Origin of the sequence: Streptomyces sp. NBC_01166 (genome assembly GCF_045039765.1) — a bacterium.
Classification (GTDB): Bacteria; Actinomycetota; Actinomycetes; order Streptomycetales; family Streptomycetaceae; genus Streptomyces.
The window spans coordinates 7,240,582-7,355,924 of sequence record NZ_CP108613.1; the positions used below are offsets into that span (position 1 = coordinate 7,240,582).

At 71.5% G+C, this 115,343-nt stretch carries 89 protein-coding genes and 1 pseudogene (2 of these 90 only partly in view); 42 read left to right on the forward strand and 48 right to left on the reverse strand.

Features of this window, described 5'->3' with window-relative positions:
* The 3 genes from OG379_RS32755 to OG379_RS32765 form a co-directional block, all read right to left on the reverse strand.
* Nucleotides 1–49 carry the 5' portion of a hemerythrin domain-containing protein gene (locus OG379_RS32755; protein WP_405666737.1) on the reverse strand. 428 nt of this gene lie to the left of the window's left edge, so only the first 49 of its 477 coding nucleotides appear in the window; its start codon is at nucleotides 47–49; the stop codon falls past the left edge of the window.
* 54 nt (nucleotides 50–103) lie between these two features.
* On the reverse strand, nucleotides 104–691 hold the full coding sequence (locus OG379_RS32760) for a YbaK/EbsC family protein (protein ID WP_405666738.1): 588 nt from the start codon (nucleotides 689–691) through the stop codon (nucleotides 104–106).
* A 151-nt stretch (nucleotides 692–842) separates the two neighbouring features.
* A complete protein-coding gene (locus OG379_RS32765) occupies nucleotides 843–1,643 on the reverse strand; it encodes an SAM-dependent methyltransferase (RefSeq protein ID WP_405666739.1) in 801 nt (266 codons plus the stop codon).
* 174 nt (nucleotides 1,644–1,817) lie between these two features.
* Between OG379_RS32765 and OG379_RS32770 the strand changes: the two genes are divergently transcribed.
* The gene (locus tag OG379_RS32770) at nucleotides 1,818–2,189 is read left to right on the forward strand and encodes a hypothetical protein (RefSeq protein ID WP_393760556.1); all 372 of its coding nucleotides are present in this window, start codon (nucleotides 1,818–1,820) and stop codon (nucleotides 2,187–2,189) included.
* A 19-nt stretch (nucleotides 2,190–2,208) separates the two neighbouring features.
* On the opposite strand, the gene OG379_RS32775 is transcribed toward OG379_RS32770, so the two are convergent.
* The 4 genes from OG379_RS32775 to OG379_RS32790 all read right to left on the reverse strand — a co-directional run bounded on the left by OG379_RS32775 (nucleotide 2,209) and on the right by OG379_RS32790 (nucleotide 5,419).
* Nucleotides 2,209–2,619, reverse strand: a complete 411-nt coding sequence (locus tag OG379_RS32775) for a VOC family protein (RefSeq protein WP_405666740.1) — start codon at nucleotides 2,617–2,619, stop codon at nucleotides 2,209–2,211.
* Between the two features lie 82 nt (nucleotides 2,620–2,701).
* Nucleotides 2,702–3,094, reverse strand: a complete 393-nt coding sequence (locus tag OG379_RS32780) for a helix-turn-helix domain-containing protein (protein WP_393760552.1) — start codon at nucleotides 3,092–3,094, stop codon at nucleotides 2,702–2,704.
* 35 nt (nucleotides 3,095–3,129) lie between these two features.
* Complete coding sequence (locus tag OG379_RS32785) at nucleotides 3,130–3,942, reverse strand: SAM-dependent methyltransferase (RefSeq protein WP_405666741.1); 813 nt, start codon at nucleotides 3,940–3,942, stop codon at nucleotides 3,130–3,132.
* A gap of 97 nt (nucleotides 3,943–4,039) precedes the next feature.
* Entirely contained in the window at nucleotides 4,040–5,419 is a 1,380-nt protein-coding gene (locus tag OG379_RS32790) for an MFS transporter (protein ID WP_405666742.1), read from the reverse strand.
* Between the two features lie 47 nt (nucleotides 5,420–5,466).
* Here OG379_RS32790 and OG379_RS32795 point away from each other — a divergent pair, with 47 nt between their 5' ends.
* Nucleotides 5,467–6,786 (forward strand): aminotransferase class I/II-fold pyridoxal phosphate-dependent enzyme, encoded by a 1,320-nt coding sequence (locus tag OG379_RS32795; protein ID WP_405666743.1) that lies wholly within the window; start codon nucleotides 5,467–5,469, stop codon nucleotides 6,784–6,786.
* On the opposite strand, the gene OG379_RS32800 is transcribed toward OG379_RS32795, so the two are convergent.
* Nucleotides 6,763–8,070: an MFS transporter gene (locus OG379_RS32800; protein ID WP_405666744.1), complete on the reverse strand. Its 1,308-nt coding sequence runs from the start codon at nucleotides 8,068–8,070 to the stop codon at nucleotides 6,763–6,765. The two genes, OG379_RS32795 and OG379_RS32800, sit on opposite strands and share 24 nt — an antisense overlap.
* Before the next feature lie 71 nt (nucleotides 8,071–8,141).
* Here OG379_RS32800 and OG379_RS32805 point away from each other — a divergent pair, with 71 nt between their 5' ends.
* On the forward strand, nucleotides 8,142–9,140 hold the full coding sequence (locus OG379_RS32805; RefSeq protein ID WP_405666745.1) for a GlxA family transcriptional regulator: 999 nt from the start codon (nucleotides 8,142–8,144) through the stop codon (nucleotides 9,138–9,140).
* Between the two features lie 27 nt (nucleotides 9,141–9,167).
* Here OG379_RS32805 and OG379_RS32810 read toward each other — a convergent pair whose 3' ends face one another.
* Together OG379_RS32810 and OG379_RS32815 are read right to left on the reverse strand one after the other, a co-directional pair.
* Nucleotides 9,168–9,824: a YceI family protein gene (locus OG379_RS32810; protein ID WP_405666746.1), complete on the reverse strand. Its 657-nt coding sequence runs from the start codon at nucleotides 9,822–9,824 to the stop codon at nucleotides 9,168–9,170.
* A gap of 118 nt (nucleotides 9,825–9,942) precedes the next feature.
* Complete coding sequence (locus tag OG379_RS32815; protein ID WP_393760538.1) at nucleotides 9,943–10,707, reverse strand: IclR family transcriptional regulator; 765 nt, start codon at nucleotides 10,705–10,707, stop codon at nucleotides 9,943–9,945.
* An 80-nt stretch (nucleotides 10,708–10,787) separates the two neighbouring features.
* Here OG379_RS32815 and asnB point away from each other — a divergent pair, with 80 nt between their 5' ends.
* Entirely contained in the window at nucleotides 10,788–12,335 is a 1,548-nt protein-coding gene (gene asnB, locus OG379_RS32820) for an asparagine synthase (glutamine-hydrolyzing) (protein WP_405666747.1), read from the forward strand.
* A 147-nt stretch (nucleotides 12,336–12,482) separates the two neighbouring features.
* Here asnB and OG379_RS32825 read toward each other — a convergent pair whose 3' ends face one another.
* Nucleotides 12,483–13,013 carry an IclR family transcriptional regulator gene (locus OG379_RS32825; RefSeq protein ID WP_405666748.1) on the reverse strand — a complete coding sequence of 177 codons (531 nt, stop codon included), beginning with the start codon at nucleotides 13,011–13,013 and terminating at the stop codon, nucleotides 12,483–12,485.
* Between the two features lie 203 nt (nucleotides 13,014–13,216).
* On the opposite strand from OG379_RS32825, the gene OG379_RS32830 reads away from it, so the two are divergent.
* Both OG379_RS32830 and OG379_RS32835 read left to right on the forward strand, forming a co-directional pair.
* Nucleotides 13,217–13,837, forward strand: a complete 621-nt coding sequence (locus OG379_RS32830) for a bifunctional 4-hydroxy-2-oxoglutarate aldolase/2-dehydro-3-deoxy-phosphogluconate aldolase (RefSeq protein ID WP_405666749.1) — start codon at nucleotides 13,217–13,219, stop codon at nucleotides 13,835–13,837.
* 104 nt (nucleotides 13,838–13,941) lie between these two features.
* Nucleotides 13,942–14,826, forward strand: a complete 885-nt coding sequence (locus OG379_RS32835; protein ID WP_405666750.1) for an alpha/beta hydrolase fold domain-containing protein — start codon at nucleotides 13,942–13,944, stop codon at nucleotides 14,824–14,826.
* A 37-nt stretch (nucleotides 14,827–14,863) separates the two neighbouring features.
* Here the strand turns inward: OG379_RS32835 and OG379_RS32840 are convergent, their stop codons facing one another.
* Nucleotides 14,864–16,084, reverse strand: a complete 1,221-nt coding sequence (locus tag OG379_RS32840) for a metallophosphoesterase (RefSeq protein ID WP_405666751.1) — start codon at nucleotides 16,082–16,084, stop codon at nucleotides 14,864–14,866.
* A 256-nt stretch (nucleotides 16,085–16,340) separates the two neighbouring features.
* Between OG379_RS32840 and OG379_RS32845 the strand changes: the two genes are divergently transcribed.
* From OG379_RS32845 to OG379_RS32865, 5 genes are read left to right on the forward strand one after another with little or no spacing between them, the layout of a single operon-like run.
* The gene (locus tag OG379_RS32845; RefSeq protein WP_405666752.1) at nucleotides 16,341–17,201 is read left to right on the forward strand and encodes a DUF4132 domain-containing protein; all 861 of its coding nucleotides are present in this window, start codon (nucleotides 16,341–16,343) and stop codon (nucleotides 17,199–17,201) included.
* Nucleotides 17,198–22,387, forward strand: a complete 5,190-nt coding sequence (locus tag OG379_RS32850; protein WP_405666753.1) for a hypothetical protein — start codon at nucleotides 17,198–17,200, stop codon at nucleotides 22,385–22,387. Before OG379_RS32845 ends, OG379_RS32850 begins: the two co-directional genes overlap by 4 nt.
* Nucleotides 22,384–23,604, forward strand: coding sequence for an AAA family ATPase (locus OG379_RS32855; protein ID WP_405666754.1), 1,221 nt, complete (start codon nucleotides 22,384–22,386; stop codon nucleotides 23,602–23,604). Before OG379_RS32850 ends, OG379_RS32855 begins: the two co-directional genes overlap by 4 nt.
* A 3-nt stretch (nucleotides 23,605–23,607) precedes the next feature.
* A complete protein-coding gene (locus OG379_RS32860; RefSeq protein ID WP_405666755.1) occupies nucleotides 23,608–27,417 on the forward strand; it encodes a vWA domain-containing protein in 3,810 nt (1,269 codons plus the stop codon).
* Nucleotides 27,414–29,240 carry a hypothetical protein gene (locus tag OG379_RS32865; RefSeq protein ID WP_405666756.1) on the forward strand — a complete coding sequence of 609 codons (1,827 nt, stop codon included), beginning with the start codon at nucleotides 27,414–27,416 and terminating at the stop codon, nucleotides 29,238–29,240. The genes OG379_RS32860 and OG379_RS32865 overlap by 4 nt, the downstream gene beginning before the upstream one ends.
* Here OG379_RS32865 and OG379_RS32870 read toward each other — a convergent pair.
* The gene (locus tag OG379_RS32870; RefSeq protein WP_405666757.1) at nucleotides 29,233–29,679 is read right to left on the reverse strand and encodes an anthrone oxygenase family protein; all 447 of its coding nucleotides are present in this window, start codon (nucleotides 29,677–29,679) and stop codon (nucleotides 29,233–29,235) included. The genes OG379_RS32865 and OG379_RS32870 overlap by 8 nt on opposite strands.
* Before the next feature lie 91 nt (nucleotides 29,680–29,770).
* Between OG379_RS32870 and OG379_RS32875 the strand changes: the two genes are divergently transcribed.
* A complete protein-coding gene (locus tag OG379_RS32875) occupies nucleotides 29,771–30,349 on the forward strand; it encodes a TetR/AcrR family transcriptional regulator (RefSeq protein ID WP_405666758.1) in 579 nt (192 codons plus the stop codon).
* Between the two features lie 140 nt (nucleotides 30,350–30,489).
* A complete protein-coding gene (locus OG379_RS32880; RefSeq protein ID WP_393760513.1) occupies nucleotides 30,490–30,882 on the forward strand; it encodes an SHOCT domain-containing protein in 393 nt (130 codons plus the stop codon).
* A gap of 71 nt (nucleotides 30,883–30,953) precedes the next feature.
* On the opposite strand, the pseudogene OG379_RS32885 reads toward OG379_RS32880, so the two are convergent.
* The 6 genes and pseudogenes from OG379_RS32885 to OG379_RS32910 form a co-directional block, all read right to left on the reverse strand.
* Nucleotides 30,954–31,301: pseudogene (locus tag OG379_RS32885) on the reverse strand (saccharopine dehydrogenase); the annotation flags it as partial.
* Entirely contained in the window at nucleotides 31,298–32,677 is a 1,380-nt protein-coding gene (locus OG379_RS32890) for an MFS transporter (RefSeq protein WP_405666759.1), read from the reverse strand. The gene OG379_RS32890 and the pseudogene OG379_RS32885, both read right to left, overlap by 4 nt.
* A gap of 206 nt (nucleotides 32,678–32,883) precedes the next feature.
* Nucleotides 32,884–33,339 carry an RpiB/LacA/LacB family sugar-phosphate isomerase gene (locus tag OG379_RS32895; protein WP_405666761.1) on the reverse strand — a complete coding sequence of 152 codons (456 nt, stop codon included), beginning with the start codon at nucleotides 33,337–33,339 and terminating at the stop codon, nucleotides 32,884–32,886.
* A gap of 186 nt (nucleotides 33,340–33,525) precedes the next feature.
* Nucleotides 33,526–34,521: a LacI family DNA-binding transcriptional regulator gene (locus OG379_RS32900; RefSeq protein ID WP_405666762.1), complete on the reverse strand. Its 996-nt coding sequence runs from the start codon at nucleotides 34,519–34,521 to the stop codon at nucleotides 33,526–33,528.
* Between the two features lie 713 nt (nucleotides 34,522–35,234).
* Nucleotides 35,235–36,758 (reverse strand): aldehyde dehydrogenase family protein, encoded by a 1,524-nt coding sequence (locus OG379_RS32905; protein ID WP_405666763.1) that lies wholly within the window; start codon nucleotides 36,756–36,758, stop codon nucleotides 35,235–35,237.
* Between the two features lie 109 nt (nucleotides 36,759–36,867).
* A complete protein-coding gene (locus tag OG379_RS32910; RefSeq protein WP_405666764.1) occupies nucleotides 36,868–38,121 on the reverse strand; it encodes a GAF domain-containing protein in 1,254 nt (417 codons plus the stop codon).
* Between the two features lie 230 nt (nucleotides 38,122–38,351).
* On the opposite strand from OG379_RS32910, the gene OG379_RS32915 reads away from it, so the two are divergent.
* Nucleotides 38,352–38,498: a hypothetical protein gene (locus OG379_RS32915; RefSeq protein WP_405666765.1), complete on the forward strand. Its 147-nt coding sequence runs from the start codon at nucleotides 38,352–38,354 to the stop codon at nucleotides 38,496–38,498.
* A gap of 122 nt (nucleotides 38,499–38,620) precedes the next feature.
* Here the strand turns inward: OG379_RS32915 and OG379_RS32920 are convergent, their stop codons facing one another.
* The 3 genes from OG379_RS32920 to OG379_RS32930 form a co-directional block, all read right to left on the reverse strand.
* Complete coding sequence (locus OG379_RS32920) at nucleotides 38,621–40,291, reverse strand: DUF262 domain-containing protein (RefSeq protein WP_405666766.1); 1,671 nt, start codon at nucleotides 40,289–40,291, stop codon at nucleotides 38,621–38,623.
* 113 nt (nucleotides 40,292–40,404) lie between these two features.
* Nucleotides 40,405–41,298, reverse strand: a complete 894-nt coding sequence (locus OG379_RS32925; protein ID WP_405666767.1) for an alpha/beta fold hydrolase — start codon at nucleotides 41,296–41,298, stop codon at nucleotides 40,405–40,407.
* A gap of 89 nt (nucleotides 41,299–41,387) precedes the next feature.
* Nucleotides 41,388–41,894, reverse strand: coding sequence for a CGNR zinc finger domain-containing protein (locus tag OG379_RS32930; protein WP_405666768.1), 507 nt, complete (start codon nucleotides 41,892–41,894; stop codon nucleotides 41,388–41,390).
* A 108-nt stretch (nucleotides 41,895–42,002) separates the two neighbouring features.
* Between OG379_RS32930 and OG379_RS32935 the strand changes: the two genes are divergently transcribed.
* Entirely contained in the window at nucleotides 42,003–42,878 is an 876-nt protein-coding gene (locus OG379_RS32935; protein WP_405666769.1) for an alpha/beta fold hydrolase, read from the forward strand.
* Between the two features lie 117 nt (nucleotides 42,879–42,995).
* On the opposite strand, the gene OG379_RS32940 is transcribed toward OG379_RS32935, so the two are convergent.
* Nucleotides 42,996–43,904, reverse strand: a complete 909-nt coding sequence (locus OG379_RS32940; protein WP_405666770.1) for a hypothetical protein — start codon at nucleotides 43,902–43,904, stop codon at nucleotides 42,996–42,998.
* Between the two features lie 161 nt (nucleotides 43,905–44,065).
* Here OG379_RS32940 and OG379_RS32945 point away from each other — a divergent pair, with 161 nt between their 5' ends.
* On the forward strand, nucleotides 44,066–44,695 hold the full coding sequence (locus OG379_RS32945) for a proteophosphoglycan 5 (RefSeq protein WP_405666771.1): 630 nt from the start codon (nucleotides 44,066–44,068) through the stop codon (nucleotides 44,693–44,695).
* A 72-nt stretch (nucleotides 44,696–44,767) separates the two neighbouring features.
* Here the strand turns inward: OG379_RS32945 and OG379_RS32950 are convergent, their stop codons facing one another.
* A complete protein-coding gene (locus OG379_RS32950) occupies nucleotides 44,768–46,720 on the reverse strand; it encodes a family 43 glycosylhydrolase (protein ID WP_405666772.1) in 1,953 nt (650 codons plus the stop codon).
* Nucleotides 46,721–47,200: 480 nt separating this feature from the next.
* Here OG379_RS32950 and OG379_RS32955 point away from each other — a divergent pair, with 480 nt between their 5' ends.
* The 13 genes from OG379_RS32955 to OG379_RS33015 all read left to right on the forward strand — a co-directional run bounded on the left by OG379_RS32955 (nucleotide 47,201) and on the right by OG379_RS33015 (nucleotide 66,256).
* Complete coding sequence (locus OG379_RS32955; protein ID WP_405666773.1) at nucleotides 47,201–48,490, forward strand: cytochrome P450; 1,290 nt, start codon at nucleotides 47,201–47,203, stop codon at nucleotides 48,488–48,490.
* Nucleotides 48,487–49,710 (forward strand): cytochrome P450, encoded by a 1,224-nt coding sequence (locus OG379_RS32960; protein WP_405666774.1) that lies wholly within the window; start codon nucleotides 48,487–48,489, stop codon nucleotides 49,708–49,710. Before OG379_RS32955 ends, OG379_RS32960 begins: the two co-directional genes overlap by 4 nt.
* Nucleotides 49,711–49,905: 195 nt before the next feature.
* A complete protein-coding gene (locus tag OG379_RS32965) occupies nucleotides 49,906–50,877 on the forward strand; it encodes an arabinan endo-1,5-alpha-L-arabinosidase (RefSeq protein ID WP_405666775.1) in 972 nt (323 codons plus the stop codon).
* Nucleotides 50,859–52,313, forward strand: coding sequence for a family 43 glycosylhydrolase (locus tag OG379_RS32970; protein ID WP_405666777.1), 1,455 nt, complete (start codon nucleotides 50,859–50,861; stop codon nucleotides 52,311–52,313). The genes OG379_RS32965 and OG379_RS32970 overlap by 19 nt, the downstream gene beginning before the upstream one ends.
* A gap of 137 nt (nucleotides 52,314–52,450) precedes the next feature.
* On the forward strand, nucleotides 52,451–53,536 hold the full coding sequence (locus tag OG379_RS32975) for a pectinesterase family protein (protein ID WP_405666778.1): 1,086 nt from the start codon (nucleotides 52,451–52,453) through the stop codon (nucleotides 53,534–53,536).
* Nucleotides 53,537–53,733: 197 nt separating this feature from the next.
* Nucleotides 53,734–54,741: a LacI family DNA-binding transcriptional regulator gene (locus tag OG379_RS32980; RefSeq protein ID WP_405666779.1), complete on the forward strand. Its 1,008-nt coding sequence runs from the start codon at nucleotides 53,734–53,736 to the stop codon at nucleotides 54,739–54,741.
* A 155-nt stretch (nucleotides 54,742–54,896) separates the two neighbouring features.
* Nucleotides 54,897–56,411 (forward strand): effector-associated domain 2-containing protein, encoded by a 1,515-nt coding sequence (locus OG379_RS32985; protein WP_405666780.1) that lies wholly within the window; start codon nucleotides 54,897–54,899, stop codon nucleotides 56,409–56,411.
* Nucleotides 56,408–57,460, forward strand: coding sequence for an AAA family ATPase (locus tag OG379_RS32990; RefSeq protein ID WP_405666782.1), 1,053 nt, complete (start codon nucleotides 56,408–56,410; stop codon nucleotides 57,458–57,460). Before OG379_RS32985 ends, OG379_RS32990 begins: the two co-directional genes overlap by 4 nt.
* Entirely contained in the window at nucleotides 57,460–61,788 is a 4,329-nt protein-coding gene (fxsT, locus tag OG379_RS32995) for an FxSxx-COOH system tetratricopeptide repeat protein (protein ID WP_405666784.1), read from the forward strand. Before OG379_RS32990 ends, fxsT begins: the two co-directional genes overlap by 1 nt.
* An 89-nt stretch (nucleotides 61,789–61,877) precedes the next feature.
* Entirely contained in the window at nucleotides 61,878–63,044 is a 1,167-nt protein-coding gene (locus OG379_RS33000) for a hypothetical protein (protein WP_405666786.1), read from the forward strand.
* On the forward strand, nucleotides 63,041–64,147 hold the full coding sequence (locus OG379_RS33005) for an effector-associated domain 2-containing protein (RefSeq protein WP_405666788.1): 1,107 nt from the start codon (nucleotides 63,041–63,043) through the stop codon (nucleotides 64,145–64,147). Before OG379_RS33000 ends, OG379_RS33005 begins: the two co-directional genes overlap by 4 nt.
* A 101-nt stretch (nucleotides 64,148–64,248) precedes the next feature.
* On the forward strand, nucleotides 64,249–64,440 hold the full coding sequence (locus OG379_RS33010; RefSeq protein ID WP_401518679.1) for an aldo/keto reductase: 192 nt from the start codon (nucleotides 64,249–64,251) through the stop codon (nucleotides 64,438–64,440).
* A gap of 37 nt (nucleotides 64,441–64,477) precedes the next feature.
* Nucleotides 64,478–66,256, forward strand: a complete 1,779-nt coding sequence (locus OG379_RS33015; RefSeq protein ID WP_405666789.1) for an HEXXH motif domain-containing protein — start codon at nucleotides 64,478–64,480, stop codon at nucleotides 66,254–66,256.
* Nucleotides 66,257–66,310: 54 nt separating this feature from the next.
* On the opposite strand, the gene OG379_RS33020 is transcribed toward OG379_RS33015, so the two are convergent.
* A complete protein-coding gene (locus OG379_RS33020; protein WP_405666790.1) occupies nucleotides 66,311–67,039 on the reverse strand; it encodes a TioE family transcriptional regulator in 729 nt (242 codons plus the stop codon).
* A gap of 58 nt (nucleotides 67,040–67,097) precedes the next feature.
* Here OG379_RS33020 and OG379_RS33025 point away from each other — a divergent pair, with 58 nt between their 5' ends.
* Nucleotides 67,098–68,303, forward strand: a complete 1,206-nt coding sequence (locus OG379_RS33025) for an erythromycin esterase family protein (protein ID WP_405666791.1) — start codon at nucleotides 67,098–67,100, stop codon at nucleotides 68,301–68,303.
* A 51-nt stretch (nucleotides 68,304–68,354) separates the two neighbouring features.
* Here OG379_RS33025 and OG379_RS33030 read toward each other — a convergent pair whose 3' ends face one another.
* From OG379_RS33030 to OG379_RS33060, 7 genes are read right to left on the reverse strand one after another with little or no spacing between them, the layout of a single operon-like run.
* Nucleotides 68,355–69,062: a glycoside hydrolase family 12 protein gene (locus OG379_RS33030; protein ID WP_405666792.1), complete on the reverse strand. Its 708-nt coding sequence runs from the start codon at nucleotides 69,060–69,062 to the stop codon at nucleotides 68,355–68,357.
* Between the two features lie 33 nt (nucleotides 69,063–69,095).
* On the reverse strand, nucleotides 69,096–71,315 hold the full coding sequence (locus OG379_RS33035; RefSeq protein WP_405666794.1) for a glycosyl hydrolase family 95 catalytic domain-containing protein: 2,220 nt from the start codon (nucleotides 71,313–71,315) through the stop codon (nucleotides 69,096–69,098).
* Nucleotides 71,312–73,288: a beta-galactosidase gene (locus tag OG379_RS33040; RefSeq protein ID WP_405666795.1), complete on the reverse strand. Its 1,977-nt coding sequence runs from the start codon at nucleotides 73,286–73,288 to the stop codon at nucleotides 71,312–71,314. Before OG379_RS33040 ends, OG379_RS33035 begins: the two co-directional genes overlap by 4 nt.
* Nucleotides 73,289–73,303: 15 nt before the next feature.
* Nucleotides 73,304–75,541, reverse strand: a complete 2,238-nt coding sequence (locus OG379_RS33045) for a 1,4-beta-glucanase (protein ID WP_405666797.1) — start codon at nucleotides 75,539–75,541, stop codon at nucleotides 73,304–73,306.
* A 49-nt stretch (nucleotides 75,542–75,590) separates the two neighbouring features.
* On the reverse strand, nucleotides 75,591–76,526 hold the full coding sequence (locus OG379_RS33050) for a carbohydrate ABC transporter permease (protein WP_405668729.1): 936 nt from the start codon (nucleotides 76,524–76,526) through the stop codon (nucleotides 75,591–75,593).
* Nucleotides 76,527–76,531: 5 nt separating this feature from the next.
* Entirely contained in the window at nucleotides 76,532–77,548 is a 1,017-nt protein-coding gene (locus OG379_RS33055; protein WP_405666799.1) for an ABC transporter permease, read from the reverse strand.
* Between the two features lies 1 nt (nucleotide 77,549).
* Nucleotides 77,550–79,223, reverse strand: a complete 1,674-nt coding sequence (locus tag OG379_RS33060; RefSeq protein WP_405666800.1) for an extracellular solute-binding protein — start codon at nucleotides 79,221–79,223, stop codon at nucleotides 77,550–77,552.
* 412 nt (nucleotides 79,224–79,635) lie between these two features.
* On the opposite strand from OG379_RS33060, the gene OG379_RS33065 reads away from it, so the two are divergent.
* Both OG379_RS33065 and yicI read left to right on the forward strand, forming a co-directional pair.
* Nucleotides 79,636–82,518: a glycoside hydrolase family 3 C-terminal domain-containing protein gene (locus tag OG379_RS33065; RefSeq protein WP_405666801.1), complete on the forward strand. Its 2,883-nt coding sequence runs from the start codon at nucleotides 79,636–79,638 to the stop codon at nucleotides 82,516–82,518.
* Nucleotides 82,515–84,782, forward strand: a complete 2,268-nt coding sequence (gene yicI / locus OG379_RS33070; RefSeq protein WP_405666802.1) for an alpha-xylosidase — start codon at nucleotides 82,515–82,517, stop codon at nucleotides 84,780–84,782. The genes OG379_RS33065 and yicI overlap by 4 nt, the downstream gene beginning before the upstream one ends.
* 222 nt (nucleotides 84,783–85,004) lie before the next feature.
* Here the strand turns inward: yicI and OG379_RS33075 are convergent, their stop codons facing one another.
* Nucleotides 85,005–85,499: a MarR family winged helix-turn-helix transcriptional regulator gene (locus OG379_RS33075; RefSeq protein WP_405666804.1), complete on the reverse strand. Its 495-nt coding sequence runs from the start codon at nucleotides 85,497–85,499 to the stop codon at nucleotides 85,005–85,007.
* A gap of 125 nt (nucleotides 85,500–85,624) precedes the next feature.
* Between OG379_RS33075 and OG379_RS33080 the strand changes: the two genes are divergently transcribed.
* Complete coding sequence (locus tag OG379_RS33080; RefSeq protein WP_405666806.1) at nucleotides 85,625–86,434, forward strand: cyclase family protein; 810 nt, start codon at nucleotides 85,625–85,627, stop codon at nucleotides 86,432–86,434.
* 153 nt (nucleotides 86,435–86,587) lie between these two features.
* Here the strand turns inward: OG379_RS33080 and OG379_RS33085 are convergent, their stop codons facing one another.
* The 6 genes from OG379_RS33085 to OG379_RS33110 all read right to left on the reverse strand — a co-directional run bounded on the left by OG379_RS33085 (nucleotide 86,588) and on the right by OG379_RS33110 (nucleotide 92,836).
* Nucleotides 86,588–86,902, reverse strand: coding sequence for a metalloregulator ArsR/SmtB family transcription factor (locus OG379_RS33085; protein ID WP_362938604.1), 315 nt, complete (start codon nucleotides 86,900–86,902; stop codon nucleotides 86,588–86,590).
* A 131-nt stretch (nucleotides 86,903–87,033) separates the two neighbouring features.
* Entirely contained in the window at nucleotides 87,034–87,681 is a 648-nt protein-coding gene (locus tag OG379_RS33090; protein WP_405666807.1) for a nitroreductase family protein, read from the reverse strand.
* Between the two features lie 22 nt (nucleotides 87,682–87,703).
* Nucleotides 87,704–89,383 carry a dipeptide ABC transporter ATP-binding protein gene (locus OG379_RS33095; protein WP_405666808.1) on the reverse strand — a complete coding sequence of 560 codons (1,680 nt, stop codon included), beginning with the start codon at nucleotides 89,381–89,383 and terminating at the stop codon, nucleotides 87,704–87,706.
* Nucleotides 89,380–90,255, reverse strand: coding sequence for an ABC transporter permease (locus tag OG379_RS33100; protein WP_405666809.1), 876 nt, complete (start codon nucleotides 90,253–90,255; stop codon nucleotides 89,380–89,382). Before OG379_RS33100 ends, OG379_RS33095 begins: the two co-directional genes overlap by 4 nt.
* Nucleotides 90,252–91,199, reverse strand: coding sequence for an ABC transporter permease (locus tag OG379_RS33105; protein ID WP_393767170.1), 948 nt, complete (start codon nucleotides 91,197–91,199; stop codon nucleotides 90,252–90,254). Before OG379_RS33105 ends, OG379_RS33100 begins: the two co-directional genes overlap by 4 nt.
* Nucleotides 91,196–92,836, reverse strand: a complete 1,641-nt coding sequence (locus tag OG379_RS33110; protein ID WP_405666810.1) for an ABC transporter substrate-binding protein — start codon at nucleotides 92,834–92,836, stop codon at nucleotides 91,196–91,198. Before OG379_RS33110 ends, OG379_RS33105 begins: the two co-directional genes overlap by 4 nt.
* Before the next feature lie 487 nt (nucleotides 92,837–93,323).
* On the opposite strand from OG379_RS33110, the gene OG379_RS33115 reads away from it, so the two are divergent.
* The 8 genes from OG379_RS33115 (at nucleotide 93,324) to OG379_RS33150 (ending at nucleotide 103,285) form a co-directional block, all read left to right on the forward strand.
* Nucleotides 93,324–94,871 carry an aldehyde dehydrogenase family protein gene (locus tag OG379_RS33115; protein ID WP_405666811.1) on the forward strand — a complete coding sequence of 516 codons (1,548 nt, stop codon included), beginning with the start codon at nucleotides 93,324–93,326 and terminating at the stop codon, nucleotides 94,869–94,871.
* Nucleotides 94,872–94,945: 74 nt separating this feature from the next.
* A complete protein-coding gene (locus OG379_RS33120; protein ID WP_405666812.1) occupies nucleotides 94,946–96,517 on the forward strand; it encodes a GMC family oxidoreductase in 1,572 nt (523 codons plus the stop codon).
* On the forward strand, nucleotides 96,514–97,566 hold the full coding sequence (locus OG379_RS33125) for a glycine betaine/L-proline ABC transporter ATP-binding protein (RefSeq protein ID WP_405666813.1): 1,053 nt from the start codon (nucleotides 96,514–96,516) through the stop codon (nucleotides 97,564–97,566). Before OG379_RS33120 ends, OG379_RS33125 begins: the two co-directional genes overlap by 4 nt.
* Nucleotides 97,566–99,548: an ABC transporter permease gene (locus OG379_RS33130; protein ID WP_405666814.1), complete on the forward strand. Its 1,983-nt coding sequence runs from the start codon at nucleotides 97,566–97,568 to the stop codon at nucleotides 99,546–99,548. The genes OG379_RS33125 and OG379_RS33130 overlap by 1 nt, the downstream gene beginning before the upstream one ends.
* A 1-nt stretch (nucleotide 99,549) precedes the next feature.
* Nucleotides 99,550–100,533, forward strand: coding sequence for an ABC transporter substrate-binding protein (locus OG379_RS33135; protein ID WP_405666815.1), 984 nt, complete (start codon nucleotides 99,550–99,552; stop codon nucleotides 100,531–100,533).
* A gap of 124 nt (nucleotides 100,534–100,657) precedes the next feature.
* Nucleotides 100,658–101,227 (forward strand): PadR family transcriptional regulator, encoded by a 570-nt coding sequence (locus OG379_RS33140; protein ID WP_405666816.1) that lies wholly within the window; start codon nucleotides 100,658–100,660, stop codon nucleotides 101,225–101,227.
* A complete protein-coding gene (locus OG379_RS33145) occupies nucleotides 101,224–101,964 on the forward strand; it encodes an ABC transporter ATP-binding protein (protein WP_405666817.1) in 741 nt (246 codons plus the stop codon). The genes OG379_RS33140 and OG379_RS33145 overlap by 4 nt, the downstream gene beginning before the upstream one ends.
* Nucleotides 101,954–103,285, forward strand: coding sequence for an FtsX-like permease family protein (locus OG379_RS33150; protein ID WP_405666818.1), 1,332 nt, complete (start codon nucleotides 101,954–101,956; stop codon nucleotides 103,283–103,285). The genes OG379_RS33145 and OG379_RS33150 overlap by 11 nt, the downstream gene beginning before the upstream one ends.
* On the opposite strand, the gene OG379_RS33155 is transcribed toward OG379_RS33150, so the two are convergent.
* From OG379_RS33155 to xylB, 8 genes are all read right to left on the reverse strand, one after another.
* On the reverse strand, nucleotides 103,278–104,474 hold the full coding sequence (locus tag OG379_RS33155; RefSeq protein WP_405666819.1) for a low temperature requirement protein A: 1,197 nt from the start codon (nucleotides 104,472–104,474) through the stop codon (nucleotides 103,278–103,280). The genes OG379_RS33150 and OG379_RS33155 overlap by 8 nt on opposite strands.
* A gap of 140 nt (nucleotides 104,475–104,614) precedes the next feature.
* Nucleotides 104,615–105,709 (reverse strand): zinc-binding dehydrogenase, encoded by a 1,095-nt coding sequence (locus OG379_RS33160; protein WP_405666820.1) that lies wholly within the window; start codon nucleotides 105,707–105,709, stop codon nucleotides 104,615–104,617.
* 41 nt (nucleotides 105,710–105,750) lie between these two features.
* Nucleotides 105,751–106,218: a DUF4334 domain-containing protein gene (locus OG379_RS33165; protein WP_405666821.1), complete on the reverse strand. Its 468-nt coding sequence runs from the start codon at nucleotides 106,216–106,218 to the stop codon at nucleotides 105,751–105,753.
* Between the two features lie 159 nt (nucleotides 106,219–106,377).
* Nucleotides 106,378–108,267 carry an ABC transporter ATP-binding protein gene (locus OG379_RS33170; protein ID WP_405666822.1) on the reverse strand — a complete coding sequence of 630 codons (1,890 nt, stop codon included), beginning with the start codon at nucleotides 108,265–108,267 and terminating at the stop codon, nucleotides 106,378–106,380.
* Between the two features lie 99 nt (nucleotides 108,268–108,366).
* A complete protein-coding gene (locus tag OG379_RS33175; protein ID WP_405666823.1) occupies nucleotides 108,367–109,734 on the reverse strand; it encodes a cytochrome P450 in 1,368 nt (455 codons plus the stop codon).
* Between the two features lie 151 nt (nucleotides 109,735–109,885).
* On the reverse strand, nucleotides 109,886–110,710 hold the full coding sequence (locus tag OG379_RS33180; RefSeq protein ID WP_405666824.1) for a hypothetical protein: 825 nt from the start codon (nucleotides 110,708–110,710) through the stop codon (nucleotides 109,886–109,888).
* Entirely contained in the window at nucleotides 110,710–111,990 is a 1,281-nt protein-coding gene (locus OG379_RS33185; RefSeq protein WP_393767201.1) for a VWA domain-containing protein, read from the reverse strand. The genes OG379_RS33180 and OG379_RS33185 overlap by 1 nt, the downstream gene beginning before the upstream one ends.
* Nucleotides 111,991–112,061: 71 nt before the next feature.
* Entirely contained in the window at nucleotides 112,062–113,543 is a 1,482-nt protein-coding gene (xylB, locus tag OG379_RS33190; RefSeq protein WP_405666825.1) for a xylulokinase, read from the reverse strand.
* 221 nt (nucleotides 113,544–113,764) lie between these two features.
* Here xylB and xylA point away from each other — a divergent pair, with 221 nt between their 5' ends.
* Nucleotides 113,765–114,934, forward strand: coding sequence for a xylose isomerase (gene xylA, locus OG379_RS33195; protein WP_405666826.1), 1,170 nt, complete (start codon nucleotides 113,765–113,767; stop codon nucleotides 114,932–114,934).
* 67 nt (nucleotides 114,935–115,001) lie between these two features.
* Here xylA and OG379_RS33200 read toward each other — a convergent pair whose 3' ends face one another.
* A protein-coding gene (locus OG379_RS33200; RefSeq protein ID WP_405666827.1) for an ROK family protein crosses the window boundary here: on the reverse strand, nucleotides 115,002–115,343 show its end. The gene runs 915 nt beyond the window's last position; the window shows 342 of its 1,257 coding nt (coding positions 916–1,257); the start codon falls outside the window, past its right edge — the gene reads right to left on this strand; its stop codon occupies nucleotides 115,002–115,004.

Consider the following 115,343-nt stretch of genomic DNA (forward strand, 5'->3'; position numbering starts at 1 on the left):
TGAACTCCTTGATCAGCGGAATCTCACGGCAGCCGCAGTAGTGGCACATGCGGCCAACGTAACCGGCCTCGCGGCTTATGGGCGGCAAGTGAGGACATGCCCCCTATGGGCCGGTCGCCTCCGGCTGCTTCGCGACGATCGGATGGATCCGCGCCTCCACGCGACGGAGATGGTCCCGGTAGTCCCGCGTGTCCAGGGCCAGGGAACGGTCGAGCCGCGCGGCGTTGAAGAAGATCTCCTCATGCTCCAGGACCCCCGGATCCACGACGAGTTCGAGATCCGGGTGGAAGCTGAACGGCAGAATGGTGCCGCTGACGCTCCCGGACAGCGCCTCGGCCCGGTCCGGCGAGGCGAACGACACGTAGCTGCCCTCCGCCAGGGCCTTCAGGCCCGGCAGGTCGACCCGTGCGTCGCCGGGGACGACCGCGAGGAAGTACCGCTTGGTGCGCTTGCCCGTCTTGACCATGACGACCAGGCACTTGGCCCCCTGCGCCACCGGGTGCCCGCGGTACCGGCTCACCTCCTCGGTGCGCCCTTCCGGGGCGTGGTCGATGACGCGGTACCGCGCACCGCTCTCGTCGAGCAGCGCGATGAGCCTCAGATACGCGGCGTCGCCGCTCGGGTCTGCCGCCGGCTCCTGCGAGACGGACGTGAAGTGTTCGGGCACGTGCACCAATCCTTCGTCGGACATGCGCTTGACCTCGGTGATGAGTCGCTGCCACGAGGCAGCTCAGGATGTCGCCTTACCTGTCGAGGTGAAGGCCATGAGCCACTTCGGGCCCGTGACGTACACCAGGCCGTCGCCCGCGAAGAGCGGGGCCGGCGGGCCGGCGGAGCGGGCGTCAGGCCTTGCGGGCGACCCCGCACCACATGGGCAGGCTGTCGTCCGGAGTGTCGGACGGCTCGGGACGCCAGCGGGTCAGGGTGACCACACCCGGTTCCAGGATCTCCAGGCCGTCGAAGAAGCGTTCCACTTCCTTCTGCGTGCGCGGGGTCGCGGAGGCGTGGCTGGCGGCCCGCTCGTTGTAGATCCGCATGGATTCGGCGACCTCGGGGGCGGTGACGTCGGCGGCCGGGTGGGACAGGACGAGGTGGCTGCCCGGGGCGAGGCGGTCCAGCAGTCGGCGGGTGATGTCCCACGGGTCCTCGGCGTCCTTGATGTACTGCAGGATCGCCACGAGCATCAGGCCGACCGGCCGGTCCAGCTCCAGGGTGCGCGAGGCGGCGTCCAGAATCGTGTCGACGTCCCGCGCGTCGGCCTGCACGTAGTCCGTCTGCCCCTCGGCACCGCTGACCAGCAGCGCCCGGGCGTGGGTGAGGACGATCGGGTCGTTGTCGACGTACACGACACGCGATTCCGGAGCGGCCTGCTGGGCCACCTCGTGCGTGTTCGCCGCGGCGGGAATGCCCGTGCCGATGTCGAGGAACTGGCGGACCCCGGCCGCCGCCAGGTGACGCACGGCGCGGCCGAGGAAGGCCCGGTTGGCCCGGACCGAAGGCACGATGGTGGGGTTGGCCGCCGCGGCGAGTTCGGCCGCCTCCTGGTCCACCGGGTAGTGGTCCTTGCCGCCCAGCCAGGCGTTGTAGACGCGGGCGGGATGCGCGTCCGTCGGGTGGGGCGTGGGCAGCGGGTATTCGTTCATCGTGCGTCACCTCGTGCGGCCAGGAGGCCAGGTCGGACTCGTGTGCGATCACGGTACTCCTTGACCGGCCGTCCGACGGAGACCGAGGACAACGCCGCCCGCACCGCCAAGTCCGATGTACTGCACGTGTCCTGACCGCCCGCCGGATCCGCGGACGCGCAGTACGGTGGCCGGATGTGCTTCTACGGCATGACCTACTACAAGGTGCACTACGCCTGCGTCCCGTGCCGTGTCAGCTTCAAGCAGCACGCGTACCAGGGGCGGGAACACCGATGCCCGAACTGCGCCCGGCCCCTCACCTGCGCCGGCCACGACTTCGCCCCTCCGCCCAGGCGCGACGTCCGCGGCTGGTCCGTGGTGGCCGCCGTCCTCGGGGAGGGCCTGCGCTACGAGGGAAGGTCGGCCTGCGGGTGCGACAGGGAGCCCCGTTACCGCCCGCGGACGCGCGCCGAACTGCGCGCGCGCCGGGCCGTCGCCGCCCGGGACGCGCTGCCACTGGCCGAGGCCCTGTCCCGGCCGGATCCGCTGGTGCCGACGGCCGGCTGAGCCGGCGCGGTTCCTCGCGTCAGCCCTTCGGCTGGGTGAAGCGGATGTTGTTGCCGAACGGGTCGCGGAGGCCGCAGTCGATTCCGTACGGGCGCTCGGTGGGCTCGTCGGTGAACTCGACGCCTCGGCTCAGCAATGTCTCGTACGTCTTGCGGCAGTCGTCGGTGGTGAGGATCAGCGCGAGGCCCAGAGCGCCCTTCGTCACCAGTTCGCGGACCTGCCCGGCCGTCTCCTCGGACATCGCCGGAGGCCCTGGCCTCTCCAGCAGGATCTCGCGGTCCGGGTGGCCGGGGACGCTGACCGTGAGCCAGCGCATGAAGCCCATGTCGACGTCGGCGTTCACCTCGAGGCCGAGCTTGCCGACGTAGAAGTCGAGGGCCTGGTCCTGGTCGAGGACGTAGATCTGTGAGTGCGTGATGGCGTTGAACATGGACATCACGCTAGTCGGCCCGGCCGGTGAAAACTTATCCGAAACTGCTCGGTCGGCGGGTCGTGCGGGCCACTCGCCGACGTCAGGCGCGCGGCCGCGTCCATGCCTTCGTGAAGCAGGTGGGGACGTCCACCGCCGCCGTCTCCCTGCGGTAGACCCTCGGCGACCGGCCGACGATGCCGCTGAACGTGCGGCTGAAGGTGCCCGGACTGCCGAACCCGACCTCGTAACCGATGTCCGTGACGCTGCGGCCGGTCTCCCGCAGCAGGAACATCGCCCGCTCGACGCGGCGGCGCTGGAGGTAGCGGTGCGGTGTCTCGCCGAAGGTGGCCCGGAAGGTACGTGCGAAGTGGGCCGGGGACACATGGGCGATCCGGGCCAGCGCCGGGACGTCCAGCGGCTGCGCATACGCGCGGTCCATCGCGTCCCGGGCGCGGAGCATACGGCGGTTGGTGTCCTCCACGGCGCGGCTCACGGCGCCATCGTGCCACCCCGGCCGGGCAGGGCGCGTCACGGCTTGCGGGCGAGACCTCCGTGCTCACCGATCGGCCGGGGCGTGGGTGCGGAGGGGTCCGGGCGCCAGAAGGGCACCGACACGACTCCCGGGTCCAGGAGTTCGAGGCCGTCGAAGAACGCCGTGATCCTGTCGACGGGGCGCAGGAAGTACGGGATGGCCCCGGTGTCGTTGTAGGCGTCCTGGGCCTGCTCGTAATCGGCGTCGACACCCCGTGAACCGTCGTTGATGGAGAGGTAACTGCCGGACGGCAGCCCGTCCATCAGGCGGGAGACGATCGTGCGCGCCTGTTCGTAGTCGGCGATGTGGCCCAGGATGTTGCTGAGGATCAGGGCGGTGGGACGGCTCAGGTCCAGTGTCCCGGCGGCGGCCGACAGGATGCGGTCGGGGTCGGCCAGGTCGGCGTCGATGTAGGCGGTCGCGCCCTCGGGGGTCGAGGTGAGCAGGGCGCGGGCGTGCGCGAGGACCAGGGGATCGTGGTCGACGTAGACGATCCTCGCTTCCGGGGCGAGGCGCTGGGCGACCTCATGGGTGTTGTCCTCGGTCGGCAGCCCCGTCCCGATGTCCAGGAACTGACGGATGCCGGCCTCGGTGACCAGGTGGGCGATGTTACGGCCCAGGAAGGCGCGGCTGCTGCGGGCAATGGTCACGATGCCGGGGAAGACGGCGCTGTACGCGTCACCGGCCTGCTCGTCGACGGGGTAGTTGTCCTTCCCGCCCAGCCAGTAGTTCCAGATCCGGGCCGAGTGCGGCACCGCGGTATCGATCTCCTGCTGTGCGGAGCCGGGCACTGTCGCGTGGTCGGTCATGAGCACCGTTCCGTCTTTCCCCGAGGCGTGAACCCTTCATCACCCAACCTACGCCCCAAGCACCGTGACGGGCACGCCGGTTCGCCTGGCCGGCACGTCAGGCCGGAGGGACGGCGGGAGACCGGCCGGGGGCCCCGGCGGGGCGGGCCCCCGGTCCGTCCACGCTCTCGGCCGCCGGTGGGGACGAGGGCGGCCTGACCAGCCGGTGCTGTGCGAGGCATGCCACCACGAGCGTGGCGCCGAGCACCGGCCAGGCGAACGGGCCGGCGCTCACGGCGGCTCCTACGACCACGGGACCGAGGCTGCGCTGCGCCGACTGGGCCAGGCCGTGGACGCCGAGGTAGGCGCCTTGTGCTTCGCCGGGGGCGAGGGCGACGGAGAGTTCCCAGGACGAGAGCGAGTGCAGGATCTCGGCGAGAGTGAAGGCGGTGGCCGCGAGGAGGACAGCGGCGGTGGCGAACCAGGGGCCGCCGCCCGCCGATGCGGCGAGGGCCACTCCTCCCGTGAGGAAGGCGGCGCCGATCGGGACGAGCAGACGGCGGGCGGCCGCCCTGGTCTCGCCGAAGCGGGACAGGGGGACCTGGAGCGCGATCACCAGCACGCTGTTGAGGACGAGGACCAGCGGAGCCAGCCCGACCGGAGCGTCGGTGGCGTGGACGATCCACAGAGGGAATCCGACCTGGAGGATGCTGTCGTCCAGGAACAGCCAGATCTCCGATCCGGTGAACGCGAGGTAGCGGCGGTCCCGCCAGGGTGTCGCCGCCCTGGTCCGGGAAGCGGGAAGGCCGGGCCGGACGTCCGCGGAGCCGCACCCGCCCGCTGAAGTGTTCGGCCCGGCGACGACACGGACGGGGGCCGGCGGTTCCGCGCACCGTAGGGTCAGGACTCCTATGACCAGGTAGGAGGCGACGTTGGCGAGCAGCAGCGCTTGGTAGGAGGCGGTCGTACCCACGGTGAGTGCGGCAGCGGCCCCGGCCGCGCCCACGGCCCACCCGATGTTCACGGCGGTGCGCTGGATCGCCTGGTAGCGGATGCGGTGGGGACCGGCGACGCGGGCGGCGAAGAGCTTGGTGAGGACGCTCGACGCGCGGTCCGGCAGGGAGCCCAGCGCCGAGAACAGCACCAGCAGTGCGTAGTCGTTGGTCGTCAGCAAGGCCAGCAGTGCCGCTCCCCGCGCCAGTTGGGCGACGACCAGGACGCGGGTCACCGGGAAGCGGTCGGCGAGCCGGCCCGCGAGCGGAGGCCCGGCTATGCCGAGGATGCCGGACAGCCCCATCAGCAGGCCGATCTGAGCCACCGACAGATGTGCGACGTAGATGAAGTAGAGCGTGGCCGCTCCGCTCCACAGGCCGGTGCCCACCTTGTCGATGACGGCGACCACCAGCATGCGCCGTCCGTCCCGGCCGCCCGGGATGGCCAGGCGCCGGGCGAACGGCACGCGCTTCACCGTCCGTTCCTCGTTCACCGTCGGTTCCATCGGATTCCCCCTTGACACATATTTTGTATCGGTACAAACTGTGCTCTGTGGCAGAACAATATGGGATCGCGGGCGGAACGGCCAGAGAGATTTCGGCGTCCGTCGAGAGCCGCGTGTCCGACGGCACGCTGCGGCCCGGCGCCTCGCTGCCTCCCGTGCGGCGGCTCGCCGAGGAGCTGGGTGTGAGTGCCGGAACGGTCGCGGCGGCCTACAAGGAGCTGCGTGGACGCGGGGTGGTGGTGACCCTCGGACGTGGCGGCACGGTGGTGGCGTCCGCCCCCGTCGTCACCTCACGGCGGCCTCCCAAGGTGCCCGCGGGTCTGCGCGACCTGGCCGGCGGGCACCCCGACCCCGCCTGCCTCCCGGTGCTGAGCCCGCCCCCGCGTGTGGGGCCCGTGTCCGGATCGCACCGTGCCTCGCCGCGCTTCGCCGTGCTCGAGGACGCCGCCCGCACCTGGTTCGCCCGGGACGGCGTGCCCACCGGTTCGGTGACGTTCGCCCACGGTGCCCTGGACTGCATCGCCAGGCTGCTGTCCACCGAGCTCAAGCCCGGTGACGCCGTGGCCGTGGAGGACCCCGGCTTCCATCATCTCCTCGACCTGGTACCGGCCTTGGGCCTTCGCATGCTGCCAGTGGCCGTCGACGACGAGGGGATCCGCCCGGAGGCGCTGCGCACCGCACTGCGGGCGGGAGCCCGGGCCCTGGTGTGCAGCCCTCGCGGGCAGAGCCCGCTCGGCGCACGCTTCACCCCCGGCCGCCGGGACGCCCTCCTGGCCGTGCTGCGCGACTTCCCCGACGTGCTGGTCGTGGAGGACGACCACAACGCGGACATCGCCGGCGCGGACGCGGTGACCCTCGCCGCCGGCGGACTGCCCCGCTGGGCCCATGTGCGTACGGTGTCCAAGCATCTCGGGATCGATCTGCGCTGGGCCGCCCTCGCCTGCGACCCCGCCACCCTCGCGCGTCACGACGGACGGATGCTGCTGACCTCGGGATGGGTCAGCCACATCCTCCAGGCGACCGTCGCGGGTCTGCTGACCGACCCGGCGGTGACCCGGCTGGTGGCGGAAGCGGCCCGCACCTACACCACCCGCCGCGACGCTCTCGGGGCAGCGCTGGCGGAGCACGGCATCGCCTCCCACGGAGTCAGCGGACTCAACGTCTGGGTGCCCGTCCGGGACGAGTCCGCCGTCGTCAACGGCCTGCGCACCCGCGGCTGGTGGACCGCGGCGGGCACCCGCTTCCGCATCGCGTCCCCGCCCGGGGTGCGTGTCACCACCGCCACCCTCACACCGGCCGAAGCCGCGCGCCTCGCAGGCGACTTCGCGGACGCGCTCGGCGAGTCACAGGTGGTCTACGGCGGATAGGCGCGGCCCGGCGTCCCGATCGGCCGGGACGACGCGCCGGACGAGCAGCGACAGCAGCGCCGCCCCGGCGCACAGCGCGCCGAGCGTCACCCAGACGGGATCGTACGAACCGAAGGCGTCGCGGGCGGCTCCGCCTCCGTACGCGGCCACGGCGGCGCCCACCTGGTGCGCCGCGCCGACCCAGCCGAAGACCACGGCGCCGGCGTCCCCGTAGAACTCACGGCACAGCGCGATGACCGGCGGGACGGTCGCGAGATCGAGCAGGCCGAAGGCGACGACGAAGACCAGCATCGACGGCTGCACCGTGGCGCTCATCAGCAGGGGCAGGCACATCAGGAACAGGCCGCGCAGGGCGAAGAACACCGCGAGCAGCCGTCGCGGGTCGTGGCGGTCCGTGGCCCAGCCGGACGCGACGGTGCCGATCACGTTGAAGACCCCGATCGCCGCGAGCAGGGAGGACGCGGTGGTGGCGGGCATGCCGTGGTCATGGGCGGCCGGGGTGAAATGCGTCCACATGATGCCGTTGGTGGAGGCGCCGCAGATCGCGTACGCGCCGGCCATCAGCCGGAACGGGGCGGTGCGCGCCGCGTCACGCAGCACGGTGACCGCCCTGCGGCCGGCGCCTTCGGCGGGCAGGGGCTTCGGCACATGACGTCCGGCGCCGTAGGGCTCGCGGCCGACGTCGGCCGGGTGGTCCCGCAGCACGAGCCACATCAGCGGCGCGGTGGCGCACGCCGCGAGCACGAGGGTGACGAGGGACGGACGCCAGCCGTGGCGGTCCACGGTCCAGGACAGGGCGGGGAGGAACACCATCTGCCCGAAGACGCTGCCGGAGGCGAGCACACCCGTGACCAGCCCGCGTCTCTTGACGAACCAGCGCTGCGTGACGGTGGCGCCGAAGGCAGTGGCCATGGAGCCGGTGCCCAGGCCGACGAGCATGCCCCAGAAGAGGGTGAACTGCCAGGCCGTGGTCATGACGGTGGTGAGTCCGGCCCCCGAAGCGATGACCAGGAGGGCGGCGACCACGACGCGGCGGATGCCGAAGCGGTCCATGAGCGCGGCTGCGAACGGGGCGGTGAGACCGTAGAGCACCATGTTCACCGAGGCCGCCAGGCCGATCGAGCCCCGGGACCAGCCGAACTCCCGGTGCAGGGGCCCGGTGAGCAGACCGGGCAGGGTCGAGAAGGCGCCGGCCACGACGATGGCGAGCAGCGCGGCGGCGGCCACCCACCAGGCTCGGTGCCCGAGGCGGTTGCGGCGCGAGAGGCCCTTGACTGCATCCATGCGTTCGATCGTCGACGCGGCCGGGGGGACCGGCCACTGGCGAGATGGACGACTTCTGCAAGAATCTGGCCATGACGGTCTTGACCCAGGAGAAGCATCGGGTGGTCGTACTGGTGCGGCCCGGGCTGCTCCCGATGGAACTCGGGATCGTGCACCGGCTGTTCGGGCAGGCGGTCTCGGACTCCGGGGAACCCCTGTACGAGGTCGTCACGTGCACACCAAGACCGGGCGTCGTCCGGACGGACACCGATTTCACCGTCAACGTGGCTGTCGGCCCCGAGGCGCTGGAGAACGCGGACACCGTCGTCGTACCGGCCGCCGAGGAGGACTACGAGCCGCAGGAACGCGGCCGAATCAGCACCGATGTGGAGCGGGCGCTGGCCCGTGTCCCCCGGGGGGCGCGGGTGGCGTCTATCTGCACCGGCTCGTTCGTCCTGGCGGCGGCGGGGCTGCTGGCAGGACGACGGGCCACGACGCACTGGAAGTCGTGCGAGGAGTTCCGGACGCTCTACCCGGAGATCGAGGTGGACGCCGACGTGCTGTACACCGACGACCGCGGGGTCCTGACCTCGGCCGGTGTGGCCTCCGGCATCGACCTCTGTCTCCACATGATCCGGACCGACCACGGTGCGGAGGTCGCCAACCGGGTCGCCCGGGGGACCGTCGTACCACCGCACCGGGAGGGCGGTCAGGCCCAGTACATCGACCGCCCGGTCACCCCGCCCGAGCAGTGCTCGACGGGTCCGGCCCGGGAGTACGCGCTGCGCAACCTGGAACGGCCCCTGAAGCTCGACGAGTTGGCCGGGCGGGCGTCCATGAGTGTGCGTACGTTCAACCGGCGCTTCCGGCAGGAGGCCGGGCTGACGCCCATGCAGTGGCTCACCCAGCAACGCGTCGACAGAGCACGGCAGTTGCTGGAGCGGACCGACCTGCCGGTGGACCGGATCGCCGCCGACGCAGGCTTCGGGACCGGCACCGCCCTGAGGCAGCACTTCCACGCGGCGCTGGGGGTGTCGCCGCGCACCTACCGCCGCACGTTCAGGGGTGCGGCCGGCGGCCCGGTCACCTGAGGGGGCAGGCCGGCGGCCTGAAGGGGTTCAGTCGGCGGAAGGGGTGCGGATGGCGGCGATGTCGAACTGCAGGCGGAGCCTCTCGCTGACCATGGCACCGCCCTCGGCCAGGCGGGCGTTGTAGGTCAGACCCCAGTCGGAACGGTTGATGGTGGTGGTCCCGTCGAACCCGACGCGCTCGTAACCGAACGGGTCGGTGACGTAGCCGATGTACGTGAGGTCCAGGACCACGGGGTTGGTGATGCCCCGGATGGTGAGGTCGCCGGTCATGCGGTAGACGTCCTTGCCGATGAGCTGCACGGCGGTGCTCACGAAGCTGATGCGCGGGTACTTCGCCGCGTTCAGGAAGTCGCGGCCGACGAGGTGCGCGTCGCGCTGCTCGACACCGGTGTCGACACTCGCGGTTGCCAGTGAGATCTCCGCCCGGGAACGTGCCGGGTCGCGCCCGTCGAAGTAGAGGCGGCTCTCGTACTCCAGGAACGCGCCGCGCACCGTGGTCACCATGGCGTGCCGCACGGAGAAGCCGATCCTGCTGTGGGCCGGGTCGATCATCCACTCGCCGGAGAGAGCCGCCAGACGTCGGTCGGGCAGAACCGAAGTACCTGCGGCCGCCGGGGCGGGGGAGGGCTCCTCCGTACGGGACTCCGGACGGCGGAGCAGGGAGCTGCGGCTGAAGAGGTTCATGAAACGTTAGTTACTCCGAGGTAAGTGACGCCCGCAAGAGCTGATCAAGGAACCCGAACATTCGTGGTCAGACCTTCACAGCGTGACGCGTCGGCGGAGCAGTGGCGGTTGCGGGGCGTCAGGCCGCGGTTCCGTCGAGGCGGGCCGACAACCGGTGGGCGGCGGTGACCACCGAGTCCACCACCTTCGGCAGCGCGTCCGGCGGCAGCCGGAACACGGGCGCGGAGACGTTGAGCGCGGCGACGACATCGCCTCGGTGGTCGCGCACGGGAGCGGCGACCGCGATCAGCCCCGGCTCCATCTCCTCGACGGCCACCGCATGACCACGCGCCCGCTCCGCGCGCAGGCGTTCCAGCACGGCCGGGACGTCACGGGGCGCGGCGTCCGTCCCCGGGAGCCGCGCCCCGTCCGGGGTGGCCAGCAGTGCCTCGGCCTGCTCGTCGGGCAGCCCGAACAGCAGGGCCCGGCCGCTCGCGGTGCAGTTCAGCGGGGTGGTGCGGCCGACCCACTCGTGCGCCTGGAGGCCGCGCGAGGTGCGCTCCGTCAGCACCGTCACCACGCCGTGCCCGGACAGCACCGTGAGGTACGCGGGCTCGCCGACCTGGTGCACCAGCTCGCGCAGCACGGCCGGGGCCTCGCGGTGCATCCGGTCCTCGCCCGCCGACGCGGCCAGCACCAGCAGCTGCCGGCCGACGCTGTAGCGCAGACTGCGCGGATCCCGTTCGAGAAACCCCTCCTCCGCCAGGACTTTGAGGGTTCGGGACACCTGCGTCTTCTCCCGGCCCACCGCCTCGGCCACCTCCTGGACGCCCAGGGGCCCCTGCCCGAGGACGCGCAGCACATCCAGTGCTCTGCGCACGCTGCTCAGGTTCTCGCTCACCATGAGACCCACTCTGACGCCTCCGTGCGTATGCAGCAACTGGCGTTGTTCTCCTCGCACCGGCCCACTCTATGGTCGACGGCATGTGCGGAATCGCAGCCATATACAGCCCCCAGGAAGACATCCACACGGAATGCGCCTGCCCGGCCGCGGAGGAGATGCTCGACCGGCTGGCCCACCGTGGTCCGGATGACCGCGGGACGCGGACGGTCGGCGGCCACACCTGGCTCGGACACCGCCGGCTGTCGATAGTCGACCTCGACGGCGGACACCAGCCCCTCGGCGGCACGAGCGGCGACGACGACTGGTCGCTCGTGTGCAACGGCGAGATCTACAACCACCAGGCGCTGCGGGACGAGCTGCCCGCAACCGCCTTCGGCTCCTCCTCCGACTCGGCGGCGGCCCTGGCCGTCCTGCGCACCGACGGGCCCGAGGCCCTGCACCGGCTCCGCGGCATGTGGGCCCTGTGCGCTGCCACGCCGGGCGGCCGCTTCGTCGCCGCCCGCGACGCCATCGGCATCAAGCCCCTCTACTGGGCGCGTACGGGAACGACGGTGCACTTCGCCTCCGAACTGCGCGCCTTCACGCCCGAGGTGCGGCCGAGGGCTGAGATCTTCCCACCGGGTCACCGGTGGTCACCCGAGGAGGGCCTGCGGCGTTTCGCGGAGCCGGTCCCCGAGCCCGGCGGAGCGGCGGACTGGAACGGCGTGCCGCAGGAGGTCGCCGAGAAGGCCACGTTCGAGGCCGTCGCGGATTCCGTACGCCGGCACCTGATGGCGGACGTCGAGGTCGGAGTCTTCCTGTCCGGGGGCCTCGACTCCGGTGTCGTCGCCGCAGTCGCCGCCGAGGCGTACGCCCGGCAGGGGCGCAGGCTCATGACGTTCGCCGTCGGCACCCAGGGCTCCCCGGACCTGCTCGCCGCCCGGGAGACCGCCGTGTACCTGGGCACCGAGCACCACGAAGCGCTGCTGGACGCCGAGGCGGCGGGGGAGGTTCTCGACGACGTGGTCGCGTGTGTGGAGTCCTTCGACGCCAGCCTCATCCGCAGTGCGGTCCCGAACTGGTTCCTCTCCGAACTGGCGTCGCAGCACGTCAAGGTGGTGCTGACCGGGGAGGGCGCGGACGAGCTGTTCGCCGGCTACGGCTACTACCACGAGCGGCACGCCGCGCCCGAAGCCCTGGACGCCGAGCTCCGGCGTACGGTGGGTGCGCTGCACGGCCTCAACCTCCAGCGCTGCGACCGCGTCACCATGGCCCACGGCCTGGAGGCCCGCGTACCTTTCCTCGACCACGACGTCGTGGCCCACGCCATGTCCCTGCCCGCGCACATGAAGCTGCTCGAGGAGGACGGCATGGAGAAGGGGCATCTGCGCAGGGCCTTCACCGGCCGGCTGCCCCATCATCTGCTGTGGCGCCGCAAGGAGCAGTTCGGCACGGGCAGCGGTGCGGAGAGCCTGCTCAGCCCGTTGTGGCACACACGCATCACGGACGAGGAGTTCACCGCGGCAGCGGCCCGGGAGGACGCGCCGGAACTGCGCAGCAAGGAGGAGCTCGGCTACTACCGCACGTTCCGCAAGGCTCTGCCGGGAGTACGCCCGGAGGCCGTCCTCACGCGGTTCGCCACGGGGTGAGTACCGTGCTCGGAACGGTCGCACCCGGTGCCGCCGTTCGTCCGCGCAGATGCCCACCCGGCGGTCCGTTCCGCCCTTGAGCGCCTGGTCCCGGCGTAGTGGTTCGGCCCCTCCGGCCCGGGGGGCCGCCCGCGGCCGCCGCTCCGGTCACAGCCGCCTGGCCACATCGGCCGCGGCCACCCGCACGTCGTCGGCGAAGGTCCGCAGTTCCTCCGGGGAGACGAGGAACGTGAGCGCGGAGACCGAGACGGCGCCCACCGGGTACCCCTCGCTGTCGAGCACCGGCACGGCCAGCGAGCAGATCGCCTGCTCGTGCTCCTCGTAGTCGGTCGCGTAACCGTCGGCGCGTGCCACCCCCAGCTTCTTCTCGAGTGCCCGCCGGCTCGTAACCGTCCTCGCCGTCAGGGCGGTCAGCGCCATGCTGTCCAGAAGAGCTGCCGCCTCCTGTTCCGGCAGACAGGACAGGAGCGCCAGGCCGGCGGCGGTCGCGTGGAGGGGCAGTCGCATCCCGACCTCGGTCGCGATGCGGTATGCCCGGCCCGGGTCGACCTTGTGGGTGTACGTCGCGTGGTCACCGTCGAGGACCGCCAGGTGGACCGTCTGTCCCAGGCGCTGCTGCAGCGGCCGCAGCACAGCGCCGATGCCCACGGTGTCCTCCGACAGCACCCGCGCGGCCATCGCCTGCAGCCGGACGCCGATGTCGTAGCGTCCCTCGCCCGTCCGGAATCGCGTAACCCTCGGAGATCAGGGTGCCGAGGATGCGGTGAGCGCTCGCCTTGGGGCGACGAGATCGTGATCCGGGCCCGCGGCGCGGGCGGCTCCGAGGTCGTCGACGCCCTCGCGGCCATCGCCGCGCCGCCCCCTGCCTGAGAGGGACCCGTGTGTCCACGCAACTGACCCCCGCCGTAAGCGATGTCATCGAGCATCTGCGCACAGCCCGCATCGTGCCGACCGTCCGGGCCGCCGACGCCGATTCGGCCGACGCGGTCGCCCGTGAGCTCCTGGCCGCCGGAATCACCACCTTCGAGTTCACCGCCACCACACCAGGCTGGGAGACACTGGTGGCCGGATGGAGCGCCGACCATCCCGAAGCCATGGTCGGCCTCGGCACCGTCACTTCGACGCACATCGCCGAACAGGCACTGACCGCTGGAGCCCGCTTCCTCGTCAGCCCCTTCCAGGTCCCCGAGGTGCGGCCCGTCGCCGACGCGGCGGACCGGCTGTTCGTGGAGGGCGGCCTGACCCCCACCGAACTGCGTACGGCTGCGGACCGGGGTGTGGCCAAGCTCTTCCCCGCGCACGTCGGCGGACTCACCTACCTCAAGTCGCTCCTGGCCGTGCTCCCCGGCGCCCGCATCATGGCCACCGGCGGGGTGACGGTGGACACCGCGGCCGACTGGCTGGCAGCCGGCGCCTTCACCGCCAGTGTGGGCAGCGACCTCTACCGGGGCGGCGACGTCCAGGCCAACGTCGCCCGGCTGCGCGCGTCGCTCGGTACGTGAGATCGGCGGACGGGCGCCCTGCAGCCGGTGGAGTCGCTGTACCGGCTCGGCGCGACATCAAATTGTGTTGCCGCGCCCCATGACCAGTTGATAGCTCTCTGATCATGGACATCACACGCATCCCCGCCGAGCCCGACCCCACCACAGCCGCCGAGGCGGTCATGACGGAGCTGGCCGGTCTCGGGATCCGGTCCTTCGCGCTGCCGGCTGACGCCGGACTGGACCCGGTGCTGCCCGGGAGCGGAGGTGTGACCGCGGTCTGGGTGACGGCGGGCGGGGCGTCCGTCGAGGAGGGCGTGGTGCTCTACGTCCACGGGGGCGGTTTCGAGCACCGTATGCCGGAGCTGATGAACCTGACGGCCCATCGGATCTCCCGGGCGACCGCCCGCCCTGTCCTCGTCGTGCACTACCGCCTGGCCCCGGCCCACCCCTACCCGGCTCCGCTGGACGACGTCGTCGCCGTCTACCGGAGCCTGCTCGACCAGGGGGTGCCCGCCGCGAAGATCGTCATCTTCTCCGAGTCCTCCGGTGCCACGCTGGCGCTTTCCGCCCTGCTCGCCCTCAAGGAGTCCGGCACCGCCCTCCCGGCAGCCGTCATCGCCAACTCCGCGATCACCGACCTCACCCTCTCCAGCCCGTCCATCGACGCCAACGCCCCTCACGACTCAGGGGTCGACCGCGCGCTGCTCACCCGACTCATCGGCCAGTACCTGGGCGGCGCCCGGCCGGACCAAGCACCGCAGTCACCGATCCACGGCGACCTGCACGGCCTCCCGCCGCTGCTGTTCACGGTCGGGGCCGCGGAGGCGCTCCTGGACGACACCCTGCGTTTCGCACGGGCGGCCTCCGACGCCGGAACCCGGGTCTCCGTCGAGGTGTACGAGGCGATGCCGCACGTCTTCCAGGTCACGGTCCTGTCCGAGCGGAACCCGACAGGCAGGCGCCTGCTGGAACGCTTCACGGAGTGGGTCGCCGACGCCGAGCGGTGAAGGACGGCTCCCGGCGGATGCGTGGTCCCGCCCGGTGCTACGGCGAGGTGGGCAGGTGCGGTGAGCGGAGCACGAGCAGGGTGATCTCGCTGGGGGCGAAGACGCGGAACGGCGGGCCCCAGAACCCGGTGCCGCGGCTGGTGTAGAGGAGGGTGCGGGCGCCGTGGCGGCTGAGGCCGGCAAGGGCGGGCTGGTCGATGCGGACCAGGTGGTGGAAGGGCCAGATCTGGCCGCCGTGGGTGTGACCCGAGAGCTGGAGGTCCACGCCGCCTGCCGCGGCCCGGTCGACGAACTTGGGCTGGTGGGCCAGGAGCAGGACGGGCAGGTCCGGGTCGGCACCGTTCAGGGCTCCGGCGAGGTGGGCGCGGTGGCCGGCCAGGCCGGAGGACTCGGCGGTGACGTCATCCACGCCGGCGACCACAAGGGTGTCGCCGCCGCGTTCGAGCAGCAGGTGACGGTTGCGCAGCGGCTCCCAGCCCAGCTCGTCCATCAGGTCGACCCAGCCCTGGGCCTCGCTGTAGTACTCGTGGTTCCCGGTGACGTACACCCGGGCCCGGGTGGCTCGCACGGTGCCGAGCGGAGCGGCCTGGGCGCGGCGGCGCCGAGCCGTGCCGTCCGCGATGTCGCCGGTGTGGCAGACCAGGTCGGCCTCCAGCGTGTTGACCTTGGCGCAGACCCGCTCCGACCAGCGGGCGCGGTCGAGCGGGCCGTAATGGGTGTCGGTGATGAGGACCACGCGGGTGCCGTCCAGGCCGGCACCCAGGCGCGGGAGTTGTACGTCGAGCCGGCGCACCCGTGGCACCCGGCGGGCCTCCGCGTACCCCCAGGCGAGCAGCACGGCGGCCACGGCGAGGACCGCCCAAGTGACGATCCGGGCCCGGTTCTGCCCGTCACCCACGCCGGTCACGGTCAGGGCGAGGCGCAGCAGGACGCCGAGCAGGACGGACCAGGTGAACAGTATCCAGCCGGCCCCCAGGAGGGTGTCTCCGACGATCGCCGCCCGGTCCTGCTGGCGCCGGCCGTGGCCGCGCACCATCGCGAGCGGCATGATGACCAGACCGAGGAGGCACAGGGCGGTGCCGCCCAGCGCCACGGGGAGCGGCCAGTGCTGGCCGGCGTGCAGCAGCACCCAGCAGGGCACAGCCCACAGCAGGATCGGGGCGACCAAAGGGATGAAGCGCGTCAGGCGGCTCAGCCGGCTCTGCTGAGTCGCAGGATCCGCACCGTCCGCGGATCGGGCTTCGTCGGTGTCGGTCACGCTTCCCCTCCTCGATGAACCAGGCTGCCGGCGCGCACTGTACCCGGTCGTCCTGGTGGCCCGAGTCGGAGATCCGTCCGGCGAACTTTTCGATGACCTCGTGGTGCGGGCCCGTACGGCGAAACGGAGGTGCCCGAACTGATTGTCACTGGGGCCGCCTAGAGTCTCTCCCACTCGTCACGGTGCGTTGCCGTCGACGGGTCTCATCAGCGTGCCGCCGGTTCGGCGGCCGTCCGTACAAGGGGGAGAACAGCGCATGGGGTGGGTTCCGGCGGGCGATTACGAAGTCGCCCTGGAGGCGGGCAAGGTGGTCTGCCGCAACGGGAAGGGCCGGCGGCTGAAGTCCGTCCCTGCCAGATTGAGGGACGACCCGGCGGTCGTCGGACTCCGGCAGTTGACCGAGTGGCTGGAGCGGCACGAACGCCGCTGCCTGACCGACGTCGAGCAGTGGATGGTGCGTTCGTTGCCCGTCCCCACGGCCGTCCTCGCCCGGGTCTGGCCCGACCCGGCGTGGCAGGCGGCCCTGCGGGACGTGGTGGTCACCGGCCAGGACGGCGGGGTCGCCGGGTTCCTGCGCGATGTCGACCCCGACCGCGGTCTCGGCCTCGTCGACCTGGACGGCGACACGGTCCGCATCACCCCGGACGTCGTCAGCGTTCCCCACCCCGTCCTCCTCGACGACCTCGACGACCTGCGGGAGTTCGCGGTCGAACTGGGGGTGCGCCAGAACGTGGAGCAGTTGTTCCGCGAGGTGTGGCGCCGTCCCCAGGGCCTCGCCCCGGACACCACCTCCGTGGACACCTACGCCGGCGGCGTGTTCAAGGAACTGCGCTTCCTGCACGGCCGCGTCACCCAGCTCGGGTACCGGTCGCGCGGCGGATACGCGGTCTGCCCGGTCGTCGAGGACGGTGCCACGGCCGAGGCGCGCATCTGGATCGGCGAGCACGACGGATACGGCGAGTACGACACCGAGACGGGCCCCCTGGGCTGGACCGACCCCGCGGGGCGCGCGCTGACGGCAGCCGAGGTCGGCCCCGTCGCATGGTCCGAGGGCATGCGCATGGCGGCGGCGCTCTACGCCGGCCGCGACGTGGAGGACGAGGAGCGGGCGGCATGAGCACCACGACGACGAACATCGAGACGACCACGGCGGCAGCGGGCACGGCGCCCCTTCCCGCCCAGGCCCGGGGCGAGGGCACCTCCACCCCCGCCGGCGAGGCCCGCGCGGCGGCCCTGCTGGACGCCGGCGCGATTCTCACGGCGGGCACCACCGAAGCGGACGACGCCGACACGCTGACGGCCCGCACCTACACCCACGACGCCCTCGGCGACCGCCCCGTGGTCCGGCTCGTACCCGGCACTCTCGGCGAAGCCGAGGACCTGGCCCTGGAGTTCCTCGGCCTGGTCCGGAACACCGAGGCCCCCGTCGTGGGCCAGGTGCGCCGCGAGACGCTGGGCTTCCCGGCCTGGGCCCTGGTCAACGACCCGGCCAACGGGCACCACGCCCTGGCCCTGGTCAAGGACATCGAGCGGCTGGGCCGGCAGGCCAGGACCCGCGCGGGGGCGGCCAAGGACGGCTTCGACGCGCTCGGCGCCCGCCTCGGCCGGGCCGTGCCCCACTTCCTCCCCACCTATTACGAGCAGGTGGCACGCCTCTTCCTCCAGGCGGAGAACACCACCTATGCCGCATCCTTCTTCGGCAAGGCCCGCGAGGCCGAGCGGGTGCACGGGCTGGTCGTGGACGAGGACCGGCAGCGGGCTGTCTTCCTGGAGTTCGCCTTCGCCGGCGCGCTGACGGTGAAGGCGCTGCGGCAGTACGTGCGGGACCTGGTGGCCCGGCTCGCACCGGCGGACGCCTGGGCGCAGTTCCGCCGTCTGCTGGTCGAGCGCTGCGCGGCCGGTATGCCGCCGTACGCGGCGCTGCCGCAGGACGTGCGCGCGCTGGTCAAGGCCGCCGGGCTGGACCGCGAGGCCGCCGAACGCGACCTGGTGGCCGATCTGATCGGCTCCCCGGGGATCGTCCGGGCCCCCGCCTCGTTCTGGGCTGCCTACCGTTCCGCGATCGTCACCCTCGCCCGGCGGGACGCGGCCGTGCGGGCGAGGCTCCTCGGCTTCTTCCCGGAGACCTTCAGCGAGAGCGGCCGCGACGCGGACGGCGAACGCGGCTGGCTCGTGCTGCTTGCCGAATCCGGCGCCGAGGACCTGCTGACCAGCCTCCCGGACCCCTCCCTCTCTGCCGCTTCCTCCGACGCCTCTGTCTCCCCGGCGGACTGGCTCGCCCGCTGGGAGGCACACCGCCGGCGCAACCGCGCCACCTCGGGCCGCAGCCCGCAGACGCTCGACCTGGCCGCCCGGATGTCGGACCGGCTGCGTGCCGACGGGCGCCCCGTCGAGCTGTTCCAGGGCCGCTGGCACCGCACCGCCGATCTGGACCTTCTCGACCTCTGCCTGGCCACCGGCGTCCCCGTCGCCGAACCGGACGACCAGGAGGAGTCCGGCGCACGCTCCCTCCAGCTCTCGTGCGGCCCGTGGCTCACCGACACCGCGCCCGGTGCGCGGGATCTCACCGCCGTCGCCGAACGGCCGGCCTTCCGTGCCCTTCTGAGCCGGAACATCGGCGGCCTCGGCGGCCGGCCCGGCCAGGGGCTGGGCGACGTCGGCATGGCCAGGCTGGCGGAGCACCCGGTGCTCTCCGGAATCCTGCGGGAGTGGCTGACCGCCTGCGCGGAGGAGTACACGGCCGCCCGAGGGCTCCCCGGGCTGCAAACGGCCCTCCACAAGCTCTCGGGGTTCCGATCCGTGGTCGCGGACGTCGCTCCGGAGGCCGTGCGGCTCCTCGAGGGCCATGACGTCGTGCCGCTGCTCGCCTCCACGCTGCGCACCGGCGTCCTCGACGAACTGGGCTGGTCCGCACTGGACGAGGCCTACGCCGAACTGGCCGCAGAGGCCGCGGAGGCCGCCGCCGCGGGTCCGCGGAACCGGCACTCGGAGGGCGTCGGCGTCACCGGCGCCTGGCCCGCGCTGATCCTGAACACGCTCGAACGGGCCGTCGTCGTCGGCCCGGACGGCGTTCTGCTGCGGCACACCCTGCGGCTGCCCGCCACCGTCGACCACTGGCGGACGCTCGCCTTCCGTCACGTCGACGGCGAGTTGCTGGTCATCTGGTGGGAGGACGGCAAGCAGCGCGGCTACTGGTCGCACCGCCCCGCCGAGGTGTTCACCGTCGGCGGCGAGCAGATCCCCCGCTGGGGCGGCTCCACTCCCTCGGACGAGGTCTGCCTGCCGCTGCCCGGCGGCGGTCGCGCCACCGGCGGCAAGGCCCTGCACGCGGGCGACACCTCCCTCCCGCCCCAGCGTGCCGTCATCTCCGACGGCACGGGCCACTGGCGGGAAGGCCACCAGGGCACGCAGCGGGTGTGGCTGGAGTACGACCCGGCCGTTGGCACGCACGGCCGCGCGTCCCTTCCCGCCTTCCTCCGATCCGGGGTGCGGGACGGCAGCCGGCTGCTGACCGAGCACTGCCAGGTGCTGCCCCTCCAGCCCGGTCTGGAGAGCACCCCGTTCGGCACGGACGGCACGGTCCTGGGCCGTTGGGTCCGCCGCAGCGTGACCGAGCCCGGCACGGCGGCCCCCGCCGACGGGCACCGGACCGTCGCCGGCACCCCCGACGGCCACACGGTCACCCTGCCGCACCCGCTGGCCGACGGCGGCTCCCCGGTGCCGCTCGGCGCCCTCACCCTGCCCGGCGGGTCACGGCCGGTCATGGCCCTGCGCCACCGCTCCGTCGAGGCGCACCCGGCGGACACGGACGGCATCGGTGGCAGCCTGTGGTCCGTCACCCCCGGCTCCTCCGGCGGGAACAACGCGGCGGGCACCCCCTACCTGCCTCCGGTCGCCTACTGGCACGCCTTGCGCCCGAGGGACGAGCGGGGCTCCGCGGCCCTGCGCGACATGACGGACTCCCGCGCGGACGAGCTGTTCAAGGAGGTCGTCGACGCGGTCGCCCAGCACACGGAGGCGTTCCGGGCCGTAGAGGAGTACACCGGGCCCTCGGTGCGGGAACTGAGCCAGGAGGCCGTCGCCCGGGCGCTGCCCGAGGTGTCCGACGCACGGCTCCTCGCCGGCGTCACCGCGATCGTCCGGAACGCCGTGGACCGGGCTGTCGCCGTCCTCCGGTATGTGGATCCGCCCCAGCCCGCGCAGCCGGCCACCCCCCGGAACACCGCACGCACCCAGGGCATGTTCTTCGACCACGAGCCCGAGCACGGCGACGACATGACGCTGCGGAACGCCTCCGCCTGGGGCTCCGAGCGGATGCACGGCAGCTGGTGGGGAGGCGGGCTCCGGTGGACCGTGATCCGGCAGATCCTCGCCGTCAACCATGTCCTCGGCGGCGAAGCCGCGTTCGGCCCGCCCATACCGTCCAAGGTCCCGTTCACCTCTGCGGAGGGCTGGGAGCGGGACGAGTGCACCGTGCCCGGCGACGCCTCGGCCTGGACCTCCCTTCTCGACAAGCTGCCCGAACTGGCCTACCGGGCCGCCTCGGCGACCACGTCGCCCGAGCACCGCACCGGTCTCCTCGTGCTGCTGGAAACCCTCGCCGCCGGCCCGCTGGCCGACCCGGCGGGCACCGTCCGGCAGGTGGAGCTCGTCGAGCCGTTCGTCGGAGGGACAGCCGGACCGGGACGTCCCGAGGCCGTGCACCGGCTCGGCCAGGTGCTGCGCAAGGGCGCCCGCACCGTCGTCGTCGTCGCCAACCGCGGCCGGAACTCCCGGAACGACGCGGCACGCTGGCTTGCCCTGGACCACGATCCGACGGGCGCCTTCGGTCCCGTCCCCGGCTTCACCCTGGGCCACGAGCACGTTCACCGGCAGGGCATCGCCCGCGACCGGCTCACCCGGCTCACGGCCCTGGTGCGGGAACAGGGCCCGGCACCCTGGCGTCCTGAGGCCGCCGAGGCGTTCCACGCGGCCACCGGAATCGGTCCCCTCCAGTCCGCCGCCCTGCTGTCGGCAGCCGTCGAGGAGCCCGGCGCCGAGGCGCTCGCCCTGCTCGGGGCGAAGACACGTGCCTTCGAGACGACCCAGGCCAGGCTGGCCGCCCTGCCCCGTGACGACCGGCACGCCGTCGTCCGAGCACTGCTGCCCGCGGACCCGGCCGAGCTGTGGTCCACGGGCCCCGACGTCCAGGCCGCCGCCGAGGTCTGGCAGAAGCGCCTGGCCTCCCTCATCCGTGTCCCCGAGGAACTGGACCTCGACCTCTCGGGCACCACCCCGGGCGCCGTGGACCTGATCCTCAACGCGGGCCAGCGGTCCTGGCTCGCCCACGGCACCGACATCCAGGACGGCACCGGCCGCCCCGGCCTGCGCCGGGTGAGCGCACGCGGTGCGGTCTACACGGCCCTGACCGCCCTGCGCACCCTCGCCTACACGCTGCCGTACGGACACCCCCTGCGGGCGCACCTGCCCGCCGGGCTCGCGGCCCTGCGTGACCGCCTCGCCGACCAGGACCTGCTGCTGGACCTCGGGCTGGACTGGACCGACTCGGGGGACTCGATCGGCCCCGTGGTCCGCGCCGCCCACGGGCTCCCCGAGTCCGGCGGCGCCGGCGCCGACGGTCTGGTCCGGGCCGGCACGGCGCTGCTCCTCGCCCCCGGCCACGGCAGCAACGAGAAGCTGCTGATCCGCCCGGCCGGCCTGACAGGCCCCGACGACCCGGCGTTCGGCCTCGTCGAGGGCACCGTCGGCCCTCACAGCACCGGCGATCTGCTCGCCCTGCGCGCACTGCTGGGCGAGGAGACCGACGCGTTGGCCTCGGCGGGCGCCCCCGACGGCTCTCCGCAGTTCCCGGCCCAGGACCCGACGCGTGCCGTGCCGGACCTGGTGGCCGAGGCCGTCGACGTCCTCGGCGTGAGTGCGGACACCGCCGCCCTCTACCTGATGCTGCTCGCCCTGCCCGACCCGACGGACCGAAACTGCGTCCGCTGGACCGGATGGAAGCCGGCACGGGTCAAGAAGGCCAGGGCTGAGCTCGCCGCCACCGACCTCGTGGTGGAGGCGAAGCGCTCCCGCGCCGGCCGTACCCTGTTCCTTCCCTGCGGCTGGCTCGAACGCGGCGCCCCCGGGCTGCCGCTGGAGACCTGGAAGGAACGCCTGTACCCCGTGGCCCGGCCCACCCGGATCCTGCCCCACCTCCCCGTGCCCGCGCTGTTCGCAGCCGCCTGGGCACGGGCCCGAGGCGGCGACGCCCCCGCCTTCGAGGAACTGGACACCCGCTCTACCCGGAAGGGCCGCCGCCGATGACGAACGACACCACCACCCTGGACAGCACCACCACGGGCGGCGTCCCGGACCAGGCGGCGGCACCCGGCCGGGAGCACCGCCAGATCACGCCGCCCGAGGACCGGTACGCCACCGAGCTGGCCTTCCTCGCCGCCCACGACTCCGGGCCCCGCCCACCCGGCTGGCTGCTCACTCCGCGCGCCGTCGTCACCTTCGTGATGGGCAGCGCGGGCGCGGCACTGAGCCTGCCGAAGGGCGCCCTGCCCGGAGAGGGGGTGCCGCACCGCCTGACGATCGAGCAGAAGTTCGTCGGCGAGCGCGCCCTGGTCGAACGGTGCGTGGTCACCCTTGCCGGAGAGCGCGGACTCCTCCTCGTGGGCGAACCCGGCACCGCCAAGTCCATGCTCTCCGAGCTGCTGTCGGCGGCCGTCTGCGGGACCAGCGCGCTCACCGTGCAGGGCACCGCGGGCACCACCGAGGACCAGCTCAAGTACGGCTGGAACTACGCACTGCTGCTCGCCCAGGGTCCCACCGAGCAGGCCCTGGTGCCCTCCCCGGTACTCACCGCCATGACCCGGGGCGCCGTCGCCCGCGTCGAGGAGGTCACCCGCTGCCTGCCGGAGGTCCAGGACGCCCTCGTGTCACTGCTCTCCGAGCGGCGGATCGCGGTCCCCGAACTCGCGGGCGCCGGGGGCTCCCAGATGCACGCGGCACCCGGGTTCACCCTCATCGCCACCGCCAACCTGCGGGACAAGGGCGTCTCGGAGATGTCCGCCGCGCTGAAGCGGCGCTTCAACTTCGAGACCGTGGGCCCCATCGGGGACGTGGATGCCGAGACCGCCCTGGTCCGGCGCCAGTCGCGGGCAGCCGTCGAACGTGTGGGCGCCGCCTACCAGGTGGACGACGCGGTCCTCGAAGCCCTGGTCACGGCCTTCCGGGACCTGCGCGAGGGTCGCTCCGTGGAAGGCTGGGAGGTGGAGCGCCCCTCCACGGTGATGAGCACGGCGGAGGCGGTCTCCGTCGCGGGCGCCCTGGGCCTGGCCGCCGCCTACTTCCCTGGCGACCGGGACGTGCTCTCCCTCCTGCCCGGTCATCTGCTCGGGGTCGTCCGAAAGGACGACCCCGCAGACGCGGCACGGCTGCTGGGGTACTGGGACGGACCGGTGCGCAGGCGCGCGGAGCAGGGGTCGGCCACCTGGCGCGCCCTGTGGGACCTGCGCGCGGTGCTGGAGAACTGACGGATGAGAGAGTCGACCACCCCCGAGACGCGGACCATCCCCGAGACGCGGACCATCCCCGAGACGTGGACTGCCCCCGAGACGCGGACTGCCCCCGAGACGCGGTCCACTCCCGAGGTGTCGCCCACCGCCGGCGCGCCGGCCGTTTCCCCGGCGCGGGGCCCGGCGGCCGGGGACGCCACCCCGGAAGCCGCGGTGGCGGCTCTCGCGGCGACCGGACCCGGGGCACCGTTCCTCATCGGGGTGCGCCACCACGCGCCCTCGCTGGCGGCCGCCCTCCCGGCACTGCTGGACGCGGCGGCCCCCGACGTCCTGCTCGTCGAACTGCCCGCCGAGTTCCAGCCCTGGCTGGGCTGGCTCGCCCACGAGGAGACCGAGGCCCCGGTGGCGCTGGCCGCCGTGCCCGCCGACGGGCCCGTCCCGGCAGGCGAACGGGGGCCGGCCTTCTACCCGTTCGCGGACTTCTCGCCCGAACTGGTCGCTCTGCGCTGGGCGGTGGAGAACGGCGTCCCGGCCGTGGCCTGCGATCTGCCGCTGGCCGACCGAGCGTGGGCCGGGGGCGGCCCGGACACCCCCGCCCCTGTTCCGGGCGCCGACTCCGCGCCCGTGCCGGGGGAGGGGCACGGGCTGTCCGCCGCGCTCCGGTCCCGGCTCACCGGCCGGGACGGTGACGACCTGTGGGACCGGCTGGTGGAGGCCCTCGCGCCCGGCTCGACACCCGAGGCCCTCCGCCGCGCCGCCCTGCTCACCGGCTGGGCGCTGCGGCACGAGGCCGAGGCGCGGGGCGGGGTGAGCGGCACGGACCTGGCGCGCGAGGCATGTATGCGCGGACATGTCGCCGAGACCCTGGCGAGCGGCCGGCGGCCCGCCGTGGTGGTGGGAGCCTTCCACACCCCGGCGCTGCTGCCGTCCGCCGCCGGGGGCCCCGCACCGGACGCGCCGGGCGCGTCCGAGCCGGGCGCGGGCGGCCACGTGAACGGTGCTGCCGGGACTGCCGCGTGCACGGTCTCCCTGGTCCCGTACACGTATCCGCTGCTGGACTCACGGTCCGGCTACCCGGCCGGCATCAGGGACCCGGAGTGGCAGCACACCGTGCTGGACGCCGCCGGGGACCCGGCCGCGCTGCACGAGGCGCTGATCCGCACCGCGGTCCGCGTCTGCGCCGCCCTGCGCGAACAGGGCCACCCCTACGGCCCGGCGGACGGCCGGGAGGTCGTCCGGGTGGCCGGTGACCTGGCCCGCCTGCGCGACCTGCCCGCACCCGGCCGCGGTGAACTCCTCGAAGCCGTGCAGACGGTGCTGGGACGCGGCGAGACCTACGGGACGGGCCGCGCAGTCGCCCAGGCCCTCGAACGCGTACTCGTCGGAGCCCGCACCGGACGGCCCGCGCCCGCCGCTCCGCGCAGCGGACTCGGCCCCGCCGTCGAGGCCGAGACCGCGGCTCTCTCCCTCCCCGGCCCGGAGGAGGCGTACGAGAAGACACCGCGCGACCTCCGGCTCGACCCGGCCCGCTCCACCCTGGACCGGCGCCGCGAACTGCTGCTGCGCAGGCTGACGGTGTGCGGCATCCCTTACGCGCGGGAGCAGGGGGTGACCGGCGCGGCGGGCTCGGAAGGGCTCACCACGCGCTGGCAGGTGCGGTGGACCCCGGCGACGGCCGCGATGCTCACCGCGGCGGGGGCCCGCGGCGTCACCCCGGCCCAGGCGGCCGAGGGCGTGCTGCGGCAGCGGCACGCGGCCGAGCGCGCGGAGGGCGGTCCGACGGCCTCCCAGGTCGTCCGCGGACTCACGGAGGCCGCCGGGTGCGGGCTCCCCGCCCTGGCCGACGAACGGCTGACGGAACTGGCGGCCGTACTCCCCGCGAGCGGCACCCTTCCCGAACTCCTCACCGGGCTCGACCTGCTGGATCGCATCGACGCAGGCCACCTGCCGGGCCTGGTCGCGCCCGACGACCCCTCGGCTCCGGACGCCACCGCCACCGCTCGTGCCGCCGACACCGCGCGCGCGGCCGAACTCCTGACCTCGGCCGCGGTCCGCCAGGTCGACGGCCTGACCGGCTCCGAGGAGCCCGAGGACGCCCGGGCGCTGCTCGAACTGGCCCAGCGGGCCGACCGGGTGGGCGGCATCCGGCTCACCGACGCCCTCGCCCGGCTGGCCGCCGACGGCACCCCGCTGATCGCCGCAGCCGCCGGGGGAGTCAGGGTGCTCACGGGTCACGAAGAGGCCGAGACCTTCGGGGGGCGCGTCGCCTCCTGGGTGGACGGAGCCGTGGACAGCGCCTCCCGGGCCGCGCTCACCGCCCGCCTCACCGGCGTCCTCACAGTGGCGGGCCCGCTCCTGACCGTCGGCGCAGGGGCCCTCGACCCGCTGCTGCACCGGGTCGTCGAGCTGGAGGACACCGCGTTCCTGGCCCGGCTGCCTGCCCTGCGCGGTGGCTTCGACACGCTGAGCCCGGCCGCCCGGGACCGGTTGCTGGACACCGTCGAGGAGCGGCTGGGCGAACGGGTGGACACCCTCGACGCGGATGATCCCGCCGAGCAGGCCCGTAGAACGGCCGCCGACCTCGCGGCCCGTGAACTCCTGACCGGCCTCGGCCTGCCCGTACCCCCACCCGCGCACGACGACCGGTTGCCACCACTGCCCGGCCACCCCGCCGTGACGCGCCCCACCGCCGTACCCTCCACCGAGGCCACTCCCGCGCGGGCCATCGCGCCCGCCGACCGGTGGCGGCTCGTGCTCGGCCGACGTCCCGATCAACTGCCGTCCGGCGCCGCCCGCCTGGCGACCGCTCTGGACGAGCTCTACGGCGCGGGACACGGCGAGGGATCCCGCAGCGGCCTGCCCGGCCCCGGTCACGGTGGCGGCGGCCGGGAACCGTCGTTCCCCGGCGTCCGCGAGTGGTCCGAGGAACTGGCCGCGCTGTTCGGCCCCGGCGTCCGCGAGGAGGTCCTCGCCGCCGCAGCCGCGACAGGGCGGCAGGACGTCCTCACCGAACTCGACCCGGCGGCCGCCACCCCCTCCGTGGAGCTGCTCCGTACGATCCTGAGGTACGCCGGCGGCCTTCCCGAAGCCCGTCTCGCGGCGCTCCGGCCCCTGGTCCGCCGCCTGGTCGACGAACTGACCCGGCAGCTCGCCACCCGGCTGCGGCCCGCCCTCACCGGCACGATGTCGGCCCGGCCCACCCGCCGCCCCGGCGGTCGGCTGGACCTGCCGCGCACGCTGCGCGCCAACCTGGCCACCGCGCGCCGGACAGCAGACGGAACGGTCCAGGTGATCCCCGAGAAGCCGGTGTTCCGCAGTCGCGCACGCCGGTCGGCCGACTGGCGCCTGATCCTGGTCACCGACGTCTCCGGATCCATGGAGGCGTCCACCATCTGGTCCGCGCTGACCGCCTCCGTGCTCGCCGGGGTGCCTACCCTGAGCACCCATTTCCTGGCCTTCTCCACGGAGGTGGTCGACCTCACCGGCCATGTGCACGATCCCCTCTCCCTGCTGCTGGAGGTGAGCGTGGGCGGGGGTACGCACATCGCCGCCGGGCTGCGGCACGCCCGCAGCCTGATCGAGGTGCCCACCCGCACCCTCGTCGTCGTCATCAGCGACTTCGAGGAGGGCGCGCCGCTCGGCGGACTGCTGGCGGAGGTGCGGGCTCTGGTGAACACCGGCTGTCACGTCCTCGGGTGCGCGAGCCTCGACGACGCCGGCCGGCCCCGTTACTCGACGGGCGTCGCCGGGCAGCTCGTGGCCGCCGGTATGCCCGTGGCGGCCCTCAGCCCACTCGAACTGGCCCGCTGGATAGGGGAGAAGACCGCATGAACGCCGACCGGTTGCCACCCGTCGCACCGGAGGTCACGGCCACGCTCGTGGAGGACCTCTCGCCCCGGCTGCGCAAGCGGCTGGACGCGGCGGTCACCAAGCTCGGAGCCCGCCCCGTGCACCGCGACGGGGACACGGTGACGATCGCGGTCGACGACGACACCGAGCTGCGCCTGCACGCCCCGGGCGGCGTGGTGGCGACGGCGGATGCCATCACCTGCGGTTGTCTCCTCGCCCCGGCATGCGTCCACCGCGCGGCCGCCGCCTGCGCCGCCCCCACGGCGGACCCGGCGCCGGAGCCCGCCGATGAGCCCACCCGGGCGTTCCCCGAACCCGCCTCCGCCACGGACCCCGCCCCCGCCCCCGCCCCGGACTCCGCCTCCTCGCCCGAGGTGGCGAGCCCGGCGCAGCGTGGAGCGGCCGACGCCCTGTGGTCGGCGGGCGCCGCCGTGCTGGAAGCCGGCGTCGACGGGGCCGGCGCCGTCGCCCAGTCGGCCCTCCTCCGCGCCGCGCACACCGCCCGGCTCCGGCACCTGCCGCGCGCCGCGGCCACCGCGCTGTCCGTCGTCACACTGCTGCGCGCCGCCCGCACCGGGGACCCGTCCTACCGCACCGCCGACCTCGTCACGGCCCTTGCCGAACTCCTGGGCACAGCACACCGGGTCGGGACGACGTCCGGGGCGGAGCTGGCCGCCGTCAGAGGCCGCGTGCGCCGTCCGTACAGCCCGGACGGCTCGTTGCGCCTGTACGGTCTGTTCACCGAACCCGTGGTCACCGACTCGGGGCACGGCGGCGTCCGAACGTGGGTCGCCGGGGCCGACGGCCGTCTCTTCACGGTCGGTGACGTGGCACCCGGCGGCGTCGGGCGCGCCCTGGGCGTGGCCGACCGGGCCGTGCGCCTGGGGGACAGCGCGCTCACCCACCGGGAACTGGGCCGGGCCGGCCTGGCGGTCTCGGGGGCGACGGTGTCGCCGGACGGCAGACTGGGCGCCGGGAAGGGCGTCAAGGCCGTTACCGCCCGGGGCGCGGCGTGGACGGAGCCGCCGCTCGCCGCCCTGTGGGAGACGCCGCTGTCCGAACAGGCCACCCGCGCCCTGCGGTCCACCTCCCGCTACGCGGACCCGGACGGCGGCGGCAGTGACCTGCTCTTCCTGGACGTCGAACTCCTCGGTGCGATGAGGGAGTCGGGCGGCACGTGCTTGCTCGCGCTGTGCGAGGGAGGCGTCCGCGTCCGGCTCACCGTCGCCGACGACGACCCCGCGCTGGCCCACCGCGACAATCTGATGCTGCTGGCCGCAGCGCCGGGGACACGGCTGAGGATCGTCGGCCGCCTGGTGCCCGCCCTCCACCCCCGGCTCACCCTCCTCGCCTGCTCGCACCCCACCGGCGAGGGCACGATCGACCTCGGTCTCGACCGCCTGCGCCGAGCCGACCTCCCGGACCCGGCTGCCCCCGTGCACCCCGCCCCGCCACAGCCCGGAGGGTCCGGAGCGCACTCGCCCCTGTACCTCCTGGAGCGCCGGGTCGAACAGACGGTCCCGGCGGGTCGCGCCGCCCTCGGCATGCTGGGCGACGTCACCGCAGAGGCTCGTCGCATCCGCCGCGCGGGACTTCCCACGGCCGCCGGACTCCTCACCGCCCTGTGCGCCTCGGCGGCCCGACGCGATCGCGACCTCTTCGGGCGGCTCCTTCCTGCCGACACCGAGGGCTTCGCCACCCACTGGCTCGCAGCCGCCCGTTACACGGCCGCCGTGGCCGAGTCCCTGTGCGCGGCGGCCTGGGAGCCGGCGCAGGACGCGGTGCCGGTCCGCGGGCTCACCTGAGGCCGGCGACCAGCAGGGCGAAGGCCGCGATGATGACGGCGACGCGGACGTAGTGGAAGCGGTCCCAGCGGTTCATCTGCTGCTTCCAGTCGGCGGGCCGGTTTTCGGGGGTCCACGTCTTGCCCCGGTTGTTGATCGGGACGAGCAGCAGGATCGACATGATCACGCTGATGAGCAGCAGCACGCCGGCGGTGACGACGAGACCGGCGCCGTGGTGCTGCCGTCCGGCGACGGCCCATATCGCGACGAGGACGAGCGAGGTGATGTACCAGACCGGCATCACGGCGCCGAGCATCCGGCCCCCGTGGGCGCGGCCGAGTTGGCCGCTGTCGTCGGGGAGGGCGTTGAAGATCCGGTTCATGACGAAGGCGACCGAGAACTCCACCCCCACCATCACGCCGACGACCACGGTGGTGAAGACCTCGAGTGCGTTGAGCATGGTGATCCCTCCCGACATCTAGCATTGACAGCTGATGTGGCAACGCTAGACCTACTGCCGCTCAGTTGTCTAGCGGTGCTAGCATCGAGCCATGTCGGTACAGGAACGCAAGGAGCGCGAACGGGCGGCCCGCGAGCGCCTCATCTTGGCGACGGCCCGCGAACTCGCCGAGCAGCAGGGCTGGGACGCGGTCACCACCCGCCGGCTCGCCGAGCGGATCGAGTACAGCCAGCCCGTCCTCTACAGCCACTTCCGCGGCAAGCGGGAGATCATCGGCGCCGTCGCCCTCGAAGGTGCCGCCGAGATGGCTGCGGCGCTGAGAGCCGCGGCTCGTGCCGCGGACGGCCCACGCGCCCGGGTCACCGCCATCGCCCGCGCCTACCTCGACTTCGCCGAACGCAACCCGGCGGTCTACGACGCGATGTTCCAGCTCGACGGCGGCCTTGCCTTCGCGAAGGAGGACACCCCGGAGCCTCTCAAGGACGCCTTCGCAGCCCTGCTGGAGAGCCTCGGCGAGGTCGCCGGGGACGGCGTCCACCCGGCGCTGTTCACCGAGGTGTTCTGGGCGTCCCTGCACGGCCTTGCGACCCTGTCCCGGGCGGGACGACAGCCGCCGGAGGACACCGACCGGAGGATGGAGCTGCTGGTGGACCGGCTCGCCGTGGTCTGACGTACCACCTCGGCAGGCACGCAGCCGGAGCCGTTGGCCCGGACGGCTCCGCTCGGGATGCGGTGCCTGCCGGGAGGCGGTATCGCTGAGTGTCCCGATCCGGTTCCGCGTGGCGCGGAATGATGTGGAAGGACCACGGCATGGATGACTATCCGCTGCTGAATCTGTTCCTTACGATGCTGTACTTCTTCCTGTGGGTGATGTGGTTCTTCCTGCTCTTCAAGGTGATCACGGACCTGTTCCGGGACCACTCGTTGAGCGGATGGGGCAAGGCGGCCTGGCTGATCGCCGTCCTGGTCCTGCCCTACCTCGGCGTTCTCCTCTACCTCGTCCTGCGGGGGCGGAGCATGCGGGACCGGGACATCACCGAGGCGAAGGAACAGGAGAAGGCGTTCCGTTCGTACGTGAGGAAGGCCGCCGGGCCGGGCGGCAGCGAGCATGTGGAGGAGCTGGCCAAGCTCGCCGAGATGAAACGGAACGGGGATCTGAACCCGGAGGAGTACGAGAGGGCGAAGGCCAAGGTCCTCGCCTGAGTCCGGGCCGCCCGTCGAGGAGGCCGACACCGACCCGCTGGAGCTACTGGCGACGTCCCGTCCCCGCCCCGCTACGGACGCAGGTCCAGGGACATGTGCGGGGACAACAGGGCGCGGAGGAAGTCGGGTGCTTCGAAGATCTCCCCTGCTGATACGACGCCGACCGCGCGGGTCCGGCCGGTCAGTACGCGGCCGAGCGCTTCCACCACGAGGGGCGCGGTGACCGCGTAGCTGTCCTGGCCGTGGCCCGCGCCGTGGCCGCGGGCCACGGCGCGGCGTTCGGCGTCGCCCGAGCGCACCACGATGTCGACGAGGAAGGTCTGGGCGGACCGTCCGTGCTCGTCGACCGCGGCGGTACTCCAGCTGTCCGCCCGTGGGGAGTGGTTGCGGGCGCACGGGGGCGTCGAGTACACCCTCAGCGGGATTCGAACGAGGCAGGCAGGGGCGCGGCTGTCGGCGACGATGCCAGGCCGGTCTTCTCCTCAGCCACGAGCCGCGACACGCGCTCCCGCTCGCTGCGGCCCCAGGTCTCCCTCGTCAAGAGGATGCCGGCAAGGCCGATCAGGGCCGCACCCAGGTAGAGCAGCGCGGCGCCCGGCCAGCCGAAGGCTCCCACCAGCGCGGCGGCGAGCAAGGGCGCGAAGCCGCCGATCGCCGCGGCGATCTGGTAGCCCAATGAGGCGCCCGAGGTGCGGGTCGCGGTGCGGAACTGCTCGGTGAGCAAGGCCCCTTGGGTTCCCGTGAGCGAGGCGTGGATGAGTCCGATACCGATGATGAACACGGTGACCACTAGGGCGGGTTGGGCGGAGTTGGTGAGCAGGTACATCGGGAAGGCGAACAGGATCGCCATGATGCAGGCCGCGATGTAGATGGGGCGGCGTCCGATGCGGTCGGTGAGAGCGCCGGCCAGGAAGGTGACGGCGATGGCGAGGATGCTGGCGGCCGTGATGGCTCCGAGGGCGACGGGGCGGAGATCGGGGTGGCGCTCGGTGATGTAGTTCAGCAGGTAGGTCGCGGTGGAGTAGTAGGCGAAGGACTCGACGACGCGCAGGGCGATGACGCGCAGGATGCCGCGCCAGTCGCCGGCGAGGGTCGCCAGCAGGGGGTTCTTCTCGGTCTTGCCGGTGGCCTGGGCTTCCTGGAACTCGGGGGATTCCGACAGACGGGAGCGGACGATCAGCGCGACGATGACCAGGACGGCGCTGAGCAGGAACGGCGTCCTCCACTGCCAGCTGCCTTGCAGTGTGTCGCTGAAGGCGAATACGCCGCTGGCCAGGGCGATGCCCAGGGGGTTGCCGGACTGCGGGATCGCCGCGAACATGCCGCGGCGGTGCCAGGGCGCGTGCTCGTAGGCCATGGTGATCGCGCCGCCCCATTCGGCGCCGAACGCCAGGCCCTGCACCATGCGGATGATCACGAGCAGGACCGGTGCGAGGACCCCGACCTGCTCGAAGGTGGGCAGTACGCCGATGAGGAAGGTAGCGGTGCCCATGACGATCATCGCCGTGACCAGGACGGGCTTGCGTCCGAACTTGTCGGCGAAGTAGCCGCCGACGGCGCCTCCCAGGGGGCGCATGACGAAGCCGACGGCCAGGGTGGCGAAGGAGAGGAGGGTGCCGACGAACCGGTCGCTCTCGGGGAAGAAGACTGCGCCGAAGTAGAGCGCGGAGGCGGTGCCGTAGGCGATGAAGTCGTAGTTCTCGACGCTGGTACCCAAGGCTGCGGCGACCGCGGTCTTGACGCGGTCCTTCGAGCCGAGCACGCTTCGTCGTCCGGCGGGGGCGCTGGTGGACATGCAAGGTCTCCTTGGTGGGTCGCCGGCCTGGTGCCGGCGGCAACGCAGTGAGAAGGAGGCGGCCGCACGGGCGGGGCCGGTCCTCCCTTGGCTTGTGGTTGTGGGCATGCCGAACAGACGCCTGACGAGGCCGTGCGGGGCCGGTGCGTTCGGCGTCATTCAGCGCGACGGACGGTCCGTCCGTGGGAGAGGCGGGGCGGTGAAGGTCAGAGGGACGGGGTCAGGTCGTCGAGCGCGTTGAGCTTGGCGACCCGGCGGCGGGTGTCCTCGTCGTCGTCGAACACGGCGTTGAGGAACTCGCGCATGATGTCGGGTACGAGTGCGTGCGGTACCAGCCACGCCCCCACCGCGATGGCGTTGGCGTCGTCGTGCTCGACGGCCTGGTGGGCGGAGTACGGCTCATGGGCGAGACCGCAGCGGATGCCAGGCAGCTTGTTGGCGGCCATGACTGCGCCCTGGCCGGTGCCGCAGACGAGCACGGCCCGCTCGGCCGATCCGCCGAGCACCGCCTCACAGGTCGAGCGGGTGATGTCCGGGAAGTCGACGGGGTCAGCGCTGTGAGTGCCGCAGTCGATCACCTCATGCCCGAGGACCTCGATAGCCTCGCGCACGGCTTCCTTCAGCGAGAAACCGGCGTGATCCGCGCCGAGGGCGACCTTCATGGCTTGTTCCTTTCAGCAGGGCGTACTGTCTCTCGCCGGCCGGGACGCCTCGGCGCTCACCGGTCGGGGCGGCTGCTCTCGCTGCTCGTACCGGCAGCGACGGCAGCTCAGGTGTTCAGGCCGTTGTCGGCGGATGAGGATGTGTCGGTGCGACTCCGGCAGGAGGCGCGGGGGCTGCCGGTGCACTCAACGGTTGCCTCTCACTGCTCGGTCGGTGAAGGTGGTCGCGATGCGCTGACCGACTGCCTGGCGACCGGCGAGGAGATCAAGGAGTCCGCGTACACCGAGCCGGCCGATCGCCGAGGCGTCGTTACGGACCGCACTGATGGGTGGTGAGGCGAACTCGAACCAGTCGAGGTCGTCGAAGGAGACGACCTCGATGCGGGCTGCCTGCTCCGCGCCGTATCGCTCCCGCAGGGCACGCACCGCGCCCAGGGTGGTCTGGCCGTTCGCGCCGAACACGGCGGTGAACGGCACACCGCGGTCGATGACACGGCCCATGGCCTGGGCGGCACCGCCGGCCAGGAAGTCACCGGCGTCGAGCAGCCTGTCGTCGGTGCTGACGCCGTGGGCGGCACGGCCGGCAAGGTAGGCGGCGCGGCGCTCCGCGCCGGTGGAAATCGTGGGGGGTCCGCCGATGAAGGCGACGTCGCGGTGGCCTCGGCGTTGCAGCCAGGAAAGTACCTGCTGGACACCCTGGGCGTTGTCCGTGCCGTACAGCGGTGCGTCGACGCCCTCGACCGTCCGGTTGAGGAAGACCAGCGGCATCCCCGAGGCGAGTGTGGTGGCGAGCTGCGGCGAGACGTTGTCCTGGGGCGAGAACAGCAAGCCGTCGACGCGCTGGCCGGCGAAGGTCCGCAGGTAGGCGTCGGCCTGCCCGGCATCCTCGTTGGCGTTGGCCAGCAGCACGGTGAAACCGTGCCCGCGCGCTTCCTGCTCGGCCGCGTGAGCCAGCTCGGAGAAGAACGGGTTGCGGATGTCCGAGACCAGCAGCCCCAGCACGTCGGTCCGGGCCCGACGCAAGGACCGGGCAGGCCCGTGGGCGACATAACCGAGCTCGGAGGCAGCGGCGAGCACCCGGGCCCGGGAATCGGCGGAGGTCTGACTGCTGCCGCTCAGTACCCGCGATGCGGTTCCCAGCGCGACCCCTGCCCTGGCAGCGACGTCTTTGATCGTGGCCATCGCCCCACCTCCTTGTGGAAACGTTTCCATGCGTTCTGTGACGTAAAGCTTTCACACGGTGGGCGAAGAGGCAAGGGTCGTGACCAGTCTCAGGGTCGGACACTCGGCGGGTGCGGGGCCGACGCCATCGCGAGAGGCAGCGACCGGCGAGTTTCGGCTGACGAGACGAGTGCCGTGGTCGCAGGACCGGCGCCGAGGGTGCCGCGGGGTACGGGCGGTGGGTGCCGGCGGGGCCTACCTGCCCCCTTGGGTCGCCGGCCGGGCCATCGCGGGGCGCGCGCACCGGGTGGCACATCCCCACCGCTCACCGGAGCGGCTCACGGAGCGAGAGGCCGAAGTGCCGGCCGGAGCGGGGCAGGGCTGTCCTGCGCGGAGATCGCCAGCCGGCTTCGCCTCGTCGAAGGCGCGGTGAAAACACAAGCCAGTGCGGTCCCTGTTCCGGCTTGCCTCCGGAGGCGACCCGGCGGAATGTGCGCACCGCGCCGGACAGTAAACAGCCTGATCGAGGAGTCGATGCGAAGGCGGGAGGAGCAGGGCCACACCCCAGAGGCCGCATGTGCGGGCCTTGGCCAGGAGATATCCCGGAACGGCTGGTCAGAGGTGGGGTGGCCGTGGGAGCGGCCGGGAGTTACTCGCACTCGGCCCCGTGGATTGGAAGCGCTCCAGGGCGCCTGACCAGGTGAAACACTTGGTCAGGCGCCCTTTTTCGGCGTTTAGAAGAAGCCCAGTTTCTTCGGCGAGTACGACACCAGCAGGTTCTTGGTCTGCTGGTAGTGCTCCAGCATCATCTTGTGGTTCTCCCGGCCGATGCCCGACTGCTTGTATCCGCCGAAAGCGGCGTGTGCCGGATAGGCGTGGTAGCAGTTCGTCCAGACCCTGCCCGCCTTGATGGCCCGGCCAGCCCGGTAGGCGGTGTTGGCGTCGCGGGTCCACACACCCGCGCCGAGTCCGTACAGCGTGTCGTTGGCCGTCCTGATGCCCTCGTCGAAGTCCGAGAAGGACGTCACGGCGACCACCGGGCCGAAGATCTCCTCCTGGAAGATCCGCATACGGTTGTCACCCTCGAAGATGGTCGGCTGGACGTAGTAGCCACCCTCCAGCTCGCCCCCGTACTCGACGCGCTGACCACCCGTCAGGACCCTCGCGCCCTCCTGCTGTCCGATCTCGACGTACGAGAGAATCTTCTTCAGCTGTTCGGTGGAGGCCTGCGCGCCGATCATCGTGTCGGTGTCCAGCGGGTGCCCGGGCACGATCAACTCGGTCCGCGCGATGCCCGCCTCGAGGAACTCGCCGTAGTGTCCGCGCTGGATCAGCGCCCGCGACGGACACGTGCACACCTCACCCTGGTTGAGGGCGAACATGGTGAAGCCCTCGAGCGCCTTGTCGCGGAAGTCGTCGTCCAGCGCCCATACGTCGTCGAAGAACAGGTTCGGCGATTTGCCACCCAGCTCCAGCGTGACGGGCTTGAGGTTCTCCGAGGCGTACTGCATGATCAGGCGCCCCGTCGTCGTCTCGCCGGTGAAGGCGATCTTCGCGACCCGCGGACTGGAGGCGAGCGGCTTCCCCGCCTCCGCGCCGAAGCCGTTGAGGATGTTGACGACACCGGGGGGAAGCAGATCCGCGACCAGGCTCATCCACACATGGATCGACGCGGGGGTCTGCTCCGCCGGCTTGAGGACCACCGCGTTCCCGGCAGCCAGCGCGGGGGCGAGCTTCCAGACGGCCATCAGGATGGGGAAGTTCCACGGGATGATCTGAGCCACCACACCCAGTGGCTCGTGGAAGTGGTACGCGACGGTGTCGTCGTCGATCTCGCTCAGCGAGCCCTCCTGTGCGCGCAGCGCACCCGCGAAGTACCGGAAGTGGTCGATGGCCAGCGGAATGTCCGCCGCCAGCGTCTCGCGCACCGGCTTGCCGTTCTCCCAGCTCTCGGCGACCGCCAGCTCCTCCAGATGCTCTTCCATGCGGTCGGCGATCCGGTTCAGGACGACCGCACGGTCACCTGCCGACACGGCTCCCCAGGCGGGGGCCGCCGCATGGGCGGCGTCCAGGGCGCGCTCCACGTCGTCCTCGGTGCCGCGGGCGATCTCCGTGAAGGGGCGGCCGTTGACGGGGCTCGGGTTCTCGAAGTACTGGCCACGGGCCGGCGGGACATAGGCGCCGCCGATCCAGTGGTCGTAACGGGACTCGTACGAGACGATGGCGCCCTCGGTGCCCGGCGCGGCATAACGGGTCATCTCTGTGGCCTCCCGGATCCGGTGCCGCCCGCCGTCGGACGGCCCTCGTCGGGAGGCTAGGCAGCGCGACGTTGCAACGCCGTTGCGCGGCCCGCCCCCGCGAGCGGCTTTACGAGCGCTGCTCCGCGTCGAGCGCCTGCGCCCTCGCCAGTAGCGCCGCCCGCCGCTCCGGGGGCGCCGCCGCGGCGAGGGCCCGCCAGACAGGGAGGTCCTCGGCGCCCCACGGGCTGTACGCCCAGTCGGCGAGGAGCCCCGGATCGCCCCGCGCGATCAGCGCGGCCCGCAACTGGCCGGCGATCCTGCGTCGGAGGCGGACCACTGCCGGTGCCAGCGAACGCGGCAGCAGGGGACCCGCGTACGCGCCGAGGGCCGCCGCCACCGCCCCGGACTCCATCCTGCGCGTGACGGTGTCGAAGTCGGTATCCACCTGAGCGCCCAGCCGGTACGGACGCGAGCGCAGCAGCTCAGGTCCCAGAAGCCGCCGGAGCCGCGCGAGTTCGGCCCGCAGTGTCACCGGGGGGACCGACTCGTCCTCGTACAGCTCGATCAGCAGTGCGCCACCGTCGAGGCCCTCCGGATGGAGGGCCAGCGTCACCAGGATCTCGCTGTGGCGCCTGCTCAGCCGGATCTTGCGCCCACCCAGCACCAGGAGCGCCTCGTCGCTGCCGAGCGCGGAGAGCTGCGCCGACCCGTCGACGGACTGCGGGGCGACGAGCGCCAGCTGGGACTCGGCGGCACGCGCCACGGCCTGCACGAACGCCAGGCTGTGCGGATGTGCGAGCCCGTCCCCGCCGGTGATGTCGACGGCGCCGAGCACCCGGCCCGTGTGCGGGTCGTGCAGCGGGGCGGCGGCGCACGTCCACTGCTGGACCGGCCGAAGAAAGTGCTCGGCGGCGAACACCTGGACGGGGCGGTCGATGGCGAGTGCCGTGCCGGGCGCGTTCGTCCCGGCCTCCGACTCCGCCCAGCGGGCGCCTTCCACGAAGTTCATCCGCTCCGCGCGCCGACGGGCTCGGGCGTGCCCCTCGACCCACAGCAGCCTGCCGTGCGCGTCGCAGACCGCGAGCAGATGCTCGCCGTCCATGGCGTAGGCGCCCATGAGTTCGCGGATCATCGGCATGACGCGAGCCAGAGGATGTGTGTCCCGGTAGGGTCCGAGTTCGTCCGTGCACAGCTCGACCAGGGCCGCCCCGTCCGGACTGACCCGCGCCCGGGCGGAGCGACGCCACGACTGGCCGACCACGGAACGCACCGGCGTCTCCAGCCGCCCGTCGGAGGTGAACACCTCGTGGGCACGGCGCAGTTCACCGAGCCGGACGCCGGGATTCGCGTCGGCGGCCAGAGCCGCCCAGGGATCCGTCAACTCGCCCTCCCGTCCGTGGCGGCATGCCTCCCCATCGTCGGGGGAACGGACGTCGGCGACAACCGCTGGGGGCGGGGCAATCGTGCCTTACGGCGTCCGTGCGTGGGCGGTCCGATATCGAAGGGCCGTGCGCCTCACAGCCCGGCCTCGACCAGGAACTCGCTCGGAGCGCCGCACCAGGACATGTACAGCCCGTCCCGGGCGCGGTTGACGCCCGGCTGTGCAACCCCATGACGGCTGTGGCGAGGGGAGCGGCGACCACAAAGGTGATCCTGGAGATCGTCGAGGGCGACGGGAAACGAGTGGCGGACGATGAACGGACGTTCCTCCTGGCCGGGCTCGAACTGCGCGTGCCCAACCCGAACAGCGATCCTTGATCAGGCCGCGGCCGGCACCGGGTCATTGGGAGGTGAGCGACAGACATGACGCCCATTCCTGGCGTGATCCTGTCCGCAACCTCCCGATGACACTGCCATCACGCTGGCCCGCTCCAGGGGAGCTACAGACGCCACTCCTCCGCGAGCAGCCCGAGCAGTTCCGCCTGTCGCTTCTCCAGGTGCTCCGGTGTCCAGGTGTCCTGGCCCAACACCTGTGTGGTCAGAGGGAAGGCGACGACGCCCCGCCTGAGGTACCTCTCCTTCTTCGCGGTGAAGTCGAGGTTCTGGACCTGCGAGTTCTTCGTGCGGCTGAGCAGCACAAGGTTGGCGAGCCTGTGTGTCCACTGTTTGCGCTCGTCCACCGTGAAGTCCGCGCGCCACTGCGACTCGAGCCCCGGGTTCTGGGGGAGTACATGCTCGACCGTGATGCGCGGTGCGTCGTACGTGGCCACGATGTCGTCCTCGGAGACCAGCTCGTCCAGCCGGAGCAGGATGAAACGGCGCGTTCTCAGCTCGTAGTACACATCGCCGTCGAGCCTGGACAGAGTCTCGGTCCGCTCGTCATCCGTGAGCTGGAAGGCCGGGGCCTCCAAGCCGAGACCCTGGTTGAGTTCCGTCAGCAGCTCGGCGAAGCGGAGCACACGCGGGGTCGTGTAGATCCGTCGAACGAACATGCTTGCCGCCAGGCGCTCCAGCAGCCGGAAGAAGGAGCCCAGCCACACGGGATCGTCACCGTGGGACCGGAGTGCCCACAACGCGGCCGGCCACCAGTCGTTGTTGTCCAGCTGCAGCAGCCGGCGGAACCACGCATTGACCTGCGGCGACCCATCCCCGGCCGCGTACGTCTTGTCGCGGATCACCGCGGACGCTTCGGCATAGGGAACGAGTACCTCGTCGACGAACTCCTTGGCCCGTCCACCCTTGTAGTGGGAAAGAACCTGCGCCTGGAACTCCTTCAGCAGCTCCAGTCGTGCACGCTCGCCGGAGAAGATCATGCGGATATGGGAGAACAGGTCGGAGAACTCCTCGCGGCCGAGGCTCTCCTCCGCGTCTTCCCACCGTCTCGCATAGGTCTCCGAGGCCTGCTCCTCGATCTCTCCGATGATCTGAGCCTTGAAGATGTCGGCAGGCGACAGGTCGAGGCCTCGGGAGTTCATCACGCTGAAGATGCGGTGAGCGCTGTCCAGATCAGGTGTGCTGACCGCGACGAGGAAGGTCTGGACGCCCATCAGCTTGCACAGTGCGAGACGCTGATCATCCGTCCATGTCGCCAAAGTGCTGTGCAGGACCCGCGCATTGGCCTGGACGGCCCTCTGCGCATCGGTTCGCAGGTTGTGAGGGTTCAGCTCCAGGAGGGTCCCGATCGAATCGGAGGTCTGGATGTGCTGGTGGAAGAAGTCGGCATCCCGGGGACGGAGAGTGAGCCGCGGTTTGGCCTTCAGGCCCAGAACCGTGTTCCCGGGCTCGGCGATCATCGCCACCAGGTTGGTCACCACATCGGGCTGCTGAGCCAGATCACGCAGGACAGCCAGCAGGATGGTCAAGGTCGTCAACCGCTGCTGACCGTCGATGACATCGGCATCTGCAGCGCGGCTGTCCTTGACGAGTACCAAGGAGCCGAGGAAGTAGGGCTCGCCATCGCCCCGGAGGAGAGCTTCCTCGAGATCGGCGAGTAGTTGTTGGGCCTGTTCGGTCTGCCAGGCGTAGGGGCGCTGGTAGTCCGGAATTCGGAAGTCGTAATCACTGCAGAAGACCTTGTGCAGCGGCACTTCGCGCGCTTCGAGCTGAGCCATGATCAGTATGATTCCTCACCAAAGACCGGCTTCGCAGCGATTTGCCGGTCTGGTGGAGGAAGGGCTCGTGAGTTGGTGTCCTGACCGAGCCGTCATAGCCGGCGGTTCCTGTGTCAGCGCCGGGCTGTGCTGCCGAGGGCCCCGGTGTGTTCCAGGATCGCGTCGGTGAGCGGGGCCAGGACCTCCCGGGGGAGTGCGTGGCCCATGCCCGGGATCTCGACCGTGCGGGCCCCGCGGATCACCTGGGCGAGATGCTGCGGGTGCGGGGGAGGGAAGACCGGTTCCGCCGGGGCCGAGATCACGAGCGTGGGCACGTCGGTCCTCGCCAGTTCCTCGGTGCGCAGCATGCCGGAGGTGTCCGCGCGGCCGTGCGCGGTGGAGGAGGCGTGGTGGCCGGTGTGCTCGATGATCCTCCGCTCCAGCTCGCGTGCGCTCTCCGCGTCGAACGGGAGCTGGTCGCCCGCCAGTGCCCGCCAGTGTGCGACGCGGGCGTCGAGTTCGCCCTCAGGGCCGCGCTCCTCGGCCGGCCGGGACCAGATCTCCAGCACGTGCGGTGCGATGCCGGGGAGTTCCTCGGGCGGGACACGCGTTCCGTCAGGCCGCACGTACGGGCTGGTGCTGAGCGCGGACGTCCCGATCAGGGTCGCGCTCAGCAGGCGGTCGGGGTGGTCGGCGACGAGCAGCTGGGTGAGCATTCCGCCGAGGGACATGCCCACGACGTGGGCACGGTCGACGCCCAGGCCGTCCAGGACGGTGATCGCGTCTTCGGCGAGGTCGGTGACGGCGTACGGATGCTGGTCGAAGGCCCAGGTGGACCGGCCGGTGTCACGGTGGTCGTAGCGGATCACCCGATGGTGCGCGGCGAGTGACTCCACCAGGCCGTCCGGCCAGCCGAGGCCGGACGTCTGCGCACCCATGATCAGCAGGAGCGGAGGGGCCTCGGCGGACCCTCGCTCCTCCGCCCATAGACGCACACCGGGTGCCGCGTCGATGTAGTGGTGGTTCATGGTGCTCCTCCTGCCACGGGCAGCGTTGGATAAGCCGAGACGTATCGTCTCGCTTTCACTGTAGCGCAGGTGCTGCCTTGCCGGGGGTGTCATTCGGGCTGCGGGGTCTCCCGTGTCCGAGCCTGGTGGCGACGGGCTTTGAGCCGGTTCCCGCAGGTCTTCATCGAGCACCACCGTGCGGTGTTGGCGCGACTGCGGTCCAGAAGGAACAGGTGGCACTCGGGGTTCCCGCACGGCCGCAGGCGGCCGGGCAGGCGCTCCTCGACCTCCGCCCACGCGAGCACGAGTTCCACGGCCAGCCGGCGCTCCGGCTCCACCTCCAGGTGCCACTCGATGCCTGACGCGCCGGGCTTCGGCACTTTGCGGACGCCGTCGAGGACCTGCCGCAGGCGGGGTTCCGCCGACCCGCCGGACGTCGATTCCTGGAGTGCGTCCCGGGCGGTGCGCAGCCATCGGTGCTCCTCCTCGCCGCCGAGCCCCCCGTGCTCCCGCGCCCACTGATCCAGCACGTGGTCCTCGCTCCAGAGGTCCTGGCGCCGGCCATCCGCGACAGGGGTGCTGTTCAGGGCCTGCATCAGCGCCTGGTCGTCCAGCATGGCTCACACCCTCTCGGCTAACTCCATCAAGCCGTTTGACAGGTTACCTCAAGGGCGGTCTACTGAGGGCGGAGAGGTAACCATCATGACGGGTGGAAGGGGTTAGTCATGGTTGAGATTCTTCATCGATACGCGACGGTCCGGGGGCACCGCGTCTTCTACCGCGAGGCGGGGGCCCGCGAAGCGCCCACGCTCGTACTCCTGCACGGGTTTCCCACCAGCTCACGCATGTTCCGCCACCTCATCCCGGCGCTGGCCGATCGATTCCACGTCATCGCCCCCGACCACCTCGGCTTCGGCAACTCCGACGCCCCGCCTGTGGACGCGTTCACGTACAGCTTCGACTCCCTGACCGATGTCACCGAAGCCCTGCTGGCCCAACTCGGCGTCACCCGCTACGCGTTGTACGTCCAGGACTACGGCGCACCCATCGGCTGGCGCCTGGCCCTGCGCGCCCCGGACGCGATCACGGCAGTGATCACGCAGAACGGCAATGCGTACGAGGAGGGCTTCGTGCCGGACTTCTGGAAGCCGGTGTGGGCGTACTGCGAGAACCCGGGACCCCTCACCGAGCCCGCCGTCCGGTCAGCCCTCTCGCTCGACGCCATCCGCTGGCAGTACCTGCACGGAGTGGACCGGCCCGAGCTGGTCGACCCCGACACCTGGGCCGCCGACCACCGCGAGGTCAACCGGGCGGGGAACGAGCTGGTGCAGCTCGCCCTGTTCCGCGACTACGCCGCCAACCCGCCCCTCTACCCTCAAGTGCACGCCTACTTCCGGGAACGCCAGGTTCCGCTCCTCGCGGTCTGGGGCGCAGGCGACGAGATCTTCGGCCCGGACGGAGCGCGTGCCTTCACGAGGGACCTGCCGGACGCCGAGGTCCACCTGGTTCAAGGAGGCGGACACTTCCTGCTAGAAAGCCACCTGGACACCGTGGCCGGCTACATCCGCGGATTCCTGACCGCCGCCGCCCCAGTGGCGTAAGCCACGGCGCCGCCCTTAGCCGGTCGTTGGAAGGTTAGTGACAGGTAAAGGGGTCATTCCGGGCGTGATTCTGTCCTTGACCTCACAATGACGGCTGCACCGGCCGCCGCCGTGCGGCTACTGCGCGGCCGTCATCCACAGCTCGACGTCGGAGATGATCAGGCGGCCCGGCCGCTGGGTGGCGCTGTCGGGGACGACGGCTCGCACCAACGGCTGGTCGCCCTTCTCCACGGTCACCTTCGTGCCGTCGAACTTCGGTGACTCGGCGCTGACGACCGCCCGGAGGTCGGACTCCAGTCTGCCGGCCGCCGCGTCGTCCTCGACCACGAAGCAGAGGATCTCGGTGTTCTCGGCAGCCGAGGACGCCTGCTGGCCCAGGGCCGCCAGGCGCACCGGGTTGGAGGAGCTGAGCGGGTCGAAGTCCGCGCGGTAGACGTCGCCCAGGCACTCGGCCGCCCGGCGGAACTCCTTGTCGTCCGCCAGGGAGGAGCCCTCCTCCGGATCGACCGCGGCCATGGGGTCTGCATCCCGGGTGGAGTAGGAGAGCTCGTCCTCGGAGACCTGGAGCGTCGCCCCGGTGTCGCCGGGGTGCGCCCAGACCTTCCGGCCGTCCTTCTCGCTCTGCGTATAGCCGTTGGACTTCAGCGACTCGGTGATCGCCGACGCGTCGAACGAGCCCGACCAGTGCCCGGCCTCGTCGGTGTCGATCGCGGTGTTGATCCGGGTGACCTTGAACTGCTGTCCCAGCAGACCGGGCTGATACGGATTCAGCAGGGGGCCGGCCGGCTGCGAGACCTGGGAGAACCGCTTGGTGTCGCTCTTACTCAGCTTCCGTACACGGGCGGCGTCGAGGAAGGTCACCTCTTTGGTGCCGCTGTCGTCGGCGAGGCTTCCGAGCGCTGTGAGCAGCTTGGAGCCGCCCTCACCCTCGGAGGGGCCGGAGGACGAGCAACCGGTGACCGCGGCGAGCAGGAGAGTGACGAGAGCGGTGGGGCCGACGGCCGGCCCGCGTGCTGGTATGCGCATGATCAGGCAGCGTATACCGGCGCCCGGCGAGGGTACACGCGCGATGAAAGGGCCTGCGGCCGTGGCGGTCCGACGGGCCGGGACCCGTCCCCGCGAGTACGGCACCCCGCAGGAGGCACGGTGGCCGACCGCGCCGCGACTACGCGCGAAGGAGTCCGATCATGGCCCTGGTGCAGCTCGATCTTCCCGACCCGGTGGCGTTGCGGGGGCGTTGGGCGGCTCTCGCCGCCGTGCAGGCCGCCTCAGGGCACGGCGAGCGGTGCCGGGCGCTCCGGCCCTTGTGGCATTACGACGACGGGCATGGCAGCTGGGCCGACCTGCATCACCTCGACGAGGGCCGTGCGGTGTTGCTGGGACAGGACCGGAACGACTCCGAGACCTATTACGCCGAGGCGTCCGACTTCTTCGAGGAGAAGGAGACCGACCTGCTGGCCGGTGCGCCCGAGTGGTGGGAGCCGCCCGTCCGCCGGGTCCGGGACGCGGAGCTGTTCCTCGGGTTCGTGTACGGCTTCGACGGCAGCGCCTGGTACCGCGCCGAGTACGAACTCGACGACGGGTTCACGAGCGTGGGGCTGCCCGTGCTGGCCACAGCCTTGACCAGGGGGAAGATCGTCGCCACCGTCCAGCGTATGCCGGACTCCGAGGGCGGCAGGCCCGCCTACGAGGCGATCGACGCGCTGATCGCCGCCGACGGCGAGGTCGATGCCGGCCTGGTGGCCGCTGTCGCCCCCTCCGCGGACTGGGACGCCGAGGCCGGGGCGGCGGCGGCGCGGGCGTTCCTCGCGGTCTGACCCGTGGGTTCGCGGAACCTCGAACGGTGGGTCCGGCCGGGCGCGCTGCCCGGCCGGACCGTGTTCACCGGGTCACCAGGCCCGGAAGGTGGCGTCGGGGCGCTCGGCGGCGGTGACGCGCTCGGTATACAGCAGCGCGTCGCGGTGTCGCAGGTAGGTGCCGGGTGCGTCGTAGGACTCGAAGGATGCCAGGGACCGGTCCGAGAGCCCGGGCACGCGTCGCCACGTCGCGTCCGCGCGGTAGCCCGCGTCGTCGGCGCGAGCGTCGCTCCATACCTCTCCGTCCCGCCGGCGCAGGAAGTGCCCGGGGAAGTTGACCGACTCCAGGGACACGGCCGAAGGGTCCGCCAGACCGGGGACGACCTTCCACTGCATGTCGGCGTACGGCGTGACGTCGGGATCGACCCGGCCGCGGCTCCACGCGTGACGGATGAACCGGTTCGGGGCGTCAGCGGCCTCGAAGCTGAACACGTTGGAGCGGATCGATACGTCGTCGAAGCGCGCGAGGGGCTTGCCAGACGCTGCCTTGCCGGCCTTCGGCGACAGCCGGTCGGCGTGTACGCCGTTGGCGCCCGAGGTGAACGTCGAGTCCGTGGTGCTGATCCTCGGCTCGGCCATGTCGTCGACGTAGACCTTGATGGATGACCCGATCGCCTCGACCCTCACCCGGTGGGTCCCGCCGACCGCACCCGCGAGCCGCGCTGTCGCCAGGGGTGTCCGTTCGCCACCCGTAGCCTTGCCGAGGACGAGGCCCTTCGCGGTGAGATCGGCGTAGTACCCGTGGAAGCCCTCGGCGCCGGCCTCCGGCGGGCTGGCGCGGAAGACGAGGCCGGATTCGCTCCCGCCGTGCCGCAGGGTCACGTCCGCCTCGTAGATCAGGTCCGAGAAGTCGGTGTCCTGCAGGGCCAGACCGGCGGAGGACGAGGTGACGGAGTAGGCGTTGTGTTCCGCGGCCCAGTCGGCGTCGCCGTAGGTGCGCCACCCGACCGCGTTGCCGTCGTCGAAGTTGTCCTTGACCTTCATGGTGACCGGCCGGATCGTGCCGTCCTCGTTGAAATGGATCCGGTCGTAGGCCAGAGCCCGGTGGTTTCCGTCGGTCTCGCTCAGCGGGCGGCGGTGGTAGACGATGTACCAGATGTCGGTGCCCGGCACGTTCACGACCGAATTGTGCCCGGAGCCACGGGCGACGGCAGGGTCCTGGGCCAGCACCCTGTCGATCTTCTTGAACGGGCCGGTGGGGGAGTCCGACATGGCGTACGACACGGAGTAGTCCGGGCCGGTCCAGCCGCCCTCGGACCACATCATGTAGTACGTGCCGCCGCGCTTGAACATGAAGGAGCCCTCGGTGTAGTTCTCCGGGGTGATCTCCTTGTAGGTCGACCCGTCGGGGAAGGTTCCGAGGCTGGTCATGTCCGCGTTCAGCTTGACGACGTTCGCGTGGCCCCAGCCGCCGTAGTACATGTACGCCTGGCCGTCGTCGTCGATGAAGACGTCCTGATCGATCGGCTGGGCGCCGTTGTGGAACGCGTCGACGAGTGGACCGCCGATGGCGTCCTTGTACGGGCCCTCCGGGCGGTCGGAGACGGCGACTCCGATCCCGCCGAGCTCGGAGTCGTCCTGGATGTCGTTGGCGGCGAAGTAGAGGTAGTACTTCCCGTCACGGAAGACCGGCGCGGGCGCCCAGAGCGCGTACTTCGCCCATGGGACGTCGGCGATGTCGAGCACCTTGGGGTGCTTGGTCCAGTGCACCATGTCCGTCGACGAGAACGCGTCCATGAAGGTCTGTTCGCTGTAACTGCGGGACGTGGTCGGGTAGATCCAGAAGCGGTCGCCGTAGACCGCGACATCCGGATCGGCGTACCACCCCTCGACGATCGGGTTACCCGCCTCGGCCGTGCTCGGTGCCGGTGGGGCGGCGGCCGGGGGAGCGGCCGGCTGCCCGGCACCCGCGGGGGAGGGTGCGAAGCCGAGCAGCAGGGCGGCGGAGGCCAAGGCGACAGAGAGCTTGCGGATGGTGCGCACCATGAGGACGGAGAGCCTTTCTCGTGTGCGACAACGTTGTCGGGCGAGGTGCGTGGCAAGACGTCGGGCGTTCTCAGGGGGTGAGGCGGGACGGAGGTGAGGAGCCGTCACTGTGGGGCGGGCCCACTTCTACTACGTTGGAAATTGAAGCGACGTGCAGCATAAGAACATGGGTGTGGGGCGCTGTCCACCCCGGACGTGCCGAAAACCCGGGGCCTCGTGGCCGGGTTCCGCCGGGGGAGATCAGGGCCGGCATCCTCATGGCTCACCGAGGTCCCGCCGCCGTCCTGCCTGCCGGAACAGCGGGAGCCGCCGCCATCTCCGCGTTCCCCCGGCGGCCACGTCGGCCTGCCCGTGCGCGCGGTCAGTCGTGAAGGAGTGCTGCCCCGATCGGTGCCCAAAGCTTCACTCAACCTCCCTATAGTGGTGCCGCGTTGATCGTATGGCCGCAACGCGCGAAGCCGTCTCCCAGGAGTCCGTACGATGACGACCCCCTCCTTATCCGCCGCGCCCGCCCCCGGCGGCGGCTGCCCCGCGCACCCGGCCACCACACCCGTGCCGCTCAGCGGGCCCGCGTTCCACACCGAGCCGCAGGCCCTGTACCGGACGATGCGCCACTCCTACGGGCCCGTCGTGCCGGTCGAGCTCCCCGGCGGGTTCCCGGCCTGGCTGGTCGTCGGATACCGCGAGCTCCACCAGGTCACCAGCGACGGCGAACTCTTCCCCAGGGACGTCGGGCTGTGGAACCAGTGGGAGCACATACCTGAGGACTGGCCGCTGCTCCCGATGGTCGGACGGCCCATGCCGTCCATCTACTTCACCGCGGGCGCCGAGCACCGGCGCCATTCCGAGCTGGTGGTGCCCGCGCTCGAGGCCGCGGACCCGTTCGAGATCCGGGGGCACTGCGAGCAGCTGGCCGACCGGCTCGTCGACGGCATCTGCGCCCGGGGCGCCGCCGATCTCGTCGCCGACTTCGCCGAGCCGCTCCCGGTGCTCGTCCTCGCCCGCCTCGTCGGCTTCCCCGACGCGGAAGGTACGGACATCGCCCGGGTCCTGAAGGACCTTGCCGACGGGGGACCCGGCGCCCAGGAGGCTTACGGCCGCTTCGGCGAGCACATGCGGCGGCTGGTGGAGGCCAAGCGTGCCGTGCCCGGCGACGACATCACCTCCCGGATGCTCGCGGACCCGGCGCCCTTCACGGACGAGGAGTACGCCCTCGACCTCATGGCCGTCACCGCGGCCGGGCACCTCACCACCGCCGACTGGATCAGCAACTCCCTGCGGCTGATGCTCACCGAGGACCAGTTCGCCGACTCCCTCGCCGGCGGGCGGCGCAGCGTCCCGGACGCGATGAACGAGGTCCTCTGGGAGGAGAGCCCGACCCAGATCCTCGCCGGCCGCTGGGCGGTGCGCGACACACAGCTCGGCGGCCGGACCATCCGCGCCGGGGACATGCTCCTGCTCGGCCTGGGGGCCGCCAACACCGACCCGCTGATACGCCAGGAGGCGGTATCCGGGGGTGGGGGGCACCACGCGGCCAACGGGGCGCACCTGGCGTTCAGTCACGGGGAGTACCGCTGCCCCTTCCCGGCGCAGGAGATCGCGGAGACCATCGCCCGTACCGCGATCGAGGTCCTCCTCGACCGGCTGCCCGACCTCGAACTTGCCGTACCCGCCCAGGAACTCGTCAGGCGGCCCTCCGCCTTCCTGCGGGGCATGAACGCGCTGCCCGTCCGGTTCACTCCCGCACACACGACAGGAGACCCGCTGTGAACTGCCCGCACGCGACCGTGGTGATCGACCCCATGGTCCAGGACCTCGACGGTGAGACGGAGGCGCTGCGGGCATCCGCCCCACTCGCGCGCATCGAGCTCCTCGGCGTCCCCGCATGGACCGTCACCCGGCACGCCGAAGCGCGCCAACTCCTCGTCGACACACGCCTGGTGAAGGACCTGGACGCCTGGAGCCTCTGGCGGAGCGGGGAGGTCACCCACGCCTGGCCGCTGATCGGCATGATCGACGCCGGACGTTCCATGTTCACCGTGGACGGTGCGGCCCACCGCCGGCTGCGGACGAAGACCTCCCAGGCACTCACACCGCGCCGGCTGGAGGCGATCCGCCCGGCCATAGAGAAGTTCACCGAGGAGCTGCTGGACGCGCTCGCCGCGCAGGGCGAGGACGGGGTCGTCGACCTTAAGGCCGTGTTCGCCCAGCCGCTGCCGATGAAGGTCGTCGGTCTGCTGATGGGGGTGGACGAGGCGCTGCACCCCATGCTGACCCGGCAGTACAAGGCATTCTTCTCGATGCTCACCCCGCAGGAGGACCGGCTGGCGCTGATCGCCGAGCTCGATGTCTTCTACGCCGAACTGGTAAGGGAGAAGACCGCCCACCCCGCGGACGACCTCACCAGCGCGCTGATCCTCGCCGACGAGGGCGGGGAGCCGCTCACCGAGGAGGAGGTCGTCGGCAACCTCAAGGCGATGGTGGCCGCCGGGCACGAGACCACGATCGGGCTCATCCTCAACGCCGTACGCGCGCTGCTGGCCCACCCCGCCCAGCTGCGCAAGGTGCTGGACGGGGAGATCCCGTGGGACACGGTCGTCGAGGAGACGCTGCGCTGGGACACACCCACCACCCACCTGCTGATGCGGTTCGCGACCGAGGACATCCAGGTCGGCGACCAGGTGATAGCCGAGGGGGAGGGCGTGGTGATCTCCTACCGGGCCATCGGCCGCGACGTCACCCAGCACGGCGACGACGCCGATGCCTTCGACGTCACCCGGCCGACGCCGATCCGGCACATGACCTTCGGCCACGGGCCGCACATCTGCCCCGGTGCCGCGCTGTCCCGGGTCGAGGCCGGCATCGCACTGCCCGCGCTGTTCGGGCGGTTCCCGGAGCTGAAGCTCGCGATCGCCGACGCCGAGATCCGCAAGCTGCCCGTCATGACGCAGAACGACATGGAGGCCTTCCCCGTGCTGCTCCACGGCTGACGGCCGGCGAGGGAGAGCTCCAGGCCCGGACGGGCGGGTGTCCGGCCGCACAACTCTGTTGATCCATAAGAATGTTCGGGATCACGGACGGCGTCCGGTTCTTCGAAGAAAGTGGGTGGCGCGCGGCAACCGATGCGGTCCGGGCGGCGACTGCGGGATGCACCCCATCCCCGACCCCCCCGAAGGAGTTTCCTCGTGAGCCGCACTCTGAGGAGAAGCCTCGCCGTACTCCCCGCCGCCCTCCTGCTCGCCCTCGTGCCGGGCAGCGCTTCCGCCTACCCCAACCCGGGTGTCGTCAAAGGTGACATCGTCGTCCACGACCCCAGCATGATCCGCAGCTCGTCCGGCCAGTACCTGCTCTACTCGACCGGTGAGGGCCTCCAGCTCCGCACCTCCACCGACCGCACCGCCTTCGGCCGCTCGGGGAACGCCTTCACCACCAAGCCGAGCTGGTGGAAGAACTACTCCTCGGCGTCCGACCCCTGGGCCCCGGACATCTCGTACCAGGGCGGCAAGTACCTGATGTACTACGCCGTCTCGTCCTTCGGCTCCAACACCTCCGCCATCGGCCTGGCGGCCTCCACCACCGGCCAGGCCGGCAGCTGGAGCGACTACGGGATCGTCTACACCTCGAACTCGTCGAGCGACTTCAACGCCATCGACCCGAACCTGTTCGTCGACGACGACGGCAAGTGGTGGCTGTCCTTCGGCTCCTGGTGGACCGGGATCAAGATGATCCGTATCGACCCGTCGACGGGCAAGCAGTACGCCGGGGACACCGCCCGCCGGTCGCTCGCCTCCCGGCCCACCGGGACGAAGGCCGTCGAGGCGCCCTCCATCGTCAAGCGCAACGGCTACTACTACCTCTTCGCCTCGTACGACACCTGCTGCGCCGGCACCAGCTCCACCTACAAGATCAAGGTGGGACGGGCCACCAGCGTCACCGGCCCTTACAAGGACAAGAACGGCGTCAGCATGCTCAGCAACGGCGGCACGCCCGTCATGGAGTCGCACGGGCGCTACATCGGCCCCGGCGGCCAGTCGATCATGGCCGACTCCGACGGTGACCTGCTCGTCTACCACTACTACGACGGCCAGGACAACGGCACCCCCAAGCTCGGCGTCAACCTTCTGAACTGGAGCAGCGGATGGCCCGTCGCCTACTGACCCTGCTGAGCGCCCTCCTGCTGGCGCTCGCCCTGGGGCAGCCCACATCGGCGTCGGCGGCCGAGGGCCGTCCGTACACCAACCCGGTCAAGGCGCAGAAGGGCGCCGACCCCTGGATCTCGTACCACGACGGCAACTACTACCTGGTGTCGACGAGTTGGACCGACGTCATCACCATGCGGAAGTCGCCGACGCTGGCCGGGCTCTCCACGGCGCCGAGCGTGCAGGTGTGGCAGGGCGACGCCGCGTCGCGCTGCTGCAACATCTGGGCACCCGAACTGCACTACTCCGGCGGCCGCTGGTACCTGTACTACGTGGCCGGCCAGAACATCACCGACTACAACCCCACGCAGCGTGTCCACGTGCTGCAGAGCGCGGGCCCGGACCCCATGGGGCCCTATACGTACAGGAACCAGCTGGGCAGCACCTGGATGCTGGACCCGAGCGTGCTCACGGTCAACGGGTCCATGTACCTGCTGGGCAGCGCGAGCGGCGGCGGTACGCAGAATCTCGTCATCGCGCCGATGTCGAACCCGTACACGCTCAGCGGGTCGTTCTCGACGATCTCCACACCCACCTACGACTGGGAGAAGTCCGGGGGCACGGTCAACGAGGGGGCCGAGGTGCTCCAGCGGGGCGGGAAGACGTTCATCGTCTACTCCGCCAGCGGCTGCTGGACCCCCGACTACAAGCTGGGGCAGCTCACGCTGACCGGGTCCAACCCGCTCTCGGCGTCCTCGTGGACGAAGAAATCCGGTCCGGTCTTCCAGCGTAACGACGCCGCCGGGGTCTACGGACCCGGGCACAACGGCTTCTTCACCTCGCCGGACGGCACGGAGAGCTGGATCGTCTACCACGCCAACGACGCGGCGTCCGACGGCTGCGACAACGGGCGTACGGCGCGTGCGCAGAAGTTCAGCTGGAACTCCGACGGCACACCGAACCTGGGCACGCCCGTCGCCCTCGGTACGACACTGGCGGGGCCCTCCGGCGAGACGGCGGCGACCCCGACCGCGTACACCGTGGTCAACCGGGCCACCGGGAAGTGCCTCGACGTGAGCGGTGCGTCGACCGCCGACGGAGCGAACGTCCAGCAGTGGACGTGCGACGGCAGCGCGAAGCAGCGCTGGCGCATCGACGACCGGGGGGACGACACGAGCAGGCTGGTGAACGTCGCGTCGGGCAAGGTGCTCGACACGGCGGACTGCTCGACGGCCGACGGCGCCGACCTGCGGCAGTGGTCCTGGCTCGACAACACCTGCCAGCGCTTCCGCTTCGTCACCACCGAGGCCGGGGGATGGGTGCGCATCGTCAACCGGGCCACCGGGAAGGTCGCCGACGTGGCGGACTGCTCGACGGCCGACGGCGCCGACGTGCGGCAGTGGACCTGGCTGAACAACACCTGCCAGCAGTTCAAGCTCGTCCCGGTGAGCTGAGCGACAGCGGGCCCGGATCCAGGTCCGGGCCCGCGACGCGCGGGCCTCCTGAGGCCACGGCAACCTTTCGCGCGGCTCGCGGCGACTACTTCCCGGAACCCCCGCCTCTCCCTCTCCCCGACCGAATGGATCACGCCATGGCAGCGAATCGACGACGTACCAGCCTCCGGCCCGGACCGCGGAGGGCGCTGACCGCGGGGGCGGCAGCCTTCCTGTCGGTCGCCGCCCTCCAGACGTTCGGGACCGCGTCCGACGCGGCGGCGGCGACCACCCTCACCGTCGCCAAGGACGGCAGCGGGCAGTACTCCACCGTGCAGGCGGCGGTGGACGCGATCCCCTCCGGCAACACCGCAAGGATCGTCGTCTCCATCAAGCCGGGCACCTATCGCGAGCTGGTGAAGATCCCCTCCACCAAGCAGAACGTCACGCTCCAGGGCAGTGGTTCCAGCCGCAAAGACACCGTCATCGTCTACAACAATGCCTCCGGTACCCAGAAGCCCGACGGCTCCGGCACCTACGGGACCAGCGGCAGCGCGACCGTCGCGGCCGAGGCCAACGGCTTCCAGGCCCGTAACCTCACGATCTCCAACGACTTCGACGAGGGCGCCAACCAGAACATGAGCGGACTCCAGGCCGTGGCCCTGCGCACCGCCGCGGACAAGGTCTTCCTCGACTCCGTGATCGTCACCGGCGACCAGGACACCCTGCTGCTGGACACCGCCTCCAAGGCGACACTCGGCCGCGTCTACATGAAGAACTCCTACGTCATCGGCAACGTCGACTTCATCTTCGGACGCGCCACCGCGGTGATCGACGCATCCGTCATCACACTGAAGAAGCGCTGGGACGGCAGCTCCGCCGGCTACATCGCCGCACCCAGCACGGCCGCCGACCGCAAGGGCTTCCTGATCACCCGATCCACCGTCAACGGCGATGTCTCGGCGTCGTCCTTCCACCTCGGCCGGCCGTGGCACGCGGGCGGGGACGCCTCGCTCGACCCGATGGCCACCTTCCGTGACACGACGCTCAGCTCGGCGGTCAGGCCCGCCCCGTGGACGGACATGAGCGGGTTCTCCTGGAAGGACGACCGCTTCGCCGAATACAAGAACACCGGGCCCGGATCCGGCTCGGCGAGCAGCGACCGGCCGCAGCTCTCCGACTCCCAGGCCGCGGAGCAGGAGACCGCCGACTGGCTGGCAGGCTGGACACCCTCGGCGTCCTGAGCCACGGTGGGTGGCAGCGAATCGCTGCCGACGATGCGGTCGAAGCGCTTCGACTCCTGCTCTGGACAGTCCCTGTGAGCGAGTCTAGGCTCCACGGTGTCTGTGCATGTCAGAGTGCGAAGGGGAGCACAGCGCCGCGCTGTCGAAGCGCTTCACCCGCTCTCCCCTCCGGTCGCCATCTGTAGGGGAGAAGCCGAATGGTCACGCTTGCCGAGGTCGCCCAGCACGCCGGAGTCTCCGCGAGCACGGTGAGCTACGTCCTCAGCGGCAAGCGGTCGATCTCGGCCTCCACCCGGGAGCGGGTGGAACACAGTATCCAGCAGCTGGGGTACCACCCCAACGCCGGTGCGCGCGCCCTCGCCAGCAGCAGGTCCAACATCGTCGCACTGATGGTGCCCCTGCGTACGGACATGTATGTGCCGGTGATGATGGAGATCGCCATCGCCGTCGCCACCAGCGCCCGTACGCACGGTTACGACGTCCTGTTGCTCACGGGCGAGGAGGGCCCGGCGGCCGTCCGGCGGATCGCGGGCAGTTCGATGGCCGACGCGATGATCCTGATGGACGTCGAACTGCACGACGAACGGCTGCCGCTGCTCCGTGACTCGGGCCGCACCGCCGTCCTCATCGGCCTGCCCGCGGACACCTCCGGGCTGACCTGCGTGGATCTCGACTTCGAGGCCACCGGGGCGCTCTGCGTGGACCACCTCGCCGGCCTCGGCCACCGTGAGGTGGCGGTGATCGGTGAAGCGGCCGCCGTCTACGAGCGGCACACCGGTTTCGCCGAACGGACCGTGGACGGCATACGGGCCAAGGCGCAGGAGACCGGGATGCGGATCCTGCACCGCCCCTGCGAGGGCGGTTACGCCGCGATGGCCGGCACCCTGGGCCGGATCTTCGACGAGCGGCCGGGTACGACCGGCTTCATCGTCCAGAACGAGGCCGCCGTCGAGCCGCTGCTCAACCTGCTCCAGCAGCAGGGGCGGGCCGTGCCGGAGGACGTGTCCGTCGTGGCCGTCTGCCCGGAACAGGTGGCTACGCAGGCGTCGGTGCGGCTCACCTCCGTGGCCATCCCCGCACAGGAGATGGGGCGGCGGGCGGTGGAGCAGGTGGTCGCGAAGCTCGCGGGCCGGGGTACGGACGAAGTGGAGCTTCTGGAACCGGTCCTGACGGTGCGTGCGAGCTCGGGACCGGCGCCGGTGTGACCGGCGAGGGGCCGCGTCCATCCGTCCGGGTGGCGTGTCTCCCGGTGCCCCGCCACGGTCCGGCAGGGGGCGTCGGGTGTGTGTCACAGGTGGTCAACAGGGCCTGTAGTGAACCTGGTTGCTGAAGATCCGGCGTGATAGCTTCACGATCTGTCATGAAGGTGGTACCGGCTCTACGGGGGTGGTCGGTGGTGGGGAACGGGCTGTCCGGAGGGGATGGGCCGGGCGAGGCCAGGACGCGACTCATCGTCGCGCTGGTCGACTTCCTGTGTGAACAGGACTTCGTGACCGACCGCGACCAGTGCGGACAGTTCATCGCCTTCGCCGCGGAGCACGTCGGTGCGGAGATCGTCTACCGACGGCAGAACCCGCGGGCCGACATGCTCTCCTTCCTCCGGGAATTGCTGAAGCACGAGAAGGGTCTGGAAGCGCTGATCTCCGCGGTGCGCGCGATCGCCGGCCACGAGTGCGCGGCCCAGCTGACACGGATCGTGGAATCCGCCCTGTCGGCCGAGGAGTTCACTCCCGAGGCGGTGCGCGAGGTCCACCGGCTGCTCGGCGAGGGGTGGCGCGTCGACGAGGCCCGCCTGCACACGATCCTGAACCACGAACTCGGCGCCGACGTGCCGTTCGGCCGGACACCGGTCCAGCTCTTCGACCACCTGTGCGCCGTGAACACCCAGGCCGACGGTCTGCCCCCGGCGCTGGTGCTCGTCGAGGCCACCGCGTCCCTCGCCCAGCCGGTGCTCCGCGAGGAGCTCAGGGACTGGTCGGACGCGTGGGCCCGTGAAGCCGGCCCGGACACCGTACGGGCGCTGGAGGAGCGGAGGCGCGCGATGGCTGCCCGGCCGGCGGCCGACCCGTACGTGTCACGTTGTCTCGTCGTGATGGTGGAGCCCGCAGACGACAGTTCGGCTGATGTCTATGTACGACACTGGGTCAATGCCGCGCCGGGGTACTGGGAGCCCGTGGCGGGAGACATCGAACGCACCAGCCTCGACGCCCTGGCCGGTGCGGTCGAACGGGCGATCAGCCAGGGCGCCTCACGCTGGGCGGATGTCTCGGAGAGCGAGAACGACCCCCCGGTGCAGATCGAGTTCGTCCTCCCCCTCCAGTTCCTGAATCACGACATGGCGGGCATCAAACTGGGTACGCGCTCTCATGTCCGGATGCCGATCGCCCTTCGCTACCATGTCCATCTGCGGAGCCTCGAGCGCATGAGAGCCCGTGACACGGTGGAGCTCGGCCGGTGGCGGGCCCGGTGGACACAGCTCAAGAAGGTCGGCGTGGCGGAGACCCACCGGTGGCACGGGCAGCAGGGTGACCGTCTGGAGCACTGGCATGCCAGACTCGCGGGGAACCCGCGTCTGACCGCGGTCATACTCGATGTTCCCGCCCTGCCGGGCCACGGCATGGACGCGCTCAGCATCGCCATCGAGCAGGGGGTCGGACTTGCAGCCTGGGACCGCAGACCGGACAGCCCGGACCTGTCCGGCCAGGTGCTGACCCTCCTGCTCGCGCATCCGCCGGCCCAGCTCCCGTCGAAAGTCAGTCAGATCCGTCAGGAGGCCGAGGAGTTGGGGCGTGACAGCCTTTCCGTGGGTAAGTACATGGCGTTCTTCTGGGACGACCCGTACCGCCTGGTCGACTGCGAGGAGTTGACAGCATGACCGAGCAGGCCTCGGCAGCGCAGTCCGTCACGCCACCCTCCTGGAGGGTGTTCCACGCGACGGGGCAGCCCCCGGCCGGCGACCCCCCGGAGCTGCCGCAGCCGCCGCCCTGGCGGGTGTTCGCCGGAAGCCCGCTGCAGCAGGACCCGCCGGACGACGCGCAGTCGGCGCTGCGCCGGCTCGGCACCGTGCAGGAGGGCCCGCAGTTACGCGAGGAGGAGATCAACGCGGTCAACGCCGCGCTTCTGCTGCGGCGCCCCCTGCTGATCACCGGGCCGCCCGGAGTGGGCAAGTCCACCCTGGCGTATCTGATCGCCCAGGAACTGGGACTCGGCCGGGTCCTGCCGTGGAGCATCGTCAGCCGCACCACACTGCGCGGCGGGCTCTACGAGTACGACGCCATCGGGCGTGCCCAGGCCATCGCCGCATGGCGTGCCGGAGGCACCGCGGAGGCGGAGAGCGGCACCGGCAGCGCACCCGACCTGGGGGACTTCGTGACCCTCGGCCCGCTCGGCACGGCCCTGCTCGCCTACGGACGCCCCAGGGTGCTGCTCGTCGACGAGCTCGACAAGAGCGACATCGACCTGCCCAACGACCTGCTCCACGTCCTGGAGAACGGCAGCTACGAGATCCCGGAACTGGTACGCGCCGGCGTGGCCGAGCTGTCCGTCTTCACCGACGACCCCCAGGGCCGGGCCGTCATCGAGGCCGGCCGGGTCGAGTGCGCGGAGTTCCCCGTGGTCGTGATCACGAGCAACGGCGAACGTGAGTTCCCGGCGGCCTTCCGGCGCCGGTGCCTGCCGCTGGAGATGCGTCCGCCCAGCCGCGAACACCTCGTGTCCATCGTCATCAGCCACCTGGGCCGGCGCCCCGAAGGCGTCGACGGCCTCGTGGACGACTTCGTCAGGCGCCTGGAAGGCGGAGGCACCCAGTCCGTCGACCAGCTGCTGAACGCCGTCCAACTCACCACGGCCCACGGATTCCGGGACGACAGTGACGGGCGTAAGCTCATCGAGATGCTTCTCCGCGACCTCTCGAAAGGCCGCTGATGAACGGCTCGCCACGGGAACGCGCCCCGGACACGACGCCCGCGCCGAGCGGCGGCGACCTCCACGATACCGACGGCGAGGCGAGCTGGCAGGACCTCGCCGACGCCGTCTGGCTTGCGGCGGCCTGGCACCGTGCGGGCCGTGAAGCGGACGGGGGGACCGACCTGGACCCCGCGCCCTTACCGGACGACATGGAGAGTGACTTCCCCGAGGTCGCGGCTCCTCCGTTCGAGCAGGGTGCGGAGGACACGGTGCCGGCCGCGAGCCACCCGGGAGTCGACCCACGGGACATCGAACTGATCGACGCCCTCCCTTCGCGGCAGGGCCGGCCCGGCACCCTCGCTCCGGACGAGGCACGCCCCACGCGGCGTGTCGTGCCGCTGCCCCTGGCCAAGGCTCTGCGAGGCCTGGGCCGACGCGTGCCGTCGCGCCACGAAAGCCGGCTGGACGAGGCCCGCACCGCCGAGAACGGTGTGATCGACGGACTGTGGATCCCCTACCTCGACCCGGTCCAGGAACGCGCCTTCGACCTGATGCTGCTCGTCGACAGGGCGCCCACCATGCCCGTCTGGGACGACTCCTTACGTCAGCTGACCGACGAGGCGGTCCGCAGCGGTGCCTTCCGGGACGTCCGTACGGTCGACGTCCTGCTGCCCGGTGCGGCACCGCCCGAACTGCGCTGGCCCGGCAACAGACGGGCCGACCCGGCCGAACTCCTGGACGGCAGGGGGACACGGCTGTTCCTCGTAGTGACCGACGGGCTGGCACCCGGATGGGCCGAGGGCGGCGCCGACGAACTGCTGGGGCGGCTCTCCGCGGCCGGGCCGACGGCGCTCGTCCATCTGCTGCCGCCGTACCTGCGCCACCGTTCCTCGGTCTACCCCTTCCGGGCGCGGCTCGACGCCGCCGGATTCGGGGCGCTCAACCGCCACTTCCTCTGCCACCCGCCGCACGGAGTACCGGAACACGCGCACGTCCTGCCCGACACGGGTGACGGATCCGTGGCCGTACCGGTCCTCAGCCTGCGCCCCGGCTCGTTCCGCGCCTGGGCGGACCTGGTCACCGGCGAACGCGGCGTACGCCGGACGCTGCCCGTGGTGCTGGCCGGTGCGATGGCCAAGGGAGTGGCCGCGGCGGGGCTGCGGGCGCCGAGGATCGAGAGCCCCCGCGCGGCAGCCGACGCCGTCCGCAGATTCGTCGCGCTGGCCAGCCCGCTCGCACGGCACCTCGCCGTCCTGCTGGCGGTGGCGCCCCTGCGCTTCGACGTCATCGAGGAGCTGCGCGCCCGGGCCTTTCCCGACTCCCGCCCCGAGCACCTGGCCGAGGTGATGATGGGCGGCCTGATCGACTGGGAGCGGGACGGAGAAGGCGGTCCCGACTTCGCCGACGGGATTCGCGAGGCACTGCTTGCCACCGGGAACCGCACCCAACTCGCCCGGGCCGTAAGCCTGCTCGCGGAGTCGCGGGCCAGCCGGGCACAGGGTGTACGGCTGCGCGCCGCGCTGCGCGATCCGGCGCAGGCCGCGCTTCCGGACGCCGGGGGCGGCCCCGCGTGGCTGCGCATCGAACTGGCCGTACTCCGCGCGCTCGGAGGCATGCCGTACCGGAGGCGCGCGGCGCTCGTCAACAGCGCGCTGCTGCACGGCGCGGGAGCGTCGGCGGGGGCGACAATCGATGATAAAGAGGCATCTGATGTGAATGAGATCGGCCCCGCTTCCCCGTCGCATTCGACGGTTCCACCAGGAGGATCTGTGTCGTCGACGACACCACCCGTAGACACCGAGCAGGATCGGGTCGAGGCGGGCACGCACGCCCTGGCGCCGGAGCTCCGGTTCGTCCGCACGGGCCAGCCGAAGATCATGGGCAACGTGCCACCGAAGAACCCGAACTTCACCGGGCGGGAAAGTCTTCTGGCGGCCGTGGAGCGGCAGTTGCGGGAGGACGAGACCACAGCCGTCCTCCCGCACGCACTGCACGGCATGGGCGGTGTCGGGAAGTCGCAGATCGCCGTTGAATACGTGTACCGCCACAGCGGCGAGTTCAATGTGATCTGGTGGATCCCCTCGGAGCAGGAGAACCTGATCCTCGGCGCTCTCGCCGACCTGGCCCGCAGCCTAGGCCTGGAGGTGGGACCGCAGGCCAACGCCGCCGTGCCCGCCGTGCGCGAAGCCCTTCGTACGGGCAAGCCGTTCGACAACTGGCTGCTCGTCTTCGACAACGCCGAGGACATCGAGGCCGTACGCTCCTACTTCCCCAACGGCGGGCCGGGGAAGATCATCGTGACCTCACGCAACCGTGAGTGGGAACGCGTCGCCACCCCCCTGAGCGTCGACGTCTTCGACCGCGAGGAGAGCATCGCGCTCCTGCAGCGCCGCGCCCGCGGCCTCAGCTCCGGTGACGCGGACCGGCTCGCCGCCGCGCTGGGCGACCTGCCCCTCGCTGTCGAGCAGGCGGGCGCCTGGCACGCCGCCACCGGGATGCCGGTGGACGAATACCTCACCCTGCTGGACGAACGCAGGCCCGAGATCCTCGAGCTCGACCCGTCGCCCGACTATCCGCTCCCCGTCGCAGCGGTCTGGGACATCTCCCTCGGACGCCTCTCGCAGGACAACCCGGCGGCACGTCAACTCCTGGAGATCTGCGCCTGCATGGCGCCGGAGCCCATCCCGCTCAATCTCTTCAGGGGTGGACGCAACGTCGAGGTCACCCCCGAGCTCGACCCGGTCCTGCGCGACCCCCTGCTGCTGGCCCGCGCCACCCGTGACCTGAGCAAGCTGTCGCTGGTGAGGCTGGACCACAAGACCGCCACCCTGCAGATGCACCGGCTGATGCAGAACGTGATCGTGGCCAGGATGGACCCCGAGGAGCGGGCCAGGATGACGCGGGCGGCCCACCTGCTGCTCACCACGGCCAAGCCCGGCGCACCGGCCTCGCCGGACCAGTGGCCCGCCTACCAGGCGATCCTCCCGCATGTGATCGCGTCCGGGGCGGTGGAGAGCTCCGACGCTTGGGTCCGTGACCTCGTCTACGACATGGTGTTCTTCCTCTACTACTGGGGCGCGCACGAATCGGGCGCCGCCCAGGCGCGGCTGGCCTGGTCCGCGTGGCGTGCCCAGTCGGGTGACGAGGACCTGCACGTCATCAGGATCACCAAGCTTCTCGGTTTCTATCTGCGGCTGCTCGGGCGACCCGACGAGGCGATCGTGCACAACGAGCGGGCTCTCGCGATCTCGCGCGGCGCGCAGATTCCCGATGAGGAACTCATCGACTCCATGTGGCAGATGGCTGGGGCCCTGCGACACCGAGGTGAGTTCCAGCAGGCTCGCGAGCTGGCGGAGGAGGCGTTCACCAGGGCCAGCGACCTGTTCGGGCCGGAGGACCCCACGACGCTGAGCGCGGCACACGACTTCTGCGTGACCCTCAGGCTCAACGGGCGGTTCGGCTCGGCGCGCGGGATCGACGAGGAGACCGCGCGGCAACGCGAACTGCTCTACGGCCCGGCGAGTGCTCTTACACTCAACACGTTGAGCGCACTGACACTCGACATCCGTGAGGCAGGCGACTACCTCGGCGCGCGTGTCCTGCAGGAGTCCAACTACCTCACCTACGTCACGAATTTCGGTGAGACCAACGCGTCGACCATCCGCGCCGCCCTGAACCTGGCCGTGTGCCGACGCAGGGCGGGTGTGGTGGAGGGAGGCGCGGCCCTCGCGGAGCAGACACTTGAGCGGTTCACCACCCGCTACGGCCTGAACAACACCGACGCGCTCGGTGCCGCTGTCCATGCCATGGTCGAACGTCGACTGCACGGTGACCTCATCGGGTCCCGGGAACTTGGTGAGCAGACGTTGACCGCTTACCGCCAGGTGCTCCGCGAGCATCACCCGTACACGCAGTTCGCCAAGGTGAATCTCGCGGCGACGCTGCGGGCGCAGGGTGACATCGACAGGGCCGAGGCCCTGGACACCGAGGCGCTCCAGCATCTGGAAGCCTCCCTGGGGGGGACGCACCTGAACACGCTGACCACGGCGATGGGCAGGGCCAACGACCATTACGCCCGCCTGGACTTCACACACGCCGGCGCCGTCGACTCGGCGGTCCTCCCCAAGCTCACGGAGACGGCGGGGGCCGACCACCCGCTGACCTTGGCCTGCACGGCCAATCTCTCCCTGGATCAGCGTGGACTGGGGAATTCGCAGGAGGCGGACCGGCTCAACTCGCAGGCTGTGGCCGGGCTCTCGCGAGTGCTCGGGGACGACCACCCCTGGCACACCGCGGCGAGGCTCCACCAGCGCATCGAGTTCGACATCGCACCGCTGCCGATGTGACGTCGAGGACGGCCGGGTGATCGTCAGCCCCGTCCGTCGCCCTCGTGGGCAACGGACGGGGCCGCAGCGAGAGTAACGGGGGCGTACGCATGACCACGGTGGTCTTCACACACGGCACTGGTGTGCGGGAGCCGCACCTGACCGCGCTGCTCACACGCGTCAGGTCGTGCCTCGCGACAACTGCTCCGGACGTACGCGTGGTCGCCTACGACTGGGGCGGGCAGTACGGGGCGAGACTCGCGGCGGACGGTGCCAGTATCCCGGCCGCCCCCGGCGCCGGGACCGGCCGGAGCACCGGAGATCCCGACGACCTCTACGAGACCGATGAGTGGGCCCGGCTGTACGAGGACCCCTCGGCCGAACTGGCCACGGCATCGGCCGGTTCCGGTCCGCGCGTCACGCCGCCCGGTGCGGCGTTTCCGGACGAACGTCCGAGGTCGCTCCTGCGCGCGCTTGCGGAACACGGCGAGCCGCAGGCGGACGCGCTGGGCCCCGGAATCCGGGAAGTGGCTGCGGAGCTGGCGCGCAGCCCCCTGCTCGGACCCGCCGCCGAGACCCTGGACCAGGAGGCCCTGGCGTGGGTGCTGGCCCGGGCGCTGGCGGCCACGGTGATCGCCTCCGAACTCGCCACAGACCGGCCCGTGTTGACCGGCGGCGACATGAGGGACGCTGCCGTCGCCGCGTTGGCCGGTCGCCTGGGCGCCGCGCCGGCGGGCACCGGTCGCGGCCCGCTGCTCCGGATGGCGGGACGGCCGCTCGTACGCCTCGGATCCCGCTACGCGGTACGACGCCGACGTGCGCTCACGGACGCCGCGCACCCCGCTGCCGGCGACATCCTCAAATACCTCGCCCGGGGTGAGGACATGCGCCAGGGTCTGCGTGACCTCGTCGCCGCACTGAAGCCACCCGTCGTCCTGCTCGGCCACAGCCTCGGCGGCATCGTCTCGCTCGACACCCTCATATCCAGCTCGCTGCCCGGCGTCGAACTCCTCATAACCGTCGGCTCGCAGGGCCCCTTCCTGTACGAGACGGGGGCGCTGCCCTCGCTCGCCCATCCGGATCCACTGCCCGACCACGTGCCACCGTGGCTGAATCTCTACGACCGCCGCGATCTGCTGGGCTACGCCGCCGAACCGCTCTTCCCCGGCCGGGCCCAGGACGTCGCCACCGACAGCCGGCAGCCCTTCCCCGTGGCGCACAGCGCCTACTGGACCGATCCGGCCGTCTACCGTGCGATCGGGGAGCGGCTTCCGTGAACCGCAGGCCGGTCCCGCCGGACCGCATCTTCGCCCTGGTCGTCGGAATCGAGCAGTACGCCGCAGGCCCCGGCTGGGATCTCCCGGGACCCGCCCGGGACGCCCTCCGCTTCCGCGACTGGCTGCTGGCCCGCGGAGTGCCCGGCACCAACATCCAGCTCCATCTCGCACCCCTGCCGGGCAACGCTCCCGACATGCCGTTCCGGCAGGCCGACCACGACTCCCTGCGGCGCGCCTTCATCAAGGACGCCCCGGACAGCGGAGCGCAGGCGCTGTGGGTGTGGTGGGGCGGCCACGGCGTGCTGGACACGAATGAGAACACGGCGCTCTACACGGCCGACGCCACCCTCACCGACCGGCGTGCCATAGACGTCGACTCCGCGCTCACGCGGCTGAGGAGCGATGCGACGCCCGGCCTCGGAGTGCAGATGTGGATGGTCGACGCCTGCCGCACCTTCGACGAACAGCACCACTTCCCCCAGTCGCCGTCCACCGAGCGCTTTCCCACCGGGGCTCGGGTGGCCGCGCACGAGCAGACCCTGCTGTTCGCCGCGGGCCGCGGGCAGCGGGCGGGCAACGATCCGGAGCGCCGGCTCGGCCTGTTCTCGGACATCGTCCTGCGCGAGCTGGAAGACGACTTGCTGCCGGAACCCCTGCCCCTCTTCGGAGCGGTGAAGGCGAGGATGAGCGCGCTCCGGGAGGCGGGCCTCACCGATCAGACCCCCGGCCTCCGCCTGGAGGCGCCGGGGTACTCCGAGCGCCTTCCGCCGCTCCCGCCTGTCGGCCGGGCACCGTCCGGCAGACCCGCGGAGCCTCCGGCCGCCAGGATCGTCACGGCCCTGATGGCGTATCCGCTGATGAGTGACCGTGACGAACGGCAGACGCTGGTCAACGAGTTGCCTGCCGCCATCGTCGCCCGGATGCCGAGGCACCTCGTGCCGCGCACGGATGTGATCGGGATCTTCCGCGCCCTCAAGGCGCATCCGGACGGCCTCCAGCGCCTGTACGAGGCGGTGACGCTGATCGATGACGATCCCGCCCGTGCCGCCGAACTCAAGTCGTCCATACAGGACTTCCCCCCGAACCCGGGGCCTGGAATGTGATCTGCTGGCGTGATCACACGGGTTTCGGGAAGGGGTCTCAGTCGTCATGATGGAGTAAACGGTGGCATCCTGTGCCACCGCTCGCGAAGGGGGAGCGCGCCTTGTACCAGCCGGTACTCGCCGAGGGCACATCTGATCACCTCGAGTCCGACCTCATGGATCTGGCGACGGTGCGCGTCGCTGATCTGCGCCGCCTTCCGGCCGCCCACGCCGGCCCTCGGCTCCTCGCGGAGCTGAGGCGCGCGCGCAGCAACGCCATGGGGGGCGGTGGAGAGCCGGGGAGGGCGGAATGAGCCGCCGCGAAGAATTCCGTCCACGACAGGGAGCGAGATGTACGCCCCGATCCGTATGCCCGGCACCCTGTTCGACGAGATCGCCACGGGCGGCGGCTCGCCCGAGGCCGTCGCGTTCCTGGTCCGGGGCGAACGTACACGCCGTCTCCTGCTCCTGCGTGAGCTCTTCGACCTCTTCGACGCGGACCCCCGCATTCTCGGCCCTCTGGACGCACGGACGGTCTGGCCCACGCTGGAGGCCGCCGCCGACCGTGCCCCCGAGCCGGTCGAGACGCTCCTGCTGACCCCCCAGGTCGGCAGCTGGCTCGCCCACACGCTCCGCCGGCTGCACGGCACGGCCTCCGGGCCGCCCCTGTGGGCCGACGCCGGACAGATCGCCGCGGTGGCCGCGGCGGCGGCCGTCCACGCCGGCACGGACGCCGAACTCCTCCTGCCCGCGCGGGGCCGGACCGTGGGACTGCCCGCCCTGGGAATGGTCCGGCTGCCCGGCCCGGACGAGGACGACTACCACCCGGTGCGGGTCACGGTGTCCGGCGGAACCCTCACCGTGCGGACCGGGCACGGGCCGGACATCGTCGTACGCCCGCTCACCGAGCAGGAATCGCCGCACTGGCTTCCGGTACACCGTCTGGACACCGGGCCGGGGACGCGCACCGTCCAGCTCGACGACCTCGATCCCTATCGCGACCTGGACGAGCCGATAGCCCCCGGCCGTCTCGACCCCGACGAACTGCGGTCCTGGCAAAGGCTGTTCCGCGATGCCGTCGCCGTCCTGGCCCGGGGCGCGACGGGCGGCCCCGGGGGGCTGCGGCCCGAGGAGATCAGCCGTATCGTGCCCTGGAACGCCAAGCACGGCGAAGGGGAGCTCCCCGTGCCGGCCGAGGGGCTCAGCGCCTCCACCGGTGACGCCTTCGCCTCCATGGTGATAGCCCGGCCGCCGGACGGTCTCGCCCTCGCGGAAACCCTCGTCCACGAATTCCAGCACAGCAAACTCGGCGCCCTGCTCCACCTCTTCCCGCTCCTCGACGACGACCGGACCGAGCGCCACTACGCGCCCTGGCGCGCCGACCCCCGGCATCTGCCCGGCCTCCTCCACGGTGCGTACGCCTTCGTCGGCGTCACCGGATTCTGGCGGGAGCGGATCGGGGACACCGGGGCGGACCCGCACGGGCGGGCACCGTACCTCTTCGCCGTGCGCCGGCTCCAGACCCGTATGGTCCTGCGCACCCTGGCGACACAGGCCCAGCTCACCGAACCCGGCCTGCGGCTGGTCACCCGGCTCTCCGGGACGGTCGACGGCTGGCTGAGGGAACCGCTGGAACCCGCGACCGTGGCCAGGGCTCGGGCGTCCGCCGTCAGCCACCGGGTGGAGTGGCGGCTGCGCAACCTGCGGTGCGGCGAGGACGACCGGGAAACACTCCTCAAGGCGCTGCGCGCGGGCGCAGCCCCCGTGCCGGGTGGTGAGGCACTGGTCGTGCGGGATCCGGCCCGTGCGTACTGGCAGGACGACCGCGCCCGTCTCTACCAGCTGCGGGAGTTCGAGGCCGGCCGGTCACCGTCGGCCGACGAGCTGCTGGTCGCGGGGGACACGGAAGCGGCACGTGCGGCGTACGCCGTGCAGCTGCGCGGGCCCGGCCCGCTCGATCCGCACGCGCTGTCCGGCTGGCTGCTGGCGCACGCGGCACTGCACCCGTGCGACCGCCGGCTCCTGGCCCGTCCCGAGCGGTTCGCGGCGCTGGTGGAGGGGACCCCGCCCGACGACTGGACACGGACCGCCCGCTGGCTGGCAGGCGGCGGCGGCCCCGAAGCGCGCTGACACCGGTTCCCCCGACGCGCGCCGGAGCCGGTTACCCCGACGCGCGCCCCCGTCTCATCCGCGTTCGCGGAGGTACGCCTCCAGCTCCGCCGCCCCGGCCAGCATCGCCCGGCCCCGGGCGGACAGCCGCCCGTGCCAGTCGCGCAGCGCGGCCTCCAGCGGCTCCGGGCCTCCCGCCGTCCGGACCTGGGCGATCAGCGGGGCGATCTGCTCCAGCAGGTAGCCGCCGCGCCTGAGCTGGTGGGTCATTCCGGCGTCCTGAACGGCGGCCTCGTCGTAGACGCGGTACCCGGTCCGCGGGTCGCGGCGCGGGTGCACCAGCCCGGCGCTCTCCCACTTGCGGAGCGTCGCGGGCCGGATGCCGAGCTTCCCCGCCAGCGGACCGATGAACGTGCCGTCGGGGCCGGACACCGCGGCCGGCCCGGACCCGGCGGGTTCCAGGTCGCGGAGGGCGCTCTCCACGGCCTGGAGCGTCCGCCGGTCGTCGAGGAGCTGGGCGTGGCTCTCGTCGATGAGCCGGAACGCCTCCTCGGCCGCGCCCTCGTTCACGGCCCGCATGATCGACGTCGCCGTGCGGTGACCGTGGGCCGGCACCAGGGCCAGGAACGCGCGCAGCGCCCCCGCGTGCAGCGGCGTGTAGGTGCGGTAGCCGTGGGGTGAGCGGTCGGCTGCCGGAAGGATGCCGGCCTCCTCGTAGTTCCTCACCGCCTGCGTGGACAGACCGTGCCGGCGCGCCAGATCAACCGGCCTGAGCCATGTACTGCTTTGAAGGTTTCGCCCCATGGTGCCGACGATAACGGCTAAAAGTTTCCACCGAAGGTTCAAAGATAGCGTTGAAGGCATGGCCACTGACATCAAGGACACCGTTCATGCCGCCGAGGCAGCCACTGTGCTGCGGCTGCTCCCCGCCCGGCCCCGGCTGTTCGCCCTGGGCGAGCCCACCCACGGCGAGGAGACCCTGCTCGACCTGCGCAACGAGTTCTTCCGGCAGCTCGTCGAGCAGGAGGGCTACCGGACGATCGCGATCGAGAGCGACTGCATGGCGGGCCTGGTCGTCGACGACTACGTCACCTCGGGCACGGGCACCCTCGACGAGGTCATGGAGCACGGGTTCAGCCACGGCTGGGGCACCTCCGCCGCCAACCGCGAGCTCGTGCGCTGGATGCACGCCCACAACGACGGCCGGCCCGCGTCCGAGCAGCTCCGCTTCGCGGGGTTCGACGGCCCGCTGGAGATCACCGCCGCCGCGAGCCCACGCCAGGCCCTCACCGCGCTCCACGACTACCTCGCGGCCCAGGTGGACGCGGAACTGCTCCCGTGCACCGCCGAAACGCTCGACGGTCTGCTCGGGGCCGACGACCGCTGGACCGATCCTGCCGCGATGACGGACCCGACACGGTCCGTGGGGCGGTCGGCCGACGCCGGCCGGCTGCGGCTGCTCGCCGACGACCTGGTGTCGCTGCTCGACACGCAGACGCCGCACCTGGCCACGGCGACCTCGCGGGACGGCCTGGACCGGGCGCGCCTGTACGGCCGGACCGCCACCGGCCTGCTGCGCTACCACCACTGCATGGCCGACACCTCACCGGCCCGCATGACCCTGCTCTGCGCGCTCCGGGACGGGATGATGGCCCACAACCTCCTCGCCGTCGCCGCGTGCGGACCGGCATTCGTCCACGCCCACAACTCCCATCTCCAGCGGGAGAAGAGCACGATGCAGATGTGGCAGGGGCCCGTCGAGTGGTGGAGCGCCGGTGCGCTGGTGAGCGCCCGGCTGGGCCAGGATTACGCCTTCGTGGCCACGGCGCTCGGCACGATCCGGCACCGGGGAGTGGACGCCCCGCCCCCGGACACCGTCGAGGGGATCCTGTACGGGCTCCCGGAGGACCGCTGCGTCATCGACGCCCCGCGGTTGGCCGCCGCCCTCGGCGTCACACTGCCGACGCGCCGCGAATCCCCCTGGTTCGGCTACGCCCCGCTCGACCCGGCCCACCTGGCGGCGGGCGACGGCCTCGTGTTCGTCAAGGACGTCCCGCGGAGCCGGTGACACGGGCCCGGGGACGGGCCGGGGGCGTCCCCCCGGCCCGTCCCGGCCGCGTCAGCCCGACGAGACGTCGAACTCGTTGGTCACGAAGTCCAGTCCGCCGGACGACGACGTGATCTCGTAGCCGAACTGGACGTCACCGATGGTCTCGTCGCCCCACCAGCCCTTCGTGTCCTTGATCCACTTCAGGATCGGAAGGATGTCCACGGTGCCCGCGGACGAGTCGGAGGTCCGCAGGAACGAGAAGACCTCGTTGGCACCGTTGTCGCCCTTGTAGACGGCCCAGGTGTGGCCGCCGAGGGTGACGGTTCCCTGGGAGGTGCCGAGCGGGCCGACGGCACCGTTGTAGTTCACCCAGAGCATGACCTCGTAGTCGTAGTCGGTGTCCCAGATGTCGTACGACGTGTTGTACGCGCCGGACGACGGGACGGTCACGTTGTAGTCGCTGGCCAGCGAAGAGAGCGACGTGATCGGCTTGTTGACGATCTTCTTGGCGTTCGGGTACGACTTGATGCCACCGGTGTTCGGGTGGTTCGCCGTCACGCCCCAGTTGCTCGACGAGTTGGCCCAGATCGTCTGGGTGCCCGCTCCGGATCCCCAGATGTTGTTGTAGAGGATGTAGTCGTCGGACGTGGTGTAGTTGCCCCACTGCTCCGACGAGGTCCAGATCGCGGCGTGGGCGGGCGCCGCCGCGAAGCCGATCAGCGCGGCCACGGCCGCCGTCGGCGCCAGGAGCAGCCTGGTCAGGGTGGATCGTGCCATGGGGTGTTCCTTCCATGTGGGGATGGAGGACTGCTACCGCGCCCCCAGGGTGAGGACGCGGTCCACGCCGGCCGTCAGCTCCAGCGGAGCCGGGGGGTTTCCGGCGGAGGTCTCGGTGAGGGCGAACCCGTCGCCCGTCCGCAGATCGACGCGGGCGTCGCGGGTGGGACGCAGCACGGCGGAGGCGCCGTCCTCCGACCACCGCAGGTCCAGATGCGCGCCGAACCGCGTGCGCACGCCCCGGAGTTCGCCCGCCGGGTACGTCGCCGACGGGGCCGGCAGCAGCACCAGGCGGCCGGGCGCCGACTGGACGAGTGACTCGATCACGGCCGCGGGCAGGGTGTGTGCCGCGTCCGCGTTGTAGACGTTCCGGGACGGGTAGTGCGCGCTCATCAGGGAGTCGTGGAAGAAGTCGCCGCCCAGCACCGCGTCCAGAGCCGCCGACACCCGGGACGGGTCACGCAGCCGGGCCGCGATCAGCGCGTGGTGCAGATGGCCGTGGGCGGAGTCGTTCTCCGACCCGCGCAGCTCCAGCGCGCGGTGTGCGGCAGCGGCCAGTTCCGGGGTGTCATACGGATTGATCCCGTCCAGCGGCCACACCGGGTAGAGGTGGCTCAGGTGGCGGTGGTCGTACGTCTCGCGCAGACCCGGCCACGCCCACTCGGCGAGCGCCCCGTCCTCGTTCACCAGGTACGGCGGGAGCCTGGCCGCGAGCGACCGCCAGAGTCCGGCCGACGGGTGACCGGGGGCGTGCTCGGCGGCCGTTGTCAGGGCGTGGCGGGCCGCGGCGATGTCCATCGTCGCGTTCACCGTGCCCCAGCTCGCGTTGGCCGGCCGGTTCTCCGGGGAGTACGAGGGCACGACGGCCACGTTCCCGTCCGGGTCCTCGCGGCTGAGGAAGTCCTCGTAGAACAGCGCCGCTTCGACGAGAGCAGCGGTCAGAGCGGCGTCCGGGGAGCCCGTCGTCACCTCGGCGTGCTCCAGCAGCGGCTGCAGCAGCCAGTCCGCACCCGCCGTCCACAGATGCAGCGGATAGGCGCGCTGGAAGTGCCGGGTATGGCCCGAGGCGCCGTCCGTGTGCGACGGGGCGACGATGCCCCGGGCGCCGAAGAGCGCCCGGGCGTTGTCCCGCCAGTCGGCCAACTGCCCCTGGATCAGAGCGGCGTGTGCCTCGGTGACCTCCGGGAGCGCGGCTGTCGCGGCGGAGGAGATCTGCAGGTTGAGGTTGGCGTTCGTGGTGAAGGCCCCGGACCAGGCGGTGTCCCAGTCTCCGGTCCACAGACCGGTCAGCCGGGGCGGCAGCACCCCTGAGGAGGACAGCAGGTGGTAGCGGCCCGCCGCGAAGAGCCGCTCCAGGAGCGCCGGAGACTTCGGGGCGCGCAACAGCTCGCTGCCGGCCAGCTCCCGCTCCGGCGCTGCGTCCCGCAGCATGAGGGAGGCCCGGCCGTACGCGGCCCGGTGCAGGGGCCGGTGACGGTCCAGGAGCGTGGCGTAGTCCTCGCGGGGCAGCGCGGCCCACAGCTCTCCGAGGTCCGGACGGCCGGGTCCTCTGACGACCCGGGTCGTCAGGGTGAGGCTCTGCGCCCCCTCGATCCGGATCCCCTCGCCGACCACCGACACCCGGCCGCCGTCCACCCGCGCCACCGTGACGCCCGTGTACCCGAGCTCGCTGCCCGGATAGCCGACCCGCAGAGCCAGGTGCGCGCCCTCCGGAGTCAGCACGGTGGAGCGGCCGACCGCCAGATGCGCGGGGGCGCCCGGCAGCGAGTGGTCCAGCACGAGGTCGGCGGTCAGCCCCAGGTCGGTGACGTGCTGCACGACCACGTCGTCGGCCCGCGACACGAAGACGCTGCTGCGCCACGCCTCGTACGACGCTGTCACCTCGCCCGTCGTGAAGTCGACCTCGCGCCTGTATCCGGCGACCGCCTCGTGCAGCCCCCGCGCCCGCCGCACACACGACCGGAACGCCGGGTGGAACGGCTGCACCCACACCAGTGGACGGCCCGCGCCGAAGTCCTCGGCCGCGGTCGTTTCCCCGGCCAGGAGCGCGTCCTGGAGGCGGCCGAGGCCGTCGGCGAGCTCCGGCGGACGCAGGTCCTCGCTGCCGTTGGGCCGCACGAGGCCGTGGTGGTTCACGATCACCCGGTCGTCCGCGGGGTCGCCGTACACCATCGCCCCATGACGGCCGTTCCCACTGAGGAAAGCGTCTTCCCAGCGGGTGGCGGGGCAGGGCTCCCATGTGCCGTCGATCATGCGGACGCGTCTCTGAGCACGGCCACGCCGTAGCGCTCCAGCTCGACGACGCCCTCGGACTCGGCGCCCGTGAGCAGATCGACGTGGCGGCCCGGCAGCTCCACCCCGGCCGGGGAGCGGCCGTGGTTCAGGAGGAAGAGCAGCTCGCCGCGCCGCACCGCCTCGACACCGGCCGGCAGCCCCTCCAGCACGGGGCGTACGCCGGCCCCGGCCGCCGCCCGGCCGAGCAGGCCGCGCAGCGCCTCGGGCTCGGGCAGTGTCGAGACGTACCACGCGGTGCCCTTGCGGAGGACGGCCGGAAGCCCGTCCAGCTCCCCGCCGCGGTAGGCGGACACCGTCTCCGCGCTGCCGTCGGGTTCCAGCTCCTCCGACCACAGGGTGGAGCGGAAGCCGTCGCACTCCACCGTCGCGCCCTCGTCCAGGGGCCACCACTCGTGCACCGTACGGATGCCGAACAACTCACGCAGCCGGCTGTCCATACCACCCGGCCTGATCCGGTCGTCCACGTCCGCGACCCCGGTGAAGAACCCGCACACCAGGGTGCCGCCACCCCGCACATAGGCGACCAGATTGTCCGTCGCCGCGTCGGAGAGGAGCTGGAGCTGCGGCACGAGCACCATGCGGTACGCGCTCAGGTCGGCGTCGGGCCGGGCGAACTCCGTGCTGACCCCGCCCTCCCACAGGCCTCGGTGCCACGCCTGGACCAGCTCCGTGTACGAGACGAGGGAGGACGGCCGCCCCTCCTGGGTGCTGGACCACCAGGCGTCCCAGTCGTGCAGCACGGCGACCTCGGCGGGCACCCCGGTGCCGCTGACCTCCCCGCCGATCAGGGCGAGTTCGGCACCGATGCGCTTGACCTCGCGGAAGGTGCGGCCGTGCTCACCGGCATGGCTCAGCATCCCGGAGTGGAACTTCTCGGCGCCCTGCCGGGACTGCCGCCACTGGAAGTAGCAGAGGGCGTCCGCACCCCTGGCCACCGCCTGCATCGACCAGAGCCGGTTGAGTCCGGCCGGCTTCGGGTGGTTGACGGCGCGCCAGTTGACCGGCCCGGCCGCCTGCTCCATCACCATCCACGGCCCATGGGCCTGCGAGCGGGTCATGTCGGCGAGCATCGCGTTGTACTGGCCGCCCCGCGGGTCCGTCGGGTCCGGGTAGACGTCGACGGAGACGATGTCCTCCTGCTCCGCCCAGGCCCAGGCGTCCTGGCCCGACCACAGCGGCATGAAGTTGGTCGTCACCGGGATGTGCGGGGTGTGCCGGGCGACGATGTCCCGCTCGGCGGCGTAGCACTCCATCAGGGCGTCGGAGGTGAACCGCTTGAAGTCCAGCTCCTGCGCCGGATTCCGCATGTACTGCGCCCGGCGCGGCGGGAGGATCTCGGCCCAGGTGTCGTAGCGCTGACTCCAGAACGCCGTGCCCCAGGCCTCGTCGAGGGCCTCCAGGGTGGTGTACCGGGAGGACAGCCACCGCCGGAAGTGGGCGGCCGTCCCGTCGCACCAGCAGTGCGTGCAGTACTCGTTGTTGATGTGCCAGACGGTGAGCGCCGGATGGTCCGCGTACCGTGCCGCGAGGTCCTCGGTGAGGGCCGCCGCGTAGCGCCGGTACACCGGTGAGCTCGGACAGAAGTGCTGCCGGGAGCCGTAGTTGACGACCAGGCCGTCCTCGGTGCGCGGCAGTGTCTCCGGGTGGAGCGCTCCCATCCACGGCGGCGGCGAGGACGTGGGGGTGGCGAGCACGACGCCGATGCCGTTGGCGTGCAGCAGGTCCAGCAGCCGGTCGAGCCAGTCGAACTCACGGTCCCCCGGGCGCGGTTCGATCATCGCCCAGGCGAAGACCCCGACGGTGACGGAGTTGACCTCGGCCTCCCTCATCAGCCGTACGTCTTCGGCCCACACCTCCTCGGGCCACTGCTCGGGGTTGTAGTCGCCTCCGAAGAGGACGCGGCCACGGGTGGCGTCGTGCAGGGACGGCATGGACGTCTCGTTCCTCTACTGGGGGTCTGCGTACTGGATGCCGCGGCCGTTGGTGCCCAGATAGACACGGCCGTGGACGCGGGGGTCGCCGGTGATGACCTCACCGGTCCACCCCCAGCGGTGGGCGTCGTCGTTGATGCGGACCCAGCTCGCGCCCGCGTCGTCGGAGCGGAGCACGGCCACGCCGTCGTACGTCGCCGGGACCCGCCCGGTCTGGAAGACCGCCGGGTAGCCGGCGCGCCCCTTCCGCGGGGCGGCCTTCCCGAATCCGAGGGCGTGCGAGGCCTGGCAGCCCGCCACCGCGGCGAACGTGCGCCCGCCGTCCGTCGAGCGCAGCAGCCCGTTGTCCTTGGCGGACAGCCAGAGGTCTCCGGAGCGCCCCGGAGCCGCCGCGATGCGGAACTGCACGTCCCCCGAAGGGAGGCCTGTCGCGCCTTCGGTGAAGGTCGCGCCCCTGTCCGTGGACAGGAAGACGGCGCCCGTATCGGTGTCGTAGACGTAGAAGCGTTTCGGGTCGAGCGGGTCGGCGACCGGGGTTCCGCCCTTGGGGAACGTGGCCACCTCGGCCCAGGTCGCGCCGCCGTCCGTGGAACGGTGCGCGGAGTACTTCGTGCCGTCCCAGTGGACGAACGACCACAGAAGCGTCGCCCCGTCGGCGGAGACCGCCACCGGGCCTGGGGCCGAAGGGGCGATCGCCGGCTGGGAGATGAACGGCTGCCAGCTCGCCCCGCCGTCGTGGGAGTACGCTCCTGCCGAGTCGGAGCCCGAGGGCCAGCCCGTCCGCACGACGTACGACGGCTTCAGGGCGGCCAGGGCAAGTCCGGTGGCCGTGCCGAACACGGGGTTCGACGCCATGCCGCGCGACGGGGAGGCGGTCAGGGAGTCGTGGTACATGACCCCGATGTCGCCCAGGCCGCTGAGCAGCCGGGCACCTGAGGGCGGTGCGACGAGCTGGCGTACCGCCGACTCCTCCAGGCCTCGGATCTCCGGGGCCCAGTGCGTCAGGTCGCGCGTTCCGAAGATCGTGGCCCCGGTGCCGTACACGATGTGCTTCGAGTCGTACGGGTCGACGGCCACGGCCTGGATCCACCAGCCGAACTTCGGCTCCCCGCCCCACTTCAGATACGGGGTCTCCGAGACGTCCAGCACCGCGGTGTCCTTGAGCGAGGTCCAGCTCGCCCCGCCGTCCGTCGAGCGGAACAGGGTGTCCACCGCACCCCAGCGGTTGTTCGTGGAGACGACGACCGTGCCGGGGCGGGCCGCGTCGACGGCCACCCCGCCGTACCCGAACGCGTCACCGTCGCCGGGAGCGGCCGGGGTCACGTCGGTCCAGGTCCCCCTCACGGTGTCGAGGCGGTGCACCGAGCCGTCGGACTGGTTGTTCGGACCCGGCCCGTCCGCGTAACTCACGTACAGCGCACGGCTGCCCGCGTCGTACGCGGCGCGGACCGGTACCTTCGTCGATGCGCCGGCGGACGGCTGCCCGGGGACGGCCTCCCAGCCGCCGGAGCCGTCTCTCCGGTAGAGGGCGGTGCCGCCGTCGCCCCAGCCCGCGTACACCGTCCGGCCGGCCGCCACCAGCAGGGTGACGCCCTGGCCGCTCGCCGACGGGACGGCGGGGAAGGAGCCGTCGGCGGCCCAGGTGGCGCCCCGGTCCGTGGAGCGCAGCAACCCGTCGTGGCGTGTGCCGAGCCAGAGGGTCCCGCTGTCGCGGGGATCGACGAGGAGCCGCTCGCCGCAGCCCCGGCCGTCCTCGTTGGCCCCCAGCCGCACGGTGAGATCCGTGCGCGCCCAGGTCGCACCGCGGTCCTCGGACCTGAGCACCGCGCCCGGGGAGGCGTACGCCTGTGTGTACGTGCCCAGGGCCAGGTACAGCCGGTGGGGGTGGGCCGGGTCGACGGCCATCGCCTCGACCCCCATCAGGTTCCAGTCGTCCCAGCCGATGTGGTCGATGAGCGCCGTCCACCGGGACCTGCGGTCGTCCCAACGGTAGGCGCCGCCGATGTCCGTCCGGGCGTAGGCGAGGCCGCGCGCGGCGGGATGGAACAGGATGCCCGTCACGAAGCCCGTACCGCCGATCGCCGCGGTGCGCCAGCGGTGCGGCTGCGTCTTCGCGGGCCGCCGGGAGGCCTCGGCCGCGCCCGCCGCCGGCAGCACGGTGGCCGCGGCCGCGGTCACCGCCGCTCCGGCCAGGACGGTCCGGCGGCGGGGACGCGGTGCGGGTTCTGGCTGCGGGACGGGCGAAGCGCGCATGACGAGGACCCTCCGGTGGGGGAGTGACGTGGACGGACGGGGATGGAGCTCAGCCCTTGACGGCGCCGGTGAGCATGCCTTCCTTGAAGTGCTTCTGGACGAACGGCGACAGGAACGCGACCGGGATGAGCGCCAGCACCATGACCGCCATCTGGATGGCGAGCGGTGAAAGATGGCCGGTGTTGATGGCCTGGGCGAGGCCGGTGGGGCGTTCCTGCTTGAGGACCAGCTGGTTCATCACGTTCTGCAGTGGCAGCATCTGCGGGTCGCTGATGTAGATGGACGCGTTGAACCAGGCGCTCCAGTAGCCGACCGCGTAGAACAGCGTGATCACGGCGATGACCGCGCGGGACAGCGGCATGACGATCTGCCACAGGATGCGGAAGTCGCCGGCCCCGTCGATCCGGGCGCTCTCGACGAGCTCCTGGGCCGTACTCATGAAGAAGGCGCGCAGGACCAGGATGTTGAAGACGTTCAGCGCGCTCGGCAGGATCAGCGCCAGATAGGAGTCCGTGAGACCGAGTCCCTGGACCACCAGGTAGGTGGGGATCAGGCCCGCGCCGAAGAACATCGTGGCGAGCATGAACACCAGCAGCGGCCGGTGCAGCACGGACCCGGTACGCGAAAGGCCGTACGCGCACATGATGGACACCGTCATGCTGAAGAGCGTCCCGACCACCGTCACACAGAGGCTGATCACGGTGGCCCGGGTGACCTGGCCGCCGCCGAGAAGCTCCTGGTAGGCGACGAAGGTGACGCCGCGCGGGATCACCACCAGCCCGCCCGCCTCGGTGATGGTCCTCACCGAGGACAGACTCGTGACGATCACGACCCAGAGCGGGAAGAGGACCGCCAGACATATCAGGACCAGGACCACGCCCTTGGAGGCGAGACCCGTCCTCGACGGTTCCTCCTCCCACACCGGGCGCAGCCGGCCGCGCGTACCCGGCTTCACACCGGCCAAGCCGGTCAGTCCGGAGAGCAGGCTGCTCACTTCTTGTACACCCCCTGCTCACCCATGAGATGGGCGACCTTGTTGGCCCCGAGGACCAGCAGCAGACCGAAGATTCCCTTGACGATCCCGACGGCCGCCGCGTAGCTGAATCCGCCGTTGGTGAGGCCGACGTTCCAGACGTAGGTGTCCAGCACCTCCGAGGCGCCCGGGCCGACCGCTGTGCGCTGGAGCAGGATCTGCTCGAAGCCCACGGTCAGCGCGTTGCCGACCTGGAGCACCAGCAGCAGGGCCACGACGGGGCGCAGGGCGGGCAGGGTGATGTGCCACATCCGGCGCCAGCGGTTCGCGCCGTCCATGGCGCACGCCTCGTAGAGGTCGGGACTGACCGCCGCCAGGGCGGCGAGAAAGACGATGACGCCCCAGCCGGCGTCCTTCCAGATCATCTCGAAGGTGATCAGGAACTTGAACAGACCGGGGTCGGTCATCAGGTCGAAGCCCTCGTGGCCGTGCTCCCGCAGCGTCTGTGCGATGAGCCCGGCCCCACCGAACATCTGCTGGAACACGGTCACGACCAGGACCCAGGAGAAGAAGTGCGGCAGGTAGAGGACCGCCTGCGCCACCGCCCGGACCCGGGGCCGCACGAAGCTGTTGATGAACAGCGCGAGCAGGATCGGCACCGGGAAGAACAGGGTCAGCTGAAGGAGGAAGATCGTCAGCGTGTTCCGCAGCGCGGACCAGAACAGCCGGTCGTTCACCATCTGCTGGAACCACTCGAACCCGACCCAGGGGCTCTGCGCGATGGCCTGGAACGCGTTGTCCGCGATGTACGGGTCGTAGTCCTGGAAGGCGACGACGTTGCCCGCCAGCGGGACGTAGGCGAAGACCAGCAACAGCAGCATCGCCGGCAGGGTCATCAGCAGCAGCGTGCGGTCCCTGCGCAGCCGGTGCCGCAGGGGCACCTTCGTGGCGACGGGCCCGCCGCCGGCCGCCCGTGTCTTGACCGGCGGCGTCCGTGACTCCTGCGCGCGCCGGTCCTCTGTGCTCAGCGACATGTCAGGAAGCCGACTCGCCGGTCTCGTCGAGCAGCTTCTTGTACCAGTCGCGAAGCTTGTCGCCGCCCTTGGTCTTCCAGTCCGAGACCTGCTGCTGCATGTCGCTGACCTTCTTGCGGCCCCGCACGATGTCCTTCTCCAGGTCCTCGAACTGCGCGTTGAGCTCGGTGTAGCGGGTCGGCTCCTGGATCTGCATGCCGTGGAAGAGCGGCTTCTTCAGGTGCGCGCCCTGACGCTGCTGCCACTCGATGACACCCTTCACCACGTCGGGGTGGTCGGGGTAGGCCCGGAACGGCGCCGAGGTGGCGACGTACTCGTAGGTGGCGAAGACCTGGTTGTTGCCCTTCTCCGTCTTGGTGAGCACACCGTCCTTGAGGGTGTGGTGGGTGCCCTCGAGACCGTACGCCTTCAGGCGCTGCTCCTTGGTGCCGTAGGGAGCGGCGGTGTAGTTGGCGAGGGCGAGGATGTCCTCGACCGTCTTCTTGTCCGCGTCCTTGTTGACGAAGCACCAGATGTTGGAGGGCGCGGCCTCGTAGATGACCGGGTCGCCGCCGTCATGGGCGAAGAAGTCCATCGCCCCCATGCGGAAGTCCGGCTTGTCCAGCCGCTGGATCGCGGTGGCGGCGTACCAGTCCGAGATGTCGGCGTTGTACATGAGGGCGTTGCCGGAAGAGAAGGTGGTCCGCATGTCACCCGTCTCGGCCTTGGCGTCGGGGTGCACGAAGCCCGCCGAGTACAGGGAGCGCGACCACTCCAGGGCCTCGAGGTACTCGTCGGTCTCGTAGCGGTTGACCAGCTTGTCGTCGACGAGCTTCCAGTAGTACGGCTTCTCCGGCAGGACGCCGAAGAAGACGAACGCCGACCAGGTCATGTCGCTGCACGCCCACACCTTGCTCTTCGGGGCGTTGATCTCCTTGCAGAGGTCGTAGAACTCCTGCGTGGTGGTCGGGACCTCGTACCCCTTCTCCTCGAAGATGTCCGCGCGGTAGAAGGGGGTGATGTTCGGGGTCGCCTCGGCCGGCATGGGCAGGCCGCGGAGCTTCTCGGCGAAGACCCCGCGCTGCCAGGCGCCGGTGGGGATGGCCGCCAGATTCGGGTAGGCCTTGACTTTGTCGCCCGAGAGGTAGGGGCCGAGGTCGGCGAACTTGTTGGCGATGGCGGACGGGATCTTGCCGCCCAGCTCCCAGCCGGGGACGACGACGGCGTCCGGGATGCTGCTGGAGGCGAGCACCGCCCCGAGCTTCTGGCCGTAGACGTTGCCGTCCTGGTTCTGCCACTTGACCTTGACACCGACGGCCTCGTCCATGGCCGTCCAGTACGGGTTGCCCTCACCCGGCGAGGTGCCCCACAGCGGCGCCATGATGGTGAGCTCGCTGCCCTTGCCGAGCTTCTTCGGCACCGAGACCGCCAGCTCCGAGGCCGGGAGCGCGGTGGTGAATCCCACCGCGGAGCCGTTCTTGCCGGGGATGTCCGGGGTGACCGCCTTCGACGGCACATAGGCGGGAAGCAGGTCCTTCAGCTTCTTGCCCGTGGTCGTGCCCTCGTTCTTCGCACCGCCGGACCCGCCGCCGCAGGCGGCGAGGAGCGGCATCCCGCCGCCCACGGCTGCCGCGACAACCACGGAGGAGGCGAGGAATCGTCTCCGGCTGGGAGCGGAGGGGGAGTTCGGCGTCATGGGGTCAACCCTTCGTGGTGCAACAGGACGGCCCGCGGCGGCGATTGCCGCTCGGCCCTGTGTCTGAGGTAGGGGGCGTTACCGGCCGAGCCGGTGGCACTGCACCGGCTGAGCTGAAGCGGTCAACGGACTGCCTCGTCGAAGCGCTTCGATGTTGCAGCGAGGTTAAGTGAAGGGTCACGGCCACACAAGAGTTCGTTTCGATATTCCTCGGACCTGTTTCCGAACCGTCTCCCGCCACGGTGCGGCTCCCGTGCGCCCGGGGGAGCTCTTCGATGCGGCAACGCCCTTGACACCTAAGGGGTCGGCCGCAGAGCATCGAAGCGCTTCGAAAGATCTTCTCCTCGCGTCGAAGGACCACTCGGCGCCCGCAGAGCCCGAAAACCTCCCACCTCTCCAAGGGGACCCGCACGTGACGGACCATCCGTTTCCCTTCCGCGACCCGCAGCTGTCCTTCTCCCGCCGCACCGACGATCTGCTCGGGCGGCTCACGCTCGACGAGCGGATCGCGATGCTGCACCAGTTCGCCCCCGCGGTGGAGCGGCTGGGCCTCGGCCCGTTCCGTACCGGCCAGGAGGCCCTGCACGGGGTCGCCTGGATGGGGCCCGCCACCGTCTTCCCGCAGGCCGTCGGTCTCGGTGCCACCTGGAACGACGACCTGGTACGCCGGATCGGCGAGGCCGTCGGCGACGAGGTGCGGGCCAAGCGCGCCCAGGACGACCGCGTCGGGCTCAACGTCTGGGCGCCGACGGTGAATCTGCTGCGCCACCCGCTGTGGGGCCGCGGCGAGGAGGGGTACTCCGAGGACCCGGCGCTGACCTCCGCCATCGCCGTCGCGTACACCCGGGGGCTGCGCGGCGACGACCCCCACTACTGGCGCACCGCGCCCGTGCTCAAGCACTGGCTCGCGCACAACAACGAGACCGACCGCGACACCGCCTCCTCCTCGGTCCGCCCGCGCGTCCTGCACGAGTACGACCTGCGCGCCTTCCGCGACGCCGTACGCGCGGGGGCGGTCGCCGGGGTCATGCCGGCCTACAACCTCGTCAACGGTCGCCCCAACCACGTCTCGCCGCTTCTCGGTCAGTACCTGCGGCGATGGACGGAGCAGCCGCTCGTCGTCTGCTCGGACGCCGGCGCGCCTTCCAACCTGGTCGACTCCGAGCACTACTTCGACACCCACGAAGAGGCCACCGCGGCCTCCCTGAAGGCGGGCGTCGACAGCTTCACCGACCACGGCACGGACTCCACGGTCATGGCCGGCCGCATCCGGGACGCGCTCGCCAAGGGCCTCATCGACGAGAGCGACATCGACACGGCGGTCCGCCGGCTGCTCACCATGCGCTTCGCGCTCGGCGAGTTCGACCCGGAGCTCGATCCGTACGCGAAGGTGGACGCCCTGGACACCGAGGAGCACCGGGCACTCGCCCGGGAGGCCGCGGAACAGGCCGTCGTCCTGCTGAAGAACGACGGCCTGCTGCCCCTGGAGCCGAGGCGCGGCCGGACCGTCGCCGTCGTCGGGCTTCTCGGCGACGCCTGCAAGCTCGACTGGTACAGCGGGACGCTCATGCACCGCTCGTCGCCGCTCGACGGGATCCGTGAGCGGTACGGCGCCGAGAACGTCCTCTTCGCGGAGGGCGTGGACCGGATCAGGCTGAAGTGTTCCGACGGCTGGCTCCAGGTGCCCGTGGCAGATGGGGCGACGGACGGAGAGGCACGGGGCGCGGAAGGCGCCCTGGACCCGGCCCTCCTCGCCGGACGTACCGACCTGCCCCCGCTGATCTGCGGCGAGGAGGCCACCGAACTGGCCCTCGTCGACTGGGGCGACGGCGTTCTCACCCTGCGTACGGACGAAGGGCTGTACCTCTCGGTCGCCGACGACGGATACGTCAGGGCGTCCGCGGACGAGCCGGGCGGCTGGGTCGTCCAGGAGACGTTCCGCCTGGAAGCGGTGGAGGGGCACGACGGCGGGCACCTCCTTCTGCACATCGGGACCGGTGGGTACGTGTCTGTCGCCGCCGGCGGAGCGAAGGTTGCCGAGTCCGGCGAGAAGATTTCCCGGGACGCCGCCACGGTCTTCGAGCGGGAGACCGTCGAGCACGGCGCCGACGCCGTGGCCCGGGCCGCCGCGGCGGCCGACACCGTCATCGTCGTCGCGGGCAACGACCCCCATATCAACGGCCGTGAGACCGAGGACCGCACGACCCTCGCCCTCCCCGCCCAGCAGGACCGGCTGTGGCGTGCCGCGCTCGCCGCCAATCCGCGTACGGTCCTGGTCCTGACCTCCGCCTACCCGTACGCGGTCGGCGACGCGGCGGACGAGCTTCCGGCCCTGCTCTGGACGGCGCACGGCGGCCAGGCCGCGGGCACCGCGCTCGCCCGCGTCCTCGCCGGTGACGTGTCCCCGGCCGGACGCCTCCCGCAGACCTGGTACGCGAGCGACGACGACCTGCCCGGCCTGTTCGACTACGACATCATCGGCTCCCGGCAGACGTACCTCTACTTCGACGGCACCCCGCTCTACCCCTTCGGGCACGGCCTCGGTTACGCCGGCTTCACCTACTCCGCGCTGCGGACGGGGGTGGACGGCGAGCGCCTGCGGGTGTCGCTGACCGTCACCAACGACGGCAGTGTCCCCGCCGACGAGGTGGCCCAGCTCTACGTCCGCGCGGCCGGGCCGGGGGAGACGGACCTGCCCCTGCGCAAGCTCGTCGGCCACCGCAGGCTGCACCTCGCGCCGGGTGCGGCGGATCGGGTCGAATTCGACGTGCCGGTGGAGGAGTTGGGGCACTGGAGCGTGGCGCACGGCCGGTGGGCCGTCGAGCCGGGCGCGTACGAGATCCTCGCCGGCGCGTCGAGCGCCGACATCCGGCTCACCGCCACAGCGGTCGTCGACGGGGAGCCGCAAGGCCCGCGCCCGGTGGCGGCGCGCGGCCTGGAGGCCGCCGACTACGACGTCCAGAAGGGCACGGAGATCGTCGACCGCACGAAGGAGGAGGGTGATGCCGTCACGCCCGCCTCCGGCGACGGTGAGGGGCAACTCGTCTACCGCGCATGCGACTTCGGCGACGGAGTGGACGGCCTGAGGTTCCTGGCCGCGGGGGAGGGGACCATCACCGTGCACGCGAACGGCCGCAGCCTGGGGCTCCAGCTGCCGGACACCGGCGGACCGTACGACTACCGCGTCCTCGAAACCGCGCTCGGCATCCGGGGGGTGCAGGAGCTGCGTATCGGCCTCGAAGGCTCCGTGCGTCTCGCCCGCGTCGACGTCGTCCCCGGCAAGGAGTCCGCATGAAGTTCACCGACGGTTTCTGGCTGATGCGTGAGGGCGTCCGAGCCTCCTACGCGACCGAGATCCGTGATCTTCGTGTCGACCCCGACCGGTTCACCGCGTACGCGTCGGTCAAGCGTGTCGCGGCGCGCGGTGACACGCTCAACACACCGCTGATCACGGTCGAATGCTTCTCCCCGGCCGAGGGTGTCATCGGCGTGCGCACCACCCATCACGCGGGCAGGGCCCGGCGCGGGCCGGACTTCGCACTTCTGGCGGACGACACCACGGGGCCCGGTGCCCGCACCCACAGGGACGGCGCGGTCACCGAACTCACCAACGGGCCCCTGACGTTGCGCATGGACGGTGACGGGCCCTGGGGGATCACCTTCCTCGACGGTGACGGCCGGCGCCTCACCGGAGTGGACCCGAAGGGGACCGCCTTCGCGACCACACCTGACGGCGTCCACCACATGATCGCCCAACTCGCCCTGGAGGTGGGCGAGAACGTCTACGGTCTCGGTGAGCGTTTCACCCCGTACGTGAAGAACGGCCAGACCGTCGACATCTGGCAGGCCGACGGTGGCACCAGCAGTGAACTCGCCTACAAGAACATTCCGTTCTACCTCTCCTCCCGTGGCTACGGCGTCTTCGTCAACCACCCCGGCAAGGTCTCCTTCGAGATCGGCTCGGAGTCCGTCGGGCAGGTGCAGTTCAGCGTCGAGGACCAGTCGCTGGAGTACTACGTCGTCGCCGGCCCGACGCCGAAGGACGTCCTGTCCCGCTACACGGCCCTGACAGGCAGGCCGGCGCTGCCGCCGGCCTGGTCGTTCGGCCTCTGGCTGACCACGTCGTTCTGCACGTCCTACGACGAGGAGACGGTCACCTCCTTCGTCGACGGCATGGCCGAGCGGGGTATCCCGCTGAGCGTCTTCCACTTCGACTGCTTCTGGATGCGCGAGTACCAGTGGTCGGACTTCCTGTGGGACCCCGAGGTCTTCCCCGACCCGGAGGGGATGCTGGCCCGCCTCAAGGAGCGCGGGCTGCGCATCAGCATGTGGATCAACCCCTACATCGCGCAGAAGTCGGCCCTGTTCGCGGAGGGTGCCGAACACGGTTATCTCGTGCGGCGGGCCAACGGCGACATCTGGCAGTGGGACCTGTGGCAGCCGGGCATGGCACTGGTCGACTTCACCAACCCGGGCGCCCGCGCCTGGTACAACGACAAACTGCGTCTGCTGCTCGACCAGGGCGTCGACTGCTTCAAGACGGACTTCGGCGAGCGCATCCCCACGGACGTCGTCTGGCACGACGGCTCCGACCCGGAGCGGATGCACAACTACTACGCGCAGATCTACAACCGCACCGTCTTCGAGCTCCTGGAGAAGGAGCGGGGCGCGGGGGAGGCGGTGCTCTTCGCCCGGTCGGCGACGGCGGGCGGGCAGCAGTTCCCGGTGCACTGGGGCGGCGACTGCTTCGCCTCGTTCACAGCCATGGCGGAGTCCCTTCGGGGAGGTCTCTCCCTGTCGCTGTCCGGATTCGGCTTCTGGAGCCACGACATCGGCGGCTTCGAGGGCACCCCCGACCCGGCGGTCTTCAAGCGCTGGCTCGCCTTCGGCCTGCTCTCCTCGCACAGCCGGCTCCACGGCAACGTCTCCTACCGGGTGCCGTGGGAGTTCGGAGAGGAAGCCGTCGATGTGGCACGGAAGTTCACCCTGCTCAAGCACCGGCTCATGCCCTACCTCTACGGAGTGGCCGCGGAGGCGCACCGTACCGGCGTGCCGATGATGCGGCCGATGCTGGCGGAGTTCCCCGGCGACCCCGCCTCCCGCACCCTGGACCGGCAGTACATGCTCGGCCCGGACCTCTTGGTCGCCCCGGTCTTCACGGAGGACGGCGAGGTCGAGTACTACGTCCCCGAGGGCACATGGACCTCGCTTCTCACCGGTGAGAGGGTCACCGGCCCCGCCTGGAGGCACGAGACGCACGGCTTCGACAGCCTGCCCCTGCTGGTCAGGGACGGCGCCGTACTTCCGTGGGGCGCCGACGACCAGCGCCCGGACGGGGACTGGCTCGACGGCCTCACCCTGCGGGTCTTCGGCTCCGGACCCGGCGAGAGCACGGTCACCGTGCCTGATCTGTCCGGCGCCACCGCGGCCGAGTTCCGCGTCGTACGGGACGGCGGCGGTACGCACGTCACGGCGGAGGGCAGCGGCCGGCCGTACCGCGTGAGCATGGAGGGATCCGGTGCGGTGGCGGCGGGGGCAGGGACGGTCACAGTCGTCTGACCCTCCGCTCCTTGACGATCAGGCGGCCCGGTGCGCGATGAGCGCCGGGCCGCCCGGCGTATCCGCGCCCAGGCTCCGGGGGCCCCGTCGTTGACACGGCCTGCCCATCGCTCGATACTTTGACGTGCTTCTATAGTTCTAAAGATTGCGAACCATCAAACAGGTGCTACCTGCTGTCCAGGAGGCGTGGTGTCCCGCATCGGAACGGAGTCGGGCCGGAGCTCAGTTCACGTCGAGGATCTTGCCCACCAGCCGGGTCAAGGTCCGCCGCTCCGACGCGGTCAGGGCGCCGAACGCCCTGTCCAGCAACCGCGGCACGCCGTTCTCGGCCTCCTCCAGCGCAGGCCCCGCCTCCGGCGTCAGCGTCACGGCGTAGGCGCGGCGATCCCGGGGGTGGCGCTCACGTCGCACGAGACCGGAGTCCTCCAGGCCGTCGATACACCCGACCATCACACTCCGGTCGATGCGCAGTTGCTCGCTGAGCTCCTGCTGGGAGCACGGGCCCACGTCATGCAGCATCTTCAGCACCAGGTGCTGGGCCACGGTCAGGTGGTGCCCGGACAGCTCCTCGTCGATGGTGCGGGCCACCAGGGTCGTCGCCCGGCACATCGCGATGTCGGGGCGCTCCTGCACCAGCTTGGAGAAGTACCGGTCGCGTCCGCCGGGCCTCGGCTCCCGGCTGTTCGAGGCGATACGGGAAGGCTGCGTGGCGGTCATGACTGCTCCTCCTGCGGTCCAGGACGGCGGGCCATCCGGTGATGTCGGATTGTCCATCCAAAGAATGTCTTCGCTCCTCAGTCTAGCGTCGGCTCCCGGATGCCGACCGAACGGAAGGTGCTTCCATGTGCAACCCCCAGACCGTCGCCGCGTCCCTCCCGCCGGAGTCCGGCAGGGCCGGCACGCACGACTCCACAGCCCCCGCAGCGGAACGCCCCGCCCCGCGGGTCACGCTTCCCACCGGCACCGTCCGTGACCTCACCCACGTCGTGGGCCCCGACTGGCCGGTCTTCGACCTCTACGTCAAGCCGATGGAGATCCGGCGTCTGGCGAACCTCGCGGAGCACGAGTACAACGCGCTGGAACTGACGTACAACGAGCACATCGGCACCCACATCGACGCACCGCTCCACTTCGACGACGACGGCCTCTCCGTCGAGCGGATCCCGGTGGAGACCCTGGTCGCCCCGCTCGCGGTCGTCCGGGTGGGGGAACGTGCCGCCCGCGACCACGTCACCGAACTGACCGTCGACGACCTGCTGCGCTGGGAGAGCCGCAACGGCCGGATACCCGACGGAGCCCTGCTCGCCGTCGACAACGACTGGGCGGTGCGGATCGAGACTCCTGGAGCGTTCCTCAACTTCGACGAGAAGGAGGGGCTCTACCGCTTCCCGGGCATCTCGGTGGAGGCCGCGGCCTTCCTCGTCGAGGAGCGTTCCGTGGTCGGCGTCGGCACCGACTCGCCGAGCCTCGACCCCGGCTCCCGCCCGGCCGATCCGTACACGCACCGGGTGCTGCTGCCCGCCGGCAAATACGGCGTCGAATGCCTCGCGGGCCTCGACACCGTCCCCGACGTCGGCGCGGTCGCCGTCGTCGGTGCTCCCCGCCACCTGGGCGGCACAGGCGGCCCGGCCCGGGTGCTCGCCTTCCTCTGAATCACCGAACCGCCGCACCGCCACCCGGACGGGCTTGCCGAGGGAGGTGTCCGGGCCCTACGCGACGACGCGGGCTGCCGGCGGACGGAGGAGCGCCGGACGAACCGTCCGGCGCTCCTCCGCTGCCCACGTCCCGCCCGGTGCGACCGGAAGTCAGGAGATGCGGGAGCTGTCGTCGGCGAAGGCCACATCCAGCAGCCCCGGGAACCGGGCGTCCAGGTCCTCGCGGCGCAGCGACATGTAACGGTGGGTGCCCTCGATGCGGGTGTGGGTCACGCCCGCGTCGCGGAGCACCTTGAGATGGTGCGAGAGCGTCGACTTGGAGAGCGGGATGCCCAGGCTGCCGCAGGACTGCTCCTCGATCCCGACCAGACCGCGCACGATGGTGAGGCGCGTGGGATCGCTCAGTGCGTGGAAGACCGCGGTGAGCTCGATGTCCGACCGGGCCGGGTGGCTCAGGGTACGCACGGCTCTCTCCTCTCGCTCACCTCTGACTGCGGAGGGTGCGGGGCCAACTCTGATGTTTCGTAGGTTTGCACATCATCGAAATAAGGGCAACCGCGCCTGCGTCGGCGCGGTTGCCCTCGTCCGTCCGACGGCTACCAGGTGTCCCAGTGGGCGATCTCCTCCGTGCCGACCCGGGGCCCCGGCCGGAAATCCGTGCCGATGGTGTGAGCGAGCGGGATCAACGCGGCCTGGAGCACCGTCTCGTACGGGATCCCGAGTAGTTCGGCAGCCTCTCGCTCGTAGTGCAGGTGCGGGGTCGTCCACGCGGTACCGAGCCCGCGGGAGCGGGCCGCCAGCATGAACTGCCAGACGGCCGGCAGGATCGAACCCCAGGTGTTCGCCTGCCCGACGTGCGAACTGTTCTCGTGCCGGCCCTGGACGCGGATGCACGGAACCACCAGCACCGGTACCTCGTGCAGATGCTCGAAGAGGTACTGGGCGCTGTCCGCGATCCGTTGGCCACGCACCAGGTCACCGCGGTTCACGCCGTCCCTCACGACCTGCTGGCGGGGCCGGGCGAGGCCCAGCCGGTACAGGTCGGCCAGTGCGGCCCGCTTGGCCGGGTCCGTGACCAGGACGAAGTCCCAGCGCTGCCGGTTGCGCCCGGTGGGCGCCTGGGAGGCGAGCTGAAGGCACTCGTCGATCAGCTCGCGTTCCACCGGCCGGTCCAGGTCGAGGCGTTTACGGACGGCGCGTGTGGTGGTCAGCACGTCGTCGGCGGTCAGGTCGAGCGGGGGCATGAAGCTCCGTCCTTTGCAGCGGTCACAGGGTTGTGCGGGGGTGAGGAGAGGGGGCGGTGCCCGGCAGGCGCGGGACCGCGGCCAGCAGCCGGCGGGTGTACGGGTGCTGTGGTGAGCCCAGGACCTCGGCCACGGGCCCCTGTTCGACGACGACGCCGTCACGCATCACCAGTACCCGGTCGCTGACCTGCTGCACCACTGCCAGATCGTGCGAGATGAACAGCATGGCCAGGCCGTAGGCCGCCCGGAGCCGGGCCAGCAGCTCGAGGACCTGCGCCTGCACCGTCACGTCCAGCGCCGACACGGGCTCGTCGCAGACCAGCAGCCGGGGTGACGTGGCCAGCGCGCGGGCTATCGCGACCCGCTGACGCTGTCCGCCCGACAGCCCGGCCGGCCGGCGCTCCAGCAGGGCCGTCTCCAGACCGACCTGGTCGAGCAGCTCGGCCGCCCGCTCCCGGCGCCGCGCGGCCCGACCGGGCCCTGCCACGGACAGGGCCTCGTCCAGCAGGCGCCGTACGGTGAACCGGGGGTCGAACGACCCGAGCGGGTCCTGGTGGACCAGCTGTATGCCCCGGCGCAGGGGGCGCCGGCGCCGCTCGTCCAGCGCGCTCCACGGCTCGCCGTCCAGCAGCACCCGGCCCTCGTCGGGGGCCAGCAGCCCCATCGCCATGGCGGCCAGGGTGCTCTTGCCGGAACCGGACTCACCCACCACACCGAGTGTCTCGCCAGGAGCCACCGTGAAGTCGACGGACGAGACGGCGGTGCGCGTCCCGCCACCGGGGGAGCGGTACCTCTTGACCAGGCCTGCCCCGGACAGCAGGGGCCGTCCGGCCGGCTCCACCGGCCGGGCCCGCACCGGCAGGGGCCCGCGGCCCGGGACCGAGGCGATCAGCGTCCTGGTGTACGGGTGCTGCGGGGATCCGAGCACCGCGGCCGCCGGCCCGGACTCCACCACCCGCCCCTCGGTCATCACCGCGATCCGGTCCGCCAACTGTGCCACCAAGGCGAGGTCGTGGCTGATGAGCAGCAACGCGGTGCCCGACTCCTTGAGCTCCCGCAGGAGTTCCAGGACGCGGGCCTGGACCGTGACGTCCAGGGCGGTGGTGGGTTCGTCCGCGATCAGGACCCGGGGGCCGCCCGCCGTCGCCGAGGCGATCAGGGCCCGCTGGCGCAGCCCGCCGGACAGCTGATGCGGATACTGCCGGGCGCGCAGCTCCGGCTCCGGGACCCCCGCGTCCGCGAGCAGTCCGGTCACCCGGCCCGGCACCTCCGCGCGGGTGGCCAGGCGGTGGGCGAGGAGGGGTTCGGCGACCTCCGCGCCGACCCGCCGCAGCGGGTCCAGAGCCTGGAGGGCGTCCTGCGACACGAGCCCCACGACCCGGCCGCGCACGGCGCGCCAGTCCCGTTCCCGGAAGCCGGTGGTGTCCACGCCGTCCACCCGCATTCCTTCGCTGCGCACGGCCGACTCGGGTCCGGCCAGCCCGATCAGGGACCGGGCCGTGACGCTCTTGCCGGAGCCCGACTCGCCGACCAGTGCCAGGCATTCGCCCGGCGCGAGGGTGAGCGAGACATCGTGGACGACGGTCCGGCGCCCGCGGCCGTGGCCGAAGGAGACGGTCAGGCCGCGGACCGCCAGGACGGCGGTGGACGCCGCGGCCTCGCTCCCGGTGTCCGGTACGGAGTCCTTCGGGGGAGCGCTCATGCTCCTCGCCTGCCTTCCAGTCGGAGGTGCAGCTGCCGCCCGACCACGGTGACCGCGACCACCGACAGGGTGATCGCGGCCCCTGGGAACACCGCGATCCACCACGCGCTCTGCAGCGCGTCCCGGCCCTGGGCGAGCATCGCCCCCCACTCGGGGGCGGGTGCCTTCGGGCCGAGGCCGAGGAAGCTGAGCGCCGAACCGGAGATGATCGCCGTGCCCACCCCGAGCGTCGCGGGCACGACCAGCGGGCCGAGCGTGTTGGGCAGTACATGGCGCAGCACCACCGTCCGGCGGCGGAGCCCGAGCCCGACGGCGGAGCGGATGTACTCGGCCCGGCGCACCACCTGGGCCTGCCCCCGGACGAGACGTGCGTAACCGGGTACGGAGGAGACCGCGATGGCCAGCGCCGCGTTCACGGAGCTGGGCCCGACGACGGCGATCACCAACAGGGCCAGCAGCAGTTCCGGCAGGGCGAGCATCACGTCCATGGACCGCATCGCCACCTGGTCCGCGAACCGCCCGAGCAGCGCGGCGGGCAGCCCGATCAGCAGACCGACCGAGACGCCGAGCACCGTGGCGCCGACGCCGAGGAGCAGGGAGTGGCGCGCTCCGTGGATCACCCGGGCGTACACGTCACGGCCCAACTGGTCCGTGCCGAACCAGTGTTCGGCGCCGGGGGGCAGCAGGGCGGCCACCGGATCGGCGTCGGTCGCGGACGCGTGGGTCAGCAGTCCGGGGCTCACGCACGCGACGGCGGCGACGGCCAGCACGGTCAGGGCGAGCGCCAGCCCCGGCCGGAACACGGCCAGCCGCTCGCGCAGCGGGACGGACGGAGGCCGCGCCACGGCCAGCCCGGCGGGAGGTGCGCTCATGCGGGGCTCCTGAGCCGCGGATCCGCCCACAGACAGAGCAGGTCCGCGCATGCGTTGACGACGAGATAGACGAGGGCGGACAGCAGCACCAGGCCGACGACGACGGGGATGTCACGGCCGGAGATGGCGTCCAGGGCCACCCGGCCGAGGCCCGGCCGGGCGAACACGGTCTCCACCAGAACCGTCCCGCCCAGCAGGCCGCCCGCCAGCCACCCGCTCAGCGTCACGGCCGGCACGGCGGCGTGCCTCAGCGCGTGCCGGAGCCGCAGCCCCGTACCGCTCAGCCCCCGGGAGCGCGCGGTGAGCGCGAACGGCTGGTGCAGGGCCGCCTCCATCCCCTCCCGGAGCACCTGGGCGAGCAGGGACCCGAACGGCACCGCCAGCGTGACGGCCGGCAGCACCAGGGACCGCCAGTCGCCCGCGCCGGCCACCGGGAACACGTTCAACCGGAACGAGAACAGCGTCAGCAGCACGATGCCGAGCCAGAAGGCGGGCGTCGAGACGGCCACCAGCTCCGCTCCCGAGACCGCACCCCGCACCCGGCGCCGCCGGCCCGCGGTGGCGGCCGCCGTGACCACCGCCGTGACCACCAGCAGCGCCAGGGCACTGAGCGCCAGCTGGGCGGTGTCGCCGAGCTGCTCACCGATGATCAGCGAGACGGGCTGCTGCTGCTGGTAGGAGGTGCCCAGGTCACCCGTGACCAGCCTCGACAGGAACGAGACGTACTGCACGGCCGCGGGGTCGTCCAGGTGGTACTCGTGCCGGATCTGGTCGCGCAGCGCCGACGAGTCGGTGGCAGAGGCGCCGAGCAGGGTCGTCACCGGGTCCCCGGGCACGAGATGGAGTACCAGGAAGGTCAGGCTCGCCGCGCCCCAGAGCACCAGCACGGCGCCGACCGCGCGGTGCAGCAGCCAGCGCGCGACGGGTGGGAAGGCCCCGCTCACCTCGTACTCTTCCAGACCCCGGCGAACTGGGGCCACGCGTTGGCGTCGAAGGTGAGTCCCTCCGCGCCACGGGCGACGCCGACGGAGGTGACCGGCACGTACAGGGGGAGCACGGTCGCGTGGTCGACGGCCCAGCGCTCCACCTTGGCGTACGACTTCTCGCGTACGGCCGGCTCGGCCTCGCCGGCGCCCGCCCGCAGCCAGCTGTCGACCTGCTTGTCCTCGGTCCGTGAGACGTTCTGACCACCCGCCGCGGGCAGGTTGGACGAGAGGTAGAAGCCGGCCAGGATCGCCGGGTCGGCGCGGACCCAGGCGTTGTCCCACACGTCGTAGTCGCCCGTGCCGTAGCGCTCGAAGTAGGCGCCGGTCTCCACCGGGTCGCGGACCAGGTCGATGCCGTTCTTCTTCAGTTCGGCCTGCACGGCCTCGCCCAGCACGTCGCGCTGGTCGCGCACGAGGGCGCCGATGAACGGCCAGTGCAGTGCGAGCCGTTGCCCGTCCTTGGTGCGGTAGCCCTTGGCGTCCCGGCCGCTCCAGCCGGCCTCGTCCAGCAGTTCGGCGGCGGCCGCCGGGTCGTGCTCCACCGCGCCCTCGATGGACTTGTCGTACGCGGCGGGTGTGGCGGGGCTCAGCGGGCTCCAGGCGCGTTCGTACTCACCGCGGTAGATGCTCTTGACCAGCGCGTCCACATCGACGGACTGCTGGAAGGCCCGGCGTACCCGCTCGTCGCGGAGCGGGCCGCGGGTGGTGTTGAGGTAGAGGGAGTAGGCGGCGCCGGGGGACTGCTGCCTGGTCAGCCGCAGGGAATCGTCGCGCTGCACGGCCGCGGCCGAGGTCACAGGGACGGCGGCCGCGTCGACCTGACGGCTGGTCAGGGCGCCCGTGCGCACGGAGTCCTCGGGGAGGAAGCGGACGACCAGCTTGTCCACGAGGGGCGGACCCTGGTGGGCCGCGCCTTGCGCGGCCCAGGCGTAGTCCTTGTTGCGGACGAACTCGGCCCGGTCGTTCTTCACGTACCGCTCCGAGCGGTACGGGCCCGTACCGACCGAGTACTTCCCGCCCGCGCAGAGCTTGTCCTTGAACTCGGTCAGGGAGCGGGGCGAGGCGATGCCGAGATACGGGGTCGAGGCCGCCTGGAGGAAGGGGATGTTGGGCTCGGAGAACGTGACCTTGATGCTGTGCTTGCCGAGGACCTCGCTGCCGCTGTAGGGGCCGAGCAGGGCGGCGGCGTACAGCGACTTGGTGGCGGGGTCCTTGATGTGTTCGAGGTTGGCCTTCACCGCTGCGGCGTCGAACGCGGTCCCGTCGTGGAAGGTGACGTCGTCGCGCAGCTGGAAGGTGTAGGTGCGAGCATCCTCGGAGACCGTCCAGGACGTGGCGAGCCAGGGGTGCAGCTTGCCCTTGGCGTCCAGCTGGACCAGGGAGTCGAAGACGTTGCGCTGGACGACGGCGGTGATGTCACCGGGGCTGGTGTGCGGGTCGAGGCACGAGGTGCCTACTGCGGCGGCGTAGGTGAACGTGCCCCCACGCACCGGTTCGCCTCCCTTGCGGTCAGCCTGCTCACCGCCGCTGCCGCAGGCGGTGACTAACAGCAGCAGGGCGGTGACAGTGACGGCCGCGACAGGTCTTGTGGCCATGAGCCTCTCCATACGTGGTGCGAAGCGCTGGTAGGGACGGGGCGCCCGGTGTGAGGGAGTCCGGGGCTTGTGTGCGGCCGGCCGTTCCCCGGCCGCGGTGCCGCGCTGCGTGTACGACGGCCTGGACGCGGTTGGGCATGCCGCACCCGCGCCGGCCGGGACATGCCGTCGAGCGGGGCGGCATGAGGCTGTAGAGTACGAACTTTTCGTCTGTCCGTCAATCATCTGAAAAAAGATTAAATGTTGCGCGATTGTGTCGTATCCCTGTTCCTCGGGGCGTCGCGCGGAGAAGTCTGCTAAGCGGTCGCAAGGGCTGTCGGGCCTCGCGGGAGTGAGTCACATCACTCAGAGTGAAAATTTCGGCATACATCTCGGTGAGCCGGACAGGGGTCCAGGCTGCTGGTGCGCCATACCCCGGACGCCGGCACGCAGCAGTGCTCGGCCGGACCGGTGCGGAGCAATTCAGGCACGGAAGGCAGATCACTACATGTCGGCTACTCACCCGTCGGCTCCCCGCCCGGCCGCACCGCGCGACGCGGTGCTGGAGACCGTTCACATCGACGGCGTCTGGCGCCACGCGGTCTCCGGCGCGACCCGCGAGATCCTCGACCCCGCCGACGCCACGGTCCTCGCCCTCGTCTCCGAGGGCGGCACCGAGGACACCGACGCGGCCGTGGCCGCCGCCCGCCGCGCCTTCGACGACGGCCCCTGGCCCCACCGGCCCGTCGCCGAGCGCGCCGAGCTGCTGCGGCGGGTCGCCGGGCTCCTCCAGCGGGACCGCGAGGAGATCGCGATCACCGAGAGCCGCGACACCGGCAAAACCCTGGAGGAGGGCCGCGTCGACGTCGACGACGTCACCAACGCCTTCCGCTACTTCGCCGACCTCGTCATGAACGAGAGCGGCGGCCGGGTCGTCGACGCCGGCGACCCCGATGTCCACAGCGTCGTCGTGCACGAGCCGGTCGGTGTCTGCGCCCTGATCGCACCGTGGAACTACCCGCTGCTCCAGGCCAGCTGGAAGATCGCCCCGGCACTCGCGGCGGGCAACACCTTCGTGCTCAAGCCCAGCGAGGTCACCCCGCTCTCCACCGTCCACCTGATCCGGCTGCTCGCCGAGGCAGGACTTCCCGACGGCGCCGCCAACCTCGTCACCGGCGCGGGCGACCCCGTCGGCGCCCGGCTCTCCGAACACCCGGACGTCGACCTGGTCTCCTTCACCGGCGGGCTCGCCAGCGGCACGAAGGTCGCCCAGGCCGCGGCGCCCACGGTCAAGAAGGTCGCCCTTGAGCTCGGTGGCAAGAACCCCAACGTCGTGTTCGCCGACGCCTGCGCCACCGACGAAGGCTTCGACACCACCGTCGACCAGGCACTCAACGCCGCGTTCTTCCACAGCGGCCAGGTCTGCTCCGCCGGCGCCCGCCTCATCATCGAGGAGTCCGTCCGCGACCGCTTCGTCACCGAACTCGCCCGCCGCGCCGACGCGATCCGGCTCGGCCGGGGCACCGTCGACGGCGTCGAGTGCGGCCCGCTGGTCTCCGCGCAGCAACTCGCCAAGGTCGAGGCGTACGTGGCCTCCGCCCGCGAACAGGGCGCGGTCGTCCGCTCCGGCGGAGCGCGCCCCGAACCCTCCGACATCCGGCCGGCGAGCGGCTACTTCTACCGGCCGACCGTCCTGGACGGCTGCCACCGCGAGATGAAGGTGGTCCGCGAGGAGACCTTCGGCCCGATCCTCACCGTCGAGACCTTCCGTACCGAGGAGGAGGCCGTCAGGCTGGCCAACGACACGGACTACGGCCTCGCGGGCGCCGTGTGGACCACCGACGCGGGCCGCGCCCGGCGCGTCGCCGGCCGGCTGCGGCACGGCACGGTCTGGATCAACGACTACCACCCCTACCTCCCGCAGGCCGAGTGGGGCGGCTTCGGCAAGTCCGGTACGGGCCGGGAGCTCGGCCCCACCGGTCTCGCCGAGTACCGCGAGTCCAAGCACATCTACCAGAACCTCAACCCGCGTCCGCAGCGCTGGTTCGCCGGCTGAACAGGCCGTCTCCCTCCCCGCCCCGCTGTTCGCAGCACCACGCACACGCCAGCACCTTGCAGAAGGAGCAACCGATGCCCCCGTCCCCCAGCACCGCACGCCCCGAACCTGTCGACTACGTGATCGTGGGAGGCGGCACCGCCGGCTCGGTCATAGCCTCCCGCCTCACCGAGGACCCCGACGTCACCGTCACCGTCATCGAGGGCGGCCCCACCGACATCGACCGCGAGGACGTCCTCACCCTCCGCCGCTGGCTCGGCCTGCTCGGCGGCGACCTCGACTACGACTACCCCACCACCGAACAGCCCCGCGGCAACTCCCACATCCGGCACAGCCGCGCCCGCGTCCTCGGCGGCTGCTCCTCGCACAACACGCTGATCAGCTTCAAGCCGCTGCCCGGAGACTGGGACGAATGGGCCGAGGCCGGCGCCGACGGCTGGGACGCCGCCGCGATGGACCCCTACTTCGACCGGCTGCGCAACAACATCGTTCCCGTCGACGAGAAGGACCGGAACGCCATTGCCCGCGACTTCGTCGACGCCGCCCAGGCGGCGGCCGGCGTCCCGCGCGTGGACAGCTTCAACAAGAAGCCCTTCCACGAGGGCGCCGGTTTCTTCGACCTGGCCTACCACCCGGAGAACAACAAGCGCTCCTCCGCGTCCGTCGCCTACCTCCACCCGCACATCGAGGCCGGCGACCGCCCCAACCTCTCGATCCTGCTGGAGACATGGGCGTACCGCCTGGAGTTCGACGGCAACCGGGCCACCGGGGTGCATGTACGCACCAAGGACGGCGAGGAGATGCTGCTGCGCGCCGCTCGTGAAGTCATCGTCTGCGCGGGCGCGGTGGACACGCCCCGGCTGCTGATGCACTCCGGGATCGGCCCGGCGAAGGACCTCACCGAGCTCGGCATCCCCGTCCTCCACGACGCACCGGGCGTCGGCGAGAACCTGCTCGACCACCCCGAGTCGGTCATCGTCTGGGAGACCGACGGGCCCATCCCGGAGAACTCCGCGATGGACTCCGACGCGGGCCTGTTCGTACGGCGCGACCCCGGATCCCGGGGCCCCGACCTGATGTTCCACTTCTACCAGATCCCCTTCACCGACAACCCGGAGCGCCTCGGCTACGAGAGGCCCGAGCACGGCGTGTCGATGACCCCGAACATCCCCAAGCCGCGCAGCCGCGGCCGCCTCTACCTCACCAGCGCCGACCCCGAGGTCAAGCCGGCCCTGGACTTCCGCTACTTCACCGACGAGGACGACTACGACGGCCGCACCCTGGTCGACGGCATCAAGCTCGCCCGCGAGATAGCGAAGACCGAACCGCTGGCCCACTGGCTCAAGCGCGAGGTGTGCCCGGGGCCCGAGGTCACGTCCGACGAGGACATCAGCGAGTACGCCCGCAAGGTCGCGCACACCGTCTACCACCCCGCCGGCACCTGCCGGATCGGGGCCGAGGGCGATCCGGCGGCCGTCGTCGACCCCCAGCTGCGGGTCCAGGGACTGGAGGGCATCCGGATCGCCGACGCGTCCGTCTTCCCCACCATGCCCGCGGTGAACCCCATGATCGGCGTCCTGATGGTGGGCGAGAAGTGCGCCGAGCTGCTCCGAGCGACCCCGACCACCGGAGGCGATGTCCGATGACCGAAGCCGGTACCCCTGTGTTCAGCGTCAAGGACCTCTGGAAGGTCTTCGGCCCCAAGGCCGACCGCATCCCCGGCAGCGAGTACGCCGCTCTGCCCCCCGCCGAACTGCGCGAGCGCACCGGCTGCACCGCCGCCGTGCGTGACGTCTCCTTCGACGTCCAGAAGGGGGAAGTCTTCGTCGTCATGGGTCTGTCGGGATCCGGCAAGTCCACCCTCGTGCGCTGTCTGACCCGGCTCATCGAGCCCACCAGCGGCTCCCTCGCCATCGACGGCGAGGACGTCCTGGCCATGGACACCACCCGGCTGCGTGAACTGCGCCGCCACCGCGCCGCGATGGTCTTCCAGCACTTCGGGCTGCTGCCGCACCGCACCGTCCTCGACAACGTCGCCTACGGCCTGGAGATCCAGGGCCTCGGGAAGGCCGAACGCCGGGCCAAGGCCGCCGAACTGGTCGAGAAGGTCGGCCTCGCGGGCCTCGAGGACCGCCGCCCCGCCCAGCTCTCCGGCGGTCAGCAGCAGCGCGTCGGCCTCGCCCGCGCACTCGCCGTCGACCCGTCCGTCCTCCTCTTCGACGAACCGTTCAGCGCGCTCGACCCGCTGATCCGGCGCGAGATGCAGGACGAGGTCGTCCGGCTGCACCGTGAGGAGGGCCGAACGATGGTCTTCATCACCCACGACCTCAGCGAGGCGCTCCGGCTGGGCACCCGCATCGCGCTGATGCGCGACGGCGGCATCGTCCAGCTCGGCACCCCCGAGGAGATCGTCGGCTCGCCCGCCGACGACTACGTACGCGAGTTCGTCCGGGACGTCCCGCGGGAACAGGTGCTCACCGTCGCCACCGCCATGCGTCCGCCGACCCCCGGCGAGGGCGACAACGGCCCCGCGGTCCGGCCCGGCGCCACCGTCTCCGAAGCCATTGAGGCCGTCTCCCGTTCCGGCGACCCGGTCGCACGGGTGGTGGAGGGAGGCAAGCTGCTCGGCGTCGTCGACCACGCGTGTCTGCTCGACGTGGTCGCGGGTTCGGAGCCCCGCGAGGTGGCTGCCTGATGGCCACCGCCCAAGCCACCACGCGTACCGCCTCCGGACCTCCGGGGAGCGGACCGCTAGGCCTCCTTCGCGACCGGCCCGCCCTCGGCAAGATCCTTCTCCTGCTGGTGATCGCCGCCGTAGCCGTACCCTTCGCGCACGCCCGCTGGGGCGGCGGACTCTGGCCCGGCGCCCTGACCGTCGACCTGAGCGGACCGCTCGGCGACGTCAACGACTGGATCATCGGCAACCGTGACAGCCACCCGCTGTTCCTCTACTTCTTCGGCCACATCAGCAACGCCGTCGTCCTGTCGGTGCGCGGGGTCTACCTGGCGCTGCTCGCCCTCGGCTGGGCCGGTGTCACCGCCGTCGCCGCGCTCGTCGCCTGGCGTACGGCGGGATGGCGCCTCGCGCTGACCGCCGGGCTCTCCTTCCTCGTCTGCGGGCTGCTCGGCATGTGGGTGCCGACCATGCAGACCCTCGCCCTGATGACCGTCGCGGTCCTCACCTCGGTGGTGCTGGGACTGCTCCTCGGACTCGCCGCCGGCCTCTCGGACCGTACGTTCCGTGTCCTGCGCCCCGTCCTGGACACCATGCAGGTGCTGCCCGCCTTCGCCTATCTGCTGCCCGTCGTGCTGGTCTTCGGCATCGGCGTGCCCGGCGCGGTCCTCGCGACCGTCGTCTACGCGGCTCCGCCGATGGCCCGGCTCACCGCGCTCGGACTGCGCGGCGCCGACGCGGGCGTCATGGAGGCCGTCGCCTCGCTCGGCGCGACCGGCAGGCAGCGCCTGCTCAGCGCGCGGCTGCCGCTGGCCCGCAAGGAGCTGCTCCTCGGCCTCAACCAGACCATCATGATGGCGCTGTCCATGGCCGTCATCGCTTCCGTGATCGGCGCCGGCGGTCTCGGCGACCGCGTCTACCAGGCACTCTCCTCCGTCGACGTCGGAGCCGCGCTCGCCGCGGGCATCCCCATCGTGCTGCTTGCCGTCGTGCTGGACCGCACGACAGAAGCGGCCGGCCGGAAGATCGGTACGGAACCCACCGGTCCGCCGGCATTGCGCGGGGTACGCGGCTGGGGGCTCGCCGCCCTGATCGCCGCCGCCGTAGCCGTCGTGGGCCGCTTCACCGGAGGCCGCATCTGGCCCGAGGGCGGCATCGTCGCCATCGCGGAACCGGTCAACACGGCCAAGGACTGGATGGTCGACCACCTCTACACCGGCGTCCCCGTCATCGGCGGAACCGCCGACTGGGCCGCGCACTTCACCAACTGGATCCTCAACCCGCTCCGCAGCGGACTGCAGGGTCTGCCCTGGTGGGGCGTGCTGCTGATCGTCGCCGCCCTCGCCTGGACCATCGGCACCTGGCGGACCGCGCTCACCGCCGTGCTGGCCATGGCCGCCATCGGAGTCCTCGGCGTGTGGGACCTGTCGATGGACACGCTCAGCCAGGTCATCGCCGCCGTCGCCGTCACCCTGGTCCTCGGCTTCGGCATCGCCGTCGGCGCCGCGCGCAGCAGGCGCCTCGAACGGCTGCTGCGACCCGTACTGGACGTCTTCCAGACGATGCCGCAGTTCGTCTACCTCATCCCGGTCGTCGCCCTCTTCGGCGTCGGGCGCGCCCCCGCCGCCGCGGCGGCGGTCGTCTACGCGCTCCCCGCCGTCGTCCGCATCACCACCCAGGGACTGCGGGGCGTCGACCCCGCCGCGATGGAGTGCGCCCGTTCGCTCGGCGCCACCAGCGGCCAGCAGCTGCGCCAGGTACAGATCCCCCTGGCCAGGCCCGCGCTGCTGCTGGCGGTCAACCAGGGCGTGGTCCTGGTCCTCGCGGTCGTCATCATCGGCGGTCTCGTCGGCTCCGGCGCACTCGGTTACGAGGTCGTGTTCGGCCTCGCCCAGGGCGACCTCGCCACCGGTCTCGTCGCGGGGGCCGCCATCGTCTGCCTGGGGCTGATGCTGGACCGTGTCACCCAGCCCACCGCACGCCGCCAGCGGAAGGAGAGCTGACATGGCTCGCACCCGTACCCGCACCCGCCTCCGCACGTCCGCGATCGTCGCCTCGGCCGGCGCGCTGCTGGCCGTCACCGGCTGCGGAGCGGCGGACATGACCAAGCAGGCCTCGCCGTTCGCGGCACCCGCGGACATCAAGACCGTGACCCTCTCGGTACAGTCGTGGGTCGGCGCACAGGCCAACGTCGCCGTCGCGCAGAAGATCCTCGAGGACAAACTCGGCTACCGCGTCGACCTCGTCCAGACCGACGAGGTGCCCGCCTGGGACGCCCTCAGCCAGGGCCGGGTGGACGCCATCCTGGAGGACTGGGGCCACCCCGACCAGGAGCAGCTGTACGTCAAGGACAAGAAGACCATCGTCCCCGGGGGCGACCTCGGAGTCACGGGCCACATCGGCTGGTACGTCCCCAAGTACTGGGCGGACGAGCACCCTGACGTCACGAACTGGAAGAACCTCGACAAGTACGCGGACGAGCTGCGCACCGCGGAGAGCGGTGACAAGGGCCAGCTGATGGACGGTTCACCGTCCTACGTCACCAACGACAAGGCGCTGGTGAAGAATCTCGGCCTGGACTACAAGGTGGTCTTCGCCGGATCCGAGGCCGCGCAGATCACCCAGATGCAGCAGTTCGCCAAGGAGAAGAAGCCCTTCCTCAGCTACTGGTACCAGCCGCAGTGGCTGTTCAACGAGGTGCCGATGGTCGAGGTGGAGCTCCCGGAGTACTCCGACGCCTGCGCGGCCAAGGACCCCGCGGACATCGACTGCGCGTACCCGACGACCCCGCTCCAGAAGTACCTGAACGCGGACTTCTCGAAGCGCGGAGGGGAAGCCGCCGCCTTCCTGAAGAAGTTCGAGTGGTCGGAGAAGGACCAGAACGAGGTCTCCGAGCTGATCGCCTCCGAACGCCTGACGCCCGACGAGGCGGCCACCCGCTGGATCGAGAAGCACCCCGCCACCTGGAGGAAGTGGCTGGACCGGTGAGCTGAGCCGAGGACTCCCTCCGCCCTCGTCAGCCGCCGCGGCACCTGCCGCGGCGGCTGACGTGCGTCCGGGACCCTGGCGCTCACTATTCGCTCAGTACATGTACTGAGGATATAGTCCGCCCATGAGTACCCGTCATGTCCTCCTGGGCCTGCTCGCGGCCGGGCCCTGCCACGGCTACGACCTGAAGCGGCAGTACGACTCCCGCTTCCCGCAGGCCCGCCCGCTCGCGTACGGGCAGGTCTACACGACGCTGCAACGCCTGGTACGTGACGGCCTGGCCGCGGTCGAGGGCACCGACTCCGACGGCGGACCGGAGCGCACCCTCTACCGGTCCACCGGTGAGGGATCACGTGAACTGGACCGCTGGGCCGAGGAGATCACCGTGCCCGCGCCCTTCGTGACGAACGAGATCTTCGCGAAGGTCGTGGTCTCGATCCTCGTCGCGGCGGTCCCCGCGCAGCCGGGCCAGGACGGACGGAAACCCGACGCCGCAGCGCATCTGAGAGCCCAGCGCGCCGCCCACATGGAGCGCATGCGGGAGCTCACCGCACTCAAGACCTCTCCGGGCGCCGATCTCAGCACTGTGCTCTCGGCCGACTACGCCCTTGTCCATCTCGACGCCGACGTGCGGTGGATGACCACCACCGCGGCCCGCATCGACACTCTGACCTCGGAGGTCAACGGAACATGAACGCACGGGACGAAGAGCTTCCATCGGGGGCGGGCGCGCTGATCTCGGCGCGCGGTCTGCGGAAGTCGTACGGGAAGACGGAGGCGCTGCGAGGCGCCTCCCTCGACCTCCACGAGGGCGAGATCCTGGCCGTCACCGGCACGAGCGGCAGCGGGAAGTCCACCTTGCTGCACTGTCTGTCGGGGATCGTCCGCCCCGACGACGGCGTCGTCGCGTACGGGAAGGAGGATCTCGGCCTGCTCCCCGAGCAGCGGCTCAGCGAGCTGCGGCGCAGCGACTTCGGGGTGGTGTTCCAGTTCGGGCAGCTGATCCCCGAACTCACCGCGCTCGACAACGTGGCGCTGCCCCTGCTGCTCGCGGGGATACGCCGCGGCACCGCGAACGAGCAGGCCGGCGAGTGGCTGGAGCGTTTCGGTATCCGCGGGCAGGCGGACCTGCGCCCGGGCGAGATGAGCGGCGGGCAGAGCCAACGGGTGGCACTGGCACGCGCCTTGGTCACCGGACCGAAGGCTGTCTTCGCGGACGAGCCCACCGGGGCGCTCGACTCGCTCGCCGGGGAACAGGTGATGACCGCCCTGGTGCACGCAGCCCGGGAATCGGCCACGGCGGTCCTGCTGATCACCCATGACGCGCAGACCGCGGCGTACGCGGACCGAGAGGTGTGGTTGCGGGACGGGGTCGTCCACTCCGGATCCGCCGCTGTCACCGGCCATGAGGCGGTTCGCCATGAGGGCTGACATCCGCATCGCCTGGATCCTCGCGCGCGGCTCGGAACGCCGCGAGTGGTGGAGGATCCTGCTCACCGCGCTGGGGGCCCTTGCCGCCACGGGCTTCGCGCTCGCGGCGGTAGCGATCTCCGCGATCCCGGGGCAGGTGTCGATCCCCTACGGACACGGCCTGCTCAACCAACCCGGCGAGCGCGCCGGTGTGGTGCTCACACTCGTCCTCCTGGTGCTGCCCGTACTGGGATTCCTCGGCCAGTGCGCCCGCATCGGCGCCGTGCACCGGCACCGGAGGATGGCCGGGATGCGGCTCACCGGCGCGACCCCCACGCAGGTCCGGAGGATCGCCGCGGTGGAGTCCGCGTTCCCCTCACTGCCCGGCTCCGTGGCGGGTGTCGCCGCCTTCGCCGTACTCCTCGCCGCAACGGGGCACGCGCCGCGTCCCGCGGCCTGGGCGGGCTTCGCTGCGGTCGTCCTCGCCGTTCCGGTGGCCGCGGCGCTGGTCAGCGTCTTCGCCCTGCGGCACGTGGTCGCGTCGCCGCTCGACCAGGTGCGCCGTTCGGCCCCGGACCCGGGGCGCCGGGCGCTTTTCGGCTTCCTGCTCGGGTCCGTGCTGATCTCCGCGGCCGGTTTGCTCGTCCTTTTCCCCACCACCATCCGCTCCGCGGCGTTCCTGTTGCTGGTCCTCGCTCTTGTGTTCGTCACCGGGGCGGGTGCCATCTGGGCGGCCGGGGCATCGGCGTCGTTCCTGGGCCGGCGGCTCACCCGCCGTGCGCAACATCCGGCGGTGCTCATCGCCGCCGGCCGCCTCGCGCACGACCCCTGGGCGGCCGCGCGCACCCACGCCGCGCTCGTGCTGGTCACCGTCGTCGGGGTGGGCTTCGTGGGTGTGCGGGCCGTCCTGCTCGCCGACCTGCATGCTCAGGACGCCCTGGCGATGGACATGGGGTTCTACACCACCGGCATCGGCGTCGCCGGATCCGCCGTCCTGGTCGCCCTGGCGATCAGTCTCTGCGGTCTCGCCGTGGGCACGGCCGAGTCGCTGGCCACGCGCCGCAGAGGCCTGGCGGCCCAGGCCGCCGCCGGGGTGCCCCACGAGGTCCTGGCCCGAGCCGCGCTCCTGGAGACCGCGCTCCCCCTGGCGCCCGCGCTTCTGCTCGCCGGCGCCGGGGGAACGGTGGTGTACCTGGCGTACGCCAGGTACGTGGGCGGGCCCGTCCCCCTGCTCCCGCTCCTCGTTCCCGTGGTGGTCTACGCGGCCTGCCTGCTGGCCGCGGCGACATCTCTGCCGCTCCTGCGGCGTGTGTCGCATCCGGCCGAACTCCGGTTCACTTAACGGCCTCGGAGAGATCTGTCCCGCCGCCCGCTCGCGCCGCCACCACCAGCGTGGCGGCGACCAGCGCGGCGGCCAGGAGGCCGGTGGCGAGGACCGGGACCGGGATGAACGTCATGGCCAGCACGGCGAGGACGGCCACCGGGTGGATGAGGTCGTTGCGGCTGCGGAGTTCGTCCGCCCGGTGGTGCAGCAGCCACACCAAGGTGATGAAGATCGCCACCGGGACGGTGAACGTCGCGGCGGCGGCGCGGTCGGAGAGGTGGCCGTGACCGGTGGTGTGGGCGACGTTGACCGCCAGTCCGGCGCCGACCGCCGCGGCCGAGGCGAAGACGGCGTAGTGGCCGTAGCCCCAGAGGATCGCCGACCTGAGGCCGGTGAGCTTCCTGGGGGCGTTCTGGGAGAAGTAGAGCCACCACAGGGCGAACACGGTGAGTACGCCGCCGACGACGAGGGTCGCGATGTCGCCGAGCGCCGTCTCCTCGTCGAGGGCCGTACGGACGGCCGCGGTGGCTGCCGTCATGGTCTCGCCGAGGACGATGAGCGTGAACAGGCCGTACCGCTCGGCGATGTGGTGCGGGTGCCAGGTGGTCATGGCCGCGTTCTCGGCCCACACGGGGACGGCGATCTCGGCCAGGACCAGGACGGCGAACGTCGCCAGGCCCCAGTCCTCCGGCAGTGCCAGGCGGGCGACCCAGCCGACCTGCACGATCAGGACGCCCACCGCGTAACGAAGGCAGGAGCGCCGCCGTTCGGGGTCGGAGCGGGCGGCGCGCAGCCATTGGGTGACCATGGCCAGCCGCATGATCACGTAGCCCCAGGTGATGACGGTGAAGTCCTCGTGCTGGAGGGCCTCCGCCGCACCGGCGGCCACGACGAGGGCACCGACGATCTGGACCAGCGTCAGCAGCCGGTACGGGACGTCGTCGGTGTCGTACGCGGAGGCGAACCAGGTGAAGTTCATCCACGCCCACCAGATGGCGAAGAACACCATGGCGTAGCCGAGGACGCCGTGCCCGATGTGGCCTTCGGCGAGTTCGTGCTCGAAGGCGGCCGACGCCTGGGCGACGGCGGTGACGAAGCACAGGTCGAAGAACAGCTCGAGCATGGTCGCCGAGCGGTGTGCCTCCCCGGTGTTGCGGGCGGTCATCGGCCGGATCCATGCGCCGAAGGGGGAGTGTGACTGACTCATGCGTACCCGGTTTCAGGAGTGGGAGCCGGGTCGGGCCGACTCGACGGACACCGGTCACGTTACGAGCGGGCGCAGGAAGCACGCAACGTCGACAGGCCGCCTCCCGGTGGTGGTCACGACCCGCCGGGAGCGGGACCTGCCTAGAAGGACGTGATGACGACCCGTGCCACGTCAGGGTCCTGGAGGGCGGCGTAACCGGCGTCGATCCCGTCCAGGGCGATCTCCCGGGAGACGAGGTCGTCGAGGTTCAGGCGTCCCCGCAGATACAGGTCCGCGTAACGGGGGATGTCGCGCCGGGGATTCCCCGATCCCATGATCAGGCCCTGGATCCGCTTCTGCTGCAGCAGAAGCCGGGGCAGCGACAACAGCAGGTCTCCTCCGCTCCCCGCCAGGCCCACGACGTACACGCCGCCCCCGAGGGCCGTCATGCGCAGCGCCAGTTCCGTCGTAGCCCCGACGCCGACCATGTCGAAGGCGTGCAGTACGCCGCCCCCGGTCAGCTCGCGGACGGCCGCGGCGGCGTCCGTGGTGGCGGAGTTGACCACGTCCGTGGCGCCGTGGGCCATCGCACGCCGCAGTTTGCCGTCCTGCACGTCGACCGCGACGATGCGGGAGGCCCCCGCGATCTTGGCCGCGCCGACCGCGTTGAGTCCTACGCCCCCGGCGCCGATCACGGCCACGGTCTCACCTGCCGTGACGCGGGCGCCGTTGAGGACGGATCCCGCGCCGGTCAGCACCGCGCACCCCAGCAGGGCGGCCTGAGGGAAAGGCATCCGGCGCGGTACTGCGGTCAGCTGGTTCTCGTGGACGAGGGCCCGTTGGGCGAAGCCGCCCAGCCCCATCCCCTGCGTGAGGGGCCGGCCGGCGCGGCTGAGCCGTGGTCCTTCCCGCCCGGCATCGCGCAGCGTCGTCCCGGGGCGTCCGCACTGGTACACCCTGCCGTCGAGGCACGCGGGGCAGTTGCCGCACCACTGGACGAGGCAGCCCACGACGTGGTCCCCGGCCGCGAACGCCCCGCCGTCCGGGCCGACGGCGACGACCACACCGGAGATCTCGTGTCCCAGGACGACGGGCGGGGGGAAGTCGCCGAAGGCATGGGTGGCGACGGTGAGGTCGGTGTGGCAGAGACCGGACGCCCTCACCTCCACCAGCACCTCGCGGCCCGTGGGTTCGGAGATGTCGACGTCCCGGAGGGCGAATCCACTGCCCAGCGCGTCCACCACTGCGGCTCTCACGAATCAGCTCCGTCCCCGTCGGCCGGACACCTCGGGCCGGCTCAGACGCGGTCGAGGAAGAAGTAGTAGAAAGGTCCGTCGGGGCCGACACCCTTGCGGTTCATGATGCCCATCAAGGTGCGGTCGTCGACCGCCTTGAAATGGTCGAACACCGGTTGACCGTCGTAGACCATGGTGGCCGTCGACTCACCCCGGAACTCGACCATCCACAGACTCGCCTCCCCCTTGCCGAGTTCGGTGTCGCTGTAGAGCCGGCCGTCCTCCCCTCGCATCATGAGCGGCTTCGCGTCGCCCGCCGAGAGGAACGTCTTGCCGTACCAACCGACCTTCTGCAGCATCCCGTTGAGCGGATGTCCGGTCTCGAACTCGCCGCCCTTCCACTCGCCGAGGACGTCGTCGACGAGGACGGTCGGCAACGCGGCCCAGACGCCGTCGAGTTCCGCGGCCGGGACGGTGGAGTCCTTGGCGCGCAGGGCGGAGAACAGGGTCCGTGCCTCGTCGATGTCCATGGCTTCCCTCCACATCGGGGTGAAACAAACGTCCACAGTATGTATCACTGTTGCGGAGAGGGCCAGAGGGCCAGAGGGCCAGAGGGCCAGAGGGCCAGAGGGCCAGAGGGCCAGAGGGCCAGAGGGCCAGAGGGCGGTCGGGGCGGTGCTGCCCGCCGGTCAGCGCAGTGCGTGGGTCTCCGCGTCTCCCGGCCGCTCGAACTGGGTGCGGTGCAGCTCCTCGTACCGCCCTCCGGCGGCCAGCAGCTCCTCGTGCGTGCCCCGCTCGACGACCCGGCCGTCCTCGACGACCAGGATCAGATCCGCCGCCCGCACCGTCGACAGCCGGTGGGCGATGACCACGGCCGTGCGGCCCTCCAGGGCCTCGGCCAGTGCCTCCTGGACGGCCGCCTCCGAGGTGGAGTCCAGGTGAGCGGTCGCCTCGTCGAGGATCACCACCCGCTGACGGGCCAGCAGCAGCCGGGCGATGGTGAGCCGCTGGCGTTCGCCGCCGGAGAGGCGGTAGCCGCGCTCGCCGACCACGGTGTCCAGTCCTTCGGGCAGCGAGGCGACCAGGCCGTCCAGGCGGGAGCGGCGCAGCGCGTCCCAGATGTCCTCCTCGGTGGCCCCCGGCCGGGCGAGCAGCAGATTGGCGCGCACCGACTCGTGGAAGAGGTGACCGTCCTGGGTGACCATGCCGAGCGTCTCCCGGATCGAATCGGCCGTCAGGTCGCGTACGTCCACTCCGTTCAGCCGCACGGCGCCCGCGTCGGCGTCGTACAGCCGGGGGAGGAGCTGCGCGATCGTCGACTTCCCGGCTCCGGACGAGCCCACGAGCGCGACCATCCGGCCCGGCTCGGCCGTGAAGGAGACGTCGTGCAGCACCTGCGCGCCACCCCCGGAGTCGAGCGTGGCGACCTCTTCGAGCGAGGCGAGGGAGACCTTGTCGGCGGTGGGGTAGCCGAAGGAGACCCCGTCGAACTCCACGGAGACCGGCCCGTCCGGCACCCGGCGGGCGTCGGGCTTCTCGGTGATCAGCGGCTTCAGGTCGAGGATCTCGAAGACCCGCTCGAAGCTGACCAGGGCGCTCATCACCTCGACCCGGGCCCCTGCCAGAGCCGTCAGCGGTGCGTAGAGCCGGGTGAGGAGCAGGGCCAGTGCGACGACGGCCCCGGGCTCCAGGCTGCCGCGCAGCGCGTAGTAGCCGCCGAGCCCGTAGACCAGCGCGAGGGCCAGTGCCGAGACCAGGGTGAGCGCCGTGATGAAGGTGGACTGCAGCATCGCCGTACGGATGCCGATGTCACGCACCCGGCTCGCCCGCGAGGCGAATTCGGCGGACTCGTCGGCGGGCCGTCCGAAGAGCTTGATCAGCGTCGCACCCGGCGCCGAGAAGCGCTCGGTCATCTGGGTGCCCATGGTGGCGTTGTGGCCGGCGGCCTCCCGCTGGAGATCGGCCATGCGGGAACCCATCCGGCGGGCGGGTACGACGAACACCGGCAGCAGCACCAGGGCGAGCAGCGTGATCTGCCAGGAGATCGTGAGCATCACGGCCAGGGTCAGCAGCAGCGTGACGAGGTTGGAGACGACACCGGACAGCGTGTTGCTGAAGGCCCGCTGGGCGCCGATCACGTCGTTGTTGAGCCGGCTGACCAGCGCACCCGTCCTGGTGCGGGTGAAGAAGGCGACGGGCATCCGCTGCACGTGGTCGAAGACGGCGGTACGCAGATCGAGGATCAGCCCCTCGCCGAGGGTCGCCGACAGCCACCGGGTGAGGAGTCCGAGCCCCGCCTCCGCCACGGCGATCAGGGCGATCAGCAGGGCGAGCCGGGTGACCGTTCCACCGTCCTCGCCCTGCACGATCGCGTCGACGACCTGCCCGGCGAGCACCGGTGTGGCCACCGCCAGCAGGGCGGTGACCACACTGACGAGCAGGAAGCGGAGAATCCTGTCCCGGTGGGGCCGGGCGAACCTTCCGATGCGGCGCAGCGTGGCCTTGGAGAACGGTCTGCGATCCTTCTGCGCGTTCACGGTGCTGTGCAGTGAATGCCACGCGGTGACTTCCATGTCCATGCGGTGCCTCCGGGAAAGTCGGTCGGTATGCGTGGCACGCTAGGACCTCAAGCAAGCTTGAGGTCAAGCGTTCCCGGCCGGCTTCACCCGTCGGCGCGTTCAGCGCGCCCGTACGGTCGCCATGACCTCCCGGTCGGGCTGCAGGGTCAGCGTCGGTACGGGGCCGACGGGGCCCGGGTCCACCTCCAGCTGGAACCGGCGCGCCAGGACGGCGAGGATCAGCACCGACTCCACCATCGCGAAGCGCGTACCGAGGCAGACCCGGGGCCCGCCGCCGAACGGGAACCAGGCGTACTCCGGGATCTCGTCCACGGCCTCCGCGTCCCAGCGCTCCGGGCGGAACGCCTCGGGCTCCGGGAACCACCGTTCGTCCCGGTGGGTCGCCCACTGGCTGCTCCACACCCGTGTGCCCTCCGGCATCGGTACGCCGCCGATCCGGGCCCCCTCCTTGGCGATCCCGGTGACCAGCCAGATCGTCGGATACAGCCGGAGGGTCTCCTTCACCACCGCCTGGGCGTACGGCAGCCGTGCGTAGTCGTCGATCCCCGGCTCCCGGTCACCGAGGACCCGGTCCAGCTCCTCGGTGAGCGCCGCCAGGGCGTGCGGAGTGCGGGAGAGCAGGTACCAGGCCCACACCAGCGTGGAACTGGTCGTCTCGTGACCGCCGATGTAGAGGGTGACCGTCTCGTCGCGGATCTCCTGGTCGGAGAGGTGCGCCCCGGTCTCGTCCACCGCGGTCAGCAGCCGGCTCAGCAGGTCGGGGTGTTCCCCGTCGCCGTCCCGGTGCCGGGCCACCACGCGACCGACCTCCGCGTCGATCACCGCCGCGGCCTTCCTGATCCTGGCCCGCCCGGGTGTGGGCACCCAGTCGGGCAGGACGGCACCGAGTCCGCTGAACTCCTTGCCGATCTCCTGCTGGGCGATGTCCATCGCGCGGCCCATCGACTCCGCGTCGGCCGGTGTGTCCACCCCGAAGATGGTGCGGACGGCGATCTTCTGCGTCAGGGCCGCCATCTCCCGCTTGATGTCGACGCGTTCACCGCCCGACCAGGTGTCGGCCAGCTCCACCGCGCACGCCGTCATCGTGGAGGCGTACGACTTCACCTGCTTGGGCCGCACCGAGGGCTGCACCAGCGACCGCTTGCGCCGCCAGTCGGTGCCGCGCGCGACGACGACGCCGTTGCCCATGACCGTACGGAAGGCGACGCCCAGCAGCGGCTGGTCGAAGGTGCGTTCCGTCTCGGTGAGCAGCTCCCCGACGCACTCGGGATCGGCGATGAAGACGCAGTCTTTGCGGCCGAAGCGCCAGCGAACCATGTCCCCGTACCCTCGCAGCCGCTCGAAGAAGGCCAGGGGGTCCTTGCCGAACTGCGGCAGGCTTCCCAGCAGGGGGAGGCCCCTCGGCCCCTGGACGATCCGGTGGCCGCGCGGCTCGGCGTCGAGGGCCGCACCGGTTTCCGTGGACATGGGGAACTCCCGTCATCTGCCTTGTGCAGTACGTGAGTTGCAGAGCCTAATGCCAGTCGGCCACGGGTTCGAGAGGGGCCTTCGCAGGGGGCCCGGTGTGCCAGAGGGCCGCAGGTGGCGTCCTGCGGCCCTCTGGTCCCGTGCTGCGCGATCAGACCCCCGGCGGCACCCGGGAAGGACGACCGCCGCCGCGGGTGAGGCCGTAGCCGAACACCGCAGCCAGCGCGGCGAGTACGCCTCCGCCGACGGTCCACAGCCAGCGGTCGGTCCACCATCCGGAGGACCAGCCGTCCTCCGGCTCGCCGGCGGCCGGGGCGCCGCCCTGCGCGGAGGCGACGGAGACGCCCGGCACCAGGGGTTCGGCGAGGGAGCCGCCCACGTCGTGGGCGCCGCCCTGGCCGTCGGAGGTGACCTCGGTCTCCACGTGGACCGGCAGACCGAGGTCCTCCTCGGCCAGGCCGACCACCGTGAGGCGCACGTAGTAGGTGCCGGGCAGCGGGTCGGACGCCCACGGCTCGGACCAGGCGCGGACCGTACGCAGTACACAGGACAGCTCGACGGTGCCCGCGTCCGGTGCCGCCTTCCTGGTCTGGTGGCCGTACATGCAGGCCTGCCGGCGGCGGAGCCCGTCGTAGACGTCGACCTGCCAGGTCGACGCGCCGTGCCGGGTGGCGCTCTCCGGAAGGCTCACCTTCGCGCGGACGGTGGGGCGTTGGCCCGAGTCCGCGGGGAACGACCAGTAGAGGAAGTCACCCGTGGACGCGTCGGCGGTGGCCGTCTGTTCCTGGCGCATCGCCGTGGCGGTGCGGAAGGTGGTGCCGGCCTCGGTCGGTCCCGCCGTCCCGTCCTCCGCGGGGCTCGCGCTCGCGGACGGGTCGTCGGCGACGGCGGCGCCCGCCGAGGTCAGCAGGGTGACGGCGGCCAGCAGCGCGCCCGCACACGCGCGGCCGAAGGTGGTTCTGCCGGTGGTACGCATCAGTTGGTCCTCCATACGGCAACGCGCCAGCGCGAGATCCAGCCGAACAGCAGACCCGCGATCAGTCCGGTCAGCACCATGACGCCCAGCAGCCACCAGCCACGGCCCAGGCCGAAGGCGGCGACGTCGGAGGCGTCGTCGGAGGCGTCCACGACGTCGATGGTGAGCTCGACGGGCATGCCGGGAGTGGTCTTCACGGACGGGGGTGCCGAGAAGGAGTTGCTGAGCTGGAGGCAGACGGCCTCGGCGGCGGGCTTCACGTCCGTGTCGTCCGCGTCGTCCTGGTCGGGCTTCGGGTACCGCAGCCCGGTGGAGACGGCGTCCGTGCGCCCCGTGCCGGACTCCGAGCCCCGGACGATCTCGCGGCCGTGGGTGGTCACCGCGCGCAGCAGGACCCCGTAGTCGTCGTTCACGGCGCGGTCCGCCGCCACGCTCACCGAGGCGCGCAGTTCCTGGCCGGGCAGGACGTCCACCCGGTACCAGCGGTGCTTGCCGATCTCCTGGCGGTCCGTGTAGAGCCCGGCCTTCAGCTCCGGGGCCGCGGAGCAGCTGCCCGCACCCTCGGTGGCCACGGGGGTGATGACGGGCTCCGCGGCACGGTCCACCAACTGCTTGACGCGTCCCGAGAGTTCATCGGTGTGCTGGACCGCCGTGTAGGTGCCGCCGGTGGCCTCGGCGATGCAGGTCAACTGCTGCCGGATCTTGGCGTTCGGCACCAGGCCGAGCGTGTCGATGACCAGGTGGATCCCCCGGGCGGCGATGTCGCGCGCGACCTCGCACGGGTCGAGCGGGCCGCAGGTGTCCTCGCCGTCGGTGATCAGGACGATCCGCCGGGTGGCGTCCCCGCCCTCGAGGTCGTCGGCGGCACCGAGCAGGGCGGGCCCGATCGGGGTCCAGCCGGTCGGCGCCAGAGTGGCCACGGCGGTCTTGGCCTCGGTGCGGTCGAGCGGACCGACCGGGTAGAGCTGCTTGGTGTCCTTGCAGCCGACCTTCCGGTCGTCGCCCGGGTAGTCGGCGCCGAGCGTACGGATGCCGAGCTCCACCTCCTCGGGCACCGCGTCCAGGACGTCGTTGAAGGCCTGCTTGGCGGCGGATATGCGGGACTCGCCGTCGATGTCACGGGTGCGCATGGAGCCGCTGACGTCAAGGACCAGTTCGACCTTGGGTGATGCGGCGGTGGAGGGTTCGTCTGCGGCGGCCGGAAGGGCGGTGCCGAGCCCGGCGGCCAGGGTGGCGAGCAGGACGCACACCCCGGCCGTCAGCCGTTTTCTTATGATCATCGCCGGATCCTATTGAAGATCCGCAGTCATCCCCAAAACGCGTGCGCCGGACGCGATTTCGGGGCCCTGCCTCATCCGCCGAGCAGGGGCTCCGCGGCCTTGTCCAGCACCGAACCGACGTGCTCCCAGGTCTTGGTGTCCCGTTCCACGGGCGGGAGTTCGGCGTCGTCCGACTTGGCGTTCCAGCGCGTGGCGATGGCCACCGGGTCGCCGCCGCCCGCCGCGGAGGCGGCCAGCGCGGCCGCACCCAGCGCGACCAGTTCGCCGCTGCCCGGCACGATCAGGGGTCGCCCGGAGAGCCGGCGCACGGTCTCCACCCATGTGCGGCCCTGGGCACCGCCGCCGATCAGCCGCAGCGGCCGGCCCGCGACCTCGGGGTCGGCCGGGTCGAGGCCGCAGGCCCGCAGGAGTTCGTCGAGTGCCCGCAGCACGGTGAAGGCCGCGCCCTCGTACGCCGCGCCCAGCAGCTGCTGCGGTGTGGTGTCGTGCCGGAGTCCGGTGAGGAGCCCGGAGGAGGTGGGCAGGTCAGGGGTGCGCTCCCCGTCCAGGTACGGGAGGAGGACGGCCTCACCGCCGGGCGTCGCGTCGTCACGGTGCAGCCCCAGCAGGGAGGCCACCTTGTCGACGGCCAGCGTGCAGTTCAGGGTGCAGGCCAGCGGGAGGTACGTACCGTCGGCGGCGGCGAAGCCGGAGAGGGCCGTGGATTCCGGGCGGGTCCGGGAGGCGGCGAAGACCGTGCCCGAGGTGCCCAGGCTCAGGACAGGATGGTCCAGCAGCCCCGCACCGCCCAGGCCGAGACCGACCGCGGCGCTCATGTTGTCACCGGTGCCGGCCGCGACGGCGATTCCGGCCGGCAGGCCGAGCGCCTCCGCCGCGGACTCGGTCAGGGAGCCGATCCGGGTCCCGCCCGTCGCCGCGACCTCGGGCAGCATGGAGAGGTCCAGGCCGAGCCGGTCGAGCAGCTCCGGGTCGTAGGCGCCCGTGGCGGTGGAGTACCAGCACGTGCCCGACGCGTCGCCCGGGTCCGTCGCGGCGACGCCCGCGAGCCGCTCCGTGAGGAAGTCGTGGGGCAGTCGCACGGAGGCCGTCGCCTCGGCGTTCGCCGGCTCGTTCTCGCGCAGCCACCGCCACTTCGTCGCGGTCATGGAGGCGACGGGCACCGTGCCCGTACGGGCGGTCCACGCCTCGGGGCCGCCCAGCTCGGCGACGAGCGCGGCGGCCTGGGGCGCGGAGCGCGTGTCGTTCCAGAGGAGTGCGGGGCGCAGCGGGCGGCCGGTCCGGTCGAGGGCCACGAGTCCGTGCTGCTGTCCCGCGACGGCGATGCCGATGACGGAGGACGCGGAGAGGCCCGACTCCTTGAGCCCGACCGCCACGGCGTCGCACAGCGCCTGCCACCAGACCTCGGGGTCGGTCTCGCGCGCCCCGCCATCGCCGGTGACGACGTGCTGGGCGCGGCCGACGGCCAGCAGCTCACCGGTCTCGGTGTCGGTGACTGCAGCCTTCGTGGACTGGGTGGAGCTGTCCACGCCGATGACGACGGTACGCGGCGGCATGGGCTACCTCTTCTCGTGCGGATTCCGGCGGTGCGGGTTTTGGGAGTGCGACAAACAAATTACGTGATCGACGGCGTCCGGAACAGAGGCGGCCCCCGTTTCGCCTTCCGGGGGGTTACGTCCACGCCGTGCCGTGTGCATAATTAATCATGTCAGTGAACAAATAGGTTCGGGGTACTGGCGACGGCTCCGGACCCCAGGCAGGCGAAGGCGGACACATCATGACGGATCGCTTCACCCCCACCCCCGCGGACAGGTTCACCTTCGGTCTCTGGACCGTGGGCTGGCGTGGCAACGACCCGTTCGGTGACGCGACGCGTCCCGCGCTGGACCCGGTCGAGTCGGTGGAGCGGCTCGCCGAGCTCGGTGCCCACGGAGTGACGTTCCATGACGACGACCTGATTCCGTTCGGGTCCTCCGAGGCCGAGCGGGAGCGGCTGATCGGCCGGTTCAAGGACGCGCTGGAGCGCACCGGGATGAAGGTCCCGATGGCCACCACGAACCTGTTCACGCACCCGGTGTTCAAGGACGGCGGTTTCACCTCCAACGACCGTGCCGTGCGGCGTTTCGCGCTGCGCAAGGTCATCCGCAACATCGACCTGGCCGTCGAGCTCGGCGCGAGCACGTATGTGGCCTGGGGCGGGCGTGAGGGCGCGGAGTCCGGCGGCGCCAAGGACGTGCGTGTGGCCCTGGACCGGATGAAGGAGGCCTTCGACCTGCTGGGCGACTACGTCACCGAGCAGGGCTACGACCTGCGCTTCGCGATCGAGCCCAAGCCCAACGAGCCCCGCGGCGACATCCTCCTGCCCACGATCGGCCACGCACTGGCCTTCATCGAGCGCCTGGAACGCCCCGAGATGGTCGGCGTGAACCCCGAGACCGGGCACGAGCAGATGGCCGGCCTGAACTTCCCCCACGGCATCGCCCAGGCCCTGTGGTCCGGCAAGCTCTTCCACCTCGACCTCAACGGCCAGTCCGGCATCAAGTACGACCAGGACTTCCGCTTCGGCGCCGGCGACCTGCGCCAGGCCTTCTGGCTCGTCGACCTCCTGGAGACCGCCGGCTACGACGGCTCCCTCCACTTCGACTTCAAGCCCGTGCGCACCGACGGCATCGACGGAGTCTGGGAGTCCGCGAAGAACTGCATGCGCAACTACCTCATCCTCAAGGAGCGCGCCGCCGCCTTCCGCGCCGACCCCGCCGTCCAGGAGGCCCTGACCGCCTCCCGCCTCGACGAACTCGCCCGCCCCACCGCCGACGACGGCCTCAAGGCCCTCCTCGCCGACAAGTCCGCCTACGAGGACTTCGACGCGACCGCCACCGCCGAACGCTCCATGGCCTTCGAAGCCCTCGACCAGCTCGCCATGGAACACCTCATCGGCGTCCGCTGACACCACCCCCCGGTGCCCGACGGCGACGTACCACCGCCGGGCCCCGGGGGTGCGGCCGGACCCGGTGTCAGGCGTCCGCGGACGCGGGCGGGGCGTACGCCACCGGGTCCGCCAGCACGTCCTGCACCACCAGCGCCGCCGCGCCCCGCGCCGCGTCACCCGCGACGGACGACGCGCGCAGCCTGCCGCCGCCCCGGGACCAGAGACCGGACACCACGCGGCCCGTCAGCTCCTCGTCGGCAGGGGGCGAGAGCCACGGCACCAGCCCGCGGTATATCCCGCCGAGCACCACCGCGTCCGGGTCGAACAGATTGACCGCGCCGGACAGCACCTGCCCCAGCATCCGGCCTGCGTCGGCCACGGCGGCCAGCGCCACGGGGTCGCCGGCCTGCGCCCGCCGCTCCAGCTC

Coding starts and splice junctions, on each gene's coding strand:
- OG379_RS33020 (WP_405666790.1), bottom strand. CDS start 67,039: ATGGGGCGAAACCTTCAAAGCAGTACATGGCTCAGGCCGGTTGATCTG.
- OG379_RS32815 (WP_393760538.1), bottom strand. CDS start 10,707: ATGGTGAGCGAGAACCTGAGCAGCGTGCGCAGAGCACTGGATGTGCTG.
- OG379_RS33185 (WP_393767201.1), bottom strand. CDS start 111,990: ATGATCATAAGAAAACGGCTGACGGCCGGGGTGTGCGTCCTGCTCGCC.
- OG379_RS33075 (WP_405666804.1), bottom strand. CDS start 85,499: ATGACCGCCACGCAGCCTTCCCGTATCGCCTCGAACAGCCGGGAGCCG.
- OG379_RS32875 (WP_405666758.1), top strand. CDS start 29,771: ATGTCGGTACAGGAACGCAAGGAGCGCGAACGGGCGGCCCGCGAGCGC.
- OG379_RS33000 (WP_405666786.1), top strand. CDS start 61,878: ATGACCACGGTGGTCTTCACACACGGCACTGGTGTGCGGGAGCCGCAC.
- OG379_RS33150 (WP_405666818.1), top strand. CDS start 101,954: ATGAGGGCTGACATCCGCATCGCCTGGATCCTCGCGCGCGGCTCGGAA.
- OG379_RS32990 (WP_405666782.1), top strand. CDS start 56,408: ATGACCGAGCAGGCCTCGGCAGCGCAGTCCGTCACGCCACCCTCCTGG.
- OG379_RS33120 (WP_405666812.1), top strand. CDS start 94,946: ATGCCCCCGTCCCCCAGCACCGCACGCCCCGAACCTGTCGACTACGTG.
- OG379_RS32945 (WP_405666771.1), top strand. CDS start 44,066: ATGGCCCTGGTGCAGCTCGATCTTCCCGACCCGGTGGCGTTGCGGGGG.
- OG379_RS32860 (WP_405666755.1), top strand. CDS start 23,608: ATGAGAGAGTCGACCACCCCCGAGACGCGGACCATCCCCGAGACGCGG.
- OG379_RS32790 (WP_405666742.1), bottom strand. CDS start 5,419: ATGGAACCGACGGTGAACGAGGAACGGACGGTGAAGCGCGTGCCGTTC.
- OG379_RS32895 (WP_405666761.1), bottom strand. CDS start 33,339: ATGAAGGTCGCCCTCGGCGCGGATCACGCCGGTTTCTCGCTGAAGGAA.
- OG379_RS32825 (WP_405666748.1), bottom strand. CDS start 13,013: ATGGCCGCGCGGGTGCTGTCGGAGGACACCGTGGGCATCGGCGCTGTG.
- OG379_RS33055 (WP_405666799.1), bottom strand. CDS start 77,548: ATGTCGCTGAGCACAGAGGACCGGCGCGCGCAGGAGTCACGGACGCCG.
- OG379_RS33125 (WP_405666813.1), top strand. CDS start 96,514: ATGACCGAAGCCGGTACCCCTGTGTTCAGCGTCAAGGACCTCTGGAAG.
- OG379_RS33135 (WP_405666815.1), top strand. CDS start 99,550: ATGGCTCGCACCCGTACCCGCACCCGCCTCCGCACGTCCGCGATCGTC.
- OG379_RS33080 (WP_405666806.1), top strand. CDS start 85,625: ATGTGCAACCCCCAGACCGTCGCCGCGTCCCTCCCGCCGGAGTCCGGC.
- OG379_RS33045 (WP_405666797.1), bottom strand. CDS start 75,541: ATGCGCGCTTCGCCCGTCCCGCAGCCAGAACCCGCACCGCGTCCCCGC.
- OG379_RS33090 (WP_405666807.1), bottom strand. CDS start 87,681: ATGCCCCCGCTCGACCTGACCGCCGACGACGTGCTGACCACCACACGC.
- asnB (WP_405666747.1), top strand. CDS start 10,788: ATGTGCGGAATCGCAGCCATATACAGCCCCCAGGAAGACATCCACACG.
- OG379_RS33140 (WP_405666816.1), top strand. CDS start 100,658: ATGAGTACCCGTCATGTCCTCCTGGGCCTGCTCGCGGCCGGGCCCTGC.
- OG379_RS32955 (WP_405666773.1), top strand. CDS start 47,201: ATGACGACCCCCTCCTTATCCGCCGCGCCCGCCCCCGGCGGCGGCTGC.
- OG379_RS33115 (WP_405666811.1), top strand. CDS start 93,324: ATGTCGGCTACTCACCCGTCGGCTCCCCGCCCGGCCGCACCGCGCGAC.
- OG379_RS32890 (WP_405666759.1), bottom strand. CDS start 32,677: ATGTCCACCAGCGCCCCCGCCGGACGACGAAGCGTGCTCGGCTCGAAG.
- xylB (WP_405666825.1), bottom strand. CDS start 113,543: ATGCCGCCGCGTACCGTCGTCATCGGCGTGGACAGCTCCACCCAGTCC.
- OG379_RS33015 (WP_405666789.1), top strand. CDS start 64,478: ATGTACGCCCCGATCCGTATGCCCGGCACCCTGTTCGACGAGATCGCC.
- OG379_RS32855 (WP_405666754.1), top strand. CDS start 22,384: ATGACGAACGACACCACCACCCTGGACAGCACCACCACGGGCGGCGTC.
- OG379_RS33035 (WP_405666794.1), bottom strand. CDS start 71,315: ATGATCGACGGCACATGGGAGCCCTGCCCCGCCACCCGCTGGGAAGAC.
- fxsT (WP_405666784.1), top strand. CDS start 57,460: ATGAACGGCTCGCCACGGGAACGCGCCCCGGACACGACGCCCGCGCCG.
- OG379_RS32775 (WP_405666740.1), bottom strand. CDS start 2,619: ATGTTCAACGCCATCACGCACTCACAGATCTACGTCCTCGACCAGGAC.
- OG379_RS32770 (WP_393760556.1), top strand. CDS start 1,818: ATGTGCTTCTACGGCATGACCTACTACAAGGTGCACTACGCCTGCGTC.
- OG379_RS32975 (WP_405666778.1), top strand. CDS start 52,451: ATGGCAGCGAATCGACGACGTACCAGCCTCCGGCCCGGACCGCGGAGG.
- OG379_RS33170 (WP_405666822.1), bottom strand. CDS start 108,267: ATGGACATGGAAGTCACCGCGTGGCATTCACTGCACAGCACCGTGAAC.
- OG379_RS32850 (WP_405666753.1), top strand. CDS start 17,198: ATGAGCACCACGACGACGAACATCGAGACGACCACGGCGGCAGCGGGC.
- OG379_RS32905 (WP_405666763.1), bottom strand. CDS start 36,758: ATGACCCGTTATGCCGCGCCGGGCACCGAGGGCGCCATCGTCTCGTAC.
- OG379_RS33025 (WP_405666791.1), top strand. CDS start 67,098: ATGGCCACTGACATCAAGGACACCGTTCATGCCGCCGAGGCAGCCACT.
- OG379_RS33155 (WP_405666819.1), bottom strand. CDS start 104,474: ATGAGTCAGTCACACTCCCCCTTCGGCGCATGGATCCGGCCGATGACC.
- OG379_RS33130 (WP_405666814.1), top strand. CDS start 97,566: ATGGCCACCGCCCAAGCCACCACGCGTACCGCCTCCGGACCTCCGGGG.
- OG379_RS33100 (WP_405666809.1), bottom strand. CDS start 90,255: ATGAGCGCACCTCCCGCCGGGCTGGCCGTGGCGCGGCCTCCGTCCGTC.
- OG379_RS32980 (WP_405666779.1), top strand. CDS start 53,734: ATGGTCACGCTTGCCGAGGTCGCCCAGCACGCCGGAGTCTCCGCGAGC.
- OG379_RS33060 (WP_405666800.1), bottom strand. CDS start 79,223: ATGACGCCGAACTCCCCCTCCGCTCCCAGCCGGAGACGATTCCTCGCC.
- OG379_RS33180 (WP_405666824.1), bottom strand. CDS start 110,710: ATGCGTACCACCGGCAGAACCACCTTCGGCCGCGCGTGTGCGGGCGCG.
- OG379_RS33145 (WP_405666817.1), top strand. CDS start 101,224: ATGAACGCACGGGACGAAGAGCTTCCATCGGGGGCGGGCGCGCTGATC.
- OG379_RS32970 (WP_405666777.1), top strand. CDS start 50,859: ATGGCCCGTCGCCTACTGACCCTGCTGAGCGCCCTCCTGCTGGCGCTC.
- OG379_RS32870 (WP_405666757.1), bottom strand. CDS start 29,679: ATGCTCAACGCACTCGAGGTCTTCACCACCGTGGTCGTCGGCGTGATG.
- OG379_RS32805 (WP_405666745.1), top strand. CDS start 8,142: ATGACGGTCTTGACCCAGGAGAAGCATCGGGTGGTCGTACTGGTGCGG.
- xylA (WP_405666826.1), top strand. CDS start 113,765: ATGACGGATCGCTTCACCCCCACCCCCGCGGACAGGTTCACCTTCGGT.
- OG379_RS32865 (WP_405666756.1), top strand. CDS start 27,414: ATGAACGCCGACCGGTTGCCACCCGTCGCACCGGAGGTCACGGCCACG.
- OG379_RS33095 (WP_405666808.1), bottom strand. CDS start 89,383: ATGAGCGCTCCCCCGAAGGACTCCGTACCGGACACCGGGAGCGAGGCC.
- OG379_RS32810 (WP_405666746.1), bottom strand. CDS start 9,824: ATGAACCTCTTCAGCCGCAGCTCCCTGCTCCGCCGTCCGGAGTCCCGT.
- OG379_RS32835 (WP_405666750.1), top strand. CDS start 13,942: ATGGACATCACACGCATCCCCGCCGAGCCCGACCCCACCACAGCCGCC.
- yicI (WP_405666802.1), top strand. CDS start 82,515: ATGAAGTTCACCGACGGTTTCTGGCTGATGCGTGAGGGCGTCCGAGCC.
- OG379_RS32880 (WP_393760513.1), top strand. CDS start 30,490: ATGGATGACTATCCGCTGCTGAATCTGTTCCTTACGATGCTGTACTTC.
- OG379_RS32765 (WP_405666739.1), bottom strand. CDS start 1,643: ATGAACGAATACCCGCTGCCCACGCCCCACCCGACGGACGCGCATCCC.
- OG379_RS32785 (WP_405666741.1), bottom strand. CDS start 3,942: ATGACCGACCACGCGACAGTGCCCGGCTCCGCACAGCAGGAGATCGAT.
- OG379_RS32800 (WP_405666744.1), bottom strand. CDS start 8,070: ATGGATGCAGTCAAGGGCCTCTCGCGCCGCAACCGCCTCGGGCACCGA.
- OG379_RS32900 (WP_405666762.1), bottom strand. CDS start 34,521: ATGGCCACGATCAAAGACGTCGCTGCCAGGGCAGGGGTCGCGCTGGGA.
- OG379_RS33040 (WP_405666795.1), bottom strand. CDS start 73,288: ATGCCGTCCCTGCACGACGCCACCCGTGGCCGCGTCCTCTTCGGAGGC.
- OG379_RS32930 (WP_405666768.1), bottom strand. CDS start 41,894: ATGCTGGACGACCAGGCGCTGATGCAGGCCCTGAACAGCACCCCTGTC.
- OG379_RS32920 (WP_405666766.1), bottom strand. CDS start 40,291: ATGGCTCAGCTCGAAGCGCGCGAAGTGCCGCTGCACAAGGTCTTCTGC.
- OG379_RS33030 (WP_405666792.1), bottom strand. CDS start 69,062: ATGGCACGATCCACCCTGACCAGGCTGCTCCTGGCGCCGACGGCGGCC.
- OG379_RS32985 (WP_405666780.1), top strand. CDS start 54,897: ATGAAGGTGGTACCGGCTCTACGGGGGTGGTCGGTGGTGGGGAACGGG.
- OG379_RS32940 (WP_405666770.1), bottom strand. CDS start 43,904: ATGCGCATACCAGCACGCGGGCCGGCCGTCGGCCCCACCGCTCTCGTC.
- OG379_RS32935 (WP_405666769.1), top strand. CDS start 42,003: ATGGTTGAGATTCTTCATCGATACGCGACGGTCCGGGGGCACCGCGTC.
- OG379_RS32950 (WP_405666772.1), bottom strand. CDS start 46,720: ATGGTGCGCACCATCCGCAAGCTCTCTGTCGCCTTGGCCTCCGCCGCC.
- OG379_RS32845 (WP_405666752.1), top strand. CDS start 16,341: ATGGGGTGGGTTCCGGCGGGCGATTACGAAGTCGCCCTGGAGGCGGGC.
- OG379_RS33165 (WP_405666821.1), bottom strand. CDS start 106,218: ATGGACATCGACGAGGCACGGACCCTGTTCTCCGCCCTGCGCGCCAAG.
- OG379_RS32925 (WP_405666767.1), bottom strand. CDS start 41,298: ATGAACCACCACTACATCGACGCGGCACCCGGTGTGCGTCTATGGGCG.
- OG379_RS33175 (WP_405666823.1), bottom strand. CDS start 109,734: ATGTCCACGGAAACCGGTGCGGCCCTCGACGCCGAGCCGCGCGGCCAC.
- OG379_RS32760 (WP_405666738.1), bottom strand. CDS start 691: ATGTCCGACGAAGGATTGGTGCACGTGCCCGAACACTTCACGTCCGTC.
- OG379_RS32915 (WP_405666765.1), top strand. CDS start 38,352: ATGACGGCTGTGGCGAGGGGAGCGGCGACCACAAAGGTGATCCTGGAG.
- OG379_RS33110 (WP_405666810.1), bottom strand. CDS start 92,836: ATGGCCACAAGACCTGTCGCGGCCGTCACTGTCACCGCCCTGCTGCTG.